Annotated in this window: 103 protein-coding genes and 3 tRNA genes (2 of these 106 cut by a window edge); 45 read left to right on the top strand and 61 right to left on the bottom strand. The window is 54.4% G+C overall.

The features are described from left to right. From FOC35_RS11530 to FOC35_RS11495, 8 genes are all read right to left on the bottom strand, one after another. A protein-coding gene (locus FOC35_RS11530; RefSeq protein WP_172568946.1) for a type I restriction endonuclease subunit R crosses the window boundary here: on the bottom strand, positions 1-2,159 show its 5' portion. Its footprint begins 814 nt before the window's first position; 2,159 of the gene's 2,973 nt are visible here — the first part of the coding sequence; the start codon lies at positions 2,157-2,159; the stop codon falls past the left edge of the window. Further along, the gene (locus tag FOC35_RS11525; protein ID WP_172568945.1) at positions 2,159-3,334 is read right to left on the bottom strand and encodes a restriction endonuclease subunit S; all 1,176 of its coding nucleotides are present in this window, start codon (positions 3,332-3,334) and stop codon (positions 2,159-2,161) included. The genes FOC35_RS11530 and FOC35_RS11525 overlap by 1 nt, the downstream gene beginning before the upstream one ends. Before the next feature lies 1 nt (position 3,335). Then, positions 3,336-5,006 carry a UvrD-helicase domain-containing protein gene (locus tag FOC35_RS11520; protein ID WP_172568944.1) on the bottom strand — a complete coding sequence of 557 codons (1,671 nt, stop codon included), beginning with the start codon at positions 5,004-5,006 and terminating at the stop codon, positions 3,336-3,338. Next, a complete protein-coding gene (locus FOC35_RS11515; protein WP_172568943.1) occupies positions 5,003-6,928 on the bottom strand; it encodes an ATP-dependent endonuclease in 1,926 nt (641 codons plus the stop codon). Before FOC35_RS11515 ends, FOC35_RS11520 begins: the two co-directional genes overlap by 4 nt. Positions 6,929-6,941: 13 nt before the next feature. Then, on the bottom strand, positions 6,942-8,435 hold the full coding sequence (locus FOC35_RS11510) for a class I SAM-dependent DNA methyltransferase (RefSeq protein WP_172568942.1): 1,494 nt from the start codon (positions 8,433-8,435) through the stop codon (positions 6,942-6,944). Further along, complete coding sequence (locus FOC35_RS11505; protein WP_172568941.1) at positions 8,432-9,928, bottom strand: class I SAM-dependent DNA methyltransferase; 1,497 nt, start codon at positions 9,926-9,928, stop codon at positions 8,432-8,434. Before FOC35_RS11505 ends, FOC35_RS11510 begins: the two co-directional genes overlap by 4 nt. Positions 9,929-10,094: 166 nt before the next feature. Next, complete coding sequence (locus tag FOC35_RS11500) at positions 10,095-11,357, bottom strand: integrase arm-type DNA-binding domain-containing protein (protein WP_172568940.1); 1,263 nt, start codon at positions 11,355-11,357, stop codon at positions 10,095-10,097. A gap of 186 nt (positions 11,358-11,543) precedes the next feature. After that, positions 11,544-11,628 (bottom strand) — tRNA-Leu (locus FOC35_RS11495). Between the two features lie 261 nt (positions 11,629-11,889). Between FOC35_RS11495 and FOC35_RS11490 the strand changes: the two genes are divergently transcribed. Further along, positions 11,890-12,909, top strand: coding sequence for an NAD(P)-dependent alcohol dehydrogenase (locus FOC35_RS11490; protein WP_172568939.1), 1,020 nt, complete (start codon positions 11,890-11,892; stop codon positions 12,907-12,909). 32 nt (positions 12,910-12,941) lie between these two features. Here the strand turns inward: FOC35_RS11490 and FOC35_RS11485 are convergent, their stop codons facing one another. Continuing rightward, positions 12,942-14,582 carry a dihydroxyacetone kinase subunit DhaK gene (locus tag FOC35_RS11485; protein WP_172568938.1) on the bottom strand — a complete coding sequence of 547 codons (1,641 nt, stop codon included), beginning with the start codon at positions 14,580-14,582 and terminating at the stop codon, positions 12,942-12,944. Between the two features lie 139 nt (positions 14,583-14,721). Here FOC35_RS11485 and FOC35_RS11480 point away from each other — a divergent pair, with 139 nt between their 5' ends. Continuing rightward, the gene (locus FOC35_RS11480; RefSeq protein WP_172568937.1) at positions 14,722-16,224 is read left to right on the top strand and encodes a helicase HerA-like C-terminal domain-containing protein; all 1,503 of its coding nucleotides are present in this window, start codon (positions 14,722-14,724) and stop codon (positions 16,222-16,224) included. 268 nt (positions 16,225-16,492) lie between these two features. Beyond that, on the top strand, positions 16,493-17,722 hold the full coding sequence (locus FOC35_RS11475) for an amino acid permease (protein ID WP_172568936.1): 1,230 nt from the start codon (positions 16,493-16,495) through the stop codon (positions 17,720-17,722). A 100-nt stretch (positions 17,723-17,822) separates the two neighbouring features. On the opposite strand, the gene lptG is transcribed toward FOC35_RS11475, so the two are convergent. Continuing rightward, complete coding sequence (gene lptG / locus FOC35_RS11470; RefSeq protein WP_016538313.1) at positions 17,823-18,902, bottom strand: LPS export ABC transporter permease LptG; 1,080 nt, start codon at positions 18,900-18,902, stop codon at positions 17,823-17,825. Continuing rightward, positions 18,903-20,003, bottom strand: coding sequence for an LPS export ABC transporter permease LptF (lptF, locus tag FOC35_RS11465; protein WP_172568935.1), 1,101 nt, complete (start codon positions 20,001-20,003; stop codon positions 18,903-18,905). 274 nt (positions 20,004-20,277) lie between these two features. On the opposite strand from lptF, the gene pepA reads away from it, so the two are divergent. From pepA to FOC35_RS11445, 4 genes are all read left to right on the top strand, one after another. Beyond that, the gene (gene pepA, locus FOC35_RS11460) at positions 20,278-21,789 is read left to right on the top strand and encodes a leucyl aminopeptidase (protein WP_016538315.1); all 1,512 of its coding nucleotides are present in this window, start codon (positions 20,278-20,280) and stop codon (positions 21,787-21,789) included. A 136-nt stretch (positions 21,790-21,925) separates the two neighbouring features. Then, the gene (locus FOC35_RS11455; RefSeq protein WP_172568934.1) at positions 21,926-22,384 is read left to right on the top strand and encodes a DNA polymerase III subunit chi; all 459 of its coding nucleotides are present in this window, start codon (positions 21,926-21,928) and stop codon (positions 22,382-22,384) included. A 6-nt stretch (positions 22,385-22,390) separates the two neighbouring features. Beyond that, the gene (locus FOC35_RS11450; protein WP_016538317.1) at positions 22,391-25,246 is read left to right on the top strand and encodes a valine--tRNA ligase; all 2,856 of its coding nucleotides are present in this window, start codon (positions 22,391-22,393) and stop codon (positions 25,244-25,246) included. A gap of 118 nt (positions 25,247-25,364) precedes the next feature. After that, complete coding sequence (locus tag FOC35_RS11445) at positions 25,365-25,877, top strand: GNAT family N-acetyltransferase (protein WP_172568933.1); 513 nt, start codon at positions 25,365-25,367, stop codon at positions 25,875-25,877. A gap of 46 nt (positions 25,878-25,923) precedes the next feature. On the opposite strand, the gene FOC35_RS11440 is transcribed toward FOC35_RS11445, so the two are convergent. The 8 genes from FOC35_RS11440 to rraB all read right to left on the bottom strand — a co-directional run bounded on the left by FOC35_RS11440 (position 25,924) and on the right by rraB (position 33,687). Continuing rightward, on the bottom strand, positions 25,924-26,376 hold the full coding sequence (locus tag FOC35_RS11440) for a DUF1198 domain-containing protein (RefSeq protein ID WP_172568932.1): 453 nt from the start codon (positions 26,374-26,376) through the stop codon (positions 25,924-25,926). 186 nt (positions 26,377-26,562) lie between these two features. Beyond that, positions 26,563-27,954 (bottom strand): hexose-6-phosphate:phosphate antiporter, encoded by a 1,392-nt coding sequence (gene uhpT / locus FOC35_RS11435; protein WP_016538320.1) that lies wholly within the window; start codon positions 27,952-27,954, stop codon positions 26,563-26,565. Between the two features lie 138 nt (positions 27,955-28,092). Continuing rightward, complete coding sequence (locus FOC35_RS11430; protein ID WP_172568931.1) at positions 28,093-29,421, bottom strand: MFS transporter; 1,329 nt, start codon at positions 29,419-29,421, stop codon at positions 28,093-28,095. A 9-nt stretch (positions 29,422-29,430) separates the two neighbouring features. After that, complete coding sequence (gene uhpB, locus FOC35_RS11425) at positions 29,431-30,933, bottom strand: signal transduction histidine-protein kinase/phosphatase UhpB (protein ID WP_172568930.1); 1,503 nt, start codon at positions 30,931-30,933, stop codon at positions 29,431-29,433. Further along, positions 30,933-31,523 (bottom strand): transcriptional regulator UhpA, encoded by a 591-nt coding sequence (uhpA, locus tag FOC35_RS11420; RefSeq protein ID WP_016538323.1) that lies wholly within the window; start codon positions 31,521-31,523, stop codon positions 30,933-30,935. The genes uhpB and uhpA overlap by 1 nt, the downstream gene beginning before the upstream one ends. A 91-nt stretch (positions 31,524-31,614) precedes the next feature. Beyond that, on the bottom strand, positions 31,615-32,439 hold the full coding sequence (locus tag FOC35_RS11415; protein WP_016538324.1) for a hypothetical protein: 825 nt from the start codon (positions 32,437-32,439) through the stop codon (positions 31,615-31,617). Between the two features lie 12 nt (positions 32,440-32,451). Then, positions 32,452-33,213: a tRNA isopentenyl-2-thiomethyl-A-37 hydroxylase MiaE gene (locus tag FOC35_RS11410; RefSeq protein ID WP_172568929.1), complete on the bottom strand. Its 762-nt coding sequence runs from the start codon at positions 33,211-33,213 to the stop codon at positions 32,452-32,454. A gap of 48 nt (positions 33,214-33,261) precedes the next feature. Next, complete coding sequence (gene rraB / locus FOC35_RS11405; protein WP_039898844.1) at positions 33,262-33,687, bottom strand: ribonuclease E inhibitor RraB; 426 nt, start codon at positions 33,685-33,687, stop codon at positions 33,262-33,264. A gap of 163 nt (positions 33,688-33,850) precedes the next feature. Here rraB and argF (FOC35_RS11400) point away from each other — a divergent pair, with 163 nt between their 5' ends. The 9 genes from argF (FOC35_RS11400) to ridA all read left to right on the top strand — a co-directional run bounded on the left by argF (FOC35_RS11400) (position 33,851) and on the right by ridA (position 43,103). Beyond that, entirely contained in the window at positions 33,851-34,855 is a 1,005-nt protein-coding gene (gene argF, locus FOC35_RS11400; protein WP_172568928.1) for an ornithine carbamoyltransferase, read from the top strand. 648 nt (positions 34,856-35,503) lie between these two features. Beyond that, entirely contained in the window at positions 35,504-36,724 is a 1,221-nt protein-coding gene (gene arcA, locus FOC35_RS11395; RefSeq protein ID WP_172568927.1) for an arginine deiminase, read from the top strand. A gap of 14 nt (positions 36,725-36,738) precedes the next feature. Next, positions 36,739-37,650 carry a carbamate kinase gene (locus tag FOC35_RS11390; protein WP_172568926.1) on the top strand — a complete coding sequence of 304 codons (912 nt, stop codon included), beginning with the start codon at positions 36,739-36,741 and terminating at the stop codon, positions 37,648-37,650. Positions 37,651-37,798: 148 nt separating this feature from the next. Further along, the gene (gene argF, locus FOC35_RS11385; protein WP_172568925.1) at positions 37,799-38,803 is read left to right on the top strand and encodes an ornithine carbamoyltransferase; all 1,005 of its coding nucleotides are present in this window, start codon (positions 37,799-37,801) and stop codon (positions 38,801-38,803) included. Positions 38,804-38,878: 75 nt separating this feature from the next. Further along, complete coding sequence (gene arcD / locus FOC35_RS11380; RefSeq protein WP_016538333.1) at positions 38,879-40,348, top strand: arginine-ornithine antiporter; 1,470 nt, start codon at positions 38,879-38,881, stop codon at positions 40,346-40,348. 138 nt (positions 40,349-40,486) lie between these two features. After that, positions 40,487-40,966, top strand: coding sequence for an arginine repressor (locus FOC35_RS11375; RefSeq protein ID WP_039898848.1), 480 nt, complete (start codon positions 40,487-40,489; stop codon positions 40,964-40,966). Positions 40,967-41,231: 265 nt separating this feature from the next. Beyond that, entirely contained in the window at positions 41,232-42,164 is a 933-nt protein-coding gene (pyrB, locus tag FOC35_RS11370) for an aspartate carbamoyltransferase (RefSeq protein ID WP_172568924.1), read from the top strand. 16 nt (positions 42,165-42,180) lie between these two features. After that, entirely contained in the window at positions 42,181-42,642 is a 462-nt protein-coding gene (pyrI, locus tag FOC35_RS11365; protein ID WP_016538336.1) for an aspartate carbamoyltransferase regulatory subunit, read from the top strand. A 74-nt stretch (positions 42,643-42,716) separates the two neighbouring features. Beyond that, positions 42,717-43,103 carry a 2-iminobutanoate/2-iminopropanoate deaminase gene (ridA, locus tag FOC35_RS11360; RefSeq protein WP_016538337.1) on the top strand — a complete coding sequence of 129 codons (387 nt, stop codon included), beginning with the start codon at positions 42,717-42,719 and terminating at the stop codon, positions 43,101-43,103. A gap of 53 nt (positions 43,104-43,156) precedes the next feature. Here the strand turns inward: ridA and FOC35_RS11355 are convergent, their stop codons facing one another. Both FOC35_RS11355 and mgtA read right to left on the bottom strand, forming a co-directional pair. Next, positions 43,157-45,547, bottom strand: coding sequence for a beta-N-acetylhexosaminidase (locus FOC35_RS11355; RefSeq protein WP_172568923.1), 2,391 nt, complete (start codon positions 45,545-45,547; stop codon positions 43,157-43,159). A gap of 115 nt (positions 45,548-45,662) precedes the next feature. Next, positions 45,663-48,380: a magnesium-translocating P-type ATPase gene (gene mgtA, locus FOC35_RS11350; RefSeq protein WP_172568922.1), complete on the bottom strand. Its 2,718-nt coding sequence runs from the start codon at positions 48,378-48,380 to the stop codon at positions 45,663-45,665. Between the two features lie 464 nt (positions 48,381-48,844). Here mgtA and treR point away from each other — a divergent pair, with 464 nt between their 5' ends. From treR to treC, 3 genes are all read left to right on the top strand, one after another. Continuing rightward, positions 48,845-49,792: a trehalose operon repressor TreR gene (treR, locus tag FOC35_RS11345; RefSeq protein ID WP_016538341.1), complete on the top strand. Its 948-nt coding sequence runs from the start codon at positions 48,845-48,847 to the stop codon at positions 49,790-49,792. 121 nt (positions 49,793-49,913) lie between these two features. Then, complete coding sequence (gene treB, locus FOC35_RS11340; protein WP_172568921.1) at positions 49,914-51,332, top strand: PTS trehalose transporter subunit IIBC; 1,419 nt, start codon at positions 49,914-49,916, stop codon at positions 51,330-51,332. 53 nt (positions 51,333-51,385) lie between these two features. Then, positions 51,386-53,044 carry an alpha,alpha-phosphotrehalase gene (gene treC, locus FOC35_RS11335; RefSeq protein WP_172568920.1) on the top strand — a complete coding sequence of 553 codons (1,659 nt, stop codon included), beginning with the start codon at positions 51,386-51,388 and terminating at the stop codon, positions 53,042-53,044. 63 nt (positions 53,045-53,107) lie between these two features. Here treC and FOC35_RS11330 read toward each other — a convergent pair whose 3' ends face one another. Beyond that, positions 53,108-53,638: an NAD(P)H-dependent oxidoreductase gene (locus FOC35_RS11330; RefSeq protein ID WP_172568919.1), complete on the bottom strand. Its 531-nt coding sequence runs from the start codon at positions 53,636-53,638 to the stop codon at positions 53,108-53,110. Between the two features lie 102 nt (positions 53,639-53,740). Here FOC35_RS11330 and FOC35_RS11325 point away from each other — a divergent pair, with 102 nt between their 5' ends. The 3 genes from FOC35_RS11325 (at position 53,741) to nrdG (ending at position 57,592) form a co-directional block, all read left to right on the top strand. Beyond that, complete coding sequence (locus FOC35_RS11325) at positions 53,741-54,622, top strand: LysR family transcriptional regulator (protein ID WP_172568918.1); 882 nt, start codon at positions 53,741-53,743, stop codon at positions 54,620-54,622. Between the two features lie 296 nt (positions 54,623-54,918). Continuing rightward, positions 54,919-57,054 carry an anaerobic ribonucleoside-triphosphate reductase gene (gene nrdD, locus FOC35_RS11320; RefSeq protein ID WP_172568917.1) on the top strand — a complete coding sequence of 712 codons (2,136 nt, stop codon included), beginning with the start codon at positions 54,919-54,921 and terminating at the stop codon, positions 57,052-57,054. Positions 57,055-57,127: 73 nt separating this feature from the next. Further along, a complete protein-coding gene (gene nrdG, locus FOC35_RS11315; RefSeq protein ID WP_172568916.1) occupies positions 57,128-57,592 on the top strand; it encodes an anaerobic ribonucleoside-triphosphate reductase-activating protein in 465 nt (154 codons plus the stop codon). 19 nt (positions 57,593-57,611) lie between these two features. Here the strand turns inward: nrdG and FOC35_RS11310 are convergent, their stop codons facing one another. Further along, the gene (locus tag FOC35_RS11310; RefSeq protein ID WP_172568915.1) at positions 57,612-58,256 is read right to left on the bottom strand and encodes an NAD(P)H-binding protein; all 645 of its coding nucleotides are present in this window, start codon (positions 58,254-58,256) and stop codon (positions 57,612-57,614) included. Between the two features lie 84 nt (positions 58,257-58,340). On the opposite strand from FOC35_RS11310, the gene FOC35_RS11305 reads away from it, so the two are divergent. Continuing rightward, positions 58,341-58,859 (top strand): type 1 glutamine amidotransferase domain-containing protein, encoded by a 519-nt coding sequence (locus FOC35_RS11305; protein WP_016538349.1) that lies wholly within the window; start codon positions 58,341-58,343, stop codon positions 58,857-58,859. Here FOC35_RS11305 and FOC35_RS11300 read toward each other — a convergent pair. Continuing rightward, entirely contained in the window at positions 58,856-59,284 is a 429-nt protein-coding gene (locus tag FOC35_RS11300) for a YhbP family protein (protein ID WP_016538350.1), read from the bottom strand. The two genes, FOC35_RS11305 and FOC35_RS11300, sit on opposite strands and share 4 nt — an antisense overlap. Before the next feature lie 53 nt (positions 59,285-59,337). Between FOC35_RS11300 and FOC35_RS11295 the strand changes: the two genes are divergently transcribed. Next, a complete protein-coding gene (locus FOC35_RS11295) occupies positions 59,338-59,631 on the top strand; it encodes a GIY-YIG nuclease family protein (RefSeq protein ID WP_172568914.1) in 294 nt (97 codons plus the stop codon). Here FOC35_RS11295 and FOC35_RS11290 read toward each other — a convergent pair. Further along, positions 59,628-60,131 (bottom strand): GNAT family N-acetyltransferase, encoded by a 504-nt coding sequence (locus FOC35_RS11290; RefSeq protein ID WP_016538352.1) that lies wholly within the window; start codon positions 60,129-60,131, stop codon positions 59,628-59,630. The two genes, FOC35_RS11295 and FOC35_RS11290, sit on opposite strands and share 4 nt — an antisense overlap. Continuing rightward, entirely contained in the window at positions 60,125-60,649 is a 525-nt protein-coding gene (locus tag FOC35_RS11285) for an SCP2 domain-containing protein (RefSeq protein WP_039898854.1), read from the bottom strand. Before FOC35_RS11285 ends, FOC35_RS11290 begins: the two co-directional genes overlap by 7 nt. 258 nt (positions 60,650-60,907) lie before the next feature. On the opposite strand from FOC35_RS11285, the gene FOC35_RS11280 reads away from it, so the two are divergent. The 3 genes from FOC35_RS11280 (at position 60,908) to FOC35_RS11270 (ending at position 63,941) form a co-directional block, all read left to right on the top strand. Continuing rightward, complete coding sequence (locus FOC35_RS11280; RefSeq protein WP_172568913.1) at positions 60,908-61,903, top strand: peptidase U32 family protein; 996 nt, start codon at positions 60,908-60,910, stop codon at positions 61,901-61,903. A gap of 8 nt (positions 61,904-61,911) precedes the next feature. Beyond that, positions 61,912-62,790 carry a U32 family peptidase gene (locus FOC35_RS11275; RefSeq protein WP_172568912.1) on the top strand — a complete coding sequence of 293 codons (879 nt, stop codon included), beginning with the start codon at positions 61,912-61,914 and terminating at the stop codon, positions 62,788-62,790. Between the two features lie 143 nt (positions 62,791-62,933). Beyond that, the gene (locus tag FOC35_RS11270; RefSeq protein WP_016538356.1) at positions 62,934-63,941 is read left to right on the top strand and encodes a luciferase-like monooxygenase; all 1,008 of its coding nucleotides are present in this window, start codon (positions 62,934-62,936) and stop codon (positions 63,939-63,941) included. 42 nt (positions 63,942-63,983) lie between these two features. Here the strand turns inward: FOC35_RS11270 and mtr are convergent, their stop codons facing one another. From mtr to rlmE, 18 genes are all read right to left on the bottom strand, one after another. Then, positions 63,984-65,228, bottom strand: a complete 1,245-nt coding sequence (gene mtr / locus FOC35_RS11265) for a tryptophan permease (protein WP_172568911.1) — start codon at positions 65,226-65,228, stop codon at positions 63,984-63,986. 159 nt (positions 65,229-65,387) lie between these two features. Beyond that, positions 65,388-67,325, bottom strand: coding sequence for a DEAD/DEAH family ATP-dependent RNA helicase (locus tag FOC35_RS11260; protein WP_039898857.1), 1,938 nt, complete (start codon positions 67,323-67,325; stop codon positions 65,388-65,390). Next, on the bottom strand, positions 67,318-67,395 hold the full coding sequence (gene yrbN, locus FOC35_RS11255) for a protein YrbN (RefSeq protein WP_099458804.1): 78 nt from the start codon (positions 67,393-67,395) through the stop codon (positions 67,318-67,320). The genes FOC35_RS11260 and yrbN overlap by 8 nt, the downstream gene beginning before the upstream one ends. A 110-nt stretch (positions 67,396-67,505) precedes the next feature. Further along, positions 67,506-68,390 carry a lipoprotein NlpI gene (nlpI, locus tag FOC35_RS11250; protein ID WP_008454770.1) on the bottom strand — a complete coding sequence of 295 codons (885 nt, stop codon included), beginning with the start codon at positions 68,388-68,390 and terminating at the stop codon, positions 67,506-67,508. Between the two features lie 117 nt (positions 68,391-68,507). Then, the gene (pnp, locus tag FOC35_RS11245) at positions 68,508-70,637 is read right to left on the bottom strand and encodes a polyribonucleotide nucleotidyltransferase (RefSeq protein ID WP_039898858.1); all 2,130 of its coding nucleotides are present in this window, start codon (positions 70,635-70,637) and stop codon (positions 68,508-68,510) included. Positions 70,638-70,886: 249 nt separating this feature from the next. Next, positions 70,887-71,156: a 30S ribosomal protein S15 gene (rpsO, locus tag FOC35_RS11240; protein ID WP_002434239.1), complete on the bottom strand. Its 270-nt coding sequence runs from the start codon at positions 71,154-71,156 to the stop codon at positions 70,887-70,889. 153 nt (positions 71,157-71,309) lie between these two features. Next, positions 71,310-72,254 carry a tRNA pseudouridine(55) synthase TruB gene (gene truB / locus FOC35_RS11235; RefSeq protein WP_172568910.1) on the bottom strand — a complete coding sequence of 315 codons (945 nt, stop codon included), beginning with the start codon at positions 72,252-72,254 and terminating at the stop codon, positions 71,310-71,312. After that, positions 72,254-72,655, bottom strand: a complete 402-nt coding sequence (gene rbfA, locus FOC35_RS11230) for a 30S ribosome-binding factor RbfA (protein ID WP_016538362.1) — start codon at positions 72,653-72,655, stop codon at positions 72,254-72,256. Before rbfA ends, truB begins: the two co-directional genes overlap by 1 nt. 65 nt (positions 72,656-72,720) lie before the next feature. After that, positions 72,721-75,414: a translation initiation factor IF-2 gene (infB, locus tag FOC35_RS11225; RefSeq protein ID WP_016538363.1), complete on the bottom strand. Its 2,694-nt coding sequence runs from the start codon at positions 75,412-75,414 to the stop codon at positions 72,721-72,723. 24 nt (positions 75,415-75,438) lie between these two features. Then, positions 75,439-76,926 (bottom strand): transcription termination factor NusA, encoded by a 1,488-nt coding sequence (gene nusA / locus FOC35_RS11220; RefSeq protein WP_016538364.1) that lies wholly within the window; start codon positions 76,924-76,926, stop codon positions 75,439-75,441. 27 nt (positions 76,927-76,953) lie between these two features. Then, the gene (gene rimP / locus FOC35_RS11215; protein WP_071704146.1) at positions 76,954-77,406 is read right to left on the bottom strand and encodes a ribosome maturation factor RimP; all 453 of its coding nucleotides are present in this window, start codon (positions 77,404-77,406) and stop codon (positions 76,954-76,956) included. 211 nt (positions 77,407-77,617) lie between these two features. Next, positions 77,618-77,694: transfer RNA gene (locus FOC35_RS11210), tRNA-Met, on the bottom strand. A 59-nt stretch (positions 77,695-77,753) separates the two neighbouring features. Further along, positions 77,754-77,840 (bottom strand) — tRNA-Leu (locus tag FOC35_RS11205). A 49-nt stretch (positions 77,841-77,889) separates the two neighbouring features. After that, a complete protein-coding gene (secG, locus tag FOC35_RS11200) occupies positions 77,890-78,222 on the bottom strand; it encodes a preprotein translocase subunit SecG (protein ID WP_016538366.1) in 333 nt (110 codons plus the stop codon). Between the two features lie 235 nt (positions 78,223-78,457). After that, positions 78,458-79,795: a phosphoglucosamine mutase gene (gene glmM / locus FOC35_RS11195; protein ID WP_172568909.1), complete on the bottom strand. Its 1,338-nt coding sequence runs from the start codon at positions 79,793-79,795 to the stop codon at positions 78,458-78,460. Next, the gene (folP, locus tag FOC35_RS11190; RefSeq protein WP_016538368.1) at positions 79,788-80,636 is read right to left on the bottom strand and encodes a dihydropteroate synthase; all 849 of its coding nucleotides are present in this window, start codon (positions 80,634-80,636) and stop codon (positions 79,788-79,790) included. Before folP ends, glmM begins: the two co-directional genes overlap by 8 nt. A gap of 98 nt (positions 80,637-80,734) precedes the next feature. Then, positions 80,735-82,672: an ATP-dependent zinc metalloprotease FtsH gene (gene ftsH, locus FOC35_RS11185; RefSeq protein ID WP_016538369.1), complete on the bottom strand. Its 1,938-nt coding sequence runs from the start codon at positions 82,670-82,672 to the stop codon at positions 80,735-80,737. Positions 82,673-82,728: 56 nt separating this feature from the next. Further along, positions 82,729-83,358 carry a 23S rRNA (uridine(2552)-2'-O)-methyltransferase RlmE gene (gene rlmE, locus FOC35_RS11180; RefSeq protein WP_016538370.1) on the bottom strand — a complete coding sequence of 210 codons (630 nt, stop codon included), beginning with the start codon at positions 83,356-83,358 and terminating at the stop codon, positions 82,729-82,731. Positions 83,359-83,484: 126 nt separating this feature from the next. On the opposite strand from rlmE, the gene yhbY reads away from it, so the two are divergent. Beyond that, positions 83,485-83,778, top strand: a complete 294-nt coding sequence (gene yhbY / locus FOC35_RS11175; protein ID WP_008454796.1) for a ribosome assembly RNA-binding protein YhbY — start codon at positions 83,485-83,487, stop codon at positions 83,776-83,778. Positions 83,779-83,883: 105 nt separating this feature from the next. Here yhbY and greA read toward each other — a convergent pair whose 3' ends face one another. Beyond that, positions 83,884-84,360, bottom strand: a complete 477-nt coding sequence (gene greA, locus FOC35_RS11170) for a transcription elongation factor GreA (protein ID WP_016538371.1) — start codon at positions 84,358-84,360, stop codon at positions 83,884-83,886. A gap of 254 nt (positions 84,361-84,614) precedes the next feature. Between greA and dacB the strand changes: the two genes are divergently transcribed. Genes dacB through pmrB form a run of 3 tightly spaced genes read left to right on the top strand, consistent with a single transcriptional unit; the run spans position 84,615 to position 87,765 of the window. After that, positions 84,615-86,048, top strand: coding sequence for a serine-type D-Ala-D-Ala carboxypeptidase (gene dacB / locus FOC35_RS11165; protein WP_039899445.1), 1,434 nt, complete (start codon positions 84,615-84,617; stop codon positions 86,046-86,048). A gap of 2 nt (positions 86,049-86,050) precedes the next feature. Then, positions 86,051-86,713: a two-component system response regulator PmrA gene (pmrA, locus tag FOC35_RS11160; protein WP_016538373.1), complete on the top strand. Its 663-nt coding sequence runs from the start codon at positions 86,051-86,053 to the stop codon at positions 86,711-86,713. Continuing rightward, on the top strand, positions 86,710-87,765 hold the full coding sequence (gene pmrB, locus FOC35_RS11155; RefSeq protein ID WP_016538374.1) for a two-component system sensor histidine kinase PmrB: 1,056 nt from the start codon (positions 86,710-86,712) through the stop codon (positions 87,763-87,765). The genes pmrA and pmrB overlap by 4 nt, the downstream gene beginning before the upstream one ends. Before the next feature lie 39 nt (positions 87,766-87,804). Here the strand turns inward: pmrB and cgtA are convergent, their stop codons facing one another. The 4 genes from cgtA to rplU form a co-directional block, all read right to left on the bottom strand. Beyond that, positions 87,805-88,977 carry an Obg family GTPase CgtA gene (cgtA, locus tag FOC35_RS11150; RefSeq protein ID WP_016538375.1) on the bottom strand — a complete coding sequence of 391 codons (1,173 nt, stop codon included), beginning with the start codon at positions 88,975-88,977 and terminating at the stop codon, positions 87,805-87,807. 16 nt (positions 88,978-88,993) lie between these two features. Then, positions 88,994-89,959 carry a DMT family transporter gene (locus tag FOC35_RS11145; RefSeq protein WP_016538376.1) on the bottom strand — a complete coding sequence of 322 codons (966 nt, stop codon included), beginning with the start codon at positions 89,957-89,959 and terminating at the stop codon, positions 88,994-88,996. Between the two features lie 92 nt (positions 89,960-90,051). Then, complete coding sequence (gene rpmA, locus FOC35_RS11140; protein ID WP_007673187.1) at positions 90,052-90,309, bottom strand: 50S ribosomal protein L27; 258 nt, start codon at positions 90,307-90,309, stop codon at positions 90,052-90,054. Positions 90,310-90,328: 19 nt separating this feature from the next. Then, positions 90,329-90,640 (bottom strand): 50S ribosomal protein L21, encoded by a 312-nt coding sequence (rplU, locus tag FOC35_RS11135; RefSeq protein ID WP_016538377.1) that lies wholly within the window; start codon positions 90,638-90,640, stop codon positions 90,329-90,331. A 260-nt stretch (positions 90,641-90,900) separates the two neighbouring features. Here rplU and ispB point away from each other — a divergent pair, with 260 nt between their 5' ends. Together ispB and sfsB are read left to right on the top strand one after the other, a co-directional pair. Beyond that, positions 90,901-91,872 (top strand): octaprenyl diphosphate synthase, encoded by a 972-nt coding sequence (ispB, locus tag FOC35_RS11130; protein ID WP_016538378.1) that lies wholly within the window; start codon positions 90,901-90,903, stop codon positions 91,870-91,872. Between the two features lie 235 nt (positions 91,873-92,107). Next, a complete protein-coding gene (gene sfsB / locus FOC35_RS11125; protein WP_016538379.1) occupies positions 92,108-92,371 on the top strand; it encodes a DNA-binding transcriptional regulator SfsB in 264 nt (87 codons plus the stop codon). Between the two features lie 46 nt (positions 92,372-92,417). Here sfsB and murA read toward each other — a convergent pair whose 3' ends face one another. From murA to mlaF, 7 genes are all read right to left on the bottom strand, one after another. Beyond that, positions 92,418-93,680, bottom strand: coding sequence for a UDP-N-acetylglucosamine 1-carboxyvinyltransferase (murA, locus tag FOC35_RS11120; RefSeq protein WP_016538380.1), 1,263 nt, complete (start codon positions 93,678-93,680; stop codon positions 92,418-92,420). A gap of 53 nt (positions 93,681-93,733) precedes the next feature. After that, positions 93,734-93,988, bottom strand: coding sequence for a BolA family iron metabolism protein IbaG (gene ibaG / locus FOC35_RS11115; protein WP_008454819.1), 255 nt, complete (start codon positions 93,986-93,988; stop codon positions 93,734-93,736). Between the two features lie 130 nt (positions 93,989-94,118). Next, on the bottom strand, positions 94,119-94,421 hold the full coding sequence (gene mlaB, locus FOC35_RS11110; RefSeq protein ID WP_016538381.1) for a lipid asymmetry maintenance protein MlaB: 303 nt from the start codon (positions 94,419-94,421) through the stop codon (positions 94,119-94,121). Next, complete coding sequence (gene mlaC / locus FOC35_RS11105) at positions 94,421-95,050, bottom strand: phospholipid-binding protein MlaC (RefSeq protein ID WP_172568908.1); 630 nt, start codon at positions 95,048-95,050, stop codon at positions 94,421-94,423. Before mlaC ends, mlaB begins: the two co-directional genes overlap by 1 nt. An 18-nt stretch (positions 95,051-95,068) precedes the next feature. Continuing rightward, entirely contained in the window at positions 95,069-95,620 is a 552-nt protein-coding gene (gene mlaD / locus FOC35_RS11100) for an outer membrane lipid asymmetry maintenance protein MlaD (RefSeq protein ID WP_016538383.1), read from the bottom strand. 4 nt (positions 95,621-95,624) lie between these two features. Continuing rightward, complete coding sequence (mlaE, locus tag FOC35_RS11095; protein WP_172568907.1) at positions 95,625-96,407, bottom strand: lipid asymmetry maintenance ABC transporter permease subunit MlaE; 783 nt, start codon at positions 96,405-96,407, stop codon at positions 95,625-95,627. Between the two features lie 6 nt (positions 96,408-96,413). Then, positions 96,414-97,229 carry a phospholipid ABC transporter ATP-binding protein MlaF gene (mlaF, locus tag FOC35_RS11090; RefSeq protein WP_016538385.1) on the bottom strand — a complete coding sequence of 272 codons (816 nt, stop codon included), beginning with the start codon at positions 97,227-97,229 and terminating at the stop codon, positions 96,414-96,416. A gap of 229 nt (positions 97,230-97,458) precedes the next feature. On the opposite strand from mlaF, the gene FOC35_RS11085 reads away from it, so the two are divergent. The 11 genes from FOC35_RS11085 to npr all read left to right on the top strand — a co-directional run bounded on the left by FOC35_RS11085 (position 97,459) and on the right by npr (position 105,386). After that, positions 97,459-98,436, top strand: a complete 978-nt coding sequence (locus FOC35_RS11085; protein WP_039898865.1) for a calcium/sodium antiporter — start codon at positions 97,459-97,461, stop codon at positions 98,434-98,436. A 16-nt stretch (positions 98,437-98,452) separates the two neighbouring features. Continuing rightward, positions 98,453-99,439, top strand: coding sequence for an arabinose-5-phosphate isomerase KdsD (gene kdsD, locus FOC35_RS11080; RefSeq protein WP_172568906.1), 987 nt, complete (start codon positions 98,453-98,455; stop codon positions 99,437-99,439). 17 nt (positions 99,440-99,456) lie between these two features. Then, positions 99,457-100,023: a 3-deoxy-manno-octulosonate-8-phosphatase KdsC gene (gene kdsC, locus FOC35_RS11075; RefSeq protein ID WP_016538388.1), complete on the top strand. Its 567-nt coding sequence runs from the start codon at positions 99,457-99,459 to the stop codon at positions 100,021-100,023. Next, a complete protein-coding gene (lptC, locus tag FOC35_RS11070) occupies positions 100,020-100,592 on the top strand; it encodes an LPS export ABC transporter periplasmic protein LptC (protein WP_172568905.1) in 573 nt (190 codons plus the stop codon). The genes kdsC and lptC overlap by 4 nt, the downstream gene beginning before the upstream one ends. Beyond that, positions 100,561-101,112, top strand: coding sequence for a lipopolysaccharide ABC transporter substrate-binding protein LptA (gene lptA, locus FOC35_RS11065; RefSeq protein ID WP_016538390.1), 552 nt, complete (start codon positions 100,561-100,563; stop codon positions 101,110-101,112). Before lptC ends, lptA begins: the two co-directional genes overlap by 32 nt. A 6-nt stretch (positions 101,113-101,118) precedes the next feature. Further along, complete coding sequence (gene lptB, locus FOC35_RS11060; protein WP_016538391.1) at positions 101,119-101,844, top strand: LPS export ABC transporter ATP-binding protein; 726 nt, start codon at positions 101,119-101,121, stop codon at positions 101,842-101,844. Between the two features lie 48 nt (positions 101,845-101,892). Then, positions 101,893-103,326, top strand: coding sequence for an RNA polymerase factor sigma-54 (rpoN, locus tag FOC35_RS11055; protein ID WP_016538392.1), 1,434 nt, complete (start codon positions 101,893-101,895; stop codon positions 103,324-103,326). A 22-nt stretch (positions 103,327-103,348) separates the two neighbouring features. Then, a complete protein-coding gene (hpf, locus tag FOC35_RS11050; RefSeq protein ID WP_016538393.1) occupies positions 103,349-103,636 on the top strand; it encodes a ribosome hibernation promoting factor in 288 nt (95 codons plus the stop codon). Between the two features lie 82 nt (positions 103,637-103,718). Further along, the gene (ptsN, locus tag FOC35_RS11045) at positions 103,719-104,216 is read left to right on the top strand and encodes a PTS IIA-like nitrogen regulatory protein PtsN (RefSeq protein WP_016538394.1); all 498 of its coding nucleotides are present in this window, start codon (positions 103,719-103,721) and stop codon (positions 104,214-104,216) included. Between the two features lie 46 nt (positions 104,217-104,262). Next, the gene (rapZ, locus tag FOC35_RS11040; protein ID WP_016538395.1) at positions 104,263-105,117 is read left to right on the top strand and encodes an RNase adapter RapZ; all 855 of its coding nucleotides are present in this window, start codon (positions 104,263-104,265) and stop codon (positions 105,115-105,117) included. Continuing rightward, entirely contained in the window at positions 105,114-105,386 is a 273-nt protein-coding gene (npr, locus tag FOC35_RS11035; RefSeq protein ID WP_172568904.1) for a PTS phosphocarrier protein NPr, read from the top strand. Before rapZ ends, npr begins: the two co-directional genes overlap by 4 nt. A gap of 15 nt (positions 105,387-105,401) precedes the next feature. Here the strand turns inward: npr and FOC35_RS11030 are convergent, their stop codons facing one another. From FOC35_RS11030 to FOC35_RS11010, 5 genes are all read right to left on the bottom strand, one after another. Further along, on the bottom strand, positions 105,402-106,538 hold the full coding sequence (locus FOC35_RS11030; protein WP_172568903.1) for a glycerate kinase: 1,137 nt from the start codon (positions 106,536-106,538) through the stop codon (positions 105,402-105,404). Positions 106,539-106,621: 83 nt separating this feature from the next. Further along, entirely contained in the window at positions 106,622-107,350 is a 729-nt protein-coding gene (gene mtgA / locus FOC35_RS11025; protein ID WP_172568902.1) for a monofunctional biosynthetic peptidoglycan transglycosylase, read from the bottom strand. Next, positions 107,347-108,000 (bottom strand): isoprenoid biosynthesis glyoxalase ElbB, encoded by a 654-nt coding sequence (gene elbB / locus FOC35_RS11020; RefSeq protein WP_016538399.1) that lies wholly within the window; start codon positions 107,998-108,000, stop codon positions 107,347-107,349. Before elbB ends, mtgA begins: the two co-directional genes overlap by 4 nt. A gap of 231 nt (positions 108,001-108,231) precedes the next feature. Next, on the bottom strand, positions 108,232-110,574 hold the full coding sequence (arcB, locus tag FOC35_RS11015) for an aerobic respiration two-component sensor histidine kinase ArcB (RefSeq protein WP_172568901.1): 2,343 nt from the start codon (positions 110,572-110,574) through the stop codon (positions 108,232-108,234). Positions 110,575-110,635: 61 nt separating this feature from the next. Next, positions 110,636-111,568, bottom strand: a complete 933-nt coding sequence (locus FOC35_RS11010) for a TIGR01212 family radical SAM protein (protein WP_172568900.1) — start codon at positions 111,566-111,568, stop codon at positions 110,636-110,638. A 679-nt stretch (positions 111,569-112,247) separates the two neighbouring features. On the opposite strand from FOC35_RS11010, the gene gltB reads away from it, so the two are divergent. Next, positions 112,248-115,343, top strand: the 5' portion of a protein-coding gene (gltB, locus tag FOC35_RS11005) for a glutamate synthase large subunit (RefSeq protein WP_016538402.1). It continues 1,365 nt past the right edge of the window; 3,096 of the gene's 4,461 nt are visible here — the first part of the coding sequence; its start codon is at positions 112,248-112,250; the stop codon falls past the right edge of the window.

Genomic DNA, 115,343 nt, shown 5'->3' with positions numbered 1-115,343 from the left:
TCACAGCCAACAAAAAAAGCCAAACACTTCTGCATAGCTTCAGGTAGCTTCTCTTTCAGCTCCTGAATATTACTCACTAGCTGCTTAACACTTTGATCATCGAATTCTAAGGCTGCAGCTACATCATCAAAAATCCCCAGATAGTCAACAATAAGGCCATGGGTCTTCTGCTCGGAATAGGTGCGGTTTACTCGGCAGATAGCTTGTAACAACGTATGGTCGCGCAGTGGTTTATCGAGGTACATAACTTGCAGAATAGGCGCATCAAAACCAGTCAAAAGTTTAGCGGTCACAATGATGAGCTTAAGCGGATCTGCTGGGTCGCGGAAACGATCCAGTAATCTTTCTTCTTCATCACGGGTACGATCGTATGGAGCATATTCAGGATGCTCTTTCTTATCTGACGCCTGAACAGACATCACGATATCTGTCGCTTCTGAGGGTAAAAGCTTGTCCAGCTCAGCTTTAAAGAGCAAGCAGGATTCCCGGTCAAACGTAACTATCTGACCTTTTAGGCCATTTGGTTCTATCTTGCTTTGATAGTGTTGGACAATGTCTGCACATACCTTGCGAATACGCTCGGGTGTTTTTACCAGAACTGCCATTTTTGCAGCAGTCTTTGCCAAATTATCTTTGTCGAGGTCAGATAGACCACCAGTCAAATCTTTATATGCTGCGTCCAGTTCCGCCTTGTCGATATGCAGATCGATCAATCTGGGTTCAAAATGTAATTTCAGTGTTGCCCCATCACGGATTGATTCGTCGAAACCGTAACGACTCATGTAGCCTTTGTCATCTTCTTCCGCCCCGAAAGCATAGAAGGTATTACGATCTGACCGATTAATTGGTGTACCTGTTAGGCCGAACAGAAAAGCATTCGGCAACGACTCTCGCATCTTACGGCCAAGGTTACCTTCCTGAGTACGGTGAGCCTCATCCACCAGAGCGATAATATTGCTACGATTATTTAGACTGCCATTGGCCTCACCAAACTTAAAAATAGTGGTAATAATAATCTTACGCACATCCTGCGCCAGCAGCTGCTGTAATTTCTCCCGACTATCAGCCTTTTCCAGATTAGGAATATCTGCCCCCGTAAAAGTCCCTGTAATCTGAGTGTCGAGATCGATACGATCAACTACAATTAATACTGTTGGATTTTTCAGTCCGGCATGCATACGTAATTTTTGCGCAGCAAAAACCATTAATAGGGATTTACCCGAACCTTGAAAATGCCATATCAATCCCTTTTTGGGATAACCAGCTAGCACCCTTTCAACGATTTTATTCGCTGCCTCAAATTGTTGATAGCGGCAGATAACCTTAATACGTCTCTTTTTCTTATCCGTAGCAAATAAGGTGAAATTACTCAAAATATCGAGCAGTATTTGAGGCCGTAGCATACTTTCGACAGATGCTTTGAGTGACTTCAACGGATGATGCTGGCCATCATTATCCTCGCCATCCAGATGCCAAGGCCCCCAGTCTTTTACAGGCAGGCCAACAGAACCATAACGGAATAGCTTGCCTTCAGTAGCCACCGAGAAAACGTTACAGACAAAAAGTTCCGGGACAAACTTCTCATAGTCGTCATGTACCTGTATTGCGCCATCGACCCAACTAATGCATTTTTTAACCGGCGTTTTTGCTTCAATGAGTACTAATGGTAAACCGTTTACTATCAGAACCAAGTCGGCTCGCCGCTCGGTAGCACCTGCGCGATAAGTGAACTGTTGGGTTACGACATATTGGTTCTGAGATAGATCCTCAAGATCGATAAGTCGCACCGGCACATGCTCATTATTTTGGCCGAACGGCATAGACCGTTCTCCGCGCATCCAAGCGGTCAATTCTTCATTAGCGCGGATTAGGCCATCTGAGCGCACCGATAATATAATGGCACGTAGTTTGTAGAGCACTTCGTCAGCGAGATCGGATTGCGCAGCAATTTCGGGATTCAAGCGAAGCAACGCTTCTCGCAGCCATGGCTCGACAAGAGTTTCCTGAATCTGGCGTGGTACATCAGTTGGGGAAACATAATTCCAGCCTATGCCTCGGGAACTGTCTTGATGATCTCGAACCGTATTTATTGGCTTGAGTGTTGAACCAGCCAAGAGATCGCGAACATAAGCTTCAACTGTATTCGATTCGTTAAACATCAGTGCCCCCACAGATTTTCAAGTAACCGCCGCTTAATAGATTTGCTCGCTATTATCCTTAATTCCAAGGCCTCAATGGCGTTATCAAGGCGCTTTAGCTGAGCCAATAAATTATCTTGATCTTCAATTCGAGGTGCACAGATAGGCTGCTTCTTGATGCCAGCAATATTGATATTATAATTTCCCGCACTTGATTTCACTTCACCTCTTAATTTCCGCCTCGTAGATAGGGCATTCAGAAATTCGGTGAGAAAAGCAGGCCGCAGTTTATCTTCATCACAACGAAGTCTAATCAAATAGCTTGCAAAAACTGTTTTTTCATCGGGATGCTCTATAACTACCGAACGTCCAACGTATTCAGGGTTTCCATTAGTTCTGACAAGTAATACATCTCCCTTACGAAGCCCTAGCCGCTCATACTCGCGCTCACTAATTTCGATACGCTGTATGTCTGAGTAATCGACCTTTCCTCTCAGTACATTCGGTATCCTAAGGATCGGATAACCCTTTTCGTTATAAGATGAACGCGAGGAAGAACCGTAACTAAGAGATAATAAATAGTAGCCTAACGATTTTACTGGATTAGTCCTAGAATAAGACTCTAAAGTATCTTCTACTAATGCAGATCGCATTGTATACGCACATTCAAGAGCATTGGTCTGAATACAAACGAGACTTTCCATCGCTCGCAAAACTTTAACAATTTTAGTCTGTGTAGCAATTGATGGAAGTATGAATTCAAAACTAGCTAAACTAGCCCAATTAGTACGCGGACTCAACGACCCTGCTGATGTTCCGACTGCATGCTCAAAAAATGCCTCAGTCTGACAAATAAAAGGAAGCAATTCCGGCAGTAAGATTTGTGGATCTTTAGTTTCCAGCACATAAATATCGCCGGAACACACACCTGAAAAATCAGCTACGGCTACCTTACGCTGATAGGCACGCCGCTTACCGAACAACACCTGTCCTGGCTGAAAAACGCTGGTAAAGGTCACTCCATCAGCAACGTTGCCATAACTGCGAACACGCAAATCCCCCGGTTCCAGATGTTCTAAACCAACATAGCGTTCAAAACCATCAACTAAAGGGTCTTTACTTTTGGACTTAGAAAGGCGAACTACATCGCCAAACTTGACCCAATTCCAGCCGGGTTTAAGAGTTTTATTTTTCATTTTATTGAGGCCTTACAAACGGCGTAACATAACTAATATACTCAGCTTGAGCAGTTCGACTGACATTCCAACGTTTGGCATTAGCAGGACGTTCTCGCTGATCGGCATGTGTGAGAATCAATCGTCTTTTCGCTCGCGAAACACCCACGAAAAAAGCGCAACGATTCTCATCCTGATTGCCAAAGAAAATCTCATTTTCAACCGCCATGATAATGACAGAGTCGAATTCCAGCCCTTTACTTTTATGAATGGTCAGAATGCGCACAGCCTGATCATCCGCAAAACGTCCCAACGCTTTTGGTAAATCTGGTTCTGACTTAAGCAATTCTTTAACCCGTGCAAAAGTTTCACGGATAACATCATTTAAACGCGAACGAGTTTCATAGTCAGGTGATAAAGCAACCAACATTTTGGAGCCAATATACTTCAGAAACTCTATTGCCAATTGTACCCAATCCGAAAAAGGCGAGTCTGTATGTCTAGCTTCAGATACTTTTTTACGTTGTTTTTTAATTAATTGATCAAGCTCCTTTCTCGCACTTGACTGGATTTCTTCATCGGCAAAAGGAATCAATTGATTCATCAATCGAATCCAGGCCTTAGGTTCACGCTTGCCATAAAGACATGACAAATAATCTACAATCAAACGAGCTGCTGGTTCGACCGTGATATCCTGCATCTGTTGCTCGTTACGATATGGAATACCGCGATGTTCCAACTCTGCCATAAGGTGGTCAGCATAAAGATCCAACTGTTTAGAAACCAAGATTGCAATTTCCGCTGGAGGTAGTTGTTCTGTATTTATCCAACCAGTTATCAGATCAGCCAAATAGACGGCTTCTTGACAGCTGTCTTCAAAACGCCAGGTATATACCTCACCTTCATCGCCACCCAATTGTTCATCTGGCATGACAGAGGCAGGATCAAGCGTACGAATAATTTCGTTCTGAACTCGTAGCAATTTTGGTTTAGAACGGAAATTGCGATACATGTTAAGTGGTACAGCATTAAAATCATTGGCAAAGGATCGGAAAATCCCGTCCAATGCTCCAGCCCAAGCCATAATTTTTTGTTTAGTATCGCCTACCGCAGTCAGGCGAAGACTGGTCCCCTGGAAAGCAAGCTTAACTAAGTCATATTGTAAATTCGTGCAATCCTGGAACTCATCCAAAAAAATATCGCTATAAGTTTGCCGAATTGCATTACGGGCAATTTTTGAGCTTTGCAATATCTGGATTGCCAACGGGACCAGATCGCCGAATTCAATTTGAGTACGAGAGGGGCCATTTTTCTTGTCAACAATCGTATAGCCTGCATCTAGAGCATCCTCCCCTCTAAGCACAGGTCTGAAACGATCAACTATACGTTTAGCAAAAGCGTGGAATGTATAACTGTCAAAACGCGAGGCAAGATCAGTGCCACATCGCCGTTCGACACGGTCTTTCAGATTTCTGCTGGCATCAACCTTGAAGGAAATCGCCAGAATCCTCTTAGGGTACCGACATGTTCCTGTACGCAAAAGGAAGTCCGCTCGTTGCGCTAGCATCTCAGTTTTACCAGCCCCTGGGCCTGCAGTGAGCGCGAGACAACGATCATTTTCCTTCGCTGCACGCAACGCATTTGGCTCAAGCGTCAGCCCATCTGCGGGTTGCCATTCTTCAACGGCAATCATTCAGGTAACTCCGCTAATTTGGCAATAACGGCATCAGCTAGTCTGCTTAGAGACTCAGGCATTTCTGCAAGTAATTCATCATCATCTAGTTTGGCCAACGCATCTATATGTGCAGCTGGTTTACTGCCAAGTTTGAAACGCTGATGATAAGTGACAAACAACTTTTTTTCTTCTTCACTATATTGAGTCGCGTCGAAATAGCTTTTGCCAAGAACAGCTTTGGTAATTGACTCATCCGGCTCTTCTTCAACAACATCATAGGCTTCGGGATATGCCAAAAGCATAGAAAAGTCCAAGTCCATTGGAGAGGAAAAGAATATTGCTCTATTTTCAAGTTCAGCAAAAATGTCATGAGTTCCATTATTAAAAAAATGATGGGACCGTAGAGGCGCAACACTGTTATTCCATTTCGGAATTGGCCAGTCAGCAGGAAGTACTTTGCTTGGCTCAAACATGGCAAACTGATCATTGACGTATTTAATTCGTCCCCAACCCGCAGCATAACGAGCTACATCGAGATCCAGAAGTGTCAAATATGGAATCTGTAACGCTGAAAGCAAACGCCAAAAATGGTTAACATGCCTTCCTCCCAGAGGTGCTATCGTGACGGCTGACTCATCTACCGGGGCACCCTTGGCCTGTAGCAAACGTGGTAATACAATCTCTTCACTATCACCTTCGCCGAGTACTACAAGACGTGAAAAATAGATCTCAGGAAATGCCTGGACTGCTTCCCGAACAAACTTGTGTGCATCATCAGATTTCTCAGGCAATTTAATACAGGTGACTCGTGTCTTTCTAGACTCAGTTAACCGTAAATAACGTATTAACTCAGGAGCAACGCGACGCAGCATTGTGGGCGCATGTGTAGCAATGAGAGCTTGTGCATCCACATTTTTCGTCATGATATTCAAAGCACTGACGATACGTCCCAGGTAATGTGGAGAAAGACTATTTTCTGGTTCCTCCAAGGCAACCAAAGTAAAGACCGGCGGACGTAACTTATCGGGATCAAAAGATACATCTTCCTCAGCGAGTACAGCTCTTCCAATCGCTTGAGATGATAATACTAGGGAAAGATAAAGCATTGACTTTTGACCATCACTCAACCGCGAGAAATCGACAAGTGAACCATCGTGCCCTGGGGTAAAAGATACCGACAAATGCCGCAACAGCGCTTCAATCTCCGATGCTACAAAGGTGATTTTCGGATCAGCGAAGAATTTACCTTTATGCAGAGTAGCCCAGCTTGTTTTTAAAGTTTCACTAAATGCATTTACAGAAGGGTTTGCCGCGAGGCTGTCGCTTATTTGATCGGTCAATCCCTTAATCGTCTCGCGTTCAGCATCCCAACGTACAGCGCGAAGCAGACGACCCAGTAAGGCGTTTGCACCGTAAGCAATATGATCCGCAGGATCACGTCTGGCAGGCAGATAATGTACCTGGATATGATTACGCTCTGCCCGTGGAACCTGTGCGATATTTTGAGGAGAGCCATCAGCATTGATATCCAGGACATACACTAAGTTTTCGTCGATATCACCATCCAGCCCCATAGTAGCCGTAAGGCGAAAACGTACTCGTGGAATACCTTCCAGCTCATCTAGTCGCATATGGCCGAAATGAGGTGCTACGGTACTGTTATCTTCGTCTTCTGCAAGTTCGGGAAATAAAAAATCAGCTTCTATCCACAGCTCACGCTCAGGAGGAACCTCCTCCTCTTCAAAATGGACATGGAAATCTGAACGTTGGACACGTCGCAATGTCGGATCGAATGCAAAGAGCCGGCATAAAGCCTGAAGTACTGCAGTCTTACCTGAACCATTAGGACCAATTAGATAGGTAATATCTTCCAGGCTCAGCTCAGTTGGTTCCTGACCAAAAGACTGAAAACCTGATAACCGAATTGTTTCAAGCTTCATGCTACTCCCTTCCTCAGTTCAAGTTATCCAATGCATCAACTAACGAATCCATTTGTTGCCAAAAAACACGACCATCATTCTGCCATTGCTCCCATGCAGAATTTAATGAGAGAGTCTCTCCATCGGCATCTTTAGCGGACGCGGTATTAATTTTCTTAACGTAGAGTGGGATCGATAAGTTGTTCGCGTTTGCTTCGATGCCAGCTAGCGTTGCGACTTTTGCAAATCCGGGCTCATCAGCAAATTCTTTATACGCAACTAAAATCCGTTGTTGCTGTGCTTCTGTAAGGAAGCTTTGTGCTCGTTCACGGGTTACTTCATTAACGGCATCAATGAAAAGTACTTTGCCCTTACGGCTAGCTGGTTTGTTTCGATTACAAACGAGTACGCATGATTCCATTGGTGAGTTATAAAACAAGTTTGGCCCCAGACCTATAACTGCTTCGACCCAATCCTGCTCAATCATTTTGGTGCGCATCGTTTGTTCTTCGTTACGGAACAACACACCATGTGGCCAAAGCGCAGCACTCCGCCCTTTTTTGGTGAGACTGGCCAAAATATGTTGCTGGAAAGCGTAGTCGGCACGTCCCTGAGGTGGAGTACCAAACATGTTGCGCCCCCACGGATCACAACTCCAAGCCTCACGGCTCCACTGTTTGATTGAGTAAGGGGGGTTAGCGAGGATCACGTCAAACTGACGGAGACTGTCATTTTCGATGTGCTTAGGTTCGGCTAAAGTATCACCACGAATGATCTCGAAATCTTCAACACCATGCAGAAAGAGATTCATCCTCGCGATGGAAGAAGTGATCAAATTGCGCTCCTGCCCATAGAGCTTCAATGTCCGATATTCACCACCAGAACGTTTTACTTCGTCTAATGCCGAGATCAACATACCACCGGTGCCACACGTGGGATCATAGATCGATTCGCCAGCTTTTGGAGCCAAAAGCTGGGTCATCAAATGGACAACCGTACGATTGGTATAAAATTCGGCAGCCGTATGCCCAGAGTCATCCGCAAATTTTTTGATCAGAAATTCGTAAGCATTACCCAGTTCATCTTCAGGTACATTAGCGACTGATAGCACTCGGGTAGAAAAATGCTCAATGAGATCTTTAAGGGTCTTGTCAGGCAGGCGCTCACGGTTTGTCCATGCCGCATCACCAAATATACCGTCAAGCATATTTGGGTTAGCTGATTCGATATCCCTCATTGCCTGCTGAATGGTAGCTCCCACATTCCTTGGAGTTTGCCTTATGTCATTCCAGTGAGCACCTTCAGGAATCTGGAAACGATGGTTTTCAGCGAACTGAGCGTAAGAAAGATCTCCATTAGATTCTTCAAGTATCGACTGATATTCTTCATCCCAAACATCAGACACTCGCTTGAAAAACAACAACGGAAAAATGAACTGCTTGTAATCACCTGCATCAATCAAACCACGCAATAATACAGCAGCTCCCCAAAGGTAACTCTCAAGTTCCTGTTGAGTTATACGACTCATTTCAGCCATCCTCCCTCTTTCATTACTTGCTCAAGTCTCTCTTCAGCATCCTTACAACGAGCCAGAGCGTCCTTAAAAGCTTCGATCGCATCAGGTAGTACAGGGATATCTTCTTGCAGTGGAGGGAGAACATAGCGTGATATGTTCAGCGTCCAATCTTCCGCCTCAATATCAGATAGGTTGACTATGCTGACAGCATCTTTGACATCACTAAAGTTCTGATACCACCGCAAAATCTCAGCAGCATGCTGAAGCTCCATAAAGTTTTGAGCTCTACCGCGTTTGAACAAACGTGACGCGTCGGCAACCATAACTTTATGCTGCATTTCCACAGTTTTTTTCTTACGTAACACTAAAATACAAGCGGCTAAGCCCGTGCCATAAAATAGATTTGGGGCCAGCCCTATGACAGCCTCAACCAAATCCATTTGCAGTAATTTTTGGCGAATACTCCCCTCAGCGCCCTTGCGAAACAAAGCTCCTTGAGGCAATACCACGGCCATTCGCCCAGTGCCTTCAGCCATGGATTTGACCATATGCTGCACCCAAGCAAAATCACCGCTGCTTGAGGGAGGAAGTCCAGCAAAGTTTCTGCCAAAGGGATCATTTACCCAAAGCTCCTCACCCCATTTTTCAAGTGAAAACGGAGGGTTTGCAATCACACAATCAAATGTAGCCAGCTGGTCCCCATCAAAAAAAGCAGGATTGCGCAAGGTATCATCACGCACTATCTGGAAATCTTCTATTCCATGCAAAAAAAGGTTCATTCGGGCAATAGAGGACGTAGTAAGATTTTTCTCTTGGCCAAAGAGTTTGCCCCAAAGACGCTTCACATCACCGTGTTTATCTTTCACATGCTGTACTGCGGCCAGTAACATCCCACCTGTACCACAGGCGGGATCGTAAATAGTGTCAGTCTCTTCAGGAGCGAGCATGTCGATCATCAGTCTGACAACACTTCGAGGGGTGTAAAACTCTCCAGCTTTTTTGTTTGTTGCATCCGCGAACTTCTTGATCAGGTACTCGTAAGCATCCCCGAGCAAGTCAGAATTGATGTTCTTATTACCAAATGGCAGTTTGGAAAAATGCTCAATGAGATCCTTCAGCAAAGCATCAGAAAGTCTCTCTTTGTTTGACCATTGAGCATCGCCAAAAACACCATACAGCGTTTCTGGGTTTGCCTTTTCAATCTCACGCATAGCCCGCTGGAGAGCAGAACCGACGTTTACTGCTTTGGAGCGCACATCATCCCAGTGGCAGTCACCAGGGATCTGAAAGCGATGAGACTCGGGAAAGTGTGCCAGGGATTCATCACCCGACTCGACAAGAATCTCTTTAAATTCTTCATCCCATACATCACAGATGCGTTTAAAGAAAAGTAGAGGAAAAATATATGTTTTAAAATCAGCAGCATCAACGGGGCCTCTCAGGATATTGGCCGACTCCCAAAGATGATTTTCAAGCTGACTCAGATTTATAGTTACTTCGTTCAATTCAACGTTCCTGATTAAAATAGGCTGTGAGTCAGCGCCTTACTAAAACTGACGCCTAACATGTTCGGATCGGAAGCTGGCAACACTCAATAATGTGTCATCTTCTTGAATGGCCATTAGTTTATCCTGAAGCCAGTCTTCCAACCATAGTTCGGATCACATCAGGCTAAGACTTACCAGAGAAATACTTCGCAAAATCAAATGGACTCACTGCCTTCTCCCGATTCGCATCCAAGAAGTCAGCCCACCACTGCAGCATCAGTTTACGCTCATCAAGATGCTCGGCTTTGTGAATGTAAGCCGCCCGCACAGAGTTACGCTCCATATGGCTCATCTGCCTTTCTACTGCATCCCTCGACCACAATCCCGATTCAATCAACGAACTACACGCCATTGTCCTGAAACCGTGGCCGCAGACTTCAACCTGTGTGTCATATCCCATCACCCGTAAAGATTTGTTAACCGTGTTTTCACTCATCGGTTTGCGAGGGTTATGATCGCCAATAAAGATCAGTTCATGATCACCGCTGAACGTCTTTATCTGCTCCAGAATATTTAATGCCTGTCGGGAAAGTGGTACCAGATGAGGTGTCCGCATTTTTGAACCTCGCTGTGAGTGCTTTACCCCTTCGATAGCTTCTCGCTCGGCTGGTATCGTCCACATTGATGTTTCGAAATCGATCTCAGACCAGCGAGCAAAACGCAATTCACTGGAACGAATGAAAACAAGAAGAGTTAGCTCAACGGCAAGCCGAGTCAGCGGCCTACCGGTATAGCTGCCTATACGCTGAAGCAACTCGGGAGTCCGTTTCAATTCAAGAGCTGGTCGATGCTGCCGGTTACCTGAAGCAACAGCACCGACCATCTCCTGCGCGGGATTGTAGTCCAGTAAACCGCTCTGAACGGCATAGCGCATAATAGCGGTGGTACGCTGCTGAAGACGGGAAGCCACTTCAAGTCGTCCAGAAAGTTCTACGGCTTTTATAGGAGCTAACAAATCCCGCGTTTTTAGCTCGGCAATGTTGCGTTTACCAATGGCAGGAAAGAGGTTGTCCTCCAGGCTTTTGAGCACTCGTCGGCTATGTTCTTCCGACCACTTTTTATTTGTGGCGTGCCACTCAACAGCAAGCTCCTCAAAGGTACGCGCTTCCTCCTGTTCAACCTTATCATTTTTCTTTTTGTCTCCCGGGTCGATGCCGTTTGCCAACAGCTTGCGAGCATCATCACGACGAGCTCTGGCATCCGCAAGAGACACATCTGGATAAACGCCTAAAGCCAGCATCTTTTGCTTCCCGTCAAAGCGGTACTGCAGACGCCAGTATCTTGAACCATTTGGGTGGACGAGAAGATGCATACCATTGCCATCGGTCAGCTTATATTGCTTATCCGTTGGCTTGGCGGTTCTGACTTTGATATCTGTTAGAGCCATGCTTATCCCCTCCCTGTTGGTACAAGCATTATCGAACCGGAAATACCATCATCTGTACCAACATGTGTTGGTAGATGTACGTTGAAGTCGGTTGACCTTGAGAGAGTTAATATAGCGAGAAAAGCAGGTAAATGCTGGATTTTAGACATAAAAAAAGACCTCAGTTGAGGTCTATTTACATACTTATGGTGCCGAAGGCCGGACTCGAACCGGCACGTATCTCTACGGTTGATTTTGAATCAACTGCGTCTACCGATTTCGCCACTTCGGCACTGAAGGGGTATGCGGAAACGTTGTGGATTATACCTGTCGCTGGCCGCCATGCAAGCTTGGCTCGTAGCATGTTGCGCTAAGTGCTGAAAAAAACAGCGAGTTTGTCCTGTATTGCTCATTCATACATGGCTCCCGCGCTCACTCTGCCTTCTCCCGGGAGAGGAACAAACAGAAAACCACCCCACAGCACTTCACGCCAACAGGTCCCACCCGCCAGATGTTCTAAACTGGTTGCAGTGCCAACACAGAGGATGAGCGAATGTCTGTTATCAAAAATTATGCCGCGCCAAAGGCCGGTGCGGAGCTGGAGCTTCAGGATTTCGACGCAGGCGATCTGCTGCCGGAAGATGTAGAGGTTAAGGTCGATTATTGCGGCATCTGCCATTCGGACTTGTCGATGATCGACAACGAATGGGGCTTTTCGCAGTACCCGCTGGTCGCCGGGCATGAGGTGATTGGCCGCGTACACGCCCTGGGTTCAGCGGCGCAGAATAAAGGCCTGAAGGTTGGCCAGCGCGTGGGCATCGGCTGGACGGCACGCAGCTGCGGCCACTGCGACGCCTGTATCAGCGGCAGCCAGATCAACTGCCAGCAAGGCAGCACCGCCACCATTATGAACCGCGGCGGCTTCGCCGATAAAATTCGCGCAGACTGGCAATGGGTCATTCCGCTGCCGGACTCCATCGACATCGAATCTGCAGGGCCGTTGCTGTGCGGCGGCATCACGGTGTTCAAACCGCTGCTGATGCACCACATCACCGCCACCAGCCGGGTGGGCGTTATCGGCATCGGCGGCCTGGGTCACATCGCCATTAAGCTGCTGCACGCCATGGGCTGCGAGGTGACGGCGTTCAGTTCCAACCCGTCCAAAAAAGAAGAAGTGCTGGCGATGGGCGCGGATAAAGTCGTCAACAGCCGCGATCCGGAGGCGTTAACCGCTCTGGCAGGCCAGTTCGACCTGATTATCAACACCGTAAACGTCGATCTCGACTGGATGCCGTACTTCAAGGCGCTGGCCTACGGCGGCAACTTCCATACCGTTGGCGCGGTAATGAAGCCGTTCGAGGTCCCGGCCTTCACCCTGATTGCCGGAGACCGCAGCATCTCCGGGTCGGCAACCGGCTCCCCGCACGAACTGCGCTCCCTGATGAAGCTGGCAGGCCGGGCGAAGGTTCAGCCGCAAATCGAGCTGTACCCGATGTCAAAAATCAACGAAGCCATCCAGCATGTGCGCGACGGCAAAGCCCGCTACCGCGTGGTACTCAAGTCAGATTTCTGATGTAAAAAAGGCTCCCGAGGGAGCCTTTTCAGTTATTTAACCAGGTCGGCAAATACCGCCGCCACGGCGACGGCTCCGGGGTCTTTCACCCCTTCCAGGTTGCCGCTGTTCACGTAGGATGAGCGTCCGGCGTTGGCTTTTTGCATCTTCGCCGTGTCGTCCGCGCCCTTCTCTGCTGCCTTCGCAGCGTCCTTCAGATCTTTGTCCCTCAGGGCTTCCAGCGCCGGTTGCAGGGCGTCTATCAGCGTTCTGTCGCCAAGGTCCGCGCCCCCGTAGCGTTTCATCTGCTCCAGGCCAAACAGCAGCGACTCGGCCAGCGGTTTTTTCTCACCCACTTTTTGCCCGGCAGCGGTAAAGAATATCGACATCAGCACGCCGCTGGAGCCCCCCATTACGGTTGCCAGCCGCTCGCCCACCAGGCCCAGCAGCGCGGCGGCGTCGTTAAGCGGCAGTTTGCCTTTTTCGTTCAGGTTCGCGATGTCGCGCGCGCCTTCGGCAAAGGTCGAGCCGGTATCGCCGTCGCCCACTTTGGCGTCCAGGGCGTTGAGGTGGTTTTCCTGGTCGATAAGCGTTCTGGTTACGCTCGCCACCAGAGCTTTGACTTCATCATTGGCAGAAGCTTTTACTTCGCTACCTTCGCGAATGGCGCTCTGCTTCTGCTCCGGCATCTTGTGGTATTTCACCATCGGCTGCCAGCCGGCGGTTTCAACGTCGGACTCCAGCGCTTTAATAAATTCCGGGTTCAGCTTAATGGCGGAAAGCGAGAAACCTTTCATATCCAGGGCGCTGACCAGCGGCGCAGGGCCAATCAGGTATTTAATTTGTGGGCCAAGGTCGGAGTGCATAAGCTCTTTGGTCAGGAGCGCCATCTCGAGGGAAGAAACGCCGCCGAGGTTGTTGATCAGCACCGCAAGGTCGCTCTCCTGGCCGGTGGCTTTGCGCAGGTGCTTAGCCAGAGTGGCAATCACCTGTTTGCTGTTCTGCGTCTCCACGGTGCTGGCGCCCGGTTCCCCATGAATGCCCAGCCCAAGTTCGACGTGGCCGCCTTTAATGCGCCCTTCTTCTTCGTCGCTGCCCGGCAGGTTACAGGTCTGCATCGCCACGCCCATGCTGGCAAGGCTGTCGCAGGCTTGTTGGGCTATATCGCGCACGTCGCTCAGCGCTTTGCCCTGCTCGGCGGCAAAGCCCGCAATTTTGTGGACCAAAGCCGTTCCGGCAATGCCGCGCGGCTGCTTGTTGTCCGGCAGCGAGATGTCGTCCCCGACGATGACCATCTCCACCTTCAGGCCGTGTTTTTTGGCTTTCTCTGCGGCCAGGCCAAAGTTGAGCCTGTCTCCGGTGTAGTTTTTCACAATCAGCAGGCAGCCGCGGTCGCCGGTTACGCCCACAATCGCGTTCAGTACCGCGTCCACGCTCGGCGAGGCGAACAGGTCCCCGCACACTGCGGCGGTCAGCATTCCACGGCCAACAAAGCCAACGTGGGCAGGTTCATGGCCGGAGCCGCCGCCGGAGATAATCGCCACTTTGCTTTTATCCCAGTCGTTACGCGCCACTACGCGGATAGCCGGGTCAATGTCCAGCCGGGTCAGGTTGCGGTAGCGGGAACTGATAATCACGCCTTCGATGGCGTCGTTGACCAGCTGTTTGCGGTCGTCATAAAAGAATCTGGACATATCACTCCCTGTATTTTTTAAGAGGTTTGCATAGCATAGTCCTTTGCCGGGCCGGTGAGGTAAACATGAGAAGATCCCGATGCTCTATTCGTGCGGAAGGCTATGCTTTAAGCAGAAATGTTGCCCCAGGGAAAAGCTCATGACTGAACCACTGTTGATTGCCAGAACCAAAGAAACAGAACTGCACATCCTGCCGAATATGGCCAACCGCCACGGGCTGATAACCGGCGCGACGGGCACCGGCAAAACCGTCACCTTACAGAAGCTTGCCGAGTCGTTCTCAGAGATAGGCGTGCCGGTGTTTATGGCCGACGTGAAGGGCGATTTAACCGGCGTAGCTAAAGAAGGCGCAGAGTCAGAAAAGCTGCTCGCAAGGCTTGCCAATATAGGCGTTACCGACTGGTCGCCGCACGGCAACCCGGTAGTGCTGTGGGACATTTTCGGGGAAAAAGGCCACCCGGTGCGCGCCACAATCTGCGACCTTGGCCCGCTGCTGCTGGCGCGCCTGCTTGATCTCAACGAGGTACAAAGCGGCGTGCTGCAAATCATCTTCCGCGTTGCGGACGACCAGGGTCTGCCGCTGCTGGACTTTAAAGATCTGCGGGCGCTCACCCAGTACGTGGGCGACAACGCAAAAACCTTCCAGACGCAGTACGGTAATATCAACAGCGCGTCCGTCGGGGCTATTCAGCGCGGGCTGCTGTCGCTTGAGCAGCAGGGTGCGGAGTATTTCTTCGGCGAGCCGATGCTGGAGATTAAAGACTGGATGCGCACCGACGAAAACGGCAAAGGCGTTATCAATATTCTCTCAGCGGAAAAGCTCTACCAGATGCCGAAGCTCTACGCCGCCAGCCTGCTGTGGATGCTGTCGGAGCTTTACGAGCAACTGCCGGAAGCGGGCGACCTGGATAAACCAAAACTGGTGTTCTTCTTCGACGAAGCGCACCTGCTGTTTAACGATGCCCCGCAGGTGCTGCTGGATAAAATCGAGCAAGTGATCCGCCTGATCCGCTCCAAAGGCGTGGGCGTATACTTCGTGACGCAAAACCCGGCAGACATTCCCGACATGGTGCTCGGCCAGCTCGGCAACCGCGTTCAGCACGCGCTGCGAGCCTTCACGCCAAAAGACCAGAAGGCGGTGAAAGCGGCGGCGCAGACTATGCGAGCCAACCCGGCGTTCGACACGGAAAAAGCGATTCAGGAGCTGGGCACCGGCGAGGCGCTGATTTCGTTTCTGGATGCAAAAGGCAGCCCGACGGTGGTTGAGCGGGCCATGGTTATCGCCCCGTGCTCGCGAATGGGGCCGGTCACCGACGACGAGCGCAACGGCCTGCTAAACCACTCCCCGCTCTACGGCAAATACGATGAAGTGATAGACCGGGATTCCGCCTACGAAATGCTGCTGAGAGGCGTGCAGGCCGCCGGAGACAAGCAAGGTGCGCCTCCGGTGCAGGGCCAGCCCGCAGAGGCGGACGGCGGCGTTTTTGGCGGGCTGAAAGATATTCTGTTCGGCACTACCGGCCCGCGCGGCGGTAAGCACGACGGCGTGGTACAGACCATGGCGAAGAGCGCGGCGCGGCAGGTGACTAACCAGATTATTCGCGGAGTGCTCGGGAGTATTATGGGCGGCCGCAAACGGTAGAGTTCGCAATTTCCCCCTCATCCTGACCCTCTCCCTCAAGGGAGAGGGGATTTTCTCTTTCTACCCAATCCATTGAGCAGCCTCAATCTTGCTCCCCCTATCCCTTCCAGGGTGGAGCAGCTCCAGCTTTACTTCCCCCTCTCCCTTCCGGGGAGAGGGCCGGGGTGAGGGTAATAAACCCTGCAATAACAGCCACATGCCTCAAAGGGGCAATTTTGTGCTAGATTACGCCCGTTTTTGGAAATCAGTCAGAAGAAATAATTAGATAATGCGTAAATTCTGGACAAAAGAAGAAACTTTGTGGAGTTTCGCCTTATATGGTACTGCCGTTGGCGCAGGCACCCTTTTCCTCCCCATTCAGCTCGGCTCCGCCGGGGCAATTGTTCTCCTGCTCACCGCGCTAATTGCCTACCCGCTGACCTATTGGCCGCACCGGGCGCTATGCCAGTTTATCCTGTCGGCTAAAACCTCGGGCAGCGGAGGCATTACCAGCGCCGTCACCCATTATTACGGCAAAACCATCGGCAACCTGATAACCGGGCTGTATTTCCTGGCGTTCTTTGTCGTTATCCTGATTTATGCGGTGGCGATAACCAACTCCCTTACGGAGCAGCTGGCCAAGCATATGGCGATTACCACCGGCACAAGGGTGATGGTCAGTCTTGGCGTGGTCGCCGCGCTGAACCTTATCTTCCTGATGGGCCGCCAAATCACCATCAAGGTGATGGGCTTCCTGGTGTTCCCGCTGATCGCCTACTTCCTGTTTCTCTCGGTTTATCTCTCCGGCAGCTGGCATATGTCATTGCTCACCGAAGGGCTGACCCTCGACCGGCACGCGCTGGGTGAGATCTGGATGTCGATTCCGGTCATGGTGTTCGCCTTCAGCCATACGCCAATTATCTCCACCTTTGCCGTCGCCCAGCGTGAAAGCCACGGCGAAGGCGCGATGCATAACAGCAAGAAGATCATGCGCGTGGCCTATTTTGTGATTTGCGCCAGCGTGCTGTTCTTTGTCTTCAGCTGCTTCCTGTCTATTCCTGCCCAGGAAATTGCCGCTGCCAAAGCTCAGGGCGTAACGATTTTATCCGCGCTGTCGATGGTGCCGGGCACGCCTGCGTGGCTGGGTATTTCGGGCTTTGTGGTCGCCGTGGTAGCGATGTCCAAGTCTTTCCTTGGCACCTATTTTGGGGTTATTGAGGGTGCGGCTGCGATTGTTAAGTCAACGCTGGGGGCTGCGGGGGTAAGCAAAAGCCGGGCTTTCTGCCGGGCGCTTTCTATCGCGCTGATTTCTACCGTGACCTTCGTGGTGTGCTACATCAATCCGAACGCGCTGGCGATGATTTACGCCATCAGCGGGCCGCTTATCGCCCTGATCCTGTTTATTATGCCTACCCTTTCAACTTATCTGGTTCCCGCGCTCAAGCCGTGGCGTTCGCTGGCTAATCTGCTGACGCTGATTGTTGGGGTGCTGTGCGTATCGGTGATGTTTATTCACTGATTCCCCTCTCATTAAAGAGGCCGGGGGAAAAGAAAGAACAGGTATTATCAGGAAGATCCCCTCTCCCTTTTAGGGAGAGGGTTAGAGTGAGGGTAAAAACTTAGCCCGAGCGCTTCATCAACATCCACAGGCTTATCAGCAGGAACGACACGCTAGGCAGCAATGCACCGATAATAGGCGGGATGTTGTACACCAGGCTCAGCGGGCCAAACACCTGATCCAGCACGTAGAAAATAAATCCGAAGCTAATCCCCGTCACCACCCTCACGCCCATCGGCACGCTACGCAGCGGGCCAAAGATGAACGAAAGCGCCATCAGCATCATCACCGCCACCGATACGGGGGCAAAAATCTTGCTCCACATATTCAACTGGTAACGCCTTGAATCCTGGCCGCTGGTCTTCAGATATTTCATGTAATCATACAGGCCGCTTATCGACAACGAGTCCGGGTCGAGCGCCACTACGCCAAGCTTGTCCGGCGTCAGGTTGGTCTTCCACTCGCCGCTCACGGTTTGCGAGCCGGTGATTTGTTTCGGGTCGGTCAGGTTTGATTCTTCAACCTGCGACAGCCGCCAGACTTTATGTTCGGCGTCGTACTTCGCGGCCGCAGCATTGCGCACGGAAAGCAGGCGGCGCTCGCCGTTGAAGTGGTAAATCATGATCCCCGCAATTTCTGTATCGCTGTTCACATGGTCGATATACACGAAGTCATGGCCGTCTTTCGCCCAAATCGCATTCGTGGTGGAGAGCAACGAACCGCCAAGCAGCATCTGTGCGCGGTAATTACGCGCCATCTGCTCGCCCTGAGGCGCAACCCATTCACCAATCGCCATGGTCAACAACACCAGCGGGATAGCGGTTTTCATCACCGAAGAGGCGATTTGCATGCGGGTAAAACCCGAAGCCTGCATCACCACCAGTTCGCTGCGCTGAGCCAGCATCCCCAGGCCCAGCAGCGCGCCAAGCAGCGCCGCCATCGGGAAGAAGATTTGAATATCTTTCGGCACGCTGAGCAGGGTGTACATCCCCGCGCCAGCCGCAGAATAAGAGCCCTGCCCGGTTTTCTTTAACTGGTCAACGAACTTAATAATCCCCGAGAGCGACACCAGCATAAACAGCGTCATCAGGATGGTGTTTAAGATGGTTTTACCGATATAACGGTCAAGTACGCCAAACATTTAAGCCGCTCCTTTGTTGCTAAAGCGGGCGCGCAGTTTACGCATCGCTACCGTATCCCAGAGGTTCAGCACGACGGCCAGCGCCAGGTAAACCACATTAACCGTCCAGAGCCAAATCATCGGATCAAGCTTCTCTTTTGCCCCACTGGAGCGCAGCGAGCTTTGCAGCAGGAAGAACACCAGGTAAAGCAGCATCGCCGGCAGCATAGACAACACGCGGCCCTGGCGCGGGTTCACCACGCTGAGCGGCACTACCATCAGCGCCATAATAAAGACCGACATGATAAGCGTCAGGCGCCAGTGCAGTTCCGCGCGGGCAGCGGGCTCCGGGCTCTTCCACAGATCCAGAGTGCTCATCTGGCTGGTGTCAGACGGGTCAAGCATCACCGCCTGGTGGCCCACCACGGCCTGGTAATCTTTAAAATCGGTAATACGGAAATCGCGCAGCGCCGAAGTGCCTTCGAAGCGGGTCCCGCTGTTTAATTTAACTATCTGCGTGCCGTCCGGGCGCTGGAAGATTTGGCCGGAGTCAGCCACCACAACCGAAGGACGAGTGCCCCCTTTCGGGCGGGTCTGAGCCAGGAAGACGTCTTTGAACTCTTTGCCCTGGACGCTTTCGATAAACAGCACCGCGCCGCCGTTGGTCGCCGTCTGGAACTGGCCTTGTGCCAGCGCCGCCATGCCGGGATTAGCTCTGGCTTCGGCCAGCACTTCATCCTGGTGGCGTGCCGACCACGGGCTGAGCCACGCCACGTTGACCGTGGCCACAATGCCGGTAAAGAGTGCGAGAACCATCGCTGCTTTTACCAGTACTGCTTTACTCAGACCACAGGCATGCATTACCGTGATTTCGCTCTCGGTATACAAACGCCCAAGCGTCATGAGCAGGCCGAGGAACAGGCTTAGGGGAAGAATTAGCTGCGCCATCTCAGGCACGCCTAATCCAAGCAGAGAAAGTACGAGGTTTGTCGGAATTTCGCCGTCAGCCGCGGCGCCCAGGATCCTGACCAGCTTCTGAGCAAAGAAAATCAGCAGCAGGATAAAAAGGATCGCCAGTTGGCTCTTCAGCGTCTCCCGAACCAGATATCTTATGATAATCACATTAAATACGCCTGTGGAAACGAGTCTTTTTGCAGGAAAATCGCTTGTTTCATCGCTTATACGTCATTTATTCTCTTTAGTCGTCGAAAACATCGCTAAGATTAGATAGCCTGGCGAAGTCGCCTGACAGGGCGATGTTTAGACCTAATAGAAAACGTAAATCCATTCGTTAAGATTAACACGAAGTCATCGCAACAGCGGAGATGAGTTACGAAAGCTTGCAATTCTAGCCTGTAGCCCCCGCCGTTGTCTTTAAGATTCAGGAGCGTAGTGCATGGAGTTCAGTGTAAAAAGCGGTAGCCCCGAGAAACAGCGTAGTGCCTGCATCGTTGTGGGAGTCTTTGAACCGCGTCGCCTGTCCCCGATCGCAGAACAACTCGATAAAATCAGCGATGGCTACATCAGCGCGCTTCTTCGTCGTGGTGAGCTGGAAGGCAAACCGGGGCAAACCTTGTTGCTTCATCACGTACCTAACGTGCTGTCTGAACGTATTCTGCTGATTGGCTGCGGCAAAGAGCGCGAGCTCGACGAGCGCCAGTACAAGCAGGTGATTCAGAAAACAATCAACACGCTTAACGATACCGGTTCGATGGAAGCCGTCTGCTTCCTGACCGAACTGCACGTTAAAGGCCGCAACACTTACTGGAAAGTACGCCAGGCGGTAGAAACGGCTAAAGAGTCGCTGTACAGCTTCGACCAGCTGAAAACCAATAAAACCGAGCCACGCCGCCCGCTGCGTAAAATGGTGTTCAACGTGCCAACCCGCCGCGAACTGACCAGCGGCGAACGTGCGATTCAGCACGGCCTGGCTATTGCTTCCGGCATTAAGGCAGCGAAAGATCTCGGCAACATGCCGCCAAACATCTGTAACGCCGGTTACCTCGCCTCCCAGGCGCGCCAGCTGGCGGACTCGTTCAGCAAAAACGTGGTGACCCGCGTGATTGGTGAACAGCAGATGAAAGAGCTGGGCATGCACTCTTACCTCGCGGTAGGGGCCGGTTCTCAGAACGAATCGCTGATGTCGGTTATCGAATATAAAGGCAATGCTTCTGAAGACGCTCGTCCGATTGTGCTGGTGGGTAAAGGCCTGACCTTCGACTCCGGCGGTATCTCCATCAAGCCTGCCGAAGGCATGGACGAGATGAAGTACGACATGTGCGGCGCGGCTTCGGTCTACGGCGTGATGCGTATGGTTGCCGAACTGAACCTGCCGATTAACGTGATTGGCGTGCTGGCGGGCTGTGAAAACATGCCTGGCGGCCGCGCTTATCGCCCGGGCGACGTACTGACCACCATGTCCGGCCAGACCGTTGAGGTGTTAAACACCGACGCCGAAGGCCGCCTGGTCCTGTGTGACGTACTGACCTACGTTGAGCGCTTCGAACCAGAAGTAGTCATCGACGTGGCCACGCTGACCGGCGCGTGTGTGATTGCTCTCGGCCACCATATCACCGGCCTGATGTCCAACCACAACCCGCTGGCTCACGAGCTGATTAGCGCTTCCGAGCAGGCTGGTGACCGCGCGTGGCGTCTGCCAATTGGCGACGAGTACCAGGATCAGCTGGACTCTAACTTCGCAGACATGGCAAACATCGGTGGCCGCCCTGGCGGCGCGATTACCGCGGCTTGCTTCTTGTCCCGCTTTACCCGCAAGTACAACTGGGCGCACCTGGACATCGCCGGTACCGCATGGCGTTCCGGCAAGGCAAAAGGCGCAACTGGCCGCCCTGTCGCCCTGCTGTCTCAGTTCCTGCTGAACCGTTCCGGGTTTAACGGCGAAGAATAATTTGTAAGACTTACCCTCACCCCGGCCCTCTCCCTGGAAGGGAGAGGGCATAAAGCAGTTTTGTTTGATCCCCTCGCCCCTCCGGGGAGAGGGTTAGGGTGAGGGGCAACAACATTCAACTTAAAAAGCTGGTCTCATGAAAAACGCGACGTTTTACCTGCTGGACAACGACACGCACGCCGAAGGGCTGAGCGCCGTTGAACAGCTGGTGTGCGAGCTGGCTGCAGATGGATTTCGGGCCGGTAAACGGGTGCTGATTGCCTGTGAGGACGAGCAACAGGCGATTCGCCTCGATGAAGCGCTCTGGCAGCGCGATGCGCATGCCTTCGTGCCGCATAACCTTGCCGGTGAAGGCCCGCGCTACGGCGCGCCGGTTGAACTGGCATGGCCCCAGCGCCGCGGCAGCGCCCCGAGGGATATTCTGATTAGCCTGCTGCCGCAGTTGGCAGATTTTGCCACCGCTTTCCTGGAAGTGATAGACTTCGTACCTTACGAAGACACTCAGAAACAACTGGCCCGTGAACGCTATAAAGCGTATCGCGTTGCTGGTTTCCACTTGACTACGGCGACTTACACCCCGCCGGGAACGACATAGCAGACAATGGAAAAGACATATAACCCGCAAGATATCGAACAGCCGCTTTACGAGCACTGGGAACAGCAGGGCTACTTCAAACCGAATGGCGACACCAGCCAGGAAAGCTTCTGCATCATGATCCCACCGCCGAACGTCACCGGCAGTTTGCATATGGGTCACGCCTTCCAGCAAACCATCATGGACACCATGATCCGTTACCAGCGCATGCAGGGCAAAAATACCCTGTGGCAGGCGGGCACCGACCACGCCGGTATCGCGACCCAGATGGTTGTTGAACGTAAAATTGCCGCCGAAGAGGGGAAAACCCGCCACGATTACGGCCGCGATGCGTTCATCGAAAAAATCTGGCAGTGGAAGGCGGAGTCCGGCGGCACCATTACCCGTCAGATGCGTCGTCTCGGTAACTCCGTAGACTGGGAGCGTGAGCGCTTCACCATGGACGAAGGTCTGTCCAACGCGGTGAAAGAAGTATTCGTTCGCCTGTACAAAGAAGACCTGATCTACCGCGGCAAACGCCTGGTAAACTGGGACCCGAAACTGCGCACCGCAATTTCCGACCTGGAAGTTGAAAACCGCGAGTCCAAAGGGTCCATGTGGCACCTGCGCTACCCGCTGGCCGACGGCGCAAAAACCGCCGACGGTAAAGATTACCTGGTTGTCGCCACCACCCGCCCGGAAACCGTACTCGGTGACACCGGCGTGGCAGTTAACCCCGAAGATCCGCGCTACAAAGACCTGATTGGCAAATTCATCGTCCTGCCGCTGGTTAACCGCCGCATCCCAATCGTTGGTGACGAACACGCCGACATGGAAAAAGGCACCGGCTGCGTGAAGATTACGCCTGCGCACGACTTCAACGACTACGAAGTTGGCCGCCGCCACCAGTTACCAATGATCAACGTTCTGACCTTCGACGGCGATATCCGCGAAGCGGCAGAAGTGTTTGATACCAACGGCGAAGAGTCCGACGTTTACGCGTCCGACATCCCGGCAGAATTCCAGAAGCTGGAACGTTTTGCCGCGCGTAAAGCCGTGGTGGCTAAGTTCGACGAACTGGGTCTGCTGGACGAAATCAAACCTCACGACCTGACCGTACCTTACGGCGACCGTGGCGGCGTGGTTATCGAACCTATGCTGACCGACCAGTGGTACGTGCGCACCGCTCCGCTGGCAAAAGTAGCTGTAGAAGCCGTTGAGCAGGGCGACATTCAGTTCGTGCCTAAGCAGTACGAAAACATGTACTTCTCCTGGATGCGCGACATTCAGGACTGGTGTATCTCCCGCCAGCTGTGGTGGGGCCACCGTATCCCGGCCTGGTACGACGCAGAAGGCAACGTTTACGTTGGCCGTAACGAAGCGGAAGTTCGCGCCGAGAACAACCTGGGCGACGACGTAGCACTGAACCAGGACGAAGACGTGCTGGACACCTGGTTCTCCTCCGGACTGTGGACCTTCTCCACCCTGGGCTGGCCGGAAAACACCGAAGCGCTGCGCACCTTCCACCCGACAAGCGTGATGGTCAGCGGCTTCGACATTATCTTCTTCTGGATTGCCCGCATGATCATGCTGACCATGCACTTCATCAAAGATGAAGACGGCAAACCGCAGGTTCCGTTTAAGACCGTCTACATGACCGGCCTTATCCGCGACGACGAAGGCCAGAAGATGTCCAAGTCCAAGGGCAACGTTATCGACCCGCTGGACATGGTTGACGGCATTTCGCTGGAAGACCTGCTGGAAAAACGTACCGGCAACATGATGCAGCCGCAGCTGGCGGAGAAAATCCGCAAGCGCACCGAGAAGCAATTCCCGAACGGCATCGAGCCGCACGGCACCGACGCCCTACGCTTTACCCTGGCGGCGCTGGCCTCTACCGGCCGCGACATCAACTGGGATATGAAGCGCCTGGAAGGCTATCGTAACTTCTGTAACAAGCTCTGGAACGCCAGCCGCTTTGTGCTGATGAACACCGAAGAGCAGGACTGCGGCTTCAACGGCGGCGAGCTGGTGCTCTCCCTGGCGGACCGGTGGATCCTGGCCGAGTTCAATCGCACCGTTAAAGCGTACCGCGAAGCGCTGGACAGCTACCGCTTCGATATCGCCGCTAACATCCTGTATGAGTTCACCTGGAACCAGTTCTGCGACTGGTATCTGGAGCTGACCAAGCCGGTCATGAACGGCGGCACTGAAGCCGAGCTGCGCGGCACCCGCAATACGCTGGTGAACGTGCTGGAAGGCCTGCTGCGTCTCGCGCACCCGATCATTCCATTCATCACGGAAACCATCTGGCAGCGCGTGAAAGTGCTGAAAGGCATCACCGCCGATACCATCATGCTGCAAGAGTTCCCGGCTTATGATGCTTCTCAGGTTGATGAAGCGGCATTTGCTGATACCGAATGGCTGAAGGATGTCATCACCGCCGTGCGTAACATTCGTGCCGAAATGAACATCGCGCCGAGTAAACGCCTGGAAGTGCTGCTGCGCGGCTGCAACGACGAAGCGATTCGTCGCGTAACCGACAACCGCACCTTCCTGCAGAACCTGGCTCGCCTGGAAAGCATCACTATTCTGCCTGTTGACGATAAAGGCCCGGTTTCCGTGACCAAAATTATCGACGGCGCAGAACTGCTGATCCCGATGGCAGGCCTGGTAGACAAAGCCGCTGAGATTGAGCGTCTGGCTAAAGAAGTGGCCAAAATCGAAATCGAAATTGGCAAAATCGAAGGCAAGCTCTCTAACGAAGGCTTTGTGGCCCGCGCCCCGGCTGACGTAGTAGCCAAAGAGCGCGAGCGTCTCGAAGGTTTTGCAGACGCCAAAGCCAAGCTGATTGAACAGCAGGCCGTTATCGCCGCGCTGTAATCGTTAAGCTGCTCTATCCGCCCCGCATCTCCGTGCGGGGCGTTTTTTTTGCGCAACTTGCACCCTCCTTCATGAAGTGCTATTAACTCCCTTTATCCTTCCTAAGCTTATGAGTCACATGATGAACACCACTGCTCCGGTTGACGTGAAGCTCCAGCTGCGCCGGATTACCGCCGAAGATAATTCGGCCATCGCCCGGGTTATTCGTCAGGTTTCTGCCGAATACGGCCTGACCGCCGACAAAGGCTATACCGTTGCCGACCCTAACCTTGATGAGCTGTACCAGCTGTATAGCAAGCCTCAGCATGCTTATTGGGTCGTTGAGATTGATGGCGAAGTGGTGGGAGGCGGCGGCGTCGCCCCGCTGTCATGTAGCGAGCCGGATATCTGCGAGCTGCAAAAAATGTATTTCTTGCCGGTGGTTCGCGGTAAAGGGCTGGCGAAAAAGCTCGCGTTACAGGCGCTGGAGTTTGCCCGCGCCGAAGGGTTTACCCGCTGCTATCTGGAAACTACGGCATTTTTGAAAGAAGCCGTTGGCCTGTACGAGCATCTGGGGTTCGAGCATATTCCTGCTCCGCTCGGCTGTACCGGGCATGTGGACTGCGAAGTAACTATGCTCAAGGCGCTGTAATCACAGCGCTTTCAATATAAAACAACGTTCTGCCGGGCTGCTGGCATCAATGCAGCCAGTGCACGCCGTCTTCCGGCTGGAAATAACCGTTATAGCGCATCTGGAAGGCGTTAATCTCCGGCCAGTCTGGCTCTATTTCGCACAGAAACCCCAACGCAAGGCGCACCTGAGCATCGGTCACCGGGGCCGCCAGCCTGGCCTTTTGCAGCCTACGGTGCCACTGCTGTAAATTTTGATCGCTGCCGTCCACAATCACGATTTGCCAGATAAGCAGGACCTGAGCCGCATTTTGCAGATGAGACTCATCGGGGCGATGCAAATACTGCAAAAACGCGTCGCCTTGCGCTTTCCCCATCTGATCGATCATCGATTCAACCGGCACCACATCGATCCCCAGCCGCTCACTCAGCCGACGAATTGCCCGCCGGGAATGAGACGTAAGCACCCGAAACCCTACAACAAACACCACACACAGCGTAGCCAACATTAACCAAATCATGAAGTAAGATTCCCGACTGCCTAAGCTTATTTTGCCGTCAGCAACCGGCAATATTTTTTCATGGACTTCATGCAGTATACCGCAATCACTTTCCTCAGTAATACGCCAGACCTGTGCGCAATCTGGCGGGCGGCGGGCATAAAAAAGCCCGGCGTTATGCCGGGCAGTAAGTCACCAACAACACACTTAAGCGATTTTAAGCTGCTGGATCTTTTTCTCACGGCGAATTTTGCGCTCTTCAAATACCGCGACTATTGCCATCAGCACGATACAGCCGATCGCTGCCGCATCCAGAGCGGCAAAGGTACCAGCCCAGCCGGTGAGGCCGAAGACCGGCGTGCCGTCGGCAATCATGCCCAGGCCAAGCTTGGCGAAGCTGTCGCCAATCAGGTAGGCGAAGGTGCCTTTGATGCCGTCCGCCGCGCCGATAGCTTTCTTCGGCACGAAGCCAACCGCCGCCACGCCAATCAGCAGCTGCGGGCCAAAGACCAGGAAGCCAAGAGCAAACAGCGAAGCCAGGTAAACGTACTGGTTGCTGGCATGTTGGTACACGCCCAGGGTGGCGATAATCAGCGCCAGCGCAACGCAGGCAACCAGCGCACGGCGCCCGTTAGCCAGGTCCGACAGCCAGCCCCACAGCAGCGTGCCCACCAGCGCGCCTACTTCAAACAGGGTGAAGCCCTGAATCGCCACTTCTTTGGAGAGCTTCAGCTCCTGGAAAGCGTACACGGTGGACCACTGGTCGATGCCGATGCGCACCACGTAAAGGAAGATGTTGGAGAAGCACAGCAGCCAGATAACTTTGTTCTTCAGCACGTACTCAACGAAGATCTGCCATTTGGTCATGGAATTATCTTCGGCTTCTTTGTCTTCTTCGCTCACCTCTTCGCCAAACAGCTCTTCGGCGGTGCCGAGGCCATAAGACTCAGGGGAGTCGCTGCCGTAACGCAGGGCAACAAAGCCGACGACCAGGGCGATAATGGACGGGAAGATAAACATCCCGATAACGTGGCCGTCAAACAGGTAGTTAGCGCCAAACAGGGCTACACCAGCCGCGCCCGCGCCGCCGAGGTTATGGGAGATGTTCCACATGCCCAGATAGCTGCCGCGTTTACGGCGAGGCGTCCATTTGGTAATGGTTGAATAGCTGCACGACCCGCCGGTGCTCTGGAAGAAACCGCTCAGCGCGTAGAAGGCAATCATCAGGAACAGGCTAACCGAGCCAGCGCCCATGCTGGCGCTGAAGCCGAGCATACAGATGGCGGAGAGGATCAGCATAAACGGCAGGAACTGCTTGGTGTTTTTGCCGTCCGCATAATAAGAAACCAGCGTTTTGCCCACGCCGTAGGTGATGGAGAATCCGAGGCCGATCATCCCCAGCTGCGTCATGCTCAGCCCGTAGGTTGAGATCATGTCGTTCTGCGCGATGTTGAAGTTTTTGCGGATCAGATACATCGTCAGGTAGCCGATGAAGACCACCAGGTACGACTGCATAAACGGTTTGAACCACATCTTGCGCCGCACTTCGAGCGGCAGATCCAGGGTTGGCTTACGCACCTGGTTTAAAAAGGCCAGCATGGATGACTCCTGATTTGAATACCTGCTTGATGGCAGGCATTGTAGAAATCAGCGCGTCAACTGGCCTGAGACAGCGTCCAGGCGCAACCGGGAATATTTCTTAGTTTTGCCCTGTTTGGCACAAAAAGGTGAGATGCATCACGCTTCACTGGCAGCACGCGGTGCCTGAGCGTTTAAGAACGGCAGCAGCAACAGCGCCGAAATCCCGGCGGCGGTGGCGATAACCGCGAAAAACCCGCTCCAGTGCCAGATGTCGATAACCCTCGCCAGCGGCCAGCCGGAGAGCGATGCCCCGAGGTAAGCAAACAGCCCGACAAAGCCGGTTGCCGCGCCCGCAGCCTCTTTATGCGAACACTCCGCCGCCGCCATGCCGATAAGCATCTGCGGGCCAAACACGAAGAAGCCGGTGGTAAAGAAGCAGGCGGCCTGCATCACGTAGCTGGCAAAAGGCATCAGCCACAGCGAGCCAACCGAGAGCAGAATACCGGCGGCAAAAATGAGGTTCATCGGCCCGCGGTTACCGTTAAACAACTTGTCCGACCCCCAGCCCGCCACCAGCGCGCCGATAAACCCGCCAAGTTCGAACATCGTCACCGCCGAGTTAGCCTTGACCAGCCCCACGCCGAGCGTCTCCGACATATAGAGATTACCCCAGTCGTTTATCGCCGCCCTCACCACGTACACCAGCACGTAGCACAGCGACAGCAGCCAGATGTACGGGTTCGCCAGCACGTATTTATATAGGATCTCTTTGCGCGTTAGCCCCGCGCCTTCCTGCTGCTGAGCCATTTCCAGCTCGTCGTGCTGCCAGTCGCCCACGGCGGGCAGGCCAACGGTTTGCGGCCGGTCCCGCAGCCGCCAGCAGAGAAACAGCCCGGCAATAATCGCGAGGCAGCCGGCAATCATCATCCCAACGCGCCAGCCATAATTCATCGCCGCCGCACCGATAATAATCGGAATAAGCGCCCCGCCCACGTTATGCGCCGTATTCCACACCGCCCACCAGCCGCCGCGCTCGCTGCGGGAGTACCAGGCCGTGAGCAATCTGGCGCAAACGGGCGAGCCCCAGCCCTGGAAGAAAGCGTTAAGCGCCCACAGCAGGGCGAACGCCCATAGCGAAGTCGAGAAGCCGAACAGGATGTTGACGATGCCGGTGGCAATCAGCCCCAGCCCCATAAAGTAGCGTGCGTTGGAGAAGTCGCTGACTATCCCCGAAATAAACTTCGACAGGCCGTAGGTCACGTAGAACAACGTCGCCAGCAGGCCGATGTCGGTGCGCTCCATCACGCCGGTGGCGAGGATCTCCGGCGCGGCGGCGTTAAAGCTTTTGCGGGTGAAGTAAAACAGCGCGTAACCCAGCCAGATGGTTATCAGGATATGCCGCCGCCAGTAGCGATAGCGGGCGTCGATTTCATTTTTATCGCCCAGCAAAGGCGCGCTGGCCGGTACTTTCAGAAAATTCAACATCATCGCCCCTCAGACGTATCGCAACGGCAGGCTGACGCTGACGCGCGTGCCGTGAGTGCAGGAAATAGCCAGGGTGCCGCCCAGCGCCGTCACGCGTTCGCGCATCCCGAGAAGCCCGAAGCCATGCTGCCCCGAGCCGGGCGGCAGACCGCTGCCGTCATCTTCAATCACCAGCATCAGCCACTCTTCCTGCCGCCAGCCCTGGAGCGTGACCGCGCTGGCGCTGGCGTGTTTGACGATGTTGTTCAGCCCTTCCTGGCAAACCCGGAACAACGTAACGCGCTGCCCCTCGCTGAGCATCTGCTCGTCAATTTGCCAGTCGAGATGGCTGACTATGCCCCGGCTTTCCAGCTCCATTTCGCGCAGCAGGGAGCGCACCGCCTGTTCGAGTGAGAGATCGTCCAGCTGGCGCGGTCGCAGCCGCCCAAGCAGGCGGCGTACCGAGTCATAAACGCCCAGCGAGAGCTGTTCGATATGCGCCCCGCTGCGTTTCACGCCATCGTTTTCCGGGGCCTGGCGCTGCATTATTCCGGCCTGGGTGCGGATAGCCGTGATCGTCTGACCAATATCGTCGTGCAGCTCGCGGGCCACTTCCCGGCGCACGCTCTCTTCGGTTTCCAGCAGCCGCTCGGCAAGGCGGCGGTTGCGGGCAAGCTCGGTTTGCAGCGACTGGTTCAGCTCGCGCAGGCGCTGGATCCCCGCCCCCAGCAGCAGCCCGGTGAGGCTTTGCGCCAGCAGCGACAGCAGAAGATCGACCGGGTGATCGTGCCAGGTCTGGCTGGCGATTAAAGCAATGGCGTTCATCAGGGTGGCAATAAGCGCCCCCTGCCAGCCGTAGTGCCAGGCCAGGGCGATAATCGGCAGCGCAAGGCAGAACGGCGTAAAGCGAGAAAGCTCGGCGGGCAACCCCAGTTGAAGCCAGAGGCTGACGGCGAATAACAGCAGATACCAAATCAGATGGCGACCGCGCCAGTTCACCGGCTGGGAAACCAGCGCCGGGCCAAGCGGCTGCCAGACGGTGCTGGTGAGGTAGTGCCAGATAACCAGGCAGGTCGGGGCCAGCGTCAGGCCGCCGGTCAGGGTTAACAGCAGGGCGTTCAGGGACTCATGCCCCCGCCCAATCCACGGCAAAGATTGCAGCAGCGCGGCGGCGATAAGCGCTCCGCCCTGGCGCAGCAAAGTCCGCCAGTCTCGCTGGTGGCGATAGCGGGAGATTAGCGCCACGGGCAGCAGGGTCAGCACGCCTCCGGCCATCAGCAGCGGCAGGTGCGCCAGCGCCACTTCCTGAGCCAGCCAGCCCAGCATCAGCCATTCCGCGCCGAGCAACACCGGCCAGTAGCCACGCGGGCATTGCAGCATCAGGCCCAGACGCAGGCCAAAGGGAAACAGCAGCACCGCCAGTTCGGGTCTTACCACTAAATGCAGGCTGATGCTCCACAGGCAGAACCACGCGGCGGAGAAGATAAAAAAGCTGGCGATAACGGCTATCAGCCGCGAGAAGAAAGGTTGCATCACCAGCCGTCGAACAGGCGGCGAGCCAGCGCAACGTCGTTGCTGACGTCGAGTTTTTCCATCAGATTTGCGCGGTGAACGTGTACCGTTTTCGGCGACAGCCCAAGCTCGGTGGCTATCTCTTTCACCGCCATACCCTGAGCCAGTTTTTCTGCCACCTGGCGTTCGCGCTTAGTCAGCGGATCCTGCCGTCCGGCGGCCAGCTTCATGGCAATGTCCGGCGTCAGGTAGCAGCCGCCGGTCGCTACGGTGTGCACCGCCGCAATCAATTCGTCCGGGCTACAGCGTTTGGATAAAAAGCCGCGCGCCCCGGCGTTAAGCGCCTGTTCCACCAGCGCCGGGCTGTCGTGAACCGACAACATAATAGTCGCCATGCCCTTCGGCAGTTGGGCGAGAAGCTCAAGCCCGGAAACGTCCGGCATCGAAATATCGCAGATGCAGACCTGAACGCCCTGCCCCGGCAGCCCGGCCAGCGCCTCGCGGCCCGAGCCAAACTCGGCCACAACCTGAAAATCCGCCTCCAGCCCAAGCAGTTGGGCAAAGCCGGAGCGGACGATAAGGTGATCGTCGATAAGGGCGATGGTAATCATGGTGCGTTCCAGGGAAGGTAAAAAACGCGCTTACCTTAGCGATAAGCGCGTTGCTGTTCAAGCCTTAAGCGATTTGTGCTGCGCCCGGAGGCTATTCCCCGGCTACGGACAGGCGAATAATGCCTGCCGCTCTGGCAGGTGGGAGTTGCAGAACGTTGCGCCACAGTTCCTGAACCTGATCGCAGACGATGCCCTCCTGGCCCACCGCTTTGTGCGGGTCAGACATCAGATGCAAATCGCCGCCGTAGCGCTTCATCAGTTGCTGGACTATCGGCTGGATATCCTGCCTGGCCTGCTGGCGCTCGGCGTCGGTTACGGTGTGTTTTTCAGGACCGTAGGCGGAGCGCATCATGGCGGCATCTACTTCCATACGGCGCATCGTGACCTCGCGCGGCAGAAGCCTCATCGAGTTGATACCGCCCTTCACATCCGGGAACAGGAAGCGGAAGCAGGCCTCGTTGCTGCTCTTTTGCACCATCGCCGTTTGCTGCATATTGATTTGCATAAACGCCACCACGTTTTCATCGGCGGCATTTTGCAGACGCTTCATCTCCACGGCGAGGATTTGCGGCTGGATAGTGTCAATCACCTGCTGCTCGGTTTTCCCCTGCTTGTGCATCTCAATCGCCTGCTGGCGAATAGACATCCACAGCGCCGGTTCCTGCTCCTTCAGCACCTGGTAAACCGGCATCTGGTTCATCGCGGCATCAAGCCCGGCCAGCTCGCTCTGCGAAGATCCGGCCTTTTCACGCGGGATCAGGTATTTAACGTCGAAAATATTCCACGCCATAATAGCGACCAGCGCAATCGCGACGGCGCCGGCTTTCCCCACCCAGCCTTTCTTGCGAAAAACGCCGACCACTACGGCAATTGTCGCGCCGACATAGCCTGCAATAATGACGTGGGTCCAGTTCATACAACATCCTTCTTAGTCTGCGGGCACCCCGCTGTGGAAGCGAAACTCTTCGTCGCGGCTCTGGATAAGCCGGGCTTCTACTTCGCCAAAAAAACCAATACGTTCGCTGATGTCGTTTCCGGCAATTTGCTCCGCCAGGCTTAAATAATCCTGATAGTGACGGGCCTCAGAACGCAGCAGCGACAGGTAAAAACGCTGTAGCTCATCGTCAAGGTGCGGCGCCAGGGCGGCAAATCGCTCGCACGATCGCGCTTCGATATAGGCTCCGCAGATAAGCTTGTCCACCAGCATCAGCGGTTCGTGGGTGCGGGTTTCGCTCAACAAACCTTTAGCATAGCGACTGGCGGTAATTTTCACGTACGGAATGTTACGGGCAATCATGATTTCCCGCACCTGCCAGAAATGGTGCAGCTCTTCTTTAATCAGCAGCACCATGCTGTCGATAAGCTGCTGTCCCCAGGGGCTTTGCGTTTTTGGCATCACGCTTTTGCCAATCCCTTTATGGATAGACAGAAAGTCCGGCTCGTCGCCGTCGCGGAAGGTAAAGGCTTCGTAGGGCTGTAGCCAGGCCAGCAGCGCCTGCGAGCTTTCTTTATCGGCAACATATTTGCGGATCAGCAGCATCGCGGTTTGCGCGGCTTTGAGTTCGCAGACCATGTGGTCGGTCAGCAGCAGCGGCAAATTTTCGGGCTGACGGGCTTTTTCAGTCCACGCATCGGGAGTCGGGCAGTGCAGGAATTGCTTAACGGGGGAGAGGAGTTGCTGGTAGTTCATGGCGATATCCTGAAGCGCAGCGGCTGAATGCCGCTGCGCCGCTTACTTTTAGTGGCGCACGCCGTCGTCGTCTTCGTCCAGAAGATCTTCGTCGTCGCCTTCTTCGCCGTCTTCACCGTTCGGATCTTCGAAGTAAGTGCCCCAGCCGTCGTAATCCACGCCGAATTTTTCCGCCAGGTTCATCAGTTGCTCAACCTGAGCATCAATCAGCTCGCGGTTCAGCGCGCATTCGCTAAGGATGTCGCAGCAGATGACGGTATCGCCCTCTTCCACTTCCAGCTCTTCAGGATCGGTGACTTCGTAGCCCAGTTTAAAAGCTTCAACGGCCGCTTTCTCCAGGGTTTCAAAATCATCTGCAGAAAGGTGGTGCTCGATGGTGTACAGCGCGTCAGGATCGCTGCCGTCATCCAGCAGTTCTTCAATGATTAAGCGAGTTTCTTCGCGTTGTTCTTCCAGCTGTTCTGGATTTGCCATGGCCCTTTCCTCAAATAAGTCGGCAGATACTCTCATTTTCACACACGCCGGGGTTTGCCTCCACCTTTCATCGCAAAGTTTTAACGCTCGGGGTTGCAATTGAATATTCATACATATAAATTGAATTTTAATTCAATAGAGGCTTCTGCCATGCGAGGAAAAAATGAGTCACTTTTATCAGAAAAATTTTCTTAAGCTGCTCGATTTTACGCCTGCCCAGCTCCATGAACTGTTGGCCCTGGCCGCTAAGCTGAAAAACGACAAGAAAAAAGGAACTGAAACTCAGCAACTTACTGGGAAAAACATCGCGCTCATCTTCGAAAAAGATTCGACCCGAACTCGCTGCTCTTTCGAAGTTGCCGCTTTTGACCAGGGCGCTCGCGTCACTTATCTCGGCCCAAGCGGCAGCCAAATTGGGCATAAAGAATCAATTAAGGATACCGCACGGGTGCTGGGGCGCATGTATGACGGCATTCAGTATCGCGGCTATGGTCAGGAAATAGTTGAAACCCTGGCGAGCTACGCCGGTGTACCGGTGTGGAACGGCCTGACCAATGAATATCATCCCACCCAGCTGCTGGCGGATTTATTGACCATGCAGGAGCATCTGCCGGGGAAAAGCTTTAACCAGATGACGCTGGTTTACGCCGGGGATGCACGTAACAACATGGGTAACTCGATGCTGGAAGCCGCCGCGTTGACAGGGCTGGACTTGCGCCTTGTGGCCCCTGAAGCCTGCTGGCCCGACGCAAATCTGGTGGCAGAGTGCAAAGCGCTGGCCGCCCAAACCGGCGGTAAAATCACCCTCACGGAAGATATTGCCGCAGGCGTAAAAGGCGCCGACTTTATCTATACCGACGTTTGGGTGTCGATGGGTGAAGCCAAAGAGAAGTGGGCCGAACGTATCGCCCTGCTTCGCCCTTACCAGGTCAACGGCGAAATGCTGGCGCTCACCGGCAACCCGCAGGTGAAGTTCCTGCACTGCCTGCCTGCATTCCATGACGACCAGACCACGCTCGGCAAGCAAATGGCCCAGGAGTACGACCTGCACGGCGGTATGGAAGTTACCGACAAAGTATTCGAATCCTCCCACAGCGTGGTGTTTGACCAGGCAGAAAACCGCATGCACACCATCAAGGCGGTGATGGTCGCCACGCTGGCTGAATAATTTATTCGCTCTAAGGGTTATTCCCTGGCCCCTCCGACGTCACCTCGTCTGAGGGGCTTTTTTTCTTAGCGCATGTTTATTGCAAAAGATGTTGCATAACTGCTGCGCTGGCCGGATTCTTTATGCAGTAAAAAGACATAACCTCAATTGAACACGGCTGAACCTCTCCGCTAATCCGTTGTTTCCCGTTAAGTAAAAAGAAAAAAACCTGCTCGCTCACAGTTTCCAAACCGGGTATCCACGAAAAATTCACAATAACTATTTCTTGTTTCCCCCATCTTTCAGGATTAAATAAACCATCACGTGCATAACTATGCACATAAAAATAAAAAACACAATAAAATCATATCGATACCCTTAAGTTAAATTGGTAATCAATTACAAACCATTAACAACAGAGATATTATCAGGCTGATAATTGAGTAGTTATGCAGTAAGCAAAATAAATATAAAAGCTATTTCCTGACGTTTATCAAATAATAAAAAGAGAAATAAAACCCACCGTCATCGCGTGATGAAGATCACATTAAACGGCTTAATAAAATCTAATATACGCCTCGAAGACAACCAACCGAATTATTTAAGTTGCGACGCAATATTAATTGCGCCATGGGAAAACTCATCCTCAAATAATGTAAGGGAATAGTCATGGATAAGCATTATGTCGGTTCCGAAATAGGCCACCTGCGCAGCGTTATGCTGCATCGCCCAAACCTCAGTCTGAAAAGACTTACCCCTTCAAATTGTCAGGAATTACTTTTTGACGACGTTCTTTCGGTAGAGCGGGCGGGCGAAGAACACGATGTTTTCGCCAACACCTTGCGCCGCGAAGGCGTGGAGGTATTGCTGCTAACCGACCTGCTAACACAAACGCTGGACATCACAGAGGCCAGGGACTGGCTGCTGAATACTCAGGTTTCAGACTACCGTCTTGGGCCAGCCTTCGCCGCCGACGTGCGCGGCTGGCTGGCGGATATGCCGCACCGCGAATTAGCCCGTCGCCTTTCCGGCGGGCTGACTTACGAAGAAATTCCAGCCCAGATTAAAAATATGGTGGTGGATACTCATGCGGCAACCGACTTTATTATGAAGCCGCTGCCAAATCATTTATTCACCCGCGATACATCGTGCTGGATTTATAACGGCGTTTCAATTAACCCAATGGCTAAAGCAGCTCGCCAACGCGAGACAAATAATTTAAGGGCAATTTATCGCTGGCACCCGGCATTTACCGACGGCAATTTCATTAAATATTACGGCGACGAAAACATTAATTACGACCACGCCACGCTGGAAGGCGGCGATGTATTAGTGATTGGCCGCGGCGCGGTATTAATTGGCATGTCTGAGCGCACCACGCCTCAGGGCGTTGAGTTCCTCGCTGCATCGTTATTCAAACATCAACAGGCGACCCGCGTGATTGCGGTTGAGCTGCCAAAACACCGCTCCTGCATGCACCTCGATACCGTCATGACCCATCTCGATGTCGACACCTTCTCCGTCTATCCGGAAGTGGTGCGCAAAGACGTGCAGTGCTGGACGCTCACCCCGGACGGCAAGGGCGGCATTAAACGCCATCAGGAAGTCAGCCTCGTACACGCCATCGAGCAGGCGCTGGGCATCAGCGAGGTCAAGCTTATTACCACCGGCGGAGACGCCTTCGAAGCCGAGCGCGAGCAGTGGAATGACGCCAACAACGTGCTGACCATCCGCCCGGGCGTGGTAATTGGCTACGAGCGCAACATCTGGACCAACGAAAAATACGACAAAGCCGGGATCACCGTGTTGCCAATTCCTGGCGACGAATTAGGCCGCGGGCGCGGCGGCGCACGCTGCATGAGCTGCCCGCTGGAACGTGACGGAATTTAAGTGGAGAGCCGTATATGACACTGAAACCGACCCTGGTGGTCGCCCTCGGCGGCAACGCTTTGCTAAAACGCGGTGAGCCGCTGGAAGCCGACCTGCAGCGTAAAAATATCGAGCGGGCCAGCAAAACCATCGCCCAACTGATCGAAAACTGGCGCGTGGTGCTGGTGCACGGCAACGGCCCGCAGGTTGGCCTCCTGGCCCTGCAAAACAGCGCTTATCAAAACGTTAGCCCTTATCCGCTGGATGTTCTCGGCGCGGAAAGTCAGGGAATGATTGGCTACATGCTTCAGCAATCGCTGAAAAATCATCTGCCGGACCGCGAAGTTAGCGTGCTGCTGACTCAGGTGGAGGTCGACCCGCAGGATCCGGCCTTCAGTAACCCGACCAAGTATATCGGCCCGGTCTACAGCAAAGAGCAGGCGGATGCCCTGGTGCGCGATAAGGGCTGGTCGGTTAAAGCCGATGGCCAGTATTTCCGCCGCGTAGTGCCTTCCCCGCAGCCGAAACGCATCGTGGAAAGCGATGCCATTACGGCGCTGATTCAGCGCGATCACTTGGTTATTTGTAACGGCGGCGGCGGCGTGCCTGTGGTGGAAAAACCCGACGGCTACCACGGCATCGAGGCGGTGATTGATAAAGATCTTTCCGCCGCGCTGCTGGCCCGCCAGATAGAGGCCAACGCCCTGCTGATCCTGACCGATGCCGATGCGGTGTACCTGAACTGGGGCGCGCCTGACCAGCGCCCGCTGATGCAGGTAACGCCCGCCGAGTTGGACAAGATGACCTTCGACGCCGGTTCCATGGGGCCGAAGGTTGCCGCCTGTAGCGACTTTGTGACCCGCTGCCACGGTATTGCCGGGATTGGTTTGCTGGAGGACGGGGCGGCGATTCTGGCGGGCGAGAAAGGCACGCTGATTCGCGAATAGTGATTGCCCCTCACCCTGACCCTCTCCCCTGAGGGGAGAGGGGATAAAACAAGAGAACAAAACAGAGTCGCCCGCATTTCCCCCTCTCCCTTTCGGGGAGAGGGCCGGGGTGAGGGTCAACAAACTCTTTTTTCAAAGGATAACAAAAATGACTATCAACTTAAAAAATCGCAATTTCCTGAAATTACTCGACTTTAAACCTGCAGAAATTCAGTACCTCATCGATCTCGCCCGCGACCTTAAAGCAGCCAAAAAAGCGGGTACTGAGAAAAAAACGCTATGCGGTAAAAACATTGCGCTTATCTTCGAAAAAACCTCCACCCGCACCCGCTGCGCGTTTGAGGTAGGCGCTTTTGACCAGGGCGCGCTGGTGACTTATCTCGGCCCAAGCGGCTCGCAAATCGGCCATAAAGAGTCGATGAAAGACACCGCCCGCGTGCTGGGCCGGATGTATGACGGCATCGAGTATCGCGGCTACGGCCAGGATATCGTAGAAGAGCTGGGCGAGTATGCCGGTGTGCCGGTGTGGAACGGGCTGACTAACGAGTTCCACCCAACCCAGATCCTCGCCGACCTGATGACCATGCTGGAGCATGCGCCGGGCAAAAAACTCAATGAATTGTCCTTCGCCTATCTCGGCGACGCCCGCAACAACATGGGGAATTCACTGATGGTCGGCGCGGCTAAAATGGGGATGGATATTCGCCTCGTCGCGCCAAAAGCATTCTGGCCTGAGGCTGGCCTGGTAGAGCAATGCCGCGCCATCGCCAAAGAGAGCGGCGGGCGCATCACGCTGACCGACAGCGTGGCGGAAGGCGTAGCGGGAACTGATTTCCTCTACACCGACGTCTGGGTCTCAATGGGCGAGCCAAAAGAAGCCTGGGCCGAGCGCGTCAGCCTGATGACGCCATACCAGATTAATCAAAGCGTCCTCGATGCAACCGGCAATCCCAATGTGAAGTTCATGCACTGCCTGCCTGCATTCCATAACGAACACACCAAAGTCGGGAAAGAGATCGAAGAAGCCTACGGCCTGAAAGGGCTGGAAGTGACCGAGGAAGTCTTCGAGTCCGGGCATTCCATCGTCTTCGACGAAGCGGAAAACCGCATGCACACCATCAAAGCCGTCATGGTCGCCACGCTCGGAGAGTAACGCCGCCGGGCGGTGGGAATCTTCTTGCCGCCCGCTGTACCCAGGTGCTGCCCAGCGCAGCGGGAGAATAGGAAAATGGCAGATGTTACCCATGCTGGCGCCACAGACGCGCCCGCAACTAGTGAGAAGAAACTCGGACTCAGCGCGCTGGTAGCGCTGGTTATTGGCTCGATGATCGGCGGCGGGGTCTTTAGCCTGCCGCAAAACTTTGCCTCAGTTGCCTCACCCGGCGCACTGCTGATCGGCTGGGCAATCACCGGCGTAGGCATGCTCTGTCTCGCCTTTATTTATCAGAATCTCAGCGCCCGCTGCCCGGATCTCGACGGCGGGGTTTATAGCTACGCCAGAGCAGGATTTGGGGATTTTATCGGCTTCCAGTCAGCCTGGGGCTACTGGTTCTCGGCCTGGCTCGGCAACGTCTCCTACGCGGTGCTGCTGTTTAGCGCCCTGAGCTTCTTCATTCCGGTGTTCGGCGACGGTAACAACCTGCCGTCATTCATCGGGGCGTCAATTGTACTGTGGCTGGTTCACGCTCTGGTACTGCGCGGCGTGCGCGAAGCTGCCTATATCAATACCATCCTCACCGTGGTGAAAGTTGCCGTCCTGCTGCTGTTTATCGTCGCGGTGCTGATTGCCTTCCGCATCGGCGTGTTCACCGCAGACTTTTGGGGCCGCATGATGGTGATTGACGGCACGCGGCCGGAAATTTTCCAGCAGGTTAAAAGCATTATGCTGGTCACGACCTGGGTGTTTATCGGTATTGAAGGAGCGACCGTGGTTTCCGCCCGCGCGGCAAAACGAGCCGATATCGGCAAGGCAACGGTGATTGGCCTGCTCGGCGTATTGGTGATTTATATTCTGGTTAGCGTGCTGTCGATGGGCGTGCTTGACCAGGCGGCGCTGGCCGGGTTGAAAAACCCATCAATGGCGGGCGTGCTGGAAAGCGTGGTCGGGGTTTGGGGCGCTAAATTCGTCGCTGGCGGCGTGATTTTATCCCTCGCCGGTGCATTGCTGGCCTGGACGCTTTTCGCGGCAGAACTACCCAGGGTTGCGGCAATTGACGGAATATTTCCGAAGATTTTCGCCAAAGAGAATGCTCGCCACTCGCCATCATTTTCACTGTGGATAACCAACGGTCTGATCCAGCTGTTCCTGATCCTCACCTTGTTCTATGCCGCAGGCTACCAGGCGCTGTTTTCCATCGCTACGGCCGCCATTTTGCCGCCTTATCTGTTCAGCGCGGCCTACGGCCTGAAACTGGCCTGGACCGGCGAGCGCTACGGCAAGGGAGAGTCACGTACCGGCGGCATTATTCTCGGCGTGGTGGCTACACTCTATGGCTTCTGGCTTTGCTACGCAGCCGGCGACTCAATGCTGCTCAGCTCATTGCTGTTCACTCCGGGAATACTGGTGTTCTTGTGGCAGAAAAAAACCCAGGGTCAGGCTTTGCTGAAAAGTTACGAATTCGCAATAGCTATCGTTATCCTGGCCGTCGCCGCCTGGACGCTAAAACTGATACTGAGTGGCGCATTACAGATAGCCTGAACCGCTTAAACGCCACAAATGTGGCGTTTAACTCTGCATTTTCATTCGGCGCAGTCAGAAAACAAAGCTCTATCAAAAGGTTAAATCTATTTATGCGGTAAACATAACGCGCCTGTAATTAGAGAAATGGTGAATGAGATGAGGATCTCCCGCGTATCGTCAGAAAAGGAACAGCGGCAACTTGAGCTGTGCCAGCAGTTAATCGTCCACAAAAGCTACCGTTCCCAGGAGCAGTTGCGCTGCGATTTAAAACAGCACGGCTTTGAAGCTATCAGCCAGTCAACGGTTTCCCGGCTACTCAAGCTGCTGGGCGTGATTAAAAGGAGTAATGCGAAGGGAGAAAAGATCTATGCCCTGAACCCCATGGCCCAGCCTCAGCCAAGCGCGGCGCGATCGGTGGCCGAGATGGTCATCAGCGTTGAGCATAATAGCGAGTTTATTATGATCCATACCGTCTCCGGCTACGGCAGAGCGGTGGCAAAAATACTCGATCATCACGCAATAACGGAGATTCTTGGCGTGGTGTCGGGCAGCAGCGTGGTGTGGATTGCGCCGCGGGATGTGCGTAAAACGCCGCTGGTTCATCGCCGTATTATGCAAACCCTCGGGCTGAATTAACCCGGCAGCAACCGATTGCAATGCTGCGAAAAAGTGTGATTTTGCCTCTTGCAGAGTGCGCGGACGCGCGTATAATGCGCCACAATTTGCCGGGAGGAAGCATGGTTCACTGTGTACAAAAAAATGCCGCACCAGGTCGTCTGAAAGCAGACGCCGTTGGGCGTTTTTCTTCCCGTTGCAGCATCGAATTTCTACATTCCCAAATTGCTAAGGCCCCTCATTGAGGGGCTTTTTTTTGCCCGTCGCCCGAGAACAGGAGAGAAGCATGACTAACCCGTTATATAAAAAACACATCATTTCCATCAATGATCTCAGTCGTGAAGAACTTGAACTGGTGCTGGCAACAGCCGCGAAGCTGAAAGCTAACCCGCAGCCGGAGCTGCTGAAGCATAAAGTTATCGCCAGCTGCTTCTTTGAAGCTTCCACCCGTACCCGTCTCTCCTTCGAAACCTCGATTCACCGTCTCGGCGCGTCGGTCGTCGGTTTTTCCGACAGCAGCAATACCTCCCTGGGTAAAAAAGGTGAAACGCTGGCCGACACCATTTCGGTCATCAGCACCTATGTGGACGCCATTGTTATGCGCCACCCGCAGGAAGGCGCGGCGCGCCTGGCAACCGAGTTCTCCGGCGATATTCCGGTGCTTAACGCGGGCGACGGCGCCAACCAGCACCCGACGCAAACCCTGCTCGACCTGTTTACCATTCAGGAAACTCAGGGCCGCCTGGAAAACCTGAACATCGCCATGGTTGGTGACCTGAAATACGGCCGCACCGTGCACTCTTTAGCCCAGGCGCTGGCGAAGTTCAACGGCAACCGCTTCTACTTTATCGCCCCTAACGCGCTGGCAATGCCGCAGTACATCCTGGATATGCTGGATGAAAAAGGGATCGCCTGGAGCCGCCACGAGTCAATTGATGACGTGGTTGGCGAGCTGGATATTCTCTATATGACCCGGGTGCAGAAAGAGCGTCTTGATCCGTCCGAATACGCCAACGTGAAAGCGCAGTTCATCCTGCGGGCCGCCGATCTGGAAGGCGCGCGCGCCAATATGAAGGTGCTGCACCCGCTGCCGCGCGTGGATGAGATAACCACCGACGTAGACGCCACGCCGCATGCCTGGTATTTCCAGCAGGCCGGTAACGGTATTTTTGCCCGCCAGGCTCTGCTGGCGCTGGTTTTGAATCGCGAACTGGTTTAAGTGAGAGGAGAATAAGATGACGCACGATAATAAATTACAGGTTGAAGCCATCAAGCGCGGCACCGTTATCGACCATATTCCGGCGCAGGTGGGCTTTAAGCTGCTGACGCTGTTCAAACTGACTGAAACCGACCAGCGTATCACCATCGGCCTGAACCTGCCGTCCCGCGAGCTGGGCCGTAAAGATTTGATCAAGATAGAGAATACCTTCCTGACCGACGAGCAGGTTAACCAGTTAGCGCTGTATGCGCCCCACGCGACGGTGAACCGCATCGACGAGTACGAAGTGGTTGGCAAAAGCAACCCGAGCCTGCCGGACCGCATTGAGAAAGTGCTGCTGTGCCCGAACAGTAATTGCATCAGCCATAACGAGCCGGTTGCCTCTTCGTTTGCGGTTAAACAACGTGCCGACGATATCAGTCTGAAGTGCAAATATTGCGAAAAAGAGTTCGCCCGTCACGTTGTGCTGGTTGATTGATGTTCGTCTGATGACAAGCTCGCGGCCATCCCTATAATGGTCGCGAGCTTTGTATCTAATACTGAGGAGAAAGAATGTCACGCACTCTTAGCACGGAAAACGCACCGGCCGCTATCGGCCCTTATGTCCAGGGCGTCGATCTTGGCAGCATGATTATCACTTCCGGTCAGATCCCGGTTGATCCAAAATCCGGCAACGTGCCGGAAGACGTAGCCGCTCAGGCGCGCCAGTCTCTGGAAAACGTAAAAGCGATCGTTGAGTCCGCAGGCCTGAAAGTGGGCGATATCGTGAAAACCACGGTGTTTGTTAAAGACCTGAACGACTTCGCTACCGTAAACGCCGCGTATGAAGCCTTCTTCACCGAGCATAAAGCCACTTTCCCGGCACGCTCATGTGTAGAAGTCGCTCGTCTGCCAAAAGACGTGAAAATCGAAATCGAAGCCATCGCCGTTCGCCGCTAATTCGCCGCAGCGCTTTTGCTTCTGGCCCCGCCTTTGCGGGGCTTTTTTTGCCCTTATTTCACGACGGCACGCAGCAGTTTTTCCAGCGGATAAACCGCCGCAATAACCACTTCATCACGCGTTTGCGCCGCACCGTCCAGCTGAGTCTGGATAGCCTTCAGTTCGTCATCGTTTAGCGACCCCTGCTTCGCCACCAGATCCGTCAGCCTTAAGCCTAACCCGGCCAGCTTATCTACGTCCTCGGCCACCGGTTTGAGCGGTTTTAGCACATAGTTGCCTTCAATAAGCGCCAGCACGTCCGGGGTATTGCTTTGCCAGCGGGTAAAGATATGGCGCAAGGCTTCGGCGCTGTTGCTGTCTTCCGGGTCGGCAATCAGCTTGTCTACCCAGCCGTTAATCGCCCGGACCTGGCCGCTTTCCGGCCCCAGCGCATCGGCAAAGCGGTTTAGCGGCTCGAAATGGTTGTAATTCCCGGCCTGGAATTTGAGGTGCTGGCGCGTGTAATACTGAGCGGGCTCGACTGCCTGAGCGAGAATTTGCAGCGGCATAATATCCGGCGTACCGGCCAGGCGAGTCATCTGAACCACCGACTCGGTATGCTGGCGTAGCCCGACGGAAACCGTGGACCAGGCGTCAATCGCCTGCATACGCTGGTACATGTTCTCTACGTCAGTAACGTCTTTAGCTGACCATAAGCGCTCGGCCACCGCAAAAGTGCGCGGCCATAGTTTGATGTCCAGCAGCGGAGAAATAACGTTTTCCGCCCACAGCGCGGCTTCGCCGCCGAGGATGTTGCTCATCTGCGCGTCCGTCGGCACCGCCGGCTGTTTACCGTCCGGCACGCCCTCAAGCTTTTGCCCGGTTGCCGGATAACGCACGTTGCCGACCAGGAAGTAGCCGCCAAGCTTATCGCCTTCAAGCGTGACGACCGGGCGCGTCTCGCCCATCCAGGTATCAACCGTAAAGGTCGCCTGAGTCGGGGTGAGCCATTTTATTTCATGTACCTCGCGGCGTGACTTGCCTTTGAGGTCGATAAATCCGCGCCAGCCGCCGTCGCTTTTCACCAACGTAAAGCTGCCTTCTACCGGGCTGCCTTTCAGGCGCGGCATGCTGAAAAACCAGCTCTGGGCGCTGTCGGATTCGCTTAACTTATCGACCCCGTTCAGCCCCTTCGGCAGAACTTCGTTGCGGTAGTGATACGCCGTAGACTGCGGCTGGTCGAGGTAGAAGCCGGTGGACAAGATGCCCTTGTAGCCGTTGGCCGCAATCGCGCCCAGGGAGTCCTGCCCCTGCCACGACTGGATCAAAATATTCTTCGGCAGATCGGGATGATAAATCTCATCCCAGCCCATCATCTGCCGTTTATGTTTTTCGAGGATCTTCTCCAGCCGCTGGTTGAAATAAGTCTGTAGCGCGTGGGAGTCCGCCAGTTGGTGCTGTTTCATAAACTGCTGAATAGAAGCGGAGGCTTTCCACTGGCTGTCGTCCACTTCATCCCCGCCGATATGCAGGTAAGCATCGGGGAAAATGGCGGTAACTTCGCCTATCAGGGTATCAACGAACTTATAGGCAGCTTCGTTAGCCGGGTTAAGCAGCGGCTTTAATACGCCCCAGCTGCGCTCCATCTGGTACGGCCCCGGAGCGCTCATCAGCTCCGGATAAGCAACGGCCAGCGCCGAGCCGTGGCCCGGCAGGTCAATTTCCGGCACCACGCGGATCCCCAGCGAAGTTGCGTAGCGTACGACCTGCTTCATCTGCTCCTGGGTATAAAACTGCCCGTCGCTCGCCAGCTGTTGTAGCTTCGGATAATGGCTGGAGGCGAAGCGCCAGCCCTGGTCGTCCGTCAGGTGCCAGTGGAAGACGTTGAGCTTAGCCGCGGCCATGCCGTCCAGCTGGCGCAGGATATCTTCCAGCGGCATAAAGTGGCGCGCCGAATCCAGCAGCAGCCCGCGCCACGGGAAGCGCGGCACGTCTTTTATCTCCACATAAGGGATCGAGGTATTTTGCGGGCCGTTTTGGATCAGCTGTAAAACGGTTTCCATCCCGCGCATTGCGCCGAAGCGAGTGTTCGCGGTGAGTTTCACTCCGTCCGCCGTCACGCTCAGCTCATAGCTTTCGTCGCTGTCCGCCTTTGGCAACGGGTCAACCGCTTTGCGGATTTGAATAGCGATAGTCGGTTTTGCCGGGTGAGCTTCCGCGGGCTGAAGCTGCCAGCCGGTTTGCAGGCTAATACGCTGACGCCAGCGCTCTGCTGCGCCGGGCAGCTTATCGCCGCTGATATTGATTGAGAGAGCGTTGGTGAGCGCGAGGCTGCCCTGGGTTGCCGGAAGCTCGACCTGCTGCGGCCAGGGCATCAGCGGTAACTCTCCGGCAGGTGCGGCCTCAGCCTGGCAGGCAACGGCGATACCTGCGGCCAGCAGGCTAAAACGGAGCGATTTAAACATGGACTTTCCTTTCACATGACGGGCCAGAAAACAGCAAAAACAATCTGTTACCATGTGAAGGATTTTTCAGCAACATTATGGCGAGACGTGGATCACATCTCGCCATTTTTTGAGATTATTGCCAGCCGTAGCGGCGGCTATAGAAGCCCTTAACGGCCTGAGTGAGCATCACATATCCCCCGAGGATCAGCACCAGCAGCGGGAAGTAGCTCAGCGGCAGCGCTTGCAAGTGGAGATACTCGGCCAGCGGTGAGAACGGCAGCGCGATACCCAGCGCCATCACCAGCAGCGTCATCACCATCAGCGGCCACGCCGGGCGGCTTTGCAGGAACGGAATGCGGCGGGTACGGATCATATGCACAATCAGGGTTTGTGACAGCAGGCCCTCAACAAACCAGCCGGACTGGAACAGGGTTTGCGCTTCCGGCGTATTGGCTTTGAAAATCCACCACATCACGCCAAAAGTCACGATATCGAAGATGGAGCTGAGCGGCCCGAAGAACACCATAAAGCGGCCAAGATCGGACGGGTTCCAGCGCTGCGGCTGCTGAATTTGCTCGTCGTCCACGTTGTCGAACGGGATAGCTACCTGAGAGACGTCGTACATCAGGTTCTGGATCAGCAGATGGATAGGCAACATCGGCAGGAACGGCAGGAAGGCGCTCGCCACCAGCACGCTGAACACGTTGCCGAAGTTGGAGCTGGCGGTCATTTTGATGTACTTCAGCATGTTGGCAAAAGTACGACGCCCTTCGATAACGCCCTCTTCAAGCACCATCAGGCTTTTTTCCAGCAGGATGATATCGGCCGCCTCGCGGGCAATATCCACCGCGCCGTCAACGGAAATACCGATATCCGCCGCGCGCAGAGCCGGAGCATCGTTAATGCCGTCGCCCATAAAGCCAACCACATGCCCTTCACCGCGCAGCAGGCGGACGATGCGCTCTTTGTGCATCGGCGTCAGGCGGGCAAACAACGTAGTTTGCAGCGCAATACGCGCCAGCTCTTCATCGCTCATCTCTTCGATGTCGCTGCCGATTATCAGGTCGCCCACTTCCAGACCCACTTCACGGCATACTTTCGCCGCCACCAGTTCGCTGTCGCCGGTGAGGATTTTTACCGCAATACCGCTGGCTTTCAGCGCCTTCAGCGCCGGAGCCGTGGTCTCTTTCGGCGGATCGAGGAAGGCAATATAGCCTTCGAGGATAAGGTCAGACTCATCCACGCGGCTGTAATCTTCGCTGCGTGCAGGCTGTAATTTGGTCGCCACCGCAACCACGCGCAGGCCCTGGCTGTTAAGGGAATCGGTCACGCTGCGAATACGTTTCAGCATCCCTTCGCTAAGCGGCACAATTTCGTCGCCGTGGCGGACGTGGGTACAAACGTTGAGAATTTCCTGGAGCGCGCCTTTGCAAATCAGCTGATGAACGTCCGGCTGCTCGCAAACCACAACCGACATACGGCGGCGGTCAAAATCAAACGGAATTTCGTCCACTTTATGCCAGCGGGCAACGGCCGTGCGGGCGTGATCGGCGTCAACGCCTTCCAGCACAGCCACGTCCAGCAGGTTTTTCAGGCCGGTCTGATAGTGGCTGTTCAGCCAGGCGGTGTGCAGAACGCGGTCGCTCTCTTCGCCGAAGATGTCTGTGTGGTTTTCCAGCACGATGCGGTCCTGAGTCAGGGTGCCGGTTTTATCGGTGCAGAGAATGTCCATCGCCCCGAAGTTCTGGATAGCGTCGAGGTGCTTAACGATAACTTTCTGTTTAGACAGTTTTACCGCCCCGCGCGCGAGCGTGGAGGTGACGATCATCGGCAGCATTTCCGGCGTCAAACCTACCGCGACGGAGAGCGAAAACAGGGCTGCTTCCCACCAGTCGCCTTTGGTAAAGCCGTTAATCAGCAGCACGACAGGCACCATCACCAGCATAAAGCGGATCAGCAGCCAGCTAACCCGGCTGATACCGCGCTGGAAGGCGTTTGGCTCGCTTTCCTGCTGGGTGACGCGCCCGGCAAGCTGGCCGAACCAGGTATTGCCCCCGGTGGCGATAATCATGGCCAGCGCGGTGCCGCTGACCACGTTAGTGCCCATAAAGCAGAGGTTGTCGCACTCCAGCGGGTTATGCTGGTCGTGCTGACGGCTGACGGCCACTTTTTCTACCGGCAGAGATTCGCCGGTCAGCGAAGCCTGGGCAACGAACAGGTCACGAGCCTGGATCACACGCAGGTCGGCGGGGATCATGTCTCCGGCGGCGAGTTTGACGATATCACCCGGCACCAGTTGATCCAGCGGCACTTCTACATAGCCATACTCGCCCTGCTCATTGATGACCCGCAGCACGGTCGCCGTGTTGCTTACCATCGCCTTGAGCGCGTCCGCCGCACGGGTGGAGCGGGTTTCCTGAATGAAGTTCAGCAGCGTGGAGATAACCACCATCAGCGCGATAACGCTGGCGCCAAACAAGTCGTCTTCCGTCGCGTAGGAAAAAATTCCCAGCGCCGTCAGCAGCAGGTTGAACGGGTTGCGGTAGCAAATCCACAGGTGAATGAACCACGGTGAAGGCTTCTGGGCCGGGATCTGGTTCATGCCAAACGTTTCGCGCGCCTTTTCGACTTCGCGTTCGTTAAGCCCTTCCGGGTGGCTGCCAAACTTAATGTAAAGCTGCTCTTCGCTGGCCGCAGCGTATTTCAGGCAGGATTGGGTCAGCGTGGCCGGAATGTCAGCGGCTTTAGCCACAACGTTGCCGTCGGGCATCGGGTCACGCTGCACCAGGCGGCGAGGCAAATGGCGGCTCAACTGGGACATCAGCTGACGAGTAAGATTTTTTAATTGCATAGAACGTCCTTAGCGCCGTCTGAAGCGGCACCCCTTCTTCTGCAAGCGCGGCAAGGCCTCACCCGGCAGGAGATTATCAAATAGCAGGGACGTCAAAAGAGAGAATGCGTCGCTGCCTTACAAAATCGGTAAGGCAGCGGCTGTTAACCTGGGGCTTACCGGAAAATTCCTGTTACTTCAGGGTGAGGACTGGGATCGGGTTCCATGTCGTCTCCGGTAGCGTTGAAAGACAAATAGCATTATGCCTTCTGGCATAATCAGAATGCCGCTTATACTACGCCGGTAAAACTAAACCGTCTGTAAACCAGATTTTGCCCATGGCGGGTTCGGAATACTGGGTTAAAGTTTTACGCTTCCTAAGTATAATTCTGATTACAGCCCGAAGGCGAAAACGTGACAATATTTGCCCTCGTAAACCGGTTGTCACCCGGTTTGCTCCGTGACTACCAGGAAAAAGAGTAACAATGCAAAGCCGCCTGACCATTAAAGACATTGCCCGCTTAAGCGGAGTCGGGAAATCAACCGTCTCTCGCGTATTGAATAATGAAAGCGGCGTCAGCGCCCGCACGCGTGAGCGGGTGGAAGCGGTTATGCAGCAGCATGAGTTCTCCCCTTCCCGCTCCGCCCGTGCCATGCGCGGCCAGAGCGATAAAGTGGTGGCGATTATCGTCTCGCGCCTCGACTCCCTGTCGGAAAATCTCGCGGTTCAAACCATGCTGCCTTGCCTCTACGAGCAGGGTTACGACCCCATCATGATGGAAAGCCAGTTTTCGCCGGAGATGGTAGAAGAGCACCTGGGCATGCTGCGCCGCCGCAATATCGACGGCGTTATCCTGTTTGGCTTTACCGGCATTAGCGAAAAAATGTTGCAGCCGTGGCGCTCAACGCTGGTGCTGATGGCGAGGGATGCCAACGGCTTCGCTTCCGTCTGTTATGACGATGACGGCGCGATTCAGATTCTGATGTCCACTCTTTACCAACAGGGGCATCGCCATATCAGTTTTCTGGGCGTGCCGCATGCCGACGTTACCACGGGCTACCGCCGCCACCAGGCTTACCTCGATTTTTGTAGCCGACACGACATCACGCCGAATGCCGCCCTTCCGGGGCTGGCAATGAAGCAGGGCTATGAGCACGTTGTGGATGTGTTAACCCCACAAACCACCGCCCTGCTGTGCGCCACCGACACCCTGGCGCTGGGTGCCAGCAAATATCTTCAGCAGCAAAACCGCAGCAGCCTGCAGCTCGCGAGCGTGGGCAATACGCCGCTGATGAAATTCTTGCACCCGGAGATTATCACCGTCGATCCAGGTTACGCCGAAGCCGGGCGAGCCGCGGCTTTGCAGCTGATCGGCCAGATCTCACAGCAGCAACAACTGCGGCAAATCGTTATTCCCAGCCACCTTCAATAAGCCCTGAGGATCGGGATTATTGTGATCCCGGCCTGATTTCGGGAACGTTCCCATTTTCGCAAAATGGATTACTGGCTACCCTTATAGTCAGGTCATTACCTCCATACCCCAGGGTGTCAATATGAGTAAAGTCAAACAGCAGGACATAGATAAGCTGATTGAGTTGGTCGGCGGGCGCGAAAACATCGCCACCGTTAGCCACTGTATTACCCGGCTGCGTTTTGTTCTGAATAATCCCGAGAATGCCAGTCCTAAAGAGATCGAAAACCTGCCGATGGTGAAAGGCTGCTTTACCAATGCCGGACAGTTTCAGGTGGTTATCGGCACCGACGTTGACGACTATTACAAAGCGCTGATTGCCACCACCGGGCTAAGCTCCGCTGACAAAGAGCAGGCCAAAACGGCCGCCCGTCAAAATATGAAATGGCACGAGCAGCTGATCTCCCACTTCGCGGAGATCTTCTTCCCGCTGCTGCCCGCGCTGATAAGCGGCGGTTTGATCCTCGGCTTCCGCAACGTCATTGGCGATTTGCCGATGAGCAACGGCGAAACGCTTGCGCAGATGTACCCGGCGCTGAAAACCGTTTATGACTTCCTGTGGCTGATTGGCGAAGCCATCTTCTTCTACCTGCCGGTAGGGATTTGCTGGTCTGCGGTCCGCAAGATGGGCGGAACGCCTATCCTCGGGATCGTACTGGGCATCACGCTGGTATCACCTCAGTTAATGAACGCCTACGAGCTTGGCAGCAAAATTCCGGAAGTCTGGAACTTCGGCTGGTTCACGATTCAGAAAGTGGGCTATCAGGCTCAGGTTATCCCGGCATTGCTGGCGGGCCTGGCGCTGGGCTTCATTGAAACTCGCCTGAAACGCATCGTGCCGGACTACCTCTACCTGGTCATTGTGCCGGTTTGCTCGCTGATTCTGGCGGTCTTCCTTGCCCATACGGTGATTGGTCCGTTTGGCCGCATGATTGGCGACGGCGTAGCCTTCGCGGTTCGCCATCTGATGACGGGCAGCTTTGCCCCGGTCGGCGCGGCGCTGTTTGGCTTCCTGTACGCCCCGCTGGTTATTACCGGCGTGCACCAGACCACGCTCGCCATCGACATGCAGATGATTCAAAGCATGGGCGGGACGCCGGTCTGGCCGCTGATTGCGCTGTCTAACATTGCTCAGGCTTCCGCGGTTGTTGGCATTATCATTTGCAGCCGTAAGCAAAACGAGCGCGAAATTTCGGTTCCGGCGGCGATTTCTGCCTACCTCGGAGTAACCGAACCGGCCATGTACGGTATCAACCTGAAGTATCACTTCCCGATGCTGTGCGCGATGGTGGGTTCCGGCCTTGCTGGCCTGCTGTGCGGCCTTAACGGCGTGATGGCAAACGGCATCGGCGTGGGCGGCCTGCCGGGCATTCTTTCTATCCAGCCTAAGTTCTGGGGCATTTACGCGATTGCGATTGTGATTGCGGTCATCGTACCTATTGTTCTGACATCTGTGGTGTATAAGCGCAAATTGCGTCAGGGCACATTGTTGGTGGTTTAATTCGATTTACCGGTGGGCAGCAATGCCCACCCTTCAGCTAGCAGGAACCCGCTATGAATATCACTCCTCCGTGGTGGCAGCACGGCGTCATCTATCAGATTTACCCAAAGAGTTTTCAGGACACCACCGGCAGCGGCACCGGCGACCTGAAAGGCGTGATTAAACGCCTGGACTACCTTCAGAAGTTAGGCGTGGACGCCATCTGGCTAACGCCGTTTTACCTCTCCCCGCAGATCGATAACGGCTATGACGTAGCGGATTACTGCGCTATTGACCCCACCTACGGCACGCTGGACGACTTCGATTCACTGGTAGCCGAAGCCCACCAGCGCGGTATCCGCATCATTCTGGACATGGTGTTTAACCATACCTCCACGAAGCATGAGTGGTTCCAGAAGTCGCTGGATAAAAGCAGCCCGTATCGCGAGTTTTATATCTGGCGCGACGGAACGCCGGATCTGCTGCCGAATAACTGGCGCTCAAAATTTGGCGGTAACGCCTGGCAGTGGCATGCGGAAAGCGGCCAGTATTACCTGCATCTGTTCGCGCCTGAGCAGGCTGACCTGAACTGGGAGAACCCGCAGGTACGCGCCGAGCTGAAAAAAGTGTGCGAATTCTGGTCCGACCGCGGCGTGGACGGCCTGCGCCTGGACGTGATTAACCTGGTCTCCAAAGATCAGCAGTTCCCGAACGACGTTGCCGGAGGCGATGGCCGCCGTTTCTATACCGACGGGCCGCGCGTTCACGAATTCTTGCAGGAAATGAGCCGTGATGTTTTCAAACCGCTCAGCATGATGACCGTCGGCGAGATGTCCTCGACCTCGCTGGATAACTGCCAGAAGTACGGCGCGCTCGACGGCAGCGAACTGTCGATGACCTTTAACTTCCATCACCTGAAGGTGGATTATCCCGGCGGCGAGAAATGGACGCTGGCAAAACCTGATTACGTGGAGCTGAAGTCCATCTTCAACCACTGGCAGCAGGGCATGCACAACGTTGCCTGGAACGCGCTGTTCTGGTGTAACCACGACCAGCCGCGCATCGTTTCCCGCTTCGGCGACGAAGGCGAACTGCGCGTTACCTCGGCCAAAATGCTGGCGATGGTGCTGCACGGCATGCAGGGCACGCCATATATCTACCAGGGCGAAGAACTGGGGATGACCAACCCTCATTTCAGCCGCATCGACGAATACCGCGATGTAGAAAGCCTGAATATGTACGCCGAACTGCGCAGCCAGGGCCGCGACAGCGACACGCTGATGGCTATCCTAGCCAGTAAATCCCGCGACAACAGCCGCACACCAATGCAGTGGGATGCGGGCGCTAACGCTGGCTTCAGCGAAGGAACGCCGTGGATTGGGCTGTGCGATAACTACCAAACGGTGAATGCCGCTGCCGCGCTGGCGGACGATGAGTCGGTATTCTATGCCTATCAGCGGTTGATTAAGCTGCGTAAGGCCGAGCCGGTGCTGACCCTGGGTAACTATCAGGACTTGCTCCCGGAGCACCCGCTGGTGTGGAGCTACAGCCGTGAATGGGAAGGGCAAACGCTGGTGGTTGCCGCGAACCTCAGCAATCAGCAGCAGTGGTTGCAGCTAGACGGCTTCAGCGGCGAATGGGAAGTGCTGATGAGCAACTACCCTGACGCAGCAGACAAACCGGGCGAGATGAGCCTGCGCCCGTTTGAGGCAGTCTACTGGATTAAGCGCTAGCGCTTTGTGCTCGCCCTTCCCCCTGCCGCTTTGCAAAGTGGCCGGGGTGAGGGGCAAGCCTTGTTAGCCTTTCAGCTCATTCACCCGGCTTAGCCAGTAGTTCACGCCTTCATCAATCAGTGGGTCGGTAATGTCGTTGGCGCCCTGCACCAGCGCAGGTTGCTGCCAGATCATGCCGGTTTTATTCGCAATGGCATGGAACGGCAGCAGCAGTGCTTCCACTGCATACTGATTATAACCTTCCGGGGTGTAGGCCTGAGCGGAGCCGCCGGTAGAGGTGGCAACCAGCAGTTTTTTACCGTGCAACGCCTTGCCATCGCTGCCGTAGGCAAACCCGTAGCTCAGTACATGATCCTGCCATTCTTTCAGGATAGCCGGCGAGCTGTACCACCAGAACGGAAACAGCATCACGATAGCATCATGCTCACACAGCAATTTTTGCTCGCGCTCAACATCAATATTGAAATCCGGGTATGCCCGCATCAGCTCATGTACGGTGACATCTGCCAAACCGCTGAGCGCTTCGACCGCCGCATGGTTAATACGAGATTTTTCAGGGTAGCGGTGCGCCGCCAGAACCAGAACCTTTTTCATTTTCCTGCCCTTTATGCTTTGTGATGTCGCTATCTTTTCAGATAGCAGGACTTACCTGTAGTCTGTATCAGGGCATATCTGTTTCAACTAAAGGTTATAAACATGGCGCTTCCACCGGATGTTCATCGGCTCATTCCCGCGTTTCTGGCCGCGGCGGACTGCCAAAGCTTTTCAGCGGCGGCGCGCCAGCTGGGCATTACGCCGGCGGCGGTGAGTAAAAACGTGCGCCAGCTTGAGCAACGCCTGGGCATCGTGCTTTTTGGGCGCAATACGCACTTTGTGGTGCTAACCGAAGAAGGCATGGCGCTGCGGGAGCAGGTTGCCCCGCTATGGCAGGCGTTGAATCAGGCGCTGGTTAACCCGAAGTCGGAACCTGCGGGCCTGCTGAGAATTAGCGTTATTCCCGGCTTTGGCCGCCACCGCCTCATGCCCCTGATGAGCGAATTCCAGCGGCGCTATCCGCAGATACGCATCGAACTCTCCATGGAAGCCCGCAGCGTTAATCTGATTGGTGAGCGGATAGATATTGCCATTGGGCACCGAACCGTGCGCGATAGCCGCGTAGTGGCACGCGAACTTTATGAAAGCAAAACGATAGTGGCGGCAACGCCCTCCTACCTTGAACGCTACGGTACACCACAAAAGCCGGAAGAAATGTTGCATCACCGCTGCCTTGTGCACCGTAATCCCGGCACGGGTCGCCTGCAGCACTGGCTGGATGATGACTCGCTGATAGACGAAGCCTCTTCGTGGTTTATCACCACGTCACCTGATTCGCTGGTCGACGCGGCACTTTCAGGAATGGGCATTATTTGCCTGGCAGACTGGTATCTGGATAAGCTCGTGGAGGAAGGCCGGCTTAAGGCAATTCTGAAAGAGTACACGCCCGCGCCGCAGCAGCTTTGGATGAAGTATGCCGGCGGAAAACTCCCTCCCAGAACGGCCGTATTCGTTGAATATTTAAACGAAAAATTCCGCCGTTAATTTACTTTTTTTTGCGAACGCCCACCGTTTCTACCGCCTCCGATTTACCTTGTTCTGCATCAATAAAATGGTAAACATGTTTGATGCAAATCACTATATATAGAACTTAAAATGCATCCCGGCCCTACATGTTGTATCTATCGACTAATATAGCTACAGCACCTCAGGGATAAATCTGGGGATTATCTGTGGATAAACAGGGCCGCACTTCGGGAAGTCTATGGCAGGACAAATAGCTACGCGCTCCCGGAGCCTCCCATCCTTTGTGGATAACCTTTTATAAAAATGGAGAGACAATGACACCGCATGTGATGAAAAGAGACGGGTGCAAAGTACCTTTCACTTCAGAGCGCATCAGAGAAGCTATTCTGCGTGCAGCTAAAGCAGCGGGAGTCGATGACGCGGACTATTGCGCCACCGTCGCAGATGTCGTCAGCGCCCAAATGGCGGGCCGCAGCCAGGTAGACATCGGAGAAATTCAGACAGCGGTAGAAAACCAGCTGATGGCCGGTAACTACAAGCAGCTGGCGCGCGCCTATATCGAATATCGCCACGATCGCGATATCGAACGCGAAAAACGTGGCCGCCTGAATCAGGAAATTCGCGGTCTGGTTGAGCAAACGAACTCCGCCCTGCTTAACGAGAACGCCAACAAAGACAGCAAAGTTATCCCAACCCAGCGCGATCTGCTGGCCGGGATCGTGGCCAAGCATTATGCCAAACAGCACCTGCTGCCGCGCGATGTCGTCCTGGCTCACGAGCGCGGGGATATTCATTATCACGATCTCGATTACTCGCCGTTCTTCCCGATGTTCAACTGCATGTTGATCGATCTGAAAGGCATGCTGACCCACGGCTTTAAAATGGGTAATGCGGAAATCGAGCCGCCGAAGTCTATCTCCACCGCAACGGCGGTAACCGCCCAGATTATCGCCCAGGTCGCCAGCCACATTTACGGCGGCACCACGATTAACCGCATCGACGAAGTGCTGGCGCCGTTTGTGACCGAAAGCTTTAACAAGCACCGTAAAGTGGCCGAAGAGTGGCAGATCCCGGACGCGGAAGGTTACGCCCACTCCCGCACCGAAAAAGAGTGCTATGACGCCTTCCAGTCGCTCGAGTATGAAGTGAATACGCTGCATACCGCCAACGGCCAGACGCCGTTTGTGACCTTTGGTTTTGGGCTTGGCACCAGCTGGGAGTCACGCCTGATCCAGACTTCTATCCTGCGTAACCGCATCGCGGGCCTCGGCAAAAACCGCAAGACGGCGGTGTTCCCGAAACTGGTCTTTGCTATTCGCGACGGCCTGAATCACAAGTTCGGCGATGCCAACTACGACATCAAACAGCTGGCGCTCGAGTGCGCATCCAAACGCATGTACCCGGATATTCTTAACTACGATCAGGTCGTTAAAGTGACCGGCTCGTTTAAAACGCCAATGGGCTGCCGCAGCTTCCTCGGAGTATATGAGGAAAACGGCGAGCAAATTCACGACGGGCGTAATAACCTCGGCGTCATCAGCCTTAACCTGCCGCGCATTGCGCTGGAAGCTAAAGCCAGCGAAGAGGCATTCTGGAAGCTGCTGGATGACCGCCTGCAGCTGGCTCGTAAAGCGCTGATGACCCGCATTGCACGCCTTGAAGGCGTTAAAGCCCGCGTAGCGCCCATTCTGTATATGGAAGGGGCCTGCGGCGTGCGTCTGAAAGCCGACGACGATGTTTCCGAGATCTTCAAAAACGGCCGCGCTTCTATCTCTCTGGGCTATATCGGCATTCACGAAACGGTTAACGCGCTATTTGGTAACCAGCACGTTTACGACAGCGAAGCGCTGCGCGAGAAAGCCGTTGCCATCGTCACGCGCCTGCGTGAAGCAACCGACAGCTGGAAAGAAGAAACGGGCTACGGCTTCAGCCTCTACAGCACCCCGAGCGAAAACCTGTGCGACCGTTTCTGCCGCCTTGATACCGCCGAGTTTGGCGTGGTGCCGGGCGTGACCGACAAAGGCTACTACACCAACAGCTTCCATCTCGACGTTGAGAAGAAAGTTAACCCGTACGATAAAATCGACTTTGAGACACCGTACCCGCCTTTAGCCAACGGCGGCTTCATTTGCTACGGCGAGTACCCGAATATCCAGCACAACCTGCGGGCGCTGGAGGACGTATGGGATTACAGCTATAAGCACGTTCCTTATTACGGCACCAATACGCCAATCGACGAGTGCTACGAATGCGGCTTTACCGGCGAGTTCGAATGTACCAGCAAAGGCTTTACCTGCCCTAAATGCGGCAACCACGACGCGGCGCGCGTTTCGGTCACCCGTCGCGTTTGCGGTTACCTTGGCAGCCCGGACGCCAGGCCGTTTAACGCCGGTAAGCAGGAAGAAGTGAAGCGGCGCGTGAAACACCTGGGCAACGGGCAGATTGGTTAAATAGAACAATTCCCCTCACCCCGGCCCTCTCCCCTCAGGGGAGAGGGAACCGTTCGAGTATCAGGCCAATTCAATGAATTATCACCAGTATTATCCCGTCGACATCGTCAATGGACCCGGCACCCGCTGCACGCTGTTTGTTTCAGGCTGCGTGCACGAGTGCCCCGGCTGTTATAACAAGAGCACCTGGCGGCTGAATTCCGGTATGCCGTTCACCGCAGAGATGGCCGACCGCATCATCGCCGACCTTAACGATTCCCGCGTTAAGCGCCAGGGGCTGTCGCTTTCCGGCGGCGATCCGCTGCATCCGCAGAACGTACCGGAAATTCTCAGGCTGGTGCAGCGCGTGCGGGCCGAGTGCCCCGGGAAGGATATCTGGGTGTGGACAGGCTATAAAATCGATGAGCTGACGGCGACTCAGCGCGAAGTTGTTGATTTGATAAACGTGCTGGTAGACGGCAAGTTTGTACAGGATTTAAAAGATCCGGCGCTTATCTGGCGCGGCAGCAGTAACCAGGTCATTCATCATTTACGTTAAAAAGCCCCTCGGGGCTTTTTTATTTCGCGCCAGCCCGCTCCCGCAACTGCTTAGAATCAAGAATGGCAACGCCTTCATGGGAAGGATTAAGCGCTTCCTCCAGCATCGCTCGTGCGACATCGCACGCCTCAATCGCTTTGAACTTACCCGGCAGCAGCTTAAACAGCGGAGCCATTAATGATTCATTAAGGCGCTTAGATTCACGATGCCCCAGCAGCATTGAAGGACGGGCGATCGTCAACCTTGCCCAGTTCTGAGCTATCAGCGCGTCTTCCATCTCGCCTTTTACCCGATTGTAGAAAAACGGCGAGCGGCTATTCGCCCCCAGCGCGCTGACCACCAGCATATGCCTGGCCCCGAGCCGCAGCCCGGCTATAGCCGTGTCGACCACCAGCGTATAGTCCACGAGCACAAAGGCCTCTTTGCTTCCGGCTTCGCGGATAGTGGTGCCCAGGCAGCAAAATACCGTGTCGACAGGCCCGGTGACATGTAAAAGCGCGTCTGAAAGCTGAGGATCGTGCGGGTTAACAACCTTATCCATCGTGACCGCAAGCGGCCGCCGGGTAGGTGCGGCAACAGAAGTGATACGCGGGTCGTCATTAAGCAGGCGAAGTAAATGCCCGCCTATAAGCCCGGTTGCGCCGGTTATTAAGATTCGACTCATAATGCCCCCCCGTTCGCGTTGAGCGCTTGCAATGTCAGCATGGTAGTCCAGGCTTAGTAGTGTGACAAACACAACGGAGGAAAGATGAGCAAGAAAATTGCAGTTCTGATTACCGACGAGTTTGAGGATTCTGAATTCACCTCACCGGCTGAGGAATTCAGGCAAGCTGGACATCAGGTTATTACTATTGAGAAGCGAGCCGGAAAAACGGTTACCGGCAAGAAAGGCGAAGCCAGGGTGAAAATAGACAAAGGCATTGATGAAGTTCGCCCTGCCGACTTCGATGCCCTTCTTCTACCCGGAGGACACTCCCCGGACGCCCTGCGCGGCGATGACCGATTTGTTACCTTCACCCGTGACTTTGTTCATTCCGGAAAACCAGTCTTTGCCATCTGCCATGGCCCACAATTGCTGATTAGCGCGGATGTGATACGCGGCAGAAAGCTTACTGCTGTAAAACCCATTGTCATCGACGTGAAAAATGCCGGGGCTGATTTTTACGACCAGGAAGTGGTCATCGACGGGCATCAGTTGGTCACCAGCAGAACGCCAGACGATCTTCCGGCCTTTAACCGCGAAGCCCTGATCCTGCTGGGCCGCTAGGCTTCTCGTAACCAGTGTAGCTTCTTGCCAAAACCGAGCGTGTTGTCGGTCATTTTCAGCTCATCGAGGCGGATTTCCCACATAGGAGCCGACATCACGCGCGCAATCGGAAAGCGTTTAAGGTAGCGGCTGCGGTAGCTGGCAGACTCGTCTTCGCTCAACAGGCGAATTTCACCGCGAAATTGTAAGCCGCGAATTAGCGCTACGGTTTTTGGCTGGCCGTTCACCGTCCCCGCTACGGGCGACTGCTGGCCAATTAGCTCACCGTGGCGCGAGCTGGTTTCGCTGAGCAGATAAAATGCGACCCGCCCGGCGTCAAAAATATAAAAGGCGTTGGCGCACCAGAGCGATTCCCCACCGCCCACGCAATAGGTCAGAACGTGCTGTTTTGTCAGCCAGCGGCTGATGGCATTGAGTGATTCCATCGTAAACCTGAACAGTGATACTCTGCGGCAAATGTTAATTATGCGCCCGCCCTATGACTTCCTGGTATCTCTATTTAATTCGCTGCACCGATAACCGTCTCTATACCGGCATCACCACCGATGTGTCGCGCCGCTTCGCCGAACATCAGGCGGGGAAAGGCGCAAAGGCGCTGCGCGGCAAAGGGGAGTTAACGCTGGTGTTCCACCAGCCAATAGGCGACCGCTCGCAGGCGCTGCGGGCCGAATATCGCATTAAACAGCTCAGTAAAACCCAGAAAGAACGGCTGGTGGACGGGAAGGTAACCCTTGAAGACCTGCTGGCAAGTCTTCAAGGGAAAACGGACTAAAAGCGATTGAAGTGGTCTGAATACTCCACCAGGCCTTCTACCCCGTTTAACGCATCGTCGGCCAGAGGATGGATCTGGAACGCCGTTTCCGTGCCCGGCCAGCCGCAGCGCAGGCCGAAGCGAGCAGCCGGCTGGAAGCCGAGTTTGCCGTACATTTCAGGGGAGCCAAGCGTGACGACAGCGGCATAGCCAAACTCATTGAGCGAGTCCAGCCCTTCGTAGACCAGCTGTTTAGCAATGCCCTGCCCGCGAACGGACTCGTCTACCGCCAGAGGAGCAAGCCCAACCCACTGCAACTCTTCGCCTTCCACCGCCACAGGGCTGAAAGCAACGTAGCCGATAACCTGGCCTTCGTCATCGGTTGCGACGAGCCCCAGGGTTAATAGCCCATCTTCCCGCAGCGCTCTGACCAGCCCGGCTTCACCTTCGCCTTCAAAAGAGCGACGCAGCAGCGCGTCGATGCCGGGGGCATCAATGGGGATCTCTACACGAATTAACATGGCTCACCTATCGAATTACTTTCAGCGGCGGCGTTATGTTTCAAACCCGCCTCAACAAAATCAGCCAGCTGAAGCAGCACGATGCGCAGCGGTTTAGGCATCGCATCCAGCTCAATGGCATCCATTAGATTCTTCACATATAACCCGAGTTCCGTATCGCCTTCAATAAGCAAACGACGCTGGAAGAACAAGGTATCCGGGTCTTGCTTACGCGCGGCTATCAGCAGCAGGTCATTAGCCTCGGCGCTAAAGCTTACGTCCGCTGGCGCATCGTCGCACACCAGCAGCTTATTGTCCTCAACGGAAGTAAACCACTTCAGCCCGAGATCGCGAACCTCAATACTTAGCCAGCGCCCTTCAAGAAAGTCCAGTTCGCCATCCTGGAGTGCCTGACGGAACTGCCAGCCGAGTACCTGCTCCAGTACCTGACGTTTGACGGCAAAGGGGGTCATCCTGACCGGTACCCGCAGCAGAGAAGGACCAACCTGAACCAGGTGAGAACGCAGTTTATCTAACACGGGCTTGACTCCTTTTAAAAATTTGCCGCTATTTTGCCATAACGACAATTCCTTATAGCGCGTCAAATCAACAATTCCGCAGGTTGCATAAGAGGCGAATTGGGGGCGCTCACTCTAAGCAATACGCCTTTCTCTGCCCCAAATCAAAAATTGTCGCCGACAGGTTAACTAAAATCCCGGTTCGTTAACAATTTTGCTGCCATCCCCGCGCAGCGAGGGCCAGCATACGCTGCGGCCCCCTAAGATTCAGGATAAATTATGGAGTTGCTTTGCCCAGCCGGAAACCTCCCGGCGCTGAAAGCGGCCATTGATAACGGCGCGGATGCGGTCTACATCGGCCTGAAAGATGACACAAATGCACGCCACTTTGCCGGACTTAACTTCACCGAGAAAAAGCTCCAGGAAGCCGTAAGCTATGTGCACCAGCGCCGCCGCAAGCTGCATATTGCTATCAATACTTTTGCGCACCCGGACGGTTATGTGCGCTGGCAGCGTGCGGTCGATATGGCCGCCCAGCTTGGTGCCGATGCATTAATTCTTGCCGACCTGGCGATGCTGGAATATGCCGCTGAACGTTATCCGCATATTGAGCGCCATGTTTCAGTGCAGGCTTCGGCAACCAATGAAGAAGCGATCCGTTTTTATCATCGCAATTTTGATGTCGCCCGCGTGGTGCTCCCGCGCGTGCTTTCCATCCACCAGGTAAAACAGCTCGCCCGCGTGACCCCGGTTCCGCTTGAAGTATTTGCCTTTGGCAGCCTGTGCATTATGGCCGAAGGCCGCTGCTATCTCTCCTCTTACCTGACGGGCGAGTCGCCTAACACCGTGGGCGCGTGCTCGCCCGCCCGGTTCGTGCGCTGGCAGCAAACGCCACAGGGCCTTGAGTCGCGCCTTAACGACGTATTAATTGACCGCTATGAGGAAGGCGAAAACGCCGGTTACCCGACGTTGTGTAAAGGGCGCTATCTGGTTGATGACCAGCGCTACCACGCGCTTGAAGAACCCACCAGCCTGAACACGCTAGAACTGCTGCCGGAGCTGCTGGCCGCGAATATCGCCTCGGTGAAAATTGAAGGTCGCCAGCGCAGCCCGGCCTATGTTACCCAGGTAGCGAAGGTCTGGCGGCAGGCTATCGACCGCTGTATGGCAGACCCGCAAAACTATCGGGCGCAGCCCGCCTGGATGGAAGCACTCGGTTCGATGGCCGAAGGAACACAAACGACTCTCGGTGCCTATCACCGTAAATGGCAGTAGGAAACAGCATGAAATATTCATTAGGGCCGGTGCTTTACTACTGGCCAAAAGAGACGCTGGAAAAGTTTTACCAGGCCGCAGCAAAAAGCAGCGCCGATGTCATTTATCTCGGGGAGGCGGTGTGCAGCAAACGTCGCGCCACCAAAGTCGGCGACTGGCTGGATATGGCAAAAATGCTGGCAAACGAGGGCAAGCAGGTGGTGCTTTCTACCCTCGCGCTGGTGCAGGCTCCTTCAGAGCTGAATGAGCTAAAACGCTATGTGGAAAACGGTGACTTCCTGATTGAGGCTAACGATATCGGCAGCGTGAATATGGCAGCCGAGCGCAAACTGCCGTTCGTTGCCGGGCACGCGCTCAACTGCTATAACGCCGTCACGCTGCGCCTGCTGCACAAGCAAGGAATGATGCGCTGGTGCATGCCGGTGGAGCTTTCCCGCGACTGGCTGGCTAATATGCTGGACCAGTGCGATGAACTGGGCATCCGCAACAAATTTGAAGTCGAGGTGCTCAGCTACGGCCATTTACCGCTGGCCTATTCGGCACGCTGCTTTACAGCTCGCTCCGAAGACCGCGCCAAAGATGAATGCGAAACCTGCTGCATTAAGTACCCGAACGGCCGGGATATGCGTTCTCAGGAGCAGCAGCAGGTCTTTGTGCTCAACGGTATTCAGACCATGAGCGGATATGTCTATAACCTCGGCAATGAGCTGGCTTCGATGCAGGGGCTGGTGGACATTGTGCGCCTCTCCCCAATGGGCATAGGCACGCTGGACGTGCTTGATGCCTTCCGCGCCAACGAAAACGGCAGTGCGCCGCTGCCGCTGGCGGTACGCAGCGACTGTAACGGCTACTGGCGGCGTCTTGCCGGGCTGGAGTTACAGGCATAATAAAAGCTCACTTTGTTAACAATAATCGTCATTTTCTAATGCACTATTAAAGATGCAGCTTTTCTGGCCGGTGCGGGATTCCTGCGCCAGGCTGGAAGAAGACCTTCAATCTGATGACTACGCTGTAACAAAAGTGAGCGGTTATGACTGACAAAAATATTGCTTTCTCGGTGCTGGATCTTGCGCCGATCCCTCAGGGCTCTTCCGCCCGCGAGGCCTTTTCCCACTCTCTGGATCTTGCCCGGCTGGCTGAAAAGCGCGGCTACCATCGCTACTGGCTGGCCGAGCACCACAATATGGTCGGCATCGCCAGCGCAGCAACGTCGGTGTTGATTGGCTACCTGGCGGCAAACACCACCACGCTGCATTTGGGTTCCGGCGGCGTAATGCTGCCCAACCACTCTCCGCTGGTGATTGCCGAGCAGTTCGGGACGCTTAATACGCTGTATCCTGGCCGTATCGATCTCGGGCTTGGCCGCGCGCCGGGCAGCGATCAGCGCACTATGATGGCGCTGCGTCGCCATATGAGCGGCGATGTGGACAACTTCCCCCGCGATGTAGCGGAACTGGTGGACTGGTTTGACGCCCGCGATCCTAATCCGCACGTACGCCCGGTTCCGGGCTATGGCGAGAAAGTGCCGGTGTGGCTACTTGGCTCCAGCCTGTATAGCGCTCAACTGGCGGCGCAACTGGGCCTGCCGTTTGCCTTCGCTTCGCATTTTGCGCCAGATATGCTGTTCCGCGCTCTACAGCTATACCGCGAGAACTTTAAGCCGTCCGAACGCCTGGCAAAACCTTATGCGATGGTGTGTATCAATATCATCGCCGCCGACAGCACCCGTGACGCAGAATTCCTGTTTACCTCGATGCAGCAGGCGTTTACTCGCCTGCGCCGGGGCGAAACCGGGCAACTGCCGCCGCCGGTGGAAAACATGCACCAGCTCTGGTCCGCGTCAGAACAATACGGCGTGCAGCAGGCGCTGAGTATGTCTCTGGTGGGAGATAAGGCAAAAATTCGCCACGGGCTTGAGTCCGTACTGCGTGAAACCGAAGCGGATGAAATTATGGTTAACGGGCAGATCTTCGATCACCAGGCTCGTTTGCATTCATTCGATCTGGCGATGCAGGTAAAAGAGGAATTGTTGGGCTAGTTTGTCATCCGGCCCTCCCGCAACGGGAGGGCCGCTATTCTGCTATTTGTAGACCGGCAGCAGATCGAAGGTCGAAAGAAGATGGATAGCCGCGTTGCCGACGCCGAACACCAGAATCAGCGCAATCATCGGCTTACCGCCCCAGACCCGGAACTTAGGGCTGCCAAAGCGTTTACGGGAAGCTCTGGCCAGCAGCGCCGGAACAATCGCCGCCCAAATCGTTGCCGCCAGCCCGGCATAACCAATCGCATACAGGAAGCCGTTTGGCCACAGCAGGCCCCCCACAATCGGCGGCAGGAAAGTCAGCAGCGCCGTTTTCAGACGACCCAGAGCGGAATCATCAAAGCCAAACAGATCGGCCAGGTAGTCAAACAGGCCCAGAGTCACGCCGAGAAACGAACTTGCTACCGCAAAGTTAGAGAACACCACCAGCAGTAAATCCAGGCTACGGCTGTTCAGCACGCCGCTGAGCGCCTGTACCAGAACATCAATATTCCCGCCTTTTTCCGCAATGCCGATAAACTCCGGACGAGGAATGTTGCCCATCGTCCCCAGCAGCCAGATGGCGTACAGCACCAGCGCGAGCAGCGTGCCGTATACCAGGCAGCGGATGATGGTGCGCGGATCTTTGCCGTAGTATTTCATCAGGCTCGGCACGTTGCCGTGATAGCCAAACGAGGCAAGGCAGAACGGCAGCGTCATCAGCAGATAAGGAGTATAGGAAGCGTTGCTCTCGGCGACGTTAAACAACGTAACCGGGGTAACGTGCCCAAGCAGGCTGCCAAAAGTCAGGAAGAAGGTGATGACCTTGGCGCCCAGCACAATAGCGGTCATCCGGCTTACCGCTTTAGTGCTCAGCCAGACAATAAACGCCACCGCCAGAGCAAACACCAGACCGGCAAGCCGCGCCGGTACGTTCAGAGACATTTCGCTAAAGGTGTGGTGCAAGATAGAGCCGCTGGCCGAGATGTAAGCGTAGGTCAGGATATAGAGGACAAACGCAATCGACAGGCCGTTTACCGCATTCCAGCTTCTGCCAAGCAGGTCTTTGGTGATGGTGTCGAAGCTGGAGCCGATGCGGTAGTTAAGGTTCGCTTCGAGGATCATCAGCCCGGAATGCAGCATGCAGAACCAGGTGAAAACCAGCGCCGCCAGCGACCAGAAGAACCAGGCACCCGACATAACCACGGGTAACGAAAACATCCCTGCGCCGATGATAGTCCCACCGATTATCATCACGCCGCCGATAAGCGAGGGCCTGGTGCCGGTGGTGGTTAAAGTTGTCATATCGGGTTCCCTGAAAAATGAGGTAAAGCGTAATGAAGTTGTCAGACGCGGCTCATTGTACCAGTACATGAGTACAAAAGGGATAAAAAAAAGCCCCGGTCGCAATAACCAGGGCTTTTTCACTGCCGCTCAGAAACAGAGCGGCAGATTATAGGTCAATTATGCATCACCGAAGCGACGACGTGCGGTTGCCGCACCGTCTTCACGACGTGGACCGCGACCGCCTTCACGACGTTCGCCGCTGAAGCTACGACCCGCGCCAGCACCGGCACCAGCGCCATCGCGACGTGGACCACGGCCACCTTCACGACGCTCACCGCCGAAGCTACGGCCGCCTTCACGAGCAGGACCGCCACGGCGTTCACCGCTGCGCTCAGGACGTGGCTGCGCGTCGCCCAGCAGCTGCATATTCATCGGTTTGTTGAGAATACGAGTGCGGGTAAAGTGCTGCAGAACTTCACCCGGCATGCCTTTCGGCAGCTCGATGGTGGAGTGGGTGCCAAACAGCTTGATGTTACCGATGTAGCGGCTGCTGATGTCGCCTTCGTTAGCGATAGCGCCAACGATGTGACGAACTTCAACGCCGTCATCACGGCCAACTTCGATGCGGTACAGTTCCATATCGCCAGCTTCACGACGTTCACGACGCGGACGGTCTTCACCACCACGCTCCGGACGATCGCCGCGCGGGCCGCGATCGTTACGGTCGCCGCGACGTTCGAAACGATCGTCACGTTCTTTGAACTCGCGACGTGGGCGCATCGGTGCATCCGGTGGCAGGATAAGCGGACGCTCACCCTGAGCCATTTTCAGCAGAGCTGCGGCCAGCGTTTCGATGTCCAGTTCTTCTTCAGAAGAAGGCTGAATTTTTGCCAGCAGCGCGCGGTACTGATCCAGATCGCTGCTTTCCAGCTGCTGCTGAACTTTAGCGGCGAATTTAGCCAGGCGACGTTCGCTCAGCAGTTCTGCGTTTGGCAGTTCTACTTCAGGAATAGTCAGCTTCATGGTGCGCTCGATGTTGCGCAGCAGGCGGCGTTCACGGTTCTCAACGAACAGCAGCGCACGACCAGCACGACCAGCACGACCGGTACGACCGATACGGTGAACGTAAGACTCGGAGTCCATCGGGATGTCGTAGTTAACAACCAGGCTGATACGCTCAACGTCCAGGCCACGAGCCGCAACGTCGGTTGCGATCAGGATGTCCAGACGACCATCTTTCAGGCGCTCCAGAGTCTGCTCACGCAGGGCCTGGTTCATGTCGCCGTTCAGCGCGGCGCTGTTGTAACCGCTACGCTCCAGCGCTTCGGCCACTTCCAGAGTCGCGTTTTTGGTACGCACGAAGATAATCGCCGCATCAAAGTCTTCCGCTTCCAGGAAACGAACCAGCGCTTCATTTTTACGCATGCCGTAAACAGACCAGAAGCTCTGGCTGATGTCCGGACGAGTGGTTACGCTTGACTGAATGCGCACTTCCTGAGGATCTTTCATGAAGCGACGGGTAATGCGACGGATAGCTTCCGGCATGGTTGCTGAGAACAGCGCGGTCTGATGTTCAGCCGGGATCTGCGCCATGATGGTTTCAACGTCTTCGATGAAGCCCATACGCAGCATTTCATCCGCTTCGTCCAGTACCAGACCTTTCAGGCCGGACAGGTTCAGGGTGCCGCGTTTCAGGTGGTCCAGCAGACGACCCGGAGTACCGACAACAATCTGTGGCCCCTGACGCAGAGCGCGCAGCTGCACGTCATAACGCTGGCCGCCGTACAGGGCCACGACGTTAACGCCATGCATATGTTTAGAGAAATCCGTCATGGCTTCTGCAACCTGAACCGCCAGTTCGCGGGTCGGCGCCAGCACCAGGATTTGCGGTGCTTTAAGCTCAGGATCGAGGTTGTTCAGCAGCGGTAAAGAGAACGCTGCGGTTTTACCGCTACCGGTCTGAGCCATGCCCAGAACGTCGCGGCCATTCAGCAGGTGTGGAATACACTCTGCCTGAATGGGTGATGGCTTTTCGTAGCCCAGATCGTTCAGGGCCTGAATGATGGAGGCGTGCAGCCCCAGATCAGAAAAAGTGGTTTCGATGATATCAGTCATGTAGTACATGTGCCTCATTGATGGCGGCCAGTCTACGTAACTCATCGTGAAATTGATCTGCAATTTTCATTGAAAAGTGTGAACCGGCTCAAATTTGATTGATTAACGAACAAAAACGCCCTCACCCGTTAAGGTGATGACTTTAGTTAAAAAGTTTATGGGACGATCGTTGTTCGTCAGCTATTGCTGGTCCGATTCTGCCAGGTCGTCTTGCTCCTGGCCCAAGAGCGCTAATTCCAACAATGCATAACGATGCTCAACGTAGTTGTGTACGTTGTTAGCAACCGCTAACTTGAACAGTGCCTTGGCGCTGTCCTTATCCCCCAGACTTAGGTAGTACTTACCTAAATAGAAGTTGGTTTCACTGAGATGCTCAGCGAGCGAGGTGTTATCCGTTGCGTCCGCCTTGAGGCGTTCCATTAGCTCTTTTTCGCTAATGTTGCCCAGGTAGAACTCGACAATGTTCCATCCCCATTGCTCTCTATCCGATTTCTCGAGACGCTGTTGTAGCGCCACTTTGGCCTGCTTTTCGTCCAGATTGCGTTCAGCAATATAGAGCCACAGGCTACGGAAAGGATCGTTGGGATCGTCTTGATAAAACGCCAGCAGATCATCTTGCGCTAAACGATAACGACCACCGTAATAGAGGGCGATACCGCGATTTAAATGCGCGTAGTTGTAAGTTGGATCAAGCTCAAGTACAGAATCAAACGCTTCATAGGCAGCATCAAAATTGCCTGCCTGCGTTAAATAAATGCCTAAGTAATTGAATACTTCAGGCATATCGGGACGGATGGCCAGCGCTTGTGAAAAATCATTCCGCGCCAAAGCCCTCAGACCGAGACTATCATACAACACTCCGCGCTCATATAAAAGCTGTGCGCGTTCGTCATCGGTTAAAGCCCGACTGGCAAGTATTTGTTCCATGCGTGCCAGAATCACTTCTTGCTGCAACGTAGGCTGCAGTGGCACCGCTAATACTTCGTTCTTACGCCAGGCAGAGTTGCTGCATCCGGCCAGCGTGATAGCTGTCGCAACGAAACACCAGCGCAAAAAAGGCTTCATTTCCTACTCCCGAAGACAACAAATGGATGAACGTCCTGTCCCCCGGCTGCAAACGAGACATCCGGTCCCGTAACAAACAGCTCTCCATGTCTCCATGGAGAGCTAAATTGGCAAACCTTACTCAGCTTCTGGAGCAGCCGGTGCTGCGCCTTCCGCCGGAGACTGCTCGGTTGCTTCTTTGATGCTTAAACGAACGCGGCCCTGACGGTCAACTTCCAGTACTTTCACCGGAACTTCCTGACCCATCTGCAGGTAGTCAGTCACTTTCTCAACGCGCTTGTCAGCGATTTGAGAGATGTGAACCAGACCTTCTTTACCGCCGCCGATAGCAACGAACGCGCCGAAGTCAACGATACGGGTTACTTTACCGTTGTAGATGCGGCCCACTTCGATTTCAGCAGTGATCTCTTCGATACGACGAATAGCGTGTTTCGCTTTGTCGCCGTCGGTAGCAGCGATTTTCACCGTGCCGTCGTCTTCGATTTCGATGGTAGTGCCGGTCTCTTCGGTCAGCGCACGAATCACAGAACCACCCTTACCGATCACGTCTTTGATCTTGTCCGGGTTGATTTTGATGGTGTGAATACGCGGTGCGAATTCAGAGATATCGCCACGCGGTGCGTTGATAGCCTGTTCCATTACGCCCAGGATATGCAGACGCGCACCCTTAGCCTGGTTCAGAGCAACCTGCATGATTTCGCGGGTGATGCCTTCAATTTTGATATCCATCTGCAGCGCAGAGATACCTTCGCGGCTACCGGCAACTTTGAAGTCCATGTCGCCCAGGTGATCTTCGTCACCCAGAATGTCGGACAGAACAACGAAGTTATCGCCTTCTTTCACCAGACCCATCGCGATGCCCGCAACGGCCGCTTTAATCGGCACGCCTGCGTCCATCAGTGCCAGAGAAGCACCACACACGGAAGCCATAGAAGAAGAACCGTTAGATTCGGTGATTTCAGAAACCACACGCACGGTATACGGGAAGTTGTCAGCTTCTGGCATAACAGCCAGCACGCCGCGCTTCGCCAGACGGCCGTGACCAATTTCACGACGCTTCGGAGAACCTACCATACCGGTCTCACCAACGGAGTACGGAGGGAAGTTGTAGTGGAACAGGAAGCTGTCGGTACGCTCGCCCATCAGCTCGTCCAGGTTCTGCGCGTCACGGGCAGTACCCAGAGTCGCGGTGACCAGCGCCTGAGTTTCACCGCGGGTGAACAGAGCGGAACCGTGGGTACGCGGCAGTACGCCGGTACGAACGTCCAGACCACGAATCATGTCTTTTTCACGGCCATCAATACGCAGCTCGCCAGCCAGAATACGGCTACGAACAACGTTTTTCTCGATAGCGTGCAGAATGTCAGACAGCTCGCCTGCGTCCAGAGACTCGTCTTCTGCGGTCAGGGTTGCGATAACGTCAGCTTTGATGACGTCAACCTGAGCATAACGCTCTTGTTTCTCAGTGATGCGGTAAGCATCGCTCAGACGGGATTCAGCCAGAGCGGCAACGCGCGCGTTCAGCGCTTCGTTAACGGCTTCAGGCTGCCAATCCCAACGTGGTTTGCCCGCTTCAGCAACCAGAGAGTTGATGTTCTCGATAACAATCTGCTGCTGCTCGTGGCCAAAGACCACCGCGCCCAGCATCTGGTCTTCGCTCAGCAGTTCTGCTTCGGACTCAACCATCAGCACAGCACCTTCGGTACCGGCAACAACCAGATCCAGCTTGCTGGTTTTCAGCTCGTCAGCGGTTGGGTTCAGCACGTATTGGTCATTGATGTAACCAACACGAGCGGCACCGATTGGGCCGTTGAAAGGAATACCGGACAGGCTCAGCGCAGCGGATGCGCCAATCATTGCAACGATATCAGGGTGAACCTGTGGGTTAACGGAAACAACGGTCGCGATAACCTGAACTTCGTTCACGAAGCCTTCCGGGAACAGAGGGCGAACCGGGCGGTCAATCAGACGCGCGATCAGGGTTTCGCCTTCGCTTGGACGGCCTTCACGACGGAAGAAGCTACCCGGGATACGGCCAGCAGCGTAGGTACGCTCCTGATAGTTTACGGTCAGCGGGAAGAAGTCCTGACCTGCTTTCGCTTTTTTCTGGCCAACAACGGTAACGAATACCGCGGTGTCATCCATGCTTACCATCACAGCAGCGGTAGCCTGGCGAGCCATCATGCCGGTCTCAAGAGTGACCGTATGTTGACCATACTGGAATTTACGAACGATCGGATTTAGCAAGATAAGATCCTTTAAAATGACGGGCAGCACGTGGCTTCACGCGCCGCCGTTGATACCCGATCTTCATCACATCCTCGCGACTAATGACAACCCTAACCCACTCTCCTGCGGGTAAAGCCTCTCATTAGCCGCGCGAACCTCTGCAATAAAGATCACACTCAGCAACAATACATTAGTTTCCATAGAATTGCTGCCGTCTGGTTGAAAAAAGGGGCCCTTACAGGCCCCTTTTTCTGAAACTCGCAAGAATTAGCGACGCAGACCCAGACGCTCGATCAGGCTGGTGTAACGTGCTACATCTTTACGTTTCAGGTAGTCGAGCAGTTTACGACGCTGAGAAACCATACGCAGCAGACCACGACGGCTGTGGTGATCTTTTTTGTGCTCTGCAAAGTGACCCTGCAGGTGGTTGATCTGAGCAGTCAGCAGTGCAACCTGAACTTCGGTAGAACCGCTGTCGTTAGTACCACGACCAAACTCGGAAACGATTTTAGCTTTAGCTTCAACGCTTAGAGACATTTTCAACTCCAAAATTATAGATAAATAAACAGGGTGCCGATCTCTAATTCAGCAACCCCAGTGCATAGCCAGACGAGGTTAAAAACCTTATCCGGATATTAAGCCGCGCTATTTTACCTGTAGCGCTCTTTTACCGCAAGGTAGCGGCAAAAGTCAGACTGGATATTCGACCACTAAACGACGCGGCGCAACGCGGCCATCATCGTCAATTTCGGCCATACCGATAAACTTGTGTTCTTCGCCTTCGGTTACCCGCACCAGCCCTTCGGCAGGCACGCCGTTAACCCGCACCGGCTGGCCGTTCTTAAAGTAGACGGCAACTTCGGACAGCAGGTTAACGACCGGAAAATCTGAGGCAGGGCTGTCCATTGGCATCAGCAGCGGGTCAAGCAGCTCTGAAGGCGCAATCTCCTGCCGGTGGGCCTGCTCAATCAGCTCATTGAGCTGCTCCAGCGTCACCATGCGCTCAACCGGGTACTTACTCACCGCCAGGCGACGCAGGAAAGTAACATGCGCCCCACAGCCCAGCTTTTCCCCGAGATCGTCAATGATGGTACGGATGTAAGTGCCTTTGGAGCAGTGAACTTCAAGCTCCAGCTCATTGCCTTCATGGCGAATAAACAGCAGCTCATAGACCACGATAGCGCGCGACTCACGAGGGACTTCAATGCCCTGGCGAGCGTATTCGTAAAGCGGCTTGCCCTGGTATTTCAGCGCGGAATACATCGACGGGATCTGCTGAGTTTCACCGCGGAAACTTTCCAGCGCATCCGCCAGAGCCTGCTCGCTAAAGGTTACCGGACGTTCTTCAACTACCGTGCCATCGGCATCGGACGTATCGGTACGCTGCCCGAGACGTGCAATCACCCGATAGCGTTTATCGGAGTCCAGCAGGTACTGAGAGAACTTTGTCGCCTCTCCCAGACAGATAGGCAACATGCCGGTAGCCAGCGGATCCAGCGCGCCGGTATGACCCGCGCGGTTAGCGTTATAGAGGCGCTTTACTTTTTGCAGCGCATCGTTAGAGGAAAGACCCTGAGGCTTATCCAGCAACAGCACGCCGTGTATATCACGACCGCGACGACGAGGACGACTCATCAATCCTCCTTGCTGTCGTCCGTATTCACGCGACGCTCGTCATCGTGACGGATGACATTGGAGACCAGGTTGGACATACGCATCCCTTCAACCAGCGAGTTATCGTAGAAGAAGGTCAGTTCAGGCACGATGCGCAGACGCATAGCTTTGCCAACCAGAGTGCGGATGTAGCCGGAAGCGTCCTGAAGAACTTTGATGCCTTCTTTGATGGCTTCTTCGTCTTTATCGTTCAGGAAAGTCACGAACACTTTGGCATAGGCCAAGTCACGGGAGACTTCAACACCGGAAACGGTGGTCATCATGCCCAGACGCGGATCTTTGATTTCACGCTGCAGGATAATGGCAATTTCTTTTTGCAGTTCCTGAGAAACGCGCTGTGGGCGACCAAATTCTTTCGCCATAATAATTTCTCCAGACAAAACGGGGGGCACTTGGCCCCCCTGAAATAGTAGATGCGGTACGGCTATCAGGAGATGGTACGCTTGATCTCGATAATTTCGAAGACTTCGATCATATCGCCCACGCGCACGTCGTTGTAGTTCTTAACGCCGATACCACATTCCATGCCGTTACGGACTTCGCTGGCGTCATCTTTGAAGCGGCGCAGGGATTCCAGCTCGCCTTCATAGATAACCACGTTGTCACGCAGTACGCGGATTGGGTTATGACGTTTAACCACACCTTCGGTAACCATACAGCCAGCGATCGCGCCAAATTTAGGTGATTTAAACACATCACGTACTTCGGCCAGACCGAGGATCTGCTGTTTCAGTTCTGGTGACAGCATGCCGCTCATCGCAGCTTTAACTTCGTCAATCAGGTTATAGATGACGGAGTAGTAACGCAGATCCAGGCTTTCAGCTTCGATTACGCGACGAGCAGAAGCGTCGGCACGTACGTTGAAGCCAACCAGAATTGCGTTGGATGCCGCTGCCAGAGTCGCGTCGGTTTCAGTGATCCCGCCCACGCCAGAACCGATGATTTTAACTTTAACTTCATCAGTAGACAGTTTCAGCAGGGAGTCGCTGATAGCTTCCACAGAACCCTGAACGTCTGCTTTCAGCACGATGTTCACTTCGGACACTTCGCCTTCGGTCATGTTGGCGAACATGTTTTCCAGTTTGGATTTCTGCTGGCGAGCCAGTTTAACTTCGCGGAATTTACCCTGACGGTACAGAGCAACTTCACGGGCTTTCTTCTCGTCACGAACAACGGTAACTTCGTCACCCGCAGCCGGAACGCCGGACAGACCGAGGATCTCGACCGGAATAGATGGGCCCGCTTCGGTCACTTCACGACCCAGTTCGTCACGCATCGCACGCACGCGGCCGTATTCGAAGCCACACAGTACGATATCGCCTTTGTTCAGCGTACCTTCACGTACCAGAACGGTAGCAACCGGACCACGACCTTTATCCAGGAAGGATTCGATAACTACGCCGCTTGCCATACCTTTACGCACGGCTTTCAGTTCCAGAACTTCGGCCTGCAGCAGGATTGCGTCCAGCAGCTCGTCGATACCGGTACCGGCTTTTGCAGATACGTGGATGAACTGGCTCTCGCCGCCCCACTCTTCCGGCATGATGCCGTGCTGGGACAGTTCTTGCTTAACGCGGTCTGGATCGGCTTCTGGCTTATCGATTTTGTTAACCGCAACAACAACCGGCACCTGCGCCGCTTTTGCGTGCTGGATAGCTTCGATAGTCTGCGGCATCACGCCATCGTCGGCAGCAACAACCAGAACAACGATATCCGTTGCCTGAGCACCACGAGCACGCATAGAGGTAAACGCTGCGTGTCCCGGGGTATCCAGGAAGGTAACCATGCCGTTGTCGGTTTCTACGTGGTAAGCACCGATATGCTGGGTAATACCACCCGCTTCGCCGGAGGCCACTTTAGTAGAACGAATATAGTCGAGCAGAGACGTTTTACCGTGGTCAACGTGACCCATGATGGTCACAACCGGGGCGCGAGTTTCGGTCGCTGCACCGGTATCACGGTCGCTCATTACCGCTTCTTCCAGCTCGTTTTCACGACGCAGGATAACTTTGTGACCCATCTCTTCAGCAACCAGCTGAGCTGTTTCCTGATCGATAACCTGGTTGATGGTCGCCATTGCGCCCAGTTTCATCATCGCTTTGATGACCTGAGAGCCTTTAACAGCCATTTTGTTAGCCAGTTCGGCTACGGTTACGGTTTCGCCGATTACGACGTCACGGTTAACCGCCTGAACAGGCTTGGTGAAGCCCTGTTGCAGAGAGCTTGGCTTACGCTTGCCTTTGCCACCGCGAACGGCTGCACGAGCCTCTTCACGATCGGCTTTAGACTCGCCGTGCTTACCGCCGGCTTTTTTCTGACGAGGTGCTTTTGCAGCAGTACGACCACGGCCGCGGCCGCCTTCTACTTCACGGTCGTTTTCGTCTTCAGCCTGGCGAGCGTGCTGAGAAGTGGTTACGTGGTAATCGGACTTATCGTCTTCCACTTTCTCTTTTTCCTGCTCTTCCCAAACACCAGCGTTGGCTTCAGCCATTTTACGGGCCTCTTCTGCCACACGACGGGCGTCTTCTTCAAGTTTGCGACGGGCTTCTTCTTCAGCTTTACGCTTCAGTTCGGCAGCTTCCGCTTCACGGCGAGCTTTCTCGGCATGGGCGGCTTTCGTCATTTCGTCAGTTGGTTGATTGCTCACTTTGTCTTTTTCCGCAGCTTCACGTTTCGCTTTATCAGCGGCTTCGCGCTTAGCTTGTTCTTCAGCATCACGCTTAGCTTTTTCTTGTGCCTCACGTTTGGCAGCTTCCTCTGCCTCACGACGGGCTTGCTCTTCCGCTTCACGCTGCGCCTGTTCTTCCACTGCAAGGCGCTCGGCCTCTTGCGGATCACGTTTTACAAAGGTGCGCTTCTTGCGGACTTCGATTTGTACCGATTTACTTTTCCCACCGGTACCTGGAATGTTTAAAGTACTGCGCGTTTTGCGCTGTAAAGTCAACTTGTCTGGGCCTGAGCCATGTTCACGGTTCAGGTGGGCCAGCAGAGTTTGCTTCTCTTGCGCCGAAACAGAGTCATCAGCAGACTTCGGGATCCCTGCATCAGCAAATTGCTGTACCAGGCGGTCCACGGAGGTCTGAATCTCTGCGGCCAGCGCTTTTACGGTTACATCTGTCATGCTGTTCCTTCCTGCTACAGTTTATTACGCTTCGCCGCCAAACCAGCAAATATTGCGCGCTGCCATAATCAGTTCGCCGGCTTTCTCGTCCGTTAAGCCTTCGATATCTGACAGGTCGTCAACACCTTGCTCAGCAAGGTCTTCCAGCGAGCTAACACCACGCGCGGCCAGTTTAAAGGCCATCTGGCGATCCAGACCTTCGAGACTCAGCAGATCCTCGGTAGGTTTCTTATCGCCGAGGCTCTCTTCCTGGGCCAGAGCCAGTGTGGTGAGCGCGTTTTTAGCGCGATCGCGTAATGCTTCCACGGTGTCTTCATCAAGGCCGTCGACTTCCAGCAGCTCTTTCATTGGCACATAGGCCAGTTCTTCGAGCGTGGAGAAGCCTTCTTCGACCAACACGGTGGCGAAATCCTCGTCAATATCGAGGTACTTGGTAAAGGTATCAATAGCCGCGTGCGCTTCAGCCTGATGTTTAGCCTGCAGGTCGTCAACGGTCATAACGTTGAGCTCCCAGCCGCTCAGCTGTGATGCCAGGCGAACGTTCTGACCGTTACGGCCGATGGCCTGCGCCAGATTGCCTGCCTCTACCGCGATATCCATCGTATGTTTGTCTTCATCGACAACGATGGATGCTACGTCGGCTGGTGCCATTGCGTTGATAACAAACTGCGCCGGATTATCGTCCCACAGCACGATATCAATACGCTCACCGCCTAACTCAGTAGAAACCGCCTGAACACGCGCACCACGCATACCTACGCAGGCGCCGACCGGATCAATGCGCTTGTCGTTGGTTTTAACGGCGATTTTGGCTCGGGAGCCAGGATCGCGTGCAGCGGCTTTAATTTCGATAACTTCTTCGCCGATTTCCGGCACTTCGATGCGGAACAGTTCGATCAGCATTTCCGGTTTGGAACGGCTAACAAACAGCTGCGCGCCGCGAGCTTCAGGACGCACGGCATAAAGAACGCCACGAATACGGTCGCCCGGACGGAAGTTCTCACGCGGAAGCATGTCTTCGCGCAGGATTACGGCTTCAGCATTGCTGCCGAGGTCGAGAGAGATATTGTCGCGGTTAACTTTCTTCACTACGCCGGTGATTATCTCACCTTCGTGCTCACGGAACTGATCGACAACCATCGCGCGCTCGGCTTCGCGCACTTTCTGCACGATAACCTGCTTAGCGGTCTGGGTAGTGATACGGTCAAAGGTGACAGATTCAATCTGATCTTCAACGTATTCACCGACGGTAAATGCCGGATCTTCGAACTGGGCAGCTTCAAGCGTAATTTCACGCGTAGGCTGGGTCACTTCTTCGACAATAACCCAGCGGCGGAAAGTATCGAAATCACCGCTTTTACGGTCGATTTCTACGCGGACGTCAATCTCTTGCTCGTATTTTTTCTTAGTCGCCGTTGCCAGTGCACTTTCCAGCGCCTCGAAAATTTTCTCGCGCGGCAGCGATTTTTCGTTGGAAACTGCTTCGACAACAGCCAAAATTTCTTTGTTCATCCTGGGTTTTCACCTCAATCCAAACTATTAAAAGTGGGGTACCAGGTTCGCTTTCTGGATGTTGCTCAGCGCGAACACTTCGTCTTTTCCTTCGACCGTAACTGTGATCATCTCACCGTCTACAGCTTTAATAATACCCTGCCATTTGCGACGGTTTTGCACAGCCATACGCAATACAATGCTCACTTCTTCGCCGTTAAAGCGAACATAGTGTTCTGCGGTGAACATTGGGCGATCGAGGCCAGGTGAGGACACTTCCAGGTTATACGCCACGGTGATAGGGTCTTCGACATCCAGGACGGCACTTACCTGGTGACTGACATCAGCACAATCATCAACATTAATGCCATCTTCACTATCAATATAGATGCGCAGCGTAGATTGGCGACCCCGAATGAATTCGATGCCGACAAGTTCATAGCCCAGTGCTTCGACCGGTGCTGAAATCATCTCTGTTAATTTTTGCTCTAATGTGGACAAGCCCACCCCCAAGACATAAAAAAAGGGCATATAGCCCAGTTATTCTGAAGTCAGATAACAAAAAACCCCGATAAATCGGGGCTTTATATAACTGAACCCTGTATGCCGCAACTGCGGCCCGGACACCGTCCAGGAGAATTTTTTTCTAAATTCTTCGCGAAGGCACCGACTGGTGTTCACAGTATATTTGAAAAACAACTCTCAGGGAAAGTGGTTGCGGGGGCCGGATTTGAACCGACGACCTTCGGGTTATGAGCCCGACGAGCTACCAGGCTGCTCCACCCCGCGTCCGAAAACGTGGCAAATATTACGCCAGTATTGCATTAAATGCAAGAATTGCTGGGATTTGGTACCGAGGACGGGACTTGAACCCGTAAGCCCAATCGGGCACTACCACCTCAAGGTAGCGTGTCTACCAATTCCACCACCTCGGCACTCTTAAAACACGGCAACTTGCATATTACCGTATTGAAGCTGACAAACTTACTGCGGGATATCGCTGCTCGGCTTGGTAGGTGCCGCTGGCGCAGTCTGCTCGGATTTAACCGGCTGACTTAAATTTTCCCACTCACTTCCTTTACTGGTTTTATTGGTGCTGAGGTTACCCAGAACCAGGCTCAGGATAAAGAACAACGTCGCCAGCACACCGGTCATACGGGTCATGAAGTTACCAGAACCACTTGAACCGAATAACGTAGCGGAAGCGCCTGCTCCGAAGGAGGCTCCCATATCAGCGCCTTTACCTTGTTGCAGCATGATGAGACCTACAAGGCCTAAGGCTACAATAAGGAAAACAACTAAAAGAGCTTCGTACATAATCAACCTGTTCCTTGCGGGGTTACCGCACGCCAATTGCTTCAAACCAGTTAAGCGGGCACGTTTGTCATTACCCACTGAAGCGGGTGAGAATACTAACCAAAGCCAGACTGGTGCGCAAGGGCAATTTATTAACATTGCACTGACTGCGGAAAAAAACAGCAAACAATCAGTATCTACGGGATTTAAAGGCGGTATTTGCCGCCTTTTCAATCAGTTTACGAAGAAAGAAGTCTTAAACAGCCTTCACCGCATCGGCAATACGGTTAGCAAATTCCGTTACCTGCGCTTCATCTTCACCTTCAACCATGACGCGAATAAGCGGTTCGGTGCCGGATTTACGCAGCAGGACACGGCCACGATTGCCTAACGCAGCCTCAACCTCAGCCGTGACTTTCTTAACGGTTTCATTTTCCAGCGGATCGCCGCTTCCCGCAGTGAAGCGCACATTAACCAGAATTTGAGGGAACAACTTCATGCCGCTGCACAGGTCATGCAGGCTCATATGGTTGCGAACCATCGCCGTGAGTACCTGCAGACCTGCGACAATACCGTCTCCGGTAGTCGTTTGATCCAGCAAAATAACGTGGCCGGAGTTTTCTGCGCCTATACGCCAGCCTTTTTCCTGCAATTTTTCCAGCACGTAGCGGTCACCCACTTTAGCGCGAACAAAAGGAATACCCAGCTGTTTAAGCGCAACTTCCAGCCCCATATTGCTCATCAGCGTGCCGACGGCACCACCGCGCAACTGGCCCTGACGCAGCCCTTCGCGAGCAATGATATAGAGAATTTGGTCACCATCAACTTTATGACCGAGGTTATCGACCATGATGACGCGGTCACCGTCGCCATCAAAAGCGATACCAAGATCGGCTTTTTCCGCCAGAACGCGTTCCTGCAACATGCGTACATCCGTCGCACCGCATTTTTCGTTGATGTTTACGCCATCAGGTTCGCAGCCAATGGCGATCACTTTGGCGCCCAGTTCACGCAGCACGTTCGGCGCGATGTGGTAGGTCGCACCGTTGGCGCAATCCACAACGATTTTCAGGCCGTTGAGGCTTAATTCATTCGGGAAGGTTCCTTTGCAAAACTCGATATAGCGCCCTGCCGCATCAACAATACGGCTGGCCTTACCGAGCTCAGCGGAGTCCACGCAGGTGATTTCTTTTTCCATTTCCGCTTCGATGGCTTCTTCAACTTCATCCGGCAGCTTGGTACCGTCGATGGAGAAGAATTTGATGCCGTTATCGTAGAACGGGTTGTGGGATGCGGAAATAACGATCCCCGCCTCAGCGCGGAAAGTGCGGGTCAGATAGGCAACCGCAGGCGTTGGCATCGGCCCGGTGAAAGAGGCGGACAGCCCAGCGGCGGCAAGACCAGCCTCGAGCGCCGACTCCAGCATGTAGCCGGAAATACGGGTATCTTTACCGATGATAATTTTACGCGAACCGTGGCGGGCAAGAACTTTACCAGCGGCCCAGCCCAGCTTTAAAACGAAATCAGGAGTAATAGGCGCATCGCCTACGCGGCCGCGAATGCCATCGGTGCCAAAATATTTACGGTTACTCATAGCGTTTGTTTTCCTTCGCTGAAAGCGTGGCTTCTACCACGCGCATGGCTTCTACGGTCTCTTTCACATCGTGCACGCGGAGAATATGAGCCCCCTGCATAGCGGCAATCACCGCGCAGGCCAGGCTACCGCTTAGCCGCTGATCGGGGCCAACATTCAATAACTGCCCGACCATGGATTTACGAGACATCCCCACCAGCAGCGGCATACCGTAGCGATGAAACTCAGCAAGTCGGGCGAGCAGCTGATAATTGTGGGTGAGATTTTTACCGAAACCAAAGCCCGGGTCGAGCAACAATTTATCTTTTGCGATACCGGCCGCTTCGCAGCGGGCAATATGTTCAATAAAGAAGCGATCCACATCGGCAAAAACATCCTCATACTGAGGAGCCTGCTGCATGGTTTTCGGCTCGCCCTGCATATGCATCAGGCAAACCGGCAGCCCCGTTTCGGCCGCTGCCGCCAGGGCGCCCGGCTCCTGCAAGGAACGAATATCATTAATCAGATGCGCGCCAACCCTTGCAGACTCACGGATAACCTCTGCTTTGGAGGTATCGACCGAAACCCAGACCTCGAAGCGCTGAGCCAGCGCCTCCACCACCGGGATAACCCGAGAAAGCTCTTCATCGGTGCTCACCTCTGCGGCTCCGGGCCGCGTAGACTCACCGCCTACGTCGATAATCGTCGCCCCGGCATTAATCATCGCGTTAGCGTGCTTAAGCGCCTCAATCAATGAGTTGTGCTGCCCGCCGTCGGAAAAAGAGTCCGGCGTGACATTCAAAATGCCCATTACGTGAGGGTGGGAGAGATCGAGCGTGGTGCCCTGAGCGGTGAGTTTCATCGAGATTTCCCTGGTTTGTCTGAGGATCTACAAAAACAAAAACCCCGGGGCTGGCCCGGGGTTTATAGATTACTGCAAAAACATCTGGCGTGAGCGTCTTATTTGTCGCCCAACTGCTCTGACATAGTATTGCCCGGGTTTGGCGTACGCGGTTCATCAACCGGACGTGGCGCATTCGGGGTGCCGTTGTTGTCAGAATTATTGCTGCCTTTGCTCGCTTCTTCCCAACCTGCTGGCGGACGCACTTCGCGGCGAGCCATAAGATCGTCAATCTGCGGAGCATCGATGGTTTCATACTTCATCAACGCGTCTTTCATGGTGTGAAGAATATCCATGTTCTCATTCAGCAGCTGGCGAGCACGGGCGTAGTTACGTTCAATCAGTAACTTCACTTCCTGGTCGATGATACGCGCGGTTTCATCGGACATGTGCTTCGCTTTTGCAACTGAACGGCCCAGGAATACTTCGCCCTCTTCTTCCGCATACAGCAGCGGACCAAGTTTGTCGGAGAAGCCCCACTGGGTCACCATGTTACGCGCCAGGTTAGTAGCGACTTTAATATCGTTCGACGCGCCGGTAGAAACATGCTCTGCGCCGTAGATAATTTCTTCTGCCAGACGGCCACCGTACAGCGTGGAGATCTGGCTTTCCAGTTTCTGACGGCTGGCGCTGATTGCGTCGCCTTCAGGCAGGAAGAAGGTCACACCCAGCGCACGACCGCGAGGGATAATGGTCACTTTATGTACCGGGTCATGCTCCGGCACCAGGCGGCCAATAATCGCGTGGCCCGCTTCGTGATAAGCGGTGGATTCTTTCTGCGCTTCCGTCATCACCATGGAGCGACGTTCCGCACCCATCATGATTTTGTCTTTCGCTTTCTCGAACTCAACCATCGAGACCACACGCTTGTTGCCACGAGCGGCAAACAGCGCGGCTTCGTTCACCAGGTTAGCCAAATCGGCGCCTGAGAAGCCAGGTGTACCACGAGCAATGATTGCAGCATCGATATCCGGCGCTAAAGGAACGCGACGCATATGAACTTTCAGGATCTGCTCACGACCGCGAACATCAGGCAGCCCAACTACGACCTGACGGTCGAAACGGCCTGGACGCAGCAGCGCCGGGTCAAGTACGTCCGGACGGTTAGTCGCAGCAATAACGATGATACCTTCGTTGCCTTCAAAGCCATCCATCTCAACCAGCATCTGGTTCAGGGTTTGCTCACGTTCATCGTGACCACCGCCCAAACCGGCGCCACGTTGACGGCCAACGGCATCGATTTCATCGATAAAGATAATACAAGGCGCAGCCTTCTTGGCCTGTTCGAACATGTCACGTACGCGGGATGCGCCTACGCCGACGAACATTTCCACGAAGTCAGAACCAGAGATAGTGAAGAACGGAACCTTAGCTTCACCGGCTATAGCTTTAGCCAGCAGCGTTTTACCGGTACCCGGAGGGCCAACCATCAGCACGCCTTTCGGGATTTTACCGCCCAGTTTCTGGAAACGGCTCGGCTCACGCAGGTATTCAACCAGCTCGGCCACCTCTTCTTTCGCTTCGTCGCAACCGGCAACGTCAGCAAAGGTGGTTTTGATTTGGTCTTCCGTTAGCATGCGCGCCTTGCTCTTACCGAACGACATGGCACCTTTGCCACCGCCGCCCTGCATTTGGCGCATAAAGAAGATCCAGACCCCAATCAGCAGCAGCATTGGGAACCAGGAAATGAAGATAGAAGCCAGCAGGCTCGGCTCTTCAGGCGGTTCACCCACAACTTTCACATTCTTGGTAATCAGACTATCAAGCAGCTTGGGATCATTAACGGGGATGTAAGTCGTGTATCGGTTACTATCTTTCTTGGTAACGTTGATTTCACGTCCGTTGATGCGCGCTTCGCGAACCTGGTCCTGATTAACTTCAGACAGGAAAGTGGAGTAGTCCACCCTACGGCCATTTGACTCGCTGGGCCCAAAGCTCTGGAATACTGACATCAGCACAACGGCAATGACCAGCCAGAGTATTAGGTTTTTCGCCATGTCACTCAAGGGATTAACCTCATATTACAACTGTGTTAACAAACAGCGTCAGGGTACTATAGTTTGCGCCCGGTCGCTACAATGTACACTTCACGTGAGCGGGCACGAGAAGAGTCCGGCTTACGAACTTTAACCGTCGTAAACAGGGAGCGAATTTCCCGCAGGTATTCATCGAAGCCTTCGCCCTGAAACACTTTCACTACAAAACTACCGCCCGGCGCCAGCACGTCCCGGCACATTTCAAGTGCCAGTTCCACCAGATACATAGCGCGCGGAATATCGACTGCCGGTGTCCCGCTCATGTTTGGTGCCATATCTGACATGACAACCTGAACTTTACTGTCACCAACACGTTCCAGCAGGGCTTTGACGACTAATTCATCACGAAAATCGCCCTGAAGGAAGTCCACACCAACGATAGGATCCATTGGTAAAAGATCGCAAGCGATGATTCGCCCCTGATTCCCGATTTGGGTCACGACATACTGTGACCACCCGCCGGGTGCAGCACCAAGATCAACAATAGTCATTCCTGGCTTAAAAAGTTTGTCACTTTGCTGTATTTCATCAAGTTTAAACCAGGCACGGGACCGCAACCCCTTTTTCTGTGCCTGTAGAACATATTTATCGCTAAAGTGTTCCTGCAGCCAGCGGCTGGAGCTGGCAGAACGCTTTTTACCTGTCATCTCAATTTCCAACTTTGTTCATCGTGAATAGCAGGCTAACTAACAATCAGCACAGCCGATTTGGCGATACACTGGAGATGGCGGTAGAATGAACCGTTTTCAATCCCAACGTAAGCAAAAAATACGATGAATCTGAGTACTAAACAAAAACAGCACCTGAAAGGTCTTGCTCATCCGCTCAAGCCGGTAGTTATGCTTGGCAACAATGGTTTGACCGAAGGGGTACTGGCCGAGATTGAACAAGCGCTTGAGCACCATGAGTTAATCAAGGTGAAGATCGCAACGGAAGATCGCGAAACCAAAACCTTAATTGTGGATGCCATCGTGCGGGAAACCGGCGCCTGTAACGTACAGGTCATCGGTAAAACGCTGGTGCTCTACCGCCCTTCTAAAGAGCGTAAGATCTCTCTGCCGAAGTAAGCAGTGGTGTGCAAAATGCCACGCCCTGTTCGTTGATAAAAGGCCGCTATGCGGCCTTTTTCTTTTCTTTACAATACGCCAACCCTTGAGTCAGCGTAGTAAAAATTACAAATATTCTACTTTCAGGATTTCGAATTCTACATCGCCGCCCGGCGTACGAATAACGACAACATCATCGCATTCTTTACCCACCAGACCGCGCGCAATTGGCGAATTCACAGAAATCAGATTTTGTTTAAAATCAGCCTCATCATCGCCAACAATGCGATAAGTAAGCTCTTCGTCGTTATCCAGGTTCAATACCGTTACGGTAGTACCAAAAATCACACGTCCGTTGTTAGGCATTTTTGTGACATCGATCACCTGCGCATTAGACAGCTTGGCTTCGATATCCTGAATGCGACCTTCACAAAAACCCTGCTGCTCACGCGCAGCATGGTATTCAGCATTTTCTTTAAGATCGCCATGTTCACGAGCATCGGCGATGGCGGCAATGATTTGTGGGCGGCGAACGGACTTCAGGAAATCCAGCTCTTCGCGTAATTTTTCAGCGCCACGTAAGGTCATCGGAATAGGTTGCATTTGTTATACCTCTTAAAATCAGTCCTGTGCAGCGCGGTAAATGGGCCACGCTGGCTTAAGAGCATAGCCGGAGCGACGCAATGCACCCCGGCAACAAATAAAAGAAAACCGACCCGGAATCATAGCCCCAGGTCAGTAACAGTTTTCAAATTGACCGACATTTTACCCTGGAGTTCCGTAAGGGTCATCGTTTACTTTGCACCGCGATGCACCGTAGTATGACGGTCACGTTTCCAGGCCGTTACCGCGAGATTATGCGATTTTTGAGATTTGTCATTGGGTTGACCGCTGCTGTAGCCATTAATGCTCAGGCTGCGAATGTAGAAGAGTATACCTCCCAGTTGCCTGACGGGGCGAACCTCGCGCTGATGGTGCAAAAAGTTGGGGCCAGCAGCCCATTTATTGATTACCACAGCCAGCAGATGGCTCTCCCGGCGAGTACCCAAAAGGTCATTACCGCCCTTGCAGCGCTGTTACAGCTGGGGCCGGACTTCCGTTTTACCACTACGCTGGAAAGCCGCGCGCAGGTTGATAACGGCGTGCTGGAAGGCGATCTTATTGCCCGATTTGGCGGCGATCCTACACTTAAGCGTCAGGATATTCGTAATATGGTCGCCGAACTCAAGAAAGCTGGCGTACAGCAAATTAAAGGCAATGTGCTGGTCGACACCTCGGTCTTTGCCAGCCACGACAAAGCGCCAGGCTGGCCGTGGAACGACCTGACCCAGTGCTTCAGCGCCCCACCTGCCGCGGCTATCGTTGACCGTAACTGCTTCTCGATTTCGCTCTACAGCGCCCCGAAAGCCGACGATTTGGCCTTTATTCGCATCGCCTCTTACTATCCGGTTGTAATGTTCAGCCAGGTCAGAACGCTGGCAAAAGGTTCCCCTGATGCCCAATACTGCGAGCTGGATGTGGTTCCCGGCGATCTGAACCGCTATACGCTCACCGGCTGCCTGACTCAGCGAGCCGATCCGTTGCCGCTGGCCTTTGCCATTCAGGACGGGGCGAGCTATGCCGGAGCTATTATTAAAGATGAGTTGAAGCAGGCAGGAATTAGCTATAGCGGCACGCTTTTACGCCAGACCCAGCCCAACACGCCGGGAACGGTTATCGCCAGCAAACAGTCAGCCCCGCTGCACGACCTGCTAAAAATCATGCTTAAGAAATCCGATAACATGATTGCCGATACCGTGTTCCGTACCATCGGCCATAACCGGCTTGGCGTACCGGGCACCTGGCGAGCAGGCTCCGATGCCGTACGCCAGATCCTGCGTCAAAAGGCGGGCGTGGATTTGGGCAACAGCATTGTCGTGGATGGCTCAGGCCTCTCGCGCCACAACCTGATTTCTCCGGCAACCATGATGCAGGTGCTGCAATACATCGCCCAAAACGATAATCAGCTAAACTTTATCTCTATGCTGCCGCTCGCCGGATACGACGGATCGCTGCAATATCGTGCGGGCCTGCATCAGGCGGGCGTTGACGGAAAAGTTTCGGCGAAAACGGGTTCGCTGCAGGGCGTTTATAACCTGGCCGGCTTTATTACCACCGCCAGCGGGCAGCGTATGGCCTTCGTGCAATATCTGTCAGGCTACGCCGTTGAGCCGGCCGATCAGCGCAATCGCCGGATCCCATTGGTGCGTTTTGAAAGCCGCCTCTACAAGGACATCTACCAGAATAACTAACCATGAAACTGCTTATTGTTGAAGACGATTTACTGTTACAGGAAGGTCTGGCGCTGGCATTAGGCGGTGAAGGTTATGCTCTGGACTGCGCCGCTACAGCCGCGCAGGCGGATGCTCTGCTGCAAAGCGGCGAGTACAGCCTGATAATCCTCGATTTAGGCCTGCCGGATAAAGACGGGGCGACGCTATTAAGCCAGTGGCGTCGCCGTGGGGTTAAAAATCCGGTGCTGATCCTGACGGCTCGCGACGCGCTGGAAGACCGTGTTAACGGCCTGGACTCCGGTGCCGACGATTATCTTGTAAAACCCTTCGCTCTCGCCGAGCTTCAGGCACGCGCTCGCGCCCTGATCCGCCGTTATCAGGGCCATAGCGATAATCTGCTGCAACAAGATGACCTGACGCTCAACCTGCAAACTCAGCAGGTCCTGCTGGCCAGTACGCCGGTCGAAATCACGCCTAAAGAGTTTGCCCTGCTCACCAGATTAATGATGCGTATCGGCCAGACCGTCCACCGCGAAACGCTCCAGCAGGATATCTACAGCTGGCAGGACGATCCCGGCTCCAATACGCTCGAAGTACATATTCATAACCTGCGCCGCAAACTGGGCAAAGACCGGATAAAAACCGTGCGCGGCGTTGGCTACCGCCTGGAAAGCCGCTCATGAACAGCATGCGTCGGCGTTTGATGATCCTGCTGGCGCTGATCCTCTTATTCTTCCAGCTGGTTAGCGTGGTATGGCTGTGGCATGAAAGCCGCGAGCAGATTGGCTTTTTGGTTAACGAAACGCTGTCTGCCAGAGCCAGAAACCAGCATGTGGAAAAAGAGATCCGCGAGGCAATTGCTTCCCTGCTGGTCCCTTCGCTGGTGATGGTTGCCTTTACGCTGTTTTTCTCCTTCTGGGCCATCACCTGGATAACCCGCCCGCTCAGCCAGCTACGTTCAAGCCTGGCCAACCGCTCGGCGGACAATCTCTCCCCGCTGCCGATGTTTTCTGACATGGACGAGATGGTCGCAGTCACCAACTCGTTGAACCAGCTTCTTGGCCGCCTTGACCATACCATTCAGCAGGAACGCCTGTTCACCGCCGATGCCGCACACGAGCTGAGAACGCCGCTGGCGGGCCTCAGGCTGCATCTGGAATTAATGGCGAACAAGGGGGTGGAACAGGCGCCCATGCTGCTTGAGCGTATTGATTTGCTGATGCACACCATCGAGCAGCTTCTGATGCTGTCGCGAGCCGGGCAGGCGCTGGCAAGCGGGCACTACAACACGCTGGCCTGGACCCGCGATATCATCGCTCCGCTGAAGATGGAGATGGAAGAGCTGGCTGCCCCGCGCGGGCAAACATTCGTCTGGCCAGCGGACTCAAACCTGACGGTGGAGGGCGACGCAGTACTGCTACGTTTAATGCTGCGTAATCTGCTGGAAAACGCCTCACGCTATAGCCCGGAAGGCGGCACGATCGGCATTCTATTGGAACAAAGGGAGAGTGGAACCGCGCTGGCCGTTGCAGACTGTGGCCCCGGTATCGACGAAGAACATCGTCAGCGTATTACCGAACCTTTCCAGCGTATGGACAGACGCTATGGCGGAAGCGGCATGGGCCTTAACATCGTACTGCGTATTGTACAGCTGCATCATGGCCGCCTGGCGCTGGATAACAGGCCTGAAGGCGGGCTGATAGCCAGCTGCTGGTTGCCCGCCAGCATCCAATAAAAAAGGGCCGGATATTCCGGCCCCTTAAGATTTTGATGCTTATTTCTGATAGATGATTTCCACGCCTTCGTCGTCTTCATCATCCCAGTCGTCATCCCAATCCTCTTCGGCTTCGGACTCCATTTCATCGAGCTGCTGACGATGGTAATCGTCCCACATAAACTCGACTTTCTCGGTCTGCTTAGCCACATCGCTGGCCGTGATCGGGTTCTCAACGATAAAGGTCATCACGTCCCAGCACAGATCCTTAACGCCCATCTGGCTGGCGGCGGAGATCAGATAATATTTATCTTCCCAGCCCAGCGCCTCGGCAATCGCCTTCGCCTTTTCTTCGGCCTGAGCTTTATCCATCAGGTCAATCTTGTTAAAGACCAGCCAGCGCGGCTTGGAGGCCAGGCTTTCGCTGTACTTCTCCAGTTCACCGACGATGATGCGGGCGTTCTCAACCGGATCGGAACCATCGATTGGCTCGATATCAATGAGATGCAGCAGTACGCGGCAGCGTTCAAGGTGCTTCAGGAAGCGAATACCCAGACCTGCGCCGTCGGCAGCGCCTTCAATCAGCCCCGGAATATCGGCAACGACGAAGCTCTTTTCGTTGTCCATGCGCACAACGCCCAGGCTCGGCACCAGGGTAGTAAACGGATAGTCCGCTACTTTTGGCTTCGCAGCAGAAACGGCGCGAATAAAGGTAGATTTGCCTGCGTTAGGCATCCCCAACATACCGACGTCCGCCAGCAGCATCAGCTCCAGTTGCAGATCGCGCTTCTCACCCGGCGTACCCATGGTTTTCTGGCGTGGCGTACGGTTTACAGAAGATTTAAAACGGGTGTTGCCCAGGCCATGCCAGCCGCCCTTCGCGACCATCAGTCTCTGGCCGTGCTGGGTCATATCGCCCATGGTTTCGCCGGTACCTTGATCGATAACGCGAGTACCAACCGGAACCTTCACGGTGACGTCGTGGCCGCGTTTACCGGTACAGTCACGGCTCTGGCCGTTCTGGCCGCGTTCAGCACGGAAGGCTTTTTCAAAGCGGTAATCGATAAGCGTGTTCAGGTTCTCGTCTGCTTCCAGCCATACGTCGCCGCCGTCACCGCCATCGCCACCATCCGGGCCGCCCCTCGGGATATATTTCTCACGACGGAAGCTAACGCAGCCGTTACCGCCATCACCCGCCACGACCAGGATCGTTGCTTCATCAACAAACTTCATCTTACTTCTCCGTAAATCATTCGCCCGAACGTTGCAATGGTTTGGCAGCTTCGGTTTTATGCCAGCGCCCCCAAAGACGGTGGCCTATAGCGGAATACATTGCTCCGGCCACTACGACTAACGCACCGATATAACCCACAAGGTTAAGCAACGGCATGGCGAAATAATCGGGCCAGGCTTGGGATAACAGGTCTGAGAACAGCAGCGTGAACAGCGGGGTTAACGTGATAATGGCGCTAACCTGAGCTGCCTGCCAGCGCGCCATCGCTTCGGCGAGCGCACCGTATCCCACAAGCGTATTCAGACCACAAAAAATTAAGCATGCCAGTTGCCAGCTACTGAGCTGGAAGATGACATTCACTTTCGCCAGCGGCAACAGCGCAAGCGTACATAAAGTGTACAGCAAAAAGAGGATCTGTTGCGAGGCCAGCCGGCGTAATAACACCTTCTGCGCGACGCCATAGCAGACCCAAACCGTCGCCGCCAAAACGCCGAAGATAACCCCAAGGGTGTAATCCGTCAGGCGGGTAAAAATTTCTATCAGGCTGGTATTGAAGAACATGACCAGCCCGCACAGCAGCATGCTGGCACCGATAATCTGGGTGCCACGCATTTTTTCCTTCAGCACGACCACGCTTGCCACCATCATCCCTACCGGGGAGAGCTGGCCGATAACCTGAGAAGCGGTCGGACTTAAGTATTGCAGGGAGGAGCTGAAAAGCAGAAAGTTACCGAACAGGCCGCCGGTGGCAATCGCTAACAGACCAAGCCAGCGCGGCTTACGAAATAACTTCAGCGGCGGCAGCTTACCGCGAACGGCCAGGATCAACCCCAGGCCGATACCGGCCATCAGGAAGCGATAGAACACCACCGTTGGCGGCTCCATCACCGTGAGCACCTGCTTCATTGCTATCGGCAACGCGCCCCAGCACATCGCCGTAATCAGCGCCAAAAGAATGCCGATACCCGCCTGCTGCCCCATGCTCCGTGTCCCTGTATTCATTTACCAGGCGTACAATGTAAAAAGCCCCGCAACACGTTGCGGGGCTTTCATCCGTTACCGGACCGAAAAACTTACTCAGCAACGATGCTGATGTATTTACGATTGTTCGGGCCTTTAACTTCGAATTTCACTTTACCGTCTGCTTTAGCAAACAGGGTGTGGTCACGACCACAACCTACATTGTTACCCGCGTGGAATTTGGTACCACGTTGACGAACAATGATGCTACCAGCCAGAACAGTTTCACCGCCGAAGCGTTTCACGCCCAGGCGTTTTGCTTCTGAATCGCGACCGTTACGAGTTGAGCCGCCAGCCTTTTTATGTGCCATTTAATCTACTCCTCAGGTCTTAGGCGCTGATGCCAGTAATTTTCACATCAGTGAACCACTGACGGTGGCCCGCTTGCTTACGGTAGTGCTTACGACGACGAAACTTAACGATTTTAACTTTCTCGCCACGACCGTGAGCAACAACTTCAGCCTTGATAACGCCGCCATCAACGAAAGGAACGCCGATTTTGACTTCTTCACCGTTAGCGATCATCAGAACTTCAGCGAACTCAACAGATTCGCCAGTTGCGATGTCCAGCTTTTCCAGGCGAACGGTCTGACCTTCGCTTACTCGGTGTTGTTTACCACCACTTTGGAAAACCGCGTACATATAAAACTCCGCTTTCCGCACATACCTTACGTTGGTTTCAGGTAGCGCTATAAATATTCACAATAGGGCGCGAATATTACGCAAATCGTGAGGCTTTGACAAGCCCGTTCGTCAATTAGCGTAGAAAAAAAACGCAACCGCACACACACCGTTTATCTGCCTCGTTTTTTCAGTACAATCTGTACTACAGTATCGAACCTCAACCCTCTCGTTATGCCATATGGATATGGAATAAACAGGACGAAAGCCAGACTTTTGCGATGAATTTAGAAAAAATTAATGAGTTAACCGCGCAAGATATGGCGGGTGTCAATGCGACAATCCTGGAACAACTGAATTCGGACGTCCAGCTTATCAACCAGCTGGGCTACTACATCGTCAGCGGTGGTGGTAAACGTATTCGTCCTATGATTGCCGTGCTCGCCGCACGCGCGCTTGCCTATGAAGGCCAGGCGCACGTCAGGATTGCAGCCCTTATAGAATTCATACATACCGCTACGCTGCTTCACGACGACGTAGTGGACGAATCGGACATGCGCCGCGGCAAGGCCACGGCAAATGCCGCCTTTGGCAACGCTGCCAGCGTGCTGGTCGGTGATTTTATTTATACCCGCGCCTTCCAGATGATGACCAGTCTCGGTTCGCTGAAGGTTCTGGAAGTGATGTCTGAGGCCGTTAACGTCATAGCTGAAGGCGAAGTGCTTCAGTTGATGAACTGTAACGATCCTGATATCACCGAAGAGAGCTACATGCGGGTCATCTACAGTAAAACCGCACGGCTGTTCGAAGCTGCCGCTCAGTGCTCCGGTATTCTTGCCGGTGCGACGGAAGCTCAGGAGAAAGCCCTACAGGATTACGGTCGTTATCTGGGCACGGCTTTCCAGTTAATTGACGACCTGCTGGATTACAGCGCGGACGGTGAGACGCTGGGTAAGAACGTAGGTGACGACCTGAATGAGGGTAAGCCTACTCTGCCGCTGCTGCACGCGATGCGTAACGGTACGCCGGAGCAGACCCTGATGATTCGCGGTGCAATTGAACAGGGGAACGGCCGTCATCTTCTGCAGCCGGTGCTGGAGGCAATGGCTTCCTGTGGCTCGCTGGAATGGACGCGTCAGCGGGCTGAAGAAGAAGCGGACAAGGCCATTAGCGCACTTTCCGTTCTTGCTGACAGCCCTTATCGCGAAGCGCTTATCTCTCTGGCTCACATGTCAGTTCAGCGCGATCGCTAGCCTTTCTGAGCGCGTCGGCAGGCGCGCCAAAAAAACTCCAATAAATTATTTTTTCTTTCTAAAAAACGCCATCTATCGCTAAATATCTCATTAAAATCCCTCCCTTTTGTGTGATTAAACACATATTTAGTTATTTCCAATAGTTACTGGAACCATTTGGAAACTTTTATGATATAACCTTGCCTTGCCATCGTTCAGCTCAGAGCTGAACTTATAAGATCTACAGGGAGAGATTATGGAAAATAAATATGTGGACTGGCATCCGGCGGATATTATTGCCGGGCTACGAAAAAAGGGAACCTCGCTGGCCGCGCTGTCTCGTCAGGCAGGTTTAAGCTCATCAACGCTTGCCAATGCCCTGTCCCGTCCTTGGCCTAAAGGAGAGCTGATTATCGCTCAGGGACTTGGCGTGGAGCCGCAGGTAATCTGGCCTTCGCGTTATCACGATCCGTTTACCCATGAGTTTATCGATAGAGCCAGTAGAATTCGTCAGCCATAAAAAAACCGGGGCAAGCCCCGGTTTTCTACGCTTCAGGCAAAAGGAATTACTCGCTGCCCTTCACGCGCTCAATGTTGGCACCCAGAGCCTGAAGTTTGTCTTCAATGCGCTCGTAGCCGCGATCGATATGGTAGATACGGTCAACCAGCGTAGTCCCCTCGGCAATACAGCCGGCGAGCACCAGGCTTGCGGAAGCGCGTAAATCGGTGGCCATGACCTGCGCTCCGGAGAGCTTTTCAACGCCGTGACAGATAACGGTATTGCTTTCGATTTCCGCGTGCGCGCCCATACGAATCAGCTCAGGCACATGCATGAAGCGGTTTTCGAAGATGGTTTCGGTAATCACGCCGGTTCCTTCCGCTACCAGGTTAAGCAGGGTGAACTGCGCCTGCATATCCGTCGGGAAGCCCGGATGTGGAGCCGTGCGAACGGTCACGCCTTTCGGGCGCTGGCCGTGCATATCGAGGCTTATCCAATCTTCACCGGTTTCAATATCAGCCCCGGCTTCGCGCAGTTTTGCCAGCACCGCATCCAGCGTATCCGGCTGGGCATTACGGCAAATGATCTTACCGCCGGAAATAGCCGCAGCAACCAGGAAAGTCCCGGTTTCAATGCGGTCAGGCAGTACGCGGTACACGCCGCCGCCGAGGCGAGCAACGCCTTCGATGGTAATACGGTCAGAACCTGCGCCGGTGATTTTAGCGCCCAGCGTGTTGAGGAAGTTTGCTGTATCAACAATTTCCGGCTCACGTGCGGCATTTTCAATAACCGTGGTGCCTTCGGCAAGCGTCGCGGCGCTCATGATAGTAACGGTAGCGCCAACGCTCACCTTATCCATCACGATATGAGCCCCTTTAAGGCGGCCATTTACAGAAGCCTTAACGTAACCCTCTTCCAGCTTGATCTCGGCACCCAGCTGCTCCAGGCCGGTAATATGAAGGTCAACCGGACGTGCGCCGATAGCGCAGCCGCCCGGCAGAGAAACCTGACCCTGTCCAAAACGAGCAACCAGCGGCCCCAGCGCCCAGATAGAAGCACGCATGGTTTTCACCAGGTCATAGGGTGCGCAGAAGATATTGACGCCGCTGGCGTCGATATGCACCGAGCCATTACGTTCAACTTTGGTCCCCAGTTGGCTCAGCAGCTTCATGGTGGTATCAATGTCTTTCAGCTTTGGAACGTTCTGGATCTCAACCGGCTCTTCCGCCAACAGGGCTGCGAAGAGGATCGGCAGCGCGGCGTTTTTAGCCCCGGAAATTGTGACTTCACCGCTCAGGCGGGTCGGCCCCTGCACACGAAATTTATCCATTAAAACTGCTCTCTTTAAAATTCAAACCGTTACCATCAGCACGGGCCGATGGCTCAAAAACCATTTAGCTTGCGATCGCGCGCCCACTCTTCCGGAGTGTAGGTCTTAATTGAAACAGCATGCATACGGTTATCGGCGATAAACTCCATCAGCGGCGCATAAACCGTTTGCTGTTTTTTGACGCGACTTAACTCGGCGAACAACTCACCCACCGCTATCACCTGAAAGTGGCTGCCATCGCCTGAGACGTGGACTTCCTGGAGAGGCAGTGCGTTCATCAGCACTGTCTGAATTTCATGATTTTCCATGGGCTTTTTATCTATTCGTCGGTTAATGAAATAAGCCACACATCTTAGAGGAAAGTGGCGCTCGCTGAAATAAGCAAAAAGCCCCGGAACTTAACAGTTCGAGGGCTTTAATAGTAACGTGCTGAAAACATTAGCCGGCCAGGTGCGGCAACAGTTTATCCGGCAGGTTATAGAGCTGGGCAAGAGTCCGTAAATTCTCGCTGGCTCCCTGCAATCGAACCTCCGCGCCTTTCCGCCCGGCGATATTAATCAGATGGATCAGCAGCGCAAGCCCTGCGGTATCAACGCGCGTTAAGCCGCTAAGCTCAAAGCTCGTTACGCCAGCCACCGCCTTCTCACGCACCTGCCAGAGCGACTGAACGGTTTCGCCATCCAGCTCCCCCGTCAGGTGCAGGGTCGCCCCTTCCTGTTTCCAGCTGAGTTCTTCTGCCATTACTTTTTACTGTCCAGCGTGATGGGCTGTTTAGAAATAGTCTGCAACTGAGCGGTAAGGCCGTCGATCCCTTTAGTACGCAGCAGATCGCTCCACTCATTCTGTTTCGTGGTGATCATGCTGATCCCTTCGGCGATCATGTCGTAGGCCTGCCAGTTACCGGTCTGGCTATTTTTACGCCACTGGAAGTCAAGACGCACCGGTGGACGGCCGTTTGGATCGATAATCGTCACGCGGATAGGGATAATATCGGCATTGCCCAGCGGCTGCTCCGGAGCAATCTGATAAGTCTGCCCGTGGTACATCGCCAGCGCCTGGCCATAAGCCTGCTTCAGATACTCTTCAAAAGCTTTGAAATAAGCGTCACGCTGCGCGGGCGTCGCCTCTTTGTAGTAGCGCCCCAGCACCAGCGCACCGGCGTATTTCACCTGCACATAGGGCAGCAGCTCCTGGCCGACGATATCACGCAGATAGTCCGGGTTCTGGCGGATTTTAGGCTGCTCGGTTTTCAGCCGGTCGAAGGTTTTCTGGGCCGCTTCGTTCATTAATTTGTAGGGATTACTCTGGTCTGCCGCCATGGCAAATGGCGCAATCACCAACATGGCAATCATCATAAGACGTTTAAACATTACTCGTTTCCTCTTAGATTAATTCGTGGTGCCAGACTGCGGCGTAGCATCAGTATGACCCGCCGCATGCGGGTCGGCATCGCCAGAATTCTTATTATCGCCGTTGCCGCTCTTATACAGGAACTGACCAATCAGGTCTTCAAGCACCAGCGCGGACTTGGTATCCTGGATAGTACCGCCGTCTTTAAGCATAGATGATCCCAGTTCCGGGTCGTCAAAGCCAAGGTTCAGGGCGATGTACTGCTCACCCAGCAGGCCAGAAGTGCGAATAGCCAGCGAACTGGTATCGGGGATCTGGTTGTAGCGCTGCTCAATATCCAGCGTTACGCGCGGCAGATAAGTTTTCGGGTCGAGGGCGATATCATCAACCCGGCCAATGACTACGCCACCGAGGCGAACCGGAGAGCTGACTTTCAGGCCGCCGATATTGTCAAAGGTCGCATAGACGCGATAAGTCGGTTCGCTGCGCAGGGAAGTGACGTTAGCCACTTTCAGGCAGAGGAAAATAATCGCTACCAGCGCCACCAGCAGAAAAGCACCTACCCAAACTTCAAATTTCTTTGTTTGCATGAACTCAATTCCCAAACATCAGTGCTGTCAGCACAAAATCGAGGCCGAGGACGGCCAGAGAAGCGTGCACAACGGTGCGTGTGGTTGCCCGGCTGATCCCTGCGGACGTCGGAATCGCGTCGTACCCGTTGAATAACGCAATCCACGTTACGGTAATGGCGAAAACTACGCTCTTAATCACGCAGTTCACTAAATCAAGCCGCCAGGAAACCGCATTCTGCATTGCCGACCAGAAGAAACCAGCGTCAATACCTTTCCAGTTAACGCCAACCAGCGCGCCGCCCCAAACGCCAACGGCAACAAAGATAAGCGTTAACAGCGGCAGAGAAATGACACCGGCCCAAAAGCGCGGTGAAACCACGCGGCGCAGCGGATCGACCGCCATCATTTCCATACTGGAAAGCTGCTCGGTCGCCCGCATCAGGCCAATTTCGGCGGTTAATGCAGACCCGGCACGCCCGGCAAACAACAGCGCGGCAACCACCGGCCCCAGCTCGCGCAGCAAAGAGAGCGCAACCAGCATACCCAGGCTTGACTCCGCGCTATAGGTCGTCAGCACCAGATAGCCCTGCAGCCCCAGCACCATGCCGATGAACAGGCCGGAAACCATGACTATCAGCATCGACAGCACGCCGACGTTGTAAAGCTGACGCATCAGCAGCGGCGCATGCTTGCGAAACTCCGGTTTCCCTACCAGCGCGTTGAATAACATCAATCCGGCACGCCCAAACGAAGCGCAGGTTTTTACCCCACGTCGCCCGAAAGATGCCAGTGCATTTAGCAGCATGAGCGCTTAGCTCCTCGTTCCAGATAACAAATCTTGTTGATAATCCCCGGCCGGATAACGGAACGGCACCGGTCCGTCAGCGATGCCGTCGAGGAATTGTCGAACGCGTGGGTCGTGATTTTCACGCAGCTCAGCCGCGCTACCGTGCGCCACAATGTGCTGGTCGGCAGCAATATAAGCGTAATCCGCGATACTTAATACTTCGGGAACGTCGTGGGATACCACAATGCAGGTTACCCCAAGCGAGCTATTCAGCTCAGAGATAAGCTTCACCAGTACGCCCATCGTTATTGGGTCCTGGCCAACAAAAGGCTCATCAAACATGATCAAGTCTGGCTCAAGGGCAATAGCACGAGCCAGCGCGGCACGCCGTGCCATCCCGCCGGACAACTCAGACGGCATCAGTTTAGCCGCACCACGCAGCCCGACCGCTTCCAGCTTCATCATCACCGTGCTATGCAGCAGAGGCTCAGGCAAATTGCGATGCTCGCGCAGCGGATAGGCAACGTTTTCAAACACGTCGAGATCGGTAAACAACGCGCCGGACTGGAACAACATGCTCATGCGCTTGCGGACGGTAAAAAGCCTCGAGCGTGACATTGCCGGAACGTTTTCGCCATCAAACAGGATCTCACCGCTATCGGGGGTTATCTGCCCGCCAATAAGTTTTAATAGCGTCGTCTTGCCGATCCCCGATGGCCCCATGATCGCGGTTATTTTGCCGCGAGGTACGGTCAGGGAAATATTATCGAAAATCTGGCGATCGCCACGGGAAAAACTCATCCCCCGGATCTCAACCAGGTTCGCTTCAGTCTGACTCATCGCCCTTCCTTTTTTGTCTTAAGCGGCAAGCATGGCCTCAAAGAGAGGCTGAAACCCATCATTTTTACAGAATATTACCTGTCCGGGTTAGCGAAAGCTGGCATTTGTTTTACTTTTCTGCCGCATAAAGTCAGAATTAAGACTTATGGCTAAGTCCAGACGGCGCTTCGGCTCCGCCGGAACATTCAGGGCCCAGGACCGGCGATTATACCTTAATAAAGGATTTTTCATGCTGTTAGCTACGGCGCTATTAATTATCGGTTTACTTCTGGTGGTTTATGGTGCCGATCGTTTAGTTTTTGCCGCCGCGATCCTTTGTCGAAGTATCGGCGTCCCGCCGCTTATCATCGGCATGACCGTGGTCAGCATTGGCACCTCGCTTCCTGAAATCATTATTGCCAGCTCATCGGCGCTGCACGGGCAGTTGGACTTAGCCGTCGGAACGGCAATCGGCTCTAATATAACCAATATCATGCTGATTCTCGGCCTGGCCGCGCTGCTTCACCCATTTACCGTCAATTCCGATATTGTACGTCGCGAATTACCGCTAATGTTGATCGTTAGCGCCGCCGCTGGCCTGTTTCTGTATGACGGGGAACTGAGCCAGTTCAAAGGCATAATACTGCTGGCAATGGCGGTGCTATATCTGCTGTTTATTATTAGAATAGGCCGCCTTGCCGAGCGTCAGGGCGAAGATAGCCTCACGCGCGAACAGCTAGCCGAGCTGCCGCAGGAAGGCAGCCTTTCGGTAGCGTTTTTATGGCTCGGCGTCGCGCTGGTTATTATGCCGATGGCCACCAGAATGGTTATCGATAATGCTTCTGTTCTCGCCCACTATTTCGGCGTGAGCGAGCTGGTTATCGGCCTGACGATCATTGCTATCGGCACCAGCCTGCCGGAACTGGCGACGGCGATTGCGGGCGCACGCAAAGGTGAAGATGACATCGCCATTGGCAATATCATTGGCTCAAATATTTTTAATATTGTTTTTGTTCTGGGGATCCCCGCACTGGTGGCTCCGGGCAGTATCGACCCGCTGGCCTTTGCGCGTGATTATTGGCTGATGTTAGCGGTAAGTGCTGTTTTTGCCGTGCTTTGCTGGCGTAAACCTCGCCAAATCGGCAAGCTCGCGGGCGCTCTGTTAACATGTGGGTTTATCGTATGGATTGTGGTGCTTTGGTTTGTTGCACCACCTGTCGTCGGATAAAACGGAAACGGGAATTATGTCTCATATAGATTTAGCGCCGGGTTTTGACTTTCAACAAGCGGGCAAAGACGTGCTCAATATTGAACGTGAAGGCCTGGCTCAGCTCGACCAGTATATTAACGACGACTTCTCGCAGGCTTGTGAGAAAATGTTTTACTGCGCGGGCAAGATAGTTGTGATGGGCATGGGCAAGTCGGGCCATATCGGTAAGAAGATGGCGGCGACGTTCGCCAGCACCGGCACCCCGGCATTTTTCGTCCATCCCGGTGAAGCCAGCCACGGCGATCTCGGCATGGTTACCGCGCAGGACATCGTGATAGCCATTTCCAACTCCGGCGAATCTAACGAAATTATGGCGCTAATCCCGGTGTTAAAACGCCTGCAGGTGCCGTTAATTTGCATGACTGGCCGCCCGGAAAGCTCAATGGGCCGTGCGGCAGATATTCATCTGTGCATCGCGGTGCCACAGGAAGCCTGTCCTCTGGGCCTGGCACCGACCACCAGCACCACGGCAACGCTGGTGATGGGTGATGCGCTTGCTGTCGCGCTGCTGAAAGCCCGCGGCTTTACGCCCGAAGATTTTGCGCTTTCCCATCCGGGCGGCGCGCTGGGCCGTAAACTCCTGCTGCGAGTTAACGACATTATGCACTCCGGGGATGAAATTCCGCACGTCAGCAAAGAGGCCTCTCTGCGCGACGCGCTGCTGGAAATTACCCGTAAAAATATGGGGATGACGGTCATCTGCAATGACCTGATGAAAATTGAAGGCATCTTTACCGACGGCGACTTACGTCGCGTATTCGATATGGGTGCTGATTTAAATACCCTACGCATTGCTGACGTGATGACCGCAGGCGGCATTCGCGTGCGTCCGGGAACATTGGCGGTTGACGCCCTGAACCTGATGCAGTCGCGCCATATCACCTCGGTTCTGGTCGCAGATGGCGACCAATTGCTGGGTGTGGTACATATGCATGACATGCTGCGCGCAGGCGTAGTTTAAACAAAGGATTAGCCTTAATGAGTAACCGTGATGCGTTGCTGAACACCTGTTATGGGCCGGTTAGCGCGCAGGTCATAGAGCGGGCGAAAGAAGTTCGCCTGCTGATTCTGGATGTCGATGGCGTTATGTCAGACGGCCTGATTTACATGGGCAATAGCGGCGAAGAGCTGAAGGCCTTCAACGTGCGCGATGGCTACGGCATTCGCTGCGCCCTGACCTCCGGGATTGAAGTCGCTATTATTACCGGAAGGAAAGCAAAACTGCTGGAAGACCGCTGTGAAACTCTGGGTATCACGCACCTCTATCAGGGGCAGTCAGATAAGCTCATCGCCTTTCGCGATCTGCTGGCAAAGCTGGCGCTCTCTCCAGAGCAGGCGGCTTATATCGGTGACGACCTGATCGACTGGCCGGTAATGGAACAAGTGGGCTTAAGCGTAGCCGTTGCAGACGCCCATCCGCTGCTCACGCCAAAGGCTGACTACGTTACCCGAATTAGCGGCGGGCGCGGCGCGGTGCGGGAAGTTTGCGATCTGTTATTGATGGCGCAAGGTAAGCTTGACGAGGCCAAAGGGCAATCCATATGAGTAAGACCAAACGTTGGCTTATCATCCTGCTCGCCATCGCGGCGCTGGTCCTGATCGGCCTGAATCTTACGGATCGTGACGAACCCGGCGTAACCGTCAAAAATAATGATCCCACCTATCAGAGTGAGCTTTCCACAACGGTAGTGTACAACCTGCAGGGCGCGCTGAATTACAAGCTGATAGCCCAGCATGTTGAACATTTTTCGGATACGGGGATTTCCTGGTTCACCAAACCGGTGATGACCCAGTACGATGAAAAGAAGGTCGCCACCTGGGAAATTCACGCCGATCGCGCCAAACTTACCGATGACAAAATGCTCTATTTGTACGGCAACGTGGTGGTAACGGCGCTGACCCCGGAGTCGCAGTTACGCAAAATCACGACAGACAATGCGCAGGTTAACCTCGTCACCCAGGACGTTGCGTCCGACGACCTGGTTACCCTGTACGGTACCAGCTTTAATTCCAGCGGCCTGAAAATGCGCGGCAACTTACGCAGCCAAACTGCACAGCTGATTGAAAAGGTTAAAACCTCTTATGAAATCCAGAATAAACAAACTCAGCCTTAAACTTGTTCTGCTTGGTACGCTCTTTGCCGCACCATGGTCCGCCTGGGCGCTGACCGGTGATACCGAACAGCCGATTCATATTGAATCGGACCAGCAGTCCCTCGATATGCAGGGTAACGTCGTCACCTTCACCGGTAACGTCGTGGTGACTCAGGGCAGTATCAAAATCAACGCCGATAAAGTTGTCGTCACCCGTCCCGGCGGCGAGCAGGGCAAAGAGGTGATCGACGGCTACGGCAACCCGGCAACCTTCTACCAAATGCAGGACAGCGGGAAGCCGGTAAAAGGCCACGCCTCCACCATGCATTATGAGCTGGCCAACGACTTCGTCGTGCTGACCGGTAAAGCTTACCTGGAACAGCTGGACAGCAATATCACCGGCGACAAGATAACTTACCTGGTGAAAGAGCAAAAAATGCAGGCGTTTAGCGATAAAGGCAAGCGAGTCACCACCGTGCTGGTGCCGTCTCAGTTGCAAAACAAAAACGGCCAGCAGCCGGCACAGAAAAAGAGTAACTAATTCGTTATGGCAACTTTAATTGCGAAAAACCTGGCTAAAGCCTACAAGGGCCGCCGCGTGGTCGAAGACGTCAGCCTGACCGTTAAATCAGGCGAAATCGTTGGGCTGCTCGGGCCAAACGGCGCCGGTAAAACCACGACGTTTTATATGGTTGTAGGTATCGTGCCTCGCGATGCGGGCAATATCATCATTGATGATGAAGACATCAGCCTGCTTCCGTTGCATGCCCGCGCACGCCGTGGTATCGGCTACCTGCCTCAGGAAGCCTCTATTTTCCGCCGCCTGAGCGTTTTCGATAATCTGATGGCGGTGTTGCAGATTCGCGATGACCTGACCTCAGAGCAGCGCGAAGACCGCGCCAACGAGCTGATGGAAGAGTTCCACATCTCTCATCTGCGCAATAGCCTTGGGCAGTCGCTGTCCGGCGGGGAGCGCCGCCGCGTTGAAATAGCCCGCGCGCTGGCAGCAAACCCAAAATTCATCCTGCTGGATGAACCTTTTGCCGGCGTAGACCCGATTTCCGTAATTGATATCAAACGCATCATCGAGCATCTGCGCGACAGCGGCCTCGGCGTGCTGATTACCGACCATAACGTCCGCGAAACGCTGGCCGTCTGCGAACGCGCCTATATCGTTAGCCAGGGCCACCTGATTGCCCACGGCACGCCGGAAGAAATCCTTGAAGACGAGCAAGTTAAGCGAGTCTATCTGGGCGAAGAGTTCAGACTCTGATAGGGTGGGAAGTCTTACACGACTTATTTGAGGACGTTTGCTCTGAACATGAAGCAAGGTTTGCAATTACGGCTTAGCCAACAACTTGCTATGACGCCCCAGCTACAGCAGGCAATTCGCCTGTTGCAGCTCTCGACGTTAGAGCTTCAGCAAGAACTCCAGCAGGCACTGGACAGCAATCCATTGCTTGAGCAAACCGACCTGCATGATGAAATCGATACTCAGGAAATGCCTGAGAGCGAAGCCATGGACACCCGCGAAGCCCTCGAACAGAAAGATATGCCCGAGGAGCTGCCGCTGGACGCCAGTTGGGATGAGATCTATACCGCAGGAACCCCTTCGGGCACCGGCACCGACTATCTCGACGATGAGCTTCCCGTTTATCAGGGGGAAACGACCCAGTCGCTTCAGGACTACCTGATGTGGCAAGTTGACCTGACGCCCTTCTCCGACACGGACACCGCGATTGCAACTTCGATAGTCGACGCGGTAGACGAAACCGGGTATCTCACCGTCCCGCTGGAAGACATTCTGGAAAGCATGGGCAACGACGAGGTCACTCTCGATGAAGTCGAAGCGGTGCTTAAGCGCATTCAGCGCTTCGATCCGGTAGGCGTGGCGGCGAGAGATTTGCGCGACTGCCTGCTGATCCAACTTTCTCAATTCGCCAAAGAAACGCCCTGGCTGGCTGAAGCTCGCCTGATTGTTAGCGATCATTTAGATCTGCTGGCTAACCACGATTTCCGCGCCTTAATGCGTGTAACAAGAATCAAAGAAGACGTGCTGAAAGAGGCCATGTGCCTGATTCAGTCGCTTGACCCACGCCCCGGCCAGTCCATTCAAACCGGCGAGCCTGAATACGTTATTCCGGACGTGTTGGTGCGTAAGCTACAGTCACGCTGGACCGTAGAGCTTAACTCCGACAGCATTCCCCGCCTCAAAATCAACCAGCAATATGCCGCCATGGGCGGAAATACCCGCAATGACAGCGATTCGCAGTTTATTCGCAGTCACCTGCAGGAAGCGAAGTGGTTGATTAAAAGTCTCGAAAGCCGCAATGATACGCTGTTACGCGTTAGCCGCTGCATTGTGGAGCAGCAGCAGGGCTTTTTTGAGCATGGCGAAGAGCACATGAAGCCGATGGTGCTGGCGGATATTGCCCAGGCGGTAGAGATGCACGAATCAACCATCTCAAGGGTGACGACGCAGAAGTATTTGCACAGCCCGCGCGGCATTTTTGAATTGAAGTATTTCTTCTCCAGCCATGTCAGTACCGAAGGCGGCGGCGAAGCCTCCTCAACGGCAATTCGTGCGCTGGTGAAGAAGTTAATAGCTGCGGAAAACCCCGCCAAACCTCTGAGCGACAGTAAATTAACCTCAATGCTGTCGGATCAGGGTATTATGGTGGCACGCCGCACAGTTGCGAAGTACCGAGAATCTTTATCCATTCCACCGTCAAACCAGCGTAAACAGCTGGTGTGACTTCACCGATAAGGAAGACACTATGCAGCTCAACATTACAGGGCAAAACGTCGAGATAACCGATGCACTGCGTGATTTTTTGAACGCTAAGTTTGCCAAACTGGAGCAGTACTTCGAAAGAATCAACCAGGTCTATATTGTATTAAAGGTGGAAAAAGTAACTCATGCGGCGGATGCTACGCTGCACGTGAACGGTGGAGAACTGCATGCCAGCGCCGAAGGCCAGGACATGTATGCCGCGATTGACGGACTGATTGATAAACTGGCCCGACAGTTAACAAAACACAAAGATAAACTAAAACAACACTGATAATCCGGGCATCAGATGTGCATACGGTCGGCCCGCTGCCTGTGTAGCGGGCCGTTCGCACAAAAAATGCTTAGGTGAACTTATGATGAACAACGATTCGGCTCTACAACTGAGCAATGTCCTTAACCAGGAATGTACTCGCAGTGGCGTCCACTGCCAGAGTAAAAAACGTGCGCTGGAAATTATCAGCGAACTGGCAGCAAAACAGCTTGGCCTGCCGCCGCAGGTCGTTTTCGAAGCCGTATTAACCCGCGAACGTATGGGCAGTACCGGCATTGGCAACGGCATTGCAATTCCCCACGGCAAGCTTGAGGAAGATACGCTGCGCGCCGTTGGCGTCTTTATCCAGCTGGAAACGCCTATCGCTTTTGATGCTATCGACAACCAGCCGGTGGACTTGCTGTTCGCGCTGCTGGTGCCGGCGGATCAAACCAAGACCCACCTTCATACGCTGTCTCTGGTGGCGAAGCGTCTGGCGGATAAAACCATTTGCCGCCGCCTGCGTTCGGCCAGCAGCGATGAAGAGCTTTACCAGATAATTACTGAAACAGAAGTCGATAACGCCAGCGAAAACGAATAATCGGCACGTTTGATGTACCGGACAGATAAATCGGGGGAATGATTACATGGTGCTGATGATTGTCAGCGGCCGCTCAGGTTCAGGGAAGTCTGTAGCCTTGCGCGCACTGGAAGATATGGGATTCTACTGTGTGGATAACCTGCCGGTTGTTCTGCTGCCGGAGCTGGCAAAGACGCTTGCTGACCGGCAAATTTCCGCCGCGGTCAGTATTGACGTGCGCAACATGCCGGAATCACCGGAGATCTTCGAGCAGGCGATGGACAATCTGCCGGATGCTTTCTCGCCGCAGCTGCTGTTCCTGGACGCCGACCGCAACACCCTGATTCGCCGCTACAGCGATACTCGCCGCCTGCACCCGCTCTCCAGCAAGAATCTTTCGCTGGAAAGCGCTATCGACGAAGAGAGCGACCTGCTCGAACCGTTGAAATCCCGCGCGGACTTGATTATCGACACCTCGGAAATGTCGGTTCACGAGCTGGCTGAAATGCTGCGTACCCGCCTGCTGGGCAAACGCGAGCGCGAGCTGACGATGGTGTTTGAGTCCTTCGGCTTCAAGCACGGCATCCCGATTGATGCGGACTATGTGTTTGACGTTCGCTTCCTGCCTAACCCGCACTGGGACCCGAAGCTGCGCCCGATGACCGGCCTCGACAGACCGGTTGCCGCCTTCCTCGACAGGCACACAGAAGTACACAATTTTATCTACCAGACCCGCAGCTATCTTGAGTTATGGTTACCCATGCTGGAAACCAACAACCGTAGCTATCTGACCGTCGCTATCGGCTGTACCGGCGGTAAGCACCGTTCGGTTTATATTGCAGAGCAGCTGGCCGACTACTTCCGTTCGCGCGGCAAGAACGTCCAGTCCCGACACCGCACGCTGGAAAAACGTAAAACATGACCGTAAAGCATACCGTTGAAATCACCAATAAGCTGGGCATGCACGCCCGCCCGGCTATGAAGCTGTTTGAACTGGTGCAAAGCTTTGACGCCGAAGTAATGCTGAGAAATGAAGCAGGAACCGAAGCCGAAGCCAGCAGCGTGATTGCTCTGCTGATGCTGGATTCCGCCAAGGGTGGGTACATCGAGGTGGAAGTGACGGGTCCTGAGGAAGAACAGGCTCTGGCGGCGGTAATCGCGCTGTTCAATGCCGGTTTTGACGAAGACTAAGCGGGTATCGCGGCATTAGCCGCGCCCCATTTTCCACACCGCGGCTACGTTACGCGCCGTTATGCGTATATTTTCCTCCGCCTGTTCAAGCGCCTCCGGTAAGGTCTGGATCCGGTTAAGCACTGAAAATACGGCGTCTATTCCATATTGATGCACCACCCCGTAATCAGGCGCCATACCGCCCGCCAGCGCAATCACCGGCACATCAAATCGTTTAGCGACTCTTGCCACGCCTGCCGGGGTTTTACCGTGTATCGTCTGGCTATCAATCCGCCCTTCTCCGGTAATAACCAGGTCCGCGCCTTCAATAGCCTCTGCCAGCTTTAACGCTTCGGTGACTATTTCAACGCCCGGCCGCAGCCTGGCATTCAGCAGCCCGAACAGCGAAGCCCCCATGCCTCCCGCAGCCCCCGCACCGGCCACATCAATAACCGGCTTGCCGCCGAGCCGCTCAATCTGCTCGCCATAGTGCCTGAGAGCAGCATCCAGCTGGCTGACCATTTCCGGCGTCGCGCCTTTTTGCGGTCCAAATACCGCAGAAGCTCCCTTTTCACCGCACAGCGGGTTATCAACATCGCAGGCGACCAAGATTTCGGTTTGCAGCAATCTCGGGTCCAGCAGACTCAAGTCCAGCGAGCTCAGCTCCGCCAGCGCCGCGCCTCCGGCACTTAGCTGCTGCCCTTTGGCATCAAGGAGCTTTGCGCCCAGCGCCTGCATCATGCCAGCTCCACCGTCGTTCGTTGCGCTACCGCCAATGCCGATAATGATTTTGCTGACGCCGTACTCCAGCGCCGCAAGGATAAGCTCGCCGGTGCCGAAAGTACCGGTTAATAACGGGTTACGCTGCGCCACGGGAACCAGATGCAGACCGGAGGCAGCGGCCATTTCAGTGATTGCCATGTCCTCTGCGCCCGTCAGGCCAAAAAAGGCTTCAACCGGCTGCCCGAGCGGGCCGGTCACCGTTACCGGAATGACTTTCCCATCGGTGGCGGCAACCATCGACTCGACGGTACCTTCCCCGCCGTCGGCCATCGGCAGCTTTACATAATCGGCATGCGGGTAAATTTCGCGAAAACCCTGCTCAATAGCCGCGGCAACCTGCATTGCGCTCAGGCTTTCTTTAAAAGAATCGGGGGCAATAACAATTTTCATGGCGACCTCATTCAACCGCGGCATAGCACAACCAGGCGGCGAACTGCGGAAGGAAGAACAACCGCCGGAGGGCGCTCGGGCGGTTATTTTAAATTATGCTGCTCGAGGAAGGACTCCCCGCCCAGCTGACGCATCTGGCGCATGATCCACTGCTGCCGCTGGCGAATATAGCCGGATGGCGCATTGGCTTTAAAACGAATCGGGTTGGGTAATACCGCGGCCAGCAGTGCCGCTTCTGCCGGAGTCAGGCGGCTGGCTGGCTTGTTAAAATAGCGCCGCGAGGCCTCTTCAACGCCAAAAACACCTTCACCGAACTCGGCGATATTCAGGTACACCGTCAAAATCCGCCGTTTACTCCACGCCGTTTCCAGCCCAACGGTCAGCCCGGCCTCCAGACCTTTACGCAGCCAGCTACGCCCGTCCCACAGAAACAGGTTTTTGGCCGTTTGCTGGGAGAGCGTTGAAGCGCCGCGAACGCGGTTCTCATTACGCTCATTGTGCGCGAGCGCTTTCTCGATAGCGGCGGTATCAAATCCCCAGTGCTCGGGGAATTTTTGGTCCTCAGAGGCAATAACCGCCAGCCCCATCCACGGCGAAATTTCGTCCATAGATACCCAGTCGGAGTGGGTGACATAGCCAAAATTGCCGCTCGCCCAGGCGCTGACCTGGCGCTCAACCATTACCGCGGAAAACGGCACGGGGACAAAACGAAACAGCAGCAGCCCGAAAAGCCACAGGCCGCCAACCGCGATCAAAGCCCTCAGAAGCCAGCGTTTCACCCACTGCAACGGTGCAAAACGCCCTTTCCTCACGCGCTCAGTTCCAGCACGCGTGCAACCAGCTTGTCGATACCGATGGCCGCTTCGTTAATGTTTTGCGCCAGCATATAAGCAGGCGTAGTCACGACCTTACGATCTTCATCAACAACGATATCCTCTACCGGGCAGGGAACATGCTCTGCGCCCATCGCTTCCAGCAGTTCCGCTGTATCAATATCCGTCCCGATGGTAAGCCTCAGAGGCATATCCAGAATCTTTGGCAACATCGCCGGAGCAATGCACATAAAGCCCAAAGGCTTTCCCTGCTCGTGGCATTCGCGCGCAAGGCGGCGTAAATCAGCATCAACTTCACATTCAGCACCCTGGGCGGCAAACGTGCTCAGGTTTTTAGCCGCGCCAAATCCACCCGGCACAATCAGGCCGTCGAGCGCTTCGGACACCGCCTCGCGCAAAGGCAGAATATTGCCGCGCGTAATGCGGGCCGCTTCCTGCAGAACATTGCGGCCGCCGTTAGCGGTCTCGCCGGTAAGATGGTCGATAACGTCAGACTGAGGTTTATCGGGTGCAAAGCAAACCGCCTCGGCACCGGCACGGGATAGCGCCAGCAGCGTTAGCACCGCCTCGTGGATTTCGCTGCCGTCATAAACGCCGCAGCCACTTAGCACTACGCCGATTCTCTTCATTTGAACGCTCCTTTACTTAAAGCCTGCTTCAGTATCAGCCGAACCATTTGCTCGTTATGCTTCACATATTTTACTGATTCACGTAACAAATATTTCAAGCTTTGCTATCTTATATGGCTGACGGCCCGCGAATTGCTGGTTGTGCCATTAATTAATTCAACGCTTAAAAAAGGCGCAACCCTGTTTTCCCTGGTGTTGGCGCAGTATTCGCGCACCCCGGCCTGGCCGGGGTCATTTTTTTCCAGCTTCGGCTACCCACGCTTTTAATACGTTAACGTCGTGCTGCCACTCTTGTTTCAATTCTTCGATCCATTCGCCAACGTTATCTGACCACGCGGGTAAATCCGGCGACTGAATCTGCTGGGCAACCTGCTGTAAATGGCGCAGACCAACCGAGCCAGCGGCGCCTTTAATTTTATGCCCCTCTTCCACCACGCCTTTGTTATCCCGCGCGGTCATATTGGAATCGAGCACTTCTAAATAACCCGGCATCATTTTTTCGAACATCGCCAGGCCATCGGTTATTAATTTTGGCCCTACCAGCTCGATATATTGTTCAAGCATAGGAATATCGAGCAGCGCTTGCTGTTTTTCACTATCGACTTTTGTCACCACAGGCTCCTTATCCGTTATCTGGTTATCCCAGAACTTTTGGATCATCGACATCAGTGCCGGCACGGCGAGCGGTTTACTCAACACGTCATCCATTCCGGCTTCCAGGTACTCGGTCTTGTTTTTCAGCACGTTAGCTGTAAGCGCCACCAGCGGCGGCAGCTCACTTTTGCTAAAGCGTTTATTCAGCTCGCGGGAGATATCCAGCCCGGTCATGTCCGGCAGTTGAATGTCCAGCAGTACGAGGTCATATTCCCCTGGAATAAACATCTCCAGCGCTTCTTTCCCGGTCATCGCCACATCAACGCTGTTCCCCAGCTTTTCGAGTACCGAGCGCGCCACGATGACATTCAGCTCGATATCTTCCACCAGCAGGACATGCAGGGCCGGCAGCGGCATCTCGTCGTCGTCGAGCGTATCCTCAACCTCTTCGGCCACGCTTGGCGCCTGCACGGTTAAGGTAAACAGCGAGCCTTCACCCGGCTTGCTGGTCACGGTAATATCGCCCCCCATGCTCTTCGCCAGGCGGCGCGATACCGCAAGGCCAATACCGGTGCCGGTCGCCGGTTTACCACCGTGGCTGTCTTTCACCTGGTAGTACATGGCAAAAATTTTGTCCTGCTCATCCTGAGGGATGCCGATACCCGAATCCTGCACTTCAAAGCGCAGGCAGCTCTCCTCTTCATAACGAACCCGCACCGTCACCAGCCCGCCTTTCGGGGTAAACTTCACCGCATTACTGATAAGGTTCCACAGAATCTGGCGCAGGCGCGTGCCGTCCGTCACCACTTTATGCGGCAGCGGCAACGTCGGATCCATAACAAACGATAGCCCTTTTTGCTGAGCCTGCAGGCCGGAGAGGTTTTCGAGGTCGGCAAGGAAGCTGGTGAAATCCACCGGCTGATTATCAAGCTGCACTTTGCGGCGCTCAAGTTTATCCATATCGATAATATCGTTGAAGATATTGCCGAGAGTGATGGCCGAAACGTGAATGGTTTTCAGGTAATTGGTCTGTTCGCCGCTCAGGTCGGTATCCAGCAGAATACGGCTCAGGCCGACGATGCCGTTAAGCGGCGTGCGCAGCTCGTGGCTGATAGTAGAGATAAACGTGGTCTTATCCCGGCTGGCGCGTTCCAGGGCATCCTGGTAGCGTTTACGCTCGGTAATATCACGCCCAAAGCCCATCAGGCCATGGCGTTTCCCCACGCGGTCGTAATAAGGCACTTTACGAATTTCGAAGCAGGCTTTGCGCCCGTCCGGGTAATCAAGCCACTGCTCGTAGGTTAGCGACACGTTGTGGCGGAAGACTTTCTCGTCGGTCTCCAGCACTTTTTCGGCGGCCTCGGCAGAGTAAACGTCCTGCGGTTTGAGGTGGATTAGCTGCTTTTCGCTTTTCCCGGTCAACAGCTCCATCGCCCGGTTACAGCCTGAGAATTCTTTATCTTCGTTGCGGTAGAACACCAGGTCAGGGGAGGCATCAAGGAAGGAGCGCAGGAAAGAGGACTGCTGCTCAAGCCGGATTTGCGTCTCTTCACGCTCCTGCATCTCCACTTTAAGCTGCTCAAGCATAGTCTGGCGCTCGGCTTCCGCCTTCACACGGTCCGCAATTTCCTGGTTGAGCTGGGCGATATTATCTTTTAGCTGGACGTTGAGGATCAGGTCACGCTCGCGCATCTCCTCAAGTTTTTCCACCAGCTTCGACAGGCGCTGCCTGGACTCCTCAAGCTGCTCAACAACAACCGACAGGAAGTAGACCGCCCACGGCGTAATCAACAACCCAAAAAAGATGGAGCGAACAACATCGATGCTTTCGACCTGGCCGCGCAGCAGCATGGTGACGGCCATCTGCACCACCATCGCCAGCACGACCAGAGCCGAAGCGAGCAGCAGGGAGAAGCGCACTAACCCCAGCTTCACCATAAGATCGACGTAATACTGCGCTAATAACCGGATTTGCTTCATGGAACCCTTCCTTCGCCGTGGATGCGCTAAATATACCGCAAAAAGGGCTAACGCTCAGGTATTACGAAAGAAGTGAGAGATCCCACGGCGTACCGAGAGCCGATCCTTGCGTTCCATGTTCCAGCAGGTAGCGAGCTATCTCCACCATCGCCGTCCAGCGGTTTTCACACCATAAAGGCGCCAGCAGCGTAGGGCGGCGTGCGCTGGCGGAGATGCGGTGAAACACCACGTCGAGGGGCGTATGGCGAATCATCTCTGCGGCGGTTTGCACGTATTCCTCAAGCTCAATGCCGCCGAGGCGGCCCGCACGCCAGCTTTTCGCCATAATGCTGCCTTCAACAATGTGTAGCGGATGCAGCTTCAGGCCATCCACGCCGGTTTCCACCACCCGCTCCAGCGTTTCCATGCACTGCTGCTGCCCCTCGCCGGGCAAACCTACAATCAGGTGGCTACAGACTTTCAAACCACGGGCACGCGCCCGCCGCGTGGTTTCTTGATAGCAGGCAAAATCATGCCCACGGTTGATACGGTGCAGGGTTTTATCGTTCGCCGTCTGTAGACCCAGCTCCAGCCAGACCTCGTACCCTTGTTCACGGTATTCGCTCAACAAATCGAGCACGCTGTCGGGCACGCAGTCCGGGCGGGTTCCTACACACAGGCCGACAATGCTGGCCTGGCTCACCGCCTGCTGATACATAGAACGCAATACCTGAACCTCTGCCCAGGTGCTGGTGTAGGCCTGAAAATAAGCCAGATAGCGCTGCGCGCGATCCACGCGGCTGGCCTGCCGCGCGAGCTGCACGGCAATAGAGTTGTGCTGCTGGTCTTCATCGGCAAAAGAGGCGACATTGCAAAAAGTGCAGCCCCCGCGTCCGATAGTACCGTCGCGATTCGGGCAGCTAAACCCGCCGTGAAGCGAAAGCTTGTGGACCTTTTGCCCGTAACGACGAGAGAGATCGCCGCCAAACATATTGACTAATTTCTGTAACTGCATAATCTGATGGGCCGTCCCGAAAAAGGGGCCTAGCCTGCCATTTTCTGTTCGCCCCGGCGATGACCTGGATCAATCGCTTCGGCGCAGCTTTAGCTATTGAATAATCATTCAAAATTAGTGCGATTTTATCCACCCTAAGCATAATTACTTTTCCTTATGACGCATCCCTTTATTTAAAGAATATGACGCCCGGTGAAAAACAGTGTCATGCTGCACACCGCGAGGGTTAGGCAGCATATCGTGCTGGCAATATCATTCATGCCAGCATGGTCTGGAGTTTCACGGGCTTTCGGATAGTGAGGACGATCACATAAAGCCCGACGTTAGCAGACCTTTCTGAATGTGCAAAAAAGACAAAAAAATCTTCTTATTCATATCGTTAACCCACTCTTAGCACAATTATGTATAAATAAGAATGCCATTTGACCTGTGTGCTCTTTCCCGATAAGTTGGAAATCCGCTGGAAGCTTTCTGGATGGGTTCTGTGCCCATCATATTTATGCAGTAATTGAGATTCCCTCTAAAGCAAGTCCTCAACACTTGTGACACCGGATGCGTTGGACATTAAGAGGGCGACACGCGAGGCAAGCGTAAGATGCGCAAACCCCGTCGCCATGCCCTTGCTGCGTCCACGCGCAAACGGTTGGGGGTAACGTAGAGCCTGGGGAGGTTCACTGATATGTTGTACGATAAATCCCTCGAGAAGGATAACTGTGGTTTCGGCCTGATCGCCCACATAGAAGGCGAACCTAGCCACAAGGTAGTGCGTACCGCTATTCACGCACTGGCCCGTATGCAGCACCGCGGCGCGATTCTGGCCGACGGTAAAACCGGTGATGGTTGCGGCCTGTTGCTGCAAAAACCGGATCGTTTCTTCCGCATCGTTGCAGAAGAGCGCAATTGGCGTTTAGCTAAAAACTATGCCGTTGGCATGATTTTCTTAAGCCAGGATGACGCGCTTGCCCGCGCCAGCCGCCGCATTGTTGAAGAAGAGCTGCAAAACGAAACCCTGTCTATTGTTGGCTGGCGCGAAGTGCCGGTTAATAAAGATGTGCTCGGTGAAATCGCCCTCTCCTCTCTGCCACGTATTGAGCAAATTTTCGTTAACGCCCCGGCGGGCTGGCGTCCTCGCGATATGGAACGTCGCCTGTTCATCGCCCGTCGCCGTATCGAAAAACGCATCCAGGAAGACAAAGACTTCTATATCTGTAGTCTCTCTAACCTGGTGAACATTTATAAAGGTCTGTGTATGCCGGCGGATTTGCCGCGCTTCTACCTGGACCTGGCGGATCTGCGCCTGGAATCAGCCATTTGCCTGTTCCACCAGCGCTTCTCCACCAACACCGTACCTCGCTGGCCTCTGGCTCAGCCGTTCCGCTATCTGGCGCACAACGGCGAGATCAACACCATTACCGGTAACCGCCAGTGGGCACGCGCCCGTACCTACAAATTCCAGACGCCGTTGATTCCTGACCTGCACGACGCCGCGCCGTTCGTCAACGAAACCGGCTCTGACTCCAGCTCCATGGATAACATGCTTGAGCTGCTGCTGGCGGGCGGGATGGATATCGTTCGCGCCATGCGCCTGCTGGTTCCGCCTGCCTGGCAGAACAACCCGAATATGGACCCGGAGCTGCGCGCCTTCTTCGACTTTAACTCCATGCACATGGAGCCGTGGGACGGCCCGGCCGGTATCGTTATGTCCGACGGGCGTTTCGCCGCCTGTAACCTGGACCGTAACGGCCTGCGCCCGGCACGCTACGTTATTACCAAAGATAAGCTCATCACCTGCGCGTCCGAGGTTGGCATCTGGGATTACCAGCCGGACGAAGTGGTTGAAAAAGGCCGCGTTGGCCCCGGCGAGCTGATGGTTATCGATACCCGCGTTGGCCGTATTCTGCATTCCGCAGAGACCGACAACGATCTGAAAAGCCGCCATCCTTACAAAGAGTGGATGGAGAAAAACGTTCGCCGCCTGGTGCCTTTTGAAGAGCTGCCGGACGAACGCGTCGGCACTCGCGAAATGGACGACGACACGCTCGCCAGCTATCAGAAGCAGTTTAACTACAGCAGCGAAGAGCTGGACTCGGTCATTCGCGTGCTGGGCGAGAACGGCCAGGAAGCCGTTGGCTCAATGGGCGATGATACCCCGTTTGCCGTGCTTTCCAGCCAGCCACGCATTATTTATGACTACTTCCGCCAGCAGTTTGCACAGGTGACTAACCCACCTATCGACCCGCTGCGTGAAGCCCACGTGATGTCGCTGGCCACCAGCATTGGCCGCGAAATGAACGTCTTCTGCGAAGCGGAAGGCCAGGCCCACCGCCTGAGCTTCAAATCGCCAATCCTGCTGTGGTCCGATTTCCAGCAGCTGACCACGCTGGAAGAAGAGCATTATCGCGCCGATACGCTCGACATCACTTACGACGTTACGGAAAAATCACTGCACGAAACCGTAGCGGCGCTGTGCGACGAAGCCGAACGTATGGTTCGCAACGGCACGGTATTGCTGGTGCTGTCCGACCGTAATATTGCCAAAAACCGCCTGCCGGTTCCGGCTCCAATGGCCGTTGGCGCAATCCAGACTCGCCTTGTGGACAAGAGCCTGCGCTGCGACGCTAACATCATCGTTGAAACCGCCAGCGCCCGCGACCCGCACCACTTTGCGGTTCTGCTCGGCTTTGGCGCCACCGCAATCTACCCATACCTCGCTTATGAAACTCTGGCGAAGCTGGTTGATAACGGCGCAATCGACAGAAACTACCGCACGGTGATGCAGAACTACCGCAACGGGATCAATAAAGGGCTGTACAAGATCATGTCCAAAATGGGCATCTCGACTATCGCCTCTTACCGCTGCTCCAAACTGTTTGAAGCCGTCGGCCTGCACAAAGAAGTGTCCGAGCTTTGCTTCCAGGGTGCAGTCAGCCGCATCGGCGGCGCGGGCTTCGCCGACTTCCAGCAGGATCTGCTGAACCTGTCCAAGCGTGCCTGGCTGGTGCGTAAGCCGCTGGATCAGGGCGGGCAGCTGAAGTTCGTCCACGGCGGTGAATACCACGCCTATAACCCGGACGTGGTTCAGACGCTGCAAAAAGCAGTGCAAAGCGGCGACTATGGCGATTACCAGCAGTACGCGAAGCTGGTCAACGAGCGCCCGGTGGCAACGCTGCGCGACATGCTGACCCTGAACCCGCAGGATGAGTCCGTCAAAATTGAAGACGTTGAGCCAGCCAGCGAGCTGTTTAAACGCTTTGATACCGCGGCGATGTCCATCGGAGCATTAAGCCCGGAGGCACACGAGTCGCTGGCCGAAGCAATGAACAGCATCGGCGGTAATTCCAACTCCGGCGAAGGCGGCGAAGATCCTGCCCGCTACGGCACCAACAAAGTGTCACGCATCAAGCAGGTGGCTTCCGGCCGCTTCGGCGTAACACCGGCCTACCTGGTCAACGCCGACGTTATCCAGATTAAAGTTGCTCAGGGCGCTAAGCCGGGCGAAGGCGGCCAGCTGCCGGGTGATAAAGTGACGCCGTACATCGCGAAACTGCGCTACTCCGTGCCGGGCGTGACGCTGATTTCTCCGCCACCGCACCACGATATTTACTCTATCGAGGACCTGGCGCAGCTGATTTTCGACCTTAAACAGGTCAACCCGAAAGCGATGATCTCCGTGAAGCTGGTTTCCGAACCTGGCGTCGGCACCATCGCGACCGGCGTGGCGAAAGCCTATGCCGACCTGATTACCATCGCCGGTTATGACGGCGGCACGGGTGCC

Source organism: Cedecea sp. FDAARGOS_727 (assembly GCF_012273235.1).
GTDB classification, from domain to species: domain Bacteria; phylum Pseudomonadota; class Gammaproteobacteria; order Enterobacterales; family Enterobacteriaceae; genus Cedecea; species Cedecea davisae.
The sequence above is the reverse complement of the archived record's forward strand: the minus strand, read 5'-3'. Positions and strand labels throughout refer to the sequence as shown.

Excerpts from the sequence above, each read along its gene's own strand:
- FOC35_RS11525 (WP_172568945.1), bottom strand. The coding sequence starts at position 3,334 with ATGAAAAATAAAACTCTTAAACCCGGCTGGAATTGGGTCAAGTTTGGC.
- FOC35_RS11520 (WP_172568944.1), bottom strand. The coding sequence starts at position 5,006 with ATGATTGCCGTTGAAGAATGGCAACCCGCAGATGGGCTGACGCTTGAG.
- FOC35_RS11515 (WP_172568943.1), bottom strand. The coding sequence starts at position 6,928 with ATGAAGCTTGAAACAATTCGGTTATCAGGTTTTCAGTCTTTTGGTCAG.
- FOC35_RS11510 (WP_172568942.1), bottom strand. The coding sequence starts at position 8,435 with ATGAGTCGTATAACTCAACAGGAACTTGAGAGTTACCTTTGGGGAGCT.
- FOC35_RS11500 (WP_172568940.1), bottom strand. The coding sequence starts at position 11,357 with ATGGCTCTAACAGATATCAAAGTCAGAACCGCCAAGCCAACGGATAAG.
- FOC35_RS11490 (WP_172568939.1), top strand. The coding sequence starts at position 11,890 with ATGTCTGTTATCAAAAATTATGCCGCGCCAAAGGCCGGTGCGGAGCTG.
- FOC35_RS11485 (WP_172568938.1), bottom strand. The coding sequence starts at position 14,582 with ATGTCCAGATTCTTTTATGACGACCGCAAACAGCTGGTCAACGACGCC.
- FOC35_RS11480 (WP_172568937.1), top strand. The coding sequence starts at position 14,722 with ATGACTGAACCACTGTTGATTGCCAGAACCAAAGAAACAGAACTGCAC.
- FOC35_RS11475 (WP_172568936.1), top strand. The coding sequence starts at position 16,493 with ATGCGTAAATTCTGGACAAAAGAAGAAACTTTGTGGAGTTTCGCCTTA.
- lptG (WP_016538313.1), bottom strand. The coding sequence starts at position 18,902 with ATGTTTGGCGTACTTGACCGTTATATCGGTAAAACCATCTTAAACACC.
- pepA (WP_016538315.1), top strand. The coding sequence starts at position 20,278 with ATGGAGTTCAGTGTAAAAAGCGGTAGCCCCGAGAAACAGCGTAGTGCC.
- FOC35_RS11455 (WP_172568934.1), top strand. The coding sequence starts at position 21,926 with ATGAAAAACGCGACGTTTTACCTGCTGGACAACGACACGCACGCCGAA.
- FOC35_RS11450 (WP_016538317.1), top strand. The coding sequence starts at position 22,391 with ATGGAAAAGACATATAACCCGCAAGATATCGAACAGCCGCTTTACGAG.
- FOC35_RS11445 (WP_172568933.1), top strand. The coding sequence starts at position 25,365 with ATGATGAACACCACTGCTCCGGTTGACGTGAAGCTCCAGCTGCGCCGG.
- FOC35_RS11440 (WP_172568932.1), bottom strand. The coding sequence starts at position 26,376 with ATGATTTGGTTAATGTTGGCTACGCTGTGTGTGGTGTTTGTTGTAGGG.
- uhpT (WP_016538320.1), bottom strand. The coding sequence starts at position 27,954 with ATGCTGGCCTTTTTAAACCAGGTGCGTAAGCCAACCCTGGATCTGCCG.
- FOC35_RS11430 (WP_172568931.1), bottom strand. The coding sequence starts at position 29,421 with ATGTTGAATTTTCTGAAAGTACCGGCCAGCGCGCCTTTGCTGGGCGAT.
- uhpB (WP_172568930.1), bottom strand. The coding sequence starts at position 30,933 with ATGCAACCTTTCTTCTCGCGGCTGATAGCCGTTATCGCCAGCTTTTTT.
- uhpA (WP_016538323.1), bottom strand. The coding sequence starts at position 31,523 with ATGATTACCATCGCCCTTATCGACGATCACCTTATCGTCCGCTCCGGC.
- FOC35_RS11415 (WP_016538324.1), bottom strand. The coding sequence starts at position 32,439 with ATGAACTGGACCCACGTCATTATTGCAGGCTATGTCGGCGCGACAATT.
- FOC35_RS11410 (WP_172568929.1), bottom strand. The coding sequence starts at position 33,213 with ATGAACTACCAGCAACTCCTCTCCCCCGTTAAGCAATTCCTGCACTGC.
- rraB (WP_039898844.1), bottom strand. The coding sequence starts at position 33,687 with ATGGCAAATCCAGAACAGCTGGAAGAACAACGCGAAGAAACTCGCTTA.
- argF (WP_172568928.1), top strand. The coding sequence starts at position 33,851 with ATGAGTCACTTTTATCAGAAAAATTTTCTTAAGCTGCTCGATTTTACG.
- arcA (WP_172568927.1), top strand. The coding sequence starts at position 35,504 with ATGGATAAGCATTATGTCGGTTCCGAAATAGGCCACCTGCGCAGCGTT.
- FOC35_RS11390 (WP_172568926.1), top strand. The coding sequence starts at position 36,739 with ATGACACTGAAACCGACCCTGGTGGTCGCCCTCGGCGGCAACGCTTTG.
- argF (WP_172568925.1), top strand. The coding sequence starts at position 37,799 with ATGACTATCAACTTAAAAAATCGCAATTTCCTGAAATTACTCGACTTT.
- arcD (WP_016538333.1), top strand. The coding sequence starts at position 38,879 with ATGGCAGATGTTACCCATGCTGGCGCCACAGACGCGCCCGCAACTAGT.
- FOC35_RS11375 (WP_039898848.1), top strand. The coding sequence starts at position 40,487 with ATGAGGATCTCCCGCGTATCGTCAGAAAAGGAACAGCGGCAACTTGAG.
- pyrB (WP_172568924.1), top strand. The coding sequence starts at position 41,232 with ATGACTAACCCGTTATATAAAAAACACATCATTTCCATCAATGATCTC.
- pyrI (WP_016538336.1), top strand. The coding sequence starts at position 42,181 with ATGACGCACGATAATAAATTACAGGTTGAAGCCATCAAGCGCGGCACC.
- ridA (WP_016538337.1), top strand. The coding sequence starts at position 42,717 with ATGTCACGCACTCTTAGCACGGAAAACGCACCGGCCGCTATCGGCCCT.
- FOC35_RS11355 (WP_172568923.1), bottom strand. The coding sequence starts at position 45,547 with ATGTTTAAATCGCTCCGTTTTAGCCTGCTGGCCGCAGGTATCGCCGTT.
- mgtA (WP_172568922.1), bottom strand. The coding sequence starts at position 48,380 with ATGCAATTAAAAAATCTTACTCGTCAGCTGATGTCCCAGTTGAGCCGC.
- treR (WP_016538341.1), top strand. The coding sequence starts at position 48,845 with ATGCAAAGCCGCCTGACCATTAAAGACATTGCCCGCTTAAGCGGAGTC.
- treB (WP_172568921.1), top strand. The coding sequence starts at position 49,914 with ATGAGTAAAGTCAAACAGCAGGACATAGATAAGCTGATTGAGTTGGTC.
- treC (WP_172568920.1), top strand. The coding sequence starts at position 51,386 with ATGAATATCACTCCTCCGTGGTGGCAGCACGGCGTCATCTATCAGATT.
- FOC35_RS11330 (WP_172568919.1), bottom strand. The coding sequence starts at position 53,638 with ATGAAAAAGGTTCTGGTTCTGGCGGCGCACCGCTACCCTGAAAAATCT.
- FOC35_RS11325 (WP_172568918.1), top strand. The coding sequence starts at position 53,741 with ATGGCGCTTCCACCGGATGTTCATCGGCTCATTCCCGCGTTTCTGGCC.
- nrdD (WP_172568917.1), top strand. The coding sequence starts at position 54,919 with ATGACACCGCATGTGATGAAAAGAGACGGGTGCAAAGTACCTTTCACT.
- nrdG (WP_172568916.1), top strand. The coding sequence starts at position 57,128 with ATGAATTATCACCAGTATTATCCCGTCGACATCGTCAATGGACCCGGC.
- FOC35_RS11310 (WP_172568915.1), bottom strand. The coding sequence starts at position 58,256 with ATGAGTCGAATCTTAATAACCGGCGCAACCGGGCTTATAGGCGGGCAT.
- FOC35_RS11305 (WP_016538349.1), top strand. The coding sequence starts at position 58,341 with ATGAGCAAGAAAATTGCAGTTCTGATTACCGACGAGTTTGAGGATTCT.
- FOC35_RS11300 (WP_016538350.1), bottom strand. The coding sequence starts at position 59,284 with ATGGAATCACTCAATGCCATCAGCCGCTGGCTGACAAAACAGCACGTT.
- FOC35_RS11295 (WP_172568914.1), top strand. The coding sequence starts at position 59,338 with ATGACTTCCTGGTATCTCTATTTAATTCGCTGCACCGATAACCGTCTC.
- FOC35_RS11290 (WP_016538352.1), bottom strand. The coding sequence starts at position 60,131 with ATGTTAATTCGTGTAGAGATCCCCATTGATGCCCCCGGCATCGACGCG.
- FOC35_RS11280 (WP_172568913.1), top strand. The coding sequence starts at position 60,908 with ATGGAGTTGCTTTGCCCAGCCGGAAACCTCCCGGCGCTGAAAGCGGCC.
- FOC35_RS11275 (WP_172568912.1), top strand. The coding sequence starts at position 61,912 with ATGAAATATTCATTAGGGCCGGTGCTTTACTACTGGCCAAAAGAGACG.
- FOC35_RS11270 (WP_016538356.1), top strand. The coding sequence starts at position 62,934 with ATGACTGACAAAAATATTGCTTTCTCGGTGCTGGATCTTGCGCCGATC.
- mtr (WP_172568911.1), bottom strand. The coding sequence starts at position 65,228 with ATGACAACTTTAACCACCACCGGCACCAGGCCCTCGCTTATCGGCGGC.
- FOC35_RS11260 (WP_039898857.1), bottom strand. The coding sequence starts at position 67,325 with ATGACTGATATCATCGAAACCACTTTTTCTGATCTGGGGCTGCACGCC.
- yrbN (WP_099458804.1), bottom strand. The coding sequence starts at position 67,395 with ATGAAAATTGCAGATCAATTTCACGATGAGTTACGTAGACTGGCCGCC.
- nlpI (WP_008454770.1), bottom strand. The coding sequence starts at position 68,390 with ATGAAGCCTTTTTTGCGCTGGTGTTTCGTTGCGACAGCTATCACGCTG.
- rpsO (WP_002434239.1), bottom strand. The coding sequence starts at position 71,156 with ATGTCTCTAAGCGTTGAAGCTAAAGCTAAAATCGTTTCCGAGTTTGGT.
- truB (WP_172568910.1), bottom strand. The coding sequence starts at position 72,254 with ATGAGTCGTCCTCGTCGTCGCGGTCGTGATATACACGGCGTGCTGTTG.
- rbfA (WP_016538362.1), bottom strand. The coding sequence starts at position 72,655 with ATGGCGAAAGAATTTGGTCGCCCACAGCGCGTTTCTCAGGAACTGCAA.
- infB (WP_016538363.1), bottom strand. The coding sequence starts at position 75,414 with ATGACAGATGTAACCGTAAAAGCGCTGGCCGCAGAGATTCAGACCTCC.
- nusA (WP_016538364.1), bottom strand. The coding sequence starts at position 76,926 with ATGAACAAAGAAATTTTGGCTGTTGTCGAAGCAGTTTCCAACGAAAAA.
- secG (WP_016538366.1), bottom strand. The coding sequence starts at position 78,222 with ATGTACGAAGCTCTTTTAGTTGTTTTCCTTATTGTAGCCTTAGGCCTT.
- glmM (WP_172568909.1), bottom strand. The coding sequence starts at position 79,795 with ATGAGTAACCGTAAATATTTTGGCACCGATGGCATTCGCGGCCGCGTA.
- folP (WP_016538368.1), bottom strand. The coding sequence starts at position 80,636 with ATGAAACTCACCGCTCAGGGCACCACGCTCGATCTCTCCCACCCTCAC.
- ftsH (WP_016538369.1), bottom strand. The coding sequence starts at position 82,672 with ATGGCGAAAAACCTAATACTCTGGCTGGTCATTGCCGTTGTGCTGATG.
- rlmE (WP_016538370.1), bottom strand. The coding sequence starts at position 83,358 with ATGACAGGTAAAAAGCGTTCTGCCAGCTCCAGCCGCTGGCTGCAGGAA.
- yhbY (WP_008454796.1), top strand. The coding sequence starts at position 83,485 with ATGAATCTGAGTACTAAACAAAAACAGCACCTGAAAGGTCTTGCTCAT.
- greA (WP_016538371.1), bottom strand. The coding sequence starts at position 84,360 with ATGCAACCTATTCCGATGACCTTACGTGGCGCTGAAAAATTACGCGAA.
- dacB (WP_039899445.1), top strand. The coding sequence starts at position 84,615 with ATGCGATTTTTGAGATTTGTCATTGGGTTGACCGCTGCTGTAGCCATT.
- pmrA (WP_016538373.1), top strand. The coding sequence starts at position 86,051 with ATGAAACTGCTTATTGTTGAAGACGATTTACTGTTACAGGAAGGTCTG.
- pmrB (WP_016538374.1), top strand. The coding sequence starts at position 86,710 with ATGAACAGCATGCGTCGGCGTTTGATGATCCTGCTGGCGCTGATCCTC.
- cgtA (WP_016538375.1), bottom strand. The coding sequence starts at position 88,977 with ATGAAGTTTGTTGATGAAGCAACGATCCTGGTCGTGGCGGGTGATGGC.
- FOC35_RS11145 (WP_016538376.1), bottom strand. The coding sequence starts at position 89,959 with ATGGGGCAGCAGGCGGGTATCGGCATTCTTTTGGCGCTGATTACGGCG.
- rpmA (WP_007673187.1), bottom strand. The coding sequence starts at position 90,309 with ATGGCACATAAAAAGGCTGGCGGCTCAACTCGTAACGGTCGCGATTCA.
- rplU (WP_016538377.1), bottom strand. The coding sequence starts at position 90,640 with ATGTACGCGGTTTTCCAAAGTGGTGGTAAACAACACCGAGTAAGCGAA.
- ispB (WP_016538378.1), top strand. The coding sequence starts at position 90,901 with ATGAATTTAGAAAAAATTAATGAGTTAACCGCGCAAGATATGGCGGGT.
- sfsB (WP_016538379.1), top strand. The coding sequence starts at position 92,108 with ATGGAAAATAAATATGTGGACTGGCATCCGGCGGATATTATTGCCGGG.
- murA (WP_016538380.1), bottom strand. The coding sequence starts at position 93,680 with ATGGATAAATTTCGTGTGCAGGGGCCGACCCGCCTGAGCGGTGAAGTC.
- ibaG (WP_008454819.1), bottom strand. The coding sequence starts at position 93,988 with ATGGAAAATCATGAAATTCAGACAGTGCTGATGAACGCACTGCCTCTC.
- mlaB (WP_016538381.1), bottom strand. The coding sequence starts at position 94,421 with ATGGCAGAAGAACTCAGCTGGAAACAGGAAGGGGCGACCCTGCACCTG.
- mlaC (WP_172568908.1), bottom strand. The coding sequence starts at position 95,050 with ATGTTTAAACGTCTTATGATGATTGCCATGTTGGTGATTGCGCCATTT.
- mlaD (WP_016538383.1), bottom strand. The coding sequence starts at position 95,620 with ATGCAAACAAAGAAATTTGAAGTTTGGGTAGGTGCTTTTCTGCTGGTG.
- mlaE (WP_172568907.1), bottom strand. The coding sequence starts at position 96,407 with ATGCTGCTAAATGCACTGGCATCTTTCGGGCGACGTGGGGTAAAAACC.
- mlaF (WP_016538385.1), bottom strand. The coding sequence starts at position 97,229 with ATGAGTCAGACTGAAGCGAACCTGGTTGAGATCCGGGGGATGAGTTTT.
- FOC35_RS11085 (WP_039898865.1), top strand. The coding sequence starts at position 97,459 with ATGCTGTTAGCTACGGCGCTATTAATTATCGGTTTACTTCTGGTGGTT.
- kdsD (WP_172568906.1), top strand. The coding sequence starts at position 98,453 with ATGTCTCATATAGATTTAGCGCCGGGTTTTGACTTTCAACAAGCGGGC.
- kdsC (WP_016538388.1), top strand. The coding sequence starts at position 99,457 with ATGAGTAACCGTGATGCGTTGCTGAACACCTGTTATGGGCCGGTTAGC.
- lptC (WP_172568905.1), top strand. The coding sequence starts at position 100,020 with ATGAGTAAGACCAAACGTTGGCTTATCATCCTGCTCGCCATCGCGGCG.
- lptA (WP_016538390.1), top strand. The coding sequence starts at position 100,561 with ATGAAATCCAGAATAAACAAACTCAGCCTTAAACTTGTTCTGCTTGGT.
- lptB (WP_016538391.1), top strand. The coding sequence starts at position 101,119 with ATGGCAACTTTAATTGCGAAAAACCTGGCTAAAGCCTACAAGGGCCGC.
- rpoN (WP_016538392.1), top strand. The coding sequence starts at position 101,893 with ATGAAGCAAGGTTTGCAATTACGGCTTAGCCAACAACTTGCTATGACG.
- hpf (WP_016538393.1), top strand. The coding sequence starts at position 103,349 with ATGCAGCTCAACATTACAGGGCAAAACGTCGAGATAACCGATGCACTG.
- ptsN (WP_016538394.1), top strand. The coding sequence starts at position 103,719 with ATGATGAACAACGATTCGGCTCTACAACTGAGCAATGTCCTTAACCAG.
- rapZ (WP_016538395.1), top strand. The coding sequence starts at position 104,263 with ATGGTGCTGATGATTGTCAGCGGCCGCTCAGGTTCAGGGAAGTCTGTA.
- npr (WP_172568904.1), top strand. The coding sequence starts at position 105,114 with ATGACCGTAAAGCATACCGTTGAAATCACCAATAAGCTGGGCATGCAC.
- FOC35_RS11030 (WP_172568903.1), bottom strand. The coding sequence starts at position 106,538 with ATGAAAATTGTTATTGCCCCCGATTCTTTTAAAGAAAGCCTGAGCGCA.
- elbB (WP_016538399.1), bottom strand. The coding sequence starts at position 108,000 with ATGAAGAGAATCGGCGTAGTGCTAAGTGGCTGCGGCGTTTATGACGGC.
- arcB (WP_172568901.1), bottom strand. The coding sequence starts at position 110,574 with ATGAAGCAAATCCGGTTATTAGCGCAGTATTACGTCGATCTTATGGTG.
- FOC35_RS11010 (WP_172568900.1), bottom strand. The coding sequence starts at position 111,568 with ATGCAGTTACAGAAATTAGTCAATATGTTTGGCGGCGATCTCTCTCGT.